At 41.4% G+C, this 115,343-nt stretch carries 109 protein-coding genes, 3 tRNA genes and 4 pseudogenes (2 of these 116 cut by a window edge); 63 read left to right on the top strand and 53 right to left on the bottom strand.

The window, feature by feature from the left end; genetic code table 11:
* Nucleotides 1-249: the end of a group II intron reverse transcriptase/maturase gene (ltrA, locus tag ACQY3F_RS03355; protein ID WP_428353488.1), read on the top strand. Its footprint begins 1,083 nt before the window's first position; 249 of the gene's 1,332 nt are visible here — the last part of the coding sequence; its start codon lies off the left edge, out of view; the stop codon is at nt 247-249.
* A gap of 576 nt (nt 250-825) precedes the next feature.
* Here ltrA and ACQY3F_RS03350 read toward each other — a convergent pair.
* Entirely contained in the window at nt 826-1,242 is a 417-nt protein-coding gene (locus tag ACQY3F_RS03350) for a hypothetical protein (RefSeq protein ID WP_428353486.1), read from the bottom strand.
* 598 nt (nt 1,243-1,840) lie between these two features.
* On the opposite strand from ACQY3F_RS03350, the gene ACQY3F_RS03345 reads away from it, so the two are divergent.
* The 3 genes from ACQY3F_RS03345 to ACQY3F_RS03335 all read left to right on the top strand — a co-directional run bounded on the left by ACQY3F_RS03345 (nt 1,841) and on the right by ACQY3F_RS03335 (nt 7,812).
* Nucleotides 1,841-3,454 (top strand): hypothetical protein, encoded by a 1,614-nt coding sequence (locus ACQY3F_RS03345; RefSeq protein WP_428353485.1) that lies wholly within the window; start codon nt 1,841-1,843, stop codon nt 3,452-3,454.
* A 237-nt stretch (nt 3,455-3,691) separates the two neighbouring features.
* Nucleotides 3,692-7,453, top strand: a complete 3,762-nt coding sequence (locus tag ACQY3F_RS03340; protein ID WP_428353484.1) for a nitrate reductase subunit alpha — start codon at nt 3,692-3,694, stop codon at nt 7,451-7,453.
* Complete coding sequence (locus tag ACQY3F_RS03335; RefSeq protein ID WP_428353483.1) at nt 7,453-7,812, top strand: hypothetical protein; 360 nt, start codon at nt 7,453-7,455, stop codon at nt 7,810-7,812. Before ACQY3F_RS03340 ends, ACQY3F_RS03335 begins: the two co-directional genes overlap by 1 nt.
* A gap of 210 nt (nt 7,813-8,022) precedes the next feature.
* Here ACQY3F_RS03335 and ACQY3F_RS03330 read toward each other — a convergent pair whose 3' ends face one another.
* Nucleotides 8,023-9,099 carry an IS91 family transposase gene (locus ACQY3F_RS03330; RefSeq protein WP_428352924.1) on the bottom strand — a complete coding sequence of 359 codons (1,077 nt, stop codon included), beginning with the start codon at nt 9,097-9,099 and terminating at the stop codon, nt 8,023-8,025.
* A pseudogene (locus tag ACQY3F_RS03325) lies at nt 9,096-10,003 on the bottom strand (tyrosine-type recombinase/integrase). The gene ACQY3F_RS03330 and the pseudogene ACQY3F_RS03325 overlap by 4 nt, the downstream one beginning before the upstream one ends.
* A gap of 67 nt (nt 10,004-10,070) precedes the next feature.
* On the opposite strand from ACQY3F_RS03325, the gene ACQY3F_RS03320 reads away from it, so the two are divergent.
* The 7 genes from ACQY3F_RS03320 (at nt 10,071) to ACQY3F_RS03290 (ending at nt 17,009) form a co-directional block, all read left to right on the top strand.
* Nucleotides 10,071-10,358 carry a Uma2 family endonuclease gene (locus tag ACQY3F_RS03320; RefSeq protein WP_428353482.1) on the top strand — a complete coding sequence of 96 codons (288 nt, stop codon included), beginning with the start codon at nt 10,071-10,073 and terminating at the stop codon, nt 10,356-10,358.
* Nucleotides 10,359-10,370: 12 nt separating this feature from the next.
* Nucleotides 10,371-11,942 carry a nitrate reductase subunit beta gene (gene narH / locus ACQY3F_RS03315; protein ID WP_428353481.1) on the top strand — a complete coding sequence of 524 codons (1,572 nt, stop codon included), beginning with the start codon at nt 10,371-10,373 and terminating at the stop codon, nt 11,940-11,942.
* Nucleotides 11,939-12,466, top strand: coding sequence for a nitrate reductase molybdenum cofactor assembly chaperone (gene narJ / locus ACQY3F_RS03310; RefSeq protein WP_428353479.1), 528 nt, complete (start codon nt 11,939-11,941; stop codon nt 12,464-12,466). Before narH ends, narJ begins: the two co-directional genes overlap by 4 nt.
* 8 nt (nt 12,467-12,474) lie before the next feature.
* On the top strand, nt 12,475-13,170 hold the full coding sequence (gene narI / locus ACQY3F_RS03305) for a respiratory nitrate reductase subunit gamma (protein ID WP_428353478.1): 696 nt from the start codon (nt 12,475-12,477) through the stop codon (nt 13,168-13,170).
* Nucleotides 13,171-13,464: 294 nt separating this feature from the next.
* Nucleotides 13,465-13,986, top strand: a complete 522-nt coding sequence (locus ACQY3F_RS03300) for a hemerythrin domain-containing protein (protein ID WP_428353477.1) — start codon at nt 13,465-13,467, stop codon at nt 13,984-13,986.
* Nucleotides 13,987-14,222: 236 nt separating this feature from the next.
* Nucleotides 14,223-15,305, top strand: coding sequence for a copper-containing nitrite reductase (nirK, locus tag ACQY3F_RS03295; protein WP_428353476.1), 1,083 nt, complete (start codon nt 14,223-14,225; stop codon nt 15,303-15,305).
* A gap of 384 nt (nt 15,306-15,689) precedes the next feature.
* Entirely contained in the window at nt 15,690-17,009 is a 1,320-nt protein-coding gene (locus tag ACQY3F_RS03290; protein WP_428353475.1) for an MFS transporter, read from the top strand.
* 22 nt (nt 17,010-17,031) lie between these two features.
* Here the strand turns inward: ACQY3F_RS03290 and ACQY3F_RS03285 are convergent, their stop codons facing one another.
* Entirely contained in the window at nt 17,032-18,228 is a 1,197-nt protein-coding gene (locus ACQY3F_RS03285; RefSeq protein WP_428352931.1) for an ISAzo13 family transposase, read from the bottom strand.
* 475 nt (nt 18,229-18,703) lie between these two features.
* Here ACQY3F_RS03285 and ACQY3F_RS03280 point away from each other — a divergent pair, with 475 nt between their 5' ends.
* Together ACQY3F_RS03280 and ACQY3F_RS03275 are read left to right on the top strand one after the other, a co-directional pair.
* Nucleotides 18,704-19,381, top strand: coding sequence for an alginate export family protein (locus ACQY3F_RS03280; protein WP_428353473.1), 678 nt, complete (start codon nt 18,704-18,706; stop codon nt 19,379-19,381).
* 92 nt (nt 19,382-19,473) lie between these two features.
* Nucleotides 19,474-20,835: an IS1380 family transposase gene (locus ACQY3F_RS03275; protein ID WP_428353471.1), complete on the top strand. Its 1,362-nt coding sequence runs from the start codon at nt 19,474-19,476 to the stop codon at nt 20,833-20,835.
* 371 nt (nt 20,836-21,206) lie between these two features.
* On the opposite strand, the gene ACQY3F_RS03270 is transcribed toward ACQY3F_RS03275, so the two are convergent.
* The 6 genes from ACQY3F_RS03270 to ACQY3F_RS03245 form a co-directional block, all read right to left on the bottom strand.
* The gene (locus ACQY3F_RS03270; protein WP_428353469.1) at nt 21,207-22,115 is read right to left on the bottom strand and encodes an FAD:protein FMN transferase; all 909 of its coding nucleotides are present in this window, start codon (nt 22,113-22,115) and stop codon (nt 21,207-21,209) included.
* A 283-nt stretch (nt 22,116-22,398) separates the two neighbouring features.
* Entirely contained in the window at nt 22,399-25,146 is a 2,748-nt protein-coding gene (locus ACQY3F_RS03265; protein ID WP_428353468.1) for a DUF3570 domain-containing protein, read from the bottom strand.
* Nucleotides 25,133-25,288: a DUF4266 domain-containing protein gene (locus ACQY3F_RS03260; RefSeq protein ID WP_428353467.1), complete on the bottom strand. Its 156-nt coding sequence runs from the start codon at nt 25,286-25,288 to the stop codon at nt 25,133-25,135. Before ACQY3F_RS03260 ends, ACQY3F_RS03265 begins: the two co-directional genes overlap by 14 nt.
* Before the next feature lie 85 nt (nt 25,289-25,373).
* Nucleotides 25,374-25,886, bottom strand: a complete 513-nt coding sequence (locus tag ACQY3F_RS03255) for a TlpA family protein disulfide reductase (protein WP_428353465.1) — start codon at nt 25,884-25,886, stop codon at nt 25,374-25,376.
* A 6-nt stretch (nt 25,887-25,892) separates the two neighbouring features.
* Entirely contained in the window at nt 25,893-26,354 is a 462-nt protein-coding gene (locus ACQY3F_RS03250; protein ID WP_428353464.1) for a hypothetical protein, read from the bottom strand.
* A 214-nt stretch (nt 26,355-26,568) separates the two neighbouring features.
* Nucleotides 26,569-27,330, bottom strand: a complete 762-nt coding sequence (locus ACQY3F_RS03245) for a hypothetical protein (protein ID WP_428353462.1) — start codon at nt 27,328-27,330, stop codon at nt 26,569-26,571.
* Between the two features lie 1,051 nt (nt 27,331-28,381).
* Here ACQY3F_RS03245 and ACQY3F_RS03240 point away from each other — a divergent pair.
* Nucleotides 28,382-28,693 (top strand): annotated as a pseudogene (locus ACQY3F_RS03240) (IS3 family transposase); the annotation flags it as partial.
* Between the two features lie 365 nt (nt 28,694-29,058).
* On the opposite strand, the gene ACQY3F_RS03235 reads toward ACQY3F_RS03240, so the two are convergent.
* Nucleotides 29,059-29,607, bottom strand: a complete 549-nt coding sequence (locus tag ACQY3F_RS03235) for a uracil-DNA glycosylase (RefSeq protein WP_428353461.1) — start codon at nt 29,605-29,607, stop codon at nt 29,059-29,061.
* 175 nt (nt 29,608-29,782) lie between these two features.
* Here ACQY3F_RS03235 and ACQY3F_RS03230 point away from each other — a divergent pair, with 175 nt between their 5' ends.
* Nucleotides 29,783-31,144, top strand: a complete 1,362-nt coding sequence (locus ACQY3F_RS03230; RefSeq protein ID WP_428353459.1) for an IS1380 family transposase — start codon at nt 29,783-29,785, stop codon at nt 31,142-31,144.
* 464 nt (nt 31,145-31,608) lie between these two features.
* Here the strand turns inward: ACQY3F_RS03230 and ACQY3F_RS03225 are convergent, their stop codons facing one another.
* The 4 genes from ACQY3F_RS03225 to ACQY3F_RS03210 form a co-directional block, all read right to left on the bottom strand.
* The gene (locus ACQY3F_RS03225) at nt 31,609-32,133 is read right to left on the bottom strand and encodes a hypothetical protein (protein ID WP_428353458.1); all 525 of its coding nucleotides are present in this window, start codon (nt 32,131-32,133) and stop codon (nt 31,609-31,611) included.
* Nucleotides 32,134-32,189: 56 nt separating this feature from the next.
* Nucleotides 32,190-33,155, bottom strand: coding sequence for an arsenosugar biosynthesis radical SAM (seleno)protein ArsS (gene arsS, locus ACQY3F_RS03220; RefSeq protein WP_428353457.1), 966 nt, complete (start codon nt 33,153-33,155; stop codon nt 32,190-32,192).
* Nucleotides 33,156-33,168: 13 nt separating this feature from the next.
* Complete coding sequence (locus ACQY3F_RS03215; protein ID WP_428353456.1) at nt 33,169-33,858, bottom strand: TIGR04282 family arsenosugar biosynthesis glycosyltransferase; 690 nt, start codon at nt 33,856-33,858, stop codon at nt 33,169-33,171.
* A gap of 394 nt (nt 33,859-34,252) precedes the next feature.
* Nucleotides 34,253-34,825 (bottom strand): hypothetical protein, encoded by a 573-nt coding sequence (locus tag ACQY3F_RS03210; RefSeq protein ID WP_428353455.1) that lies wholly within the window; start codon nt 34,823-34,825, stop codon nt 34,253-34,255.
* Nucleotides 34,826-35,206: 381 nt separating this feature from the next.
* Here ACQY3F_RS03210 and ACQY3F_RS03205 point away from each other — a divergent pair, with 381 nt between their 5' ends.
* The 10 genes from ACQY3F_RS03205 to ACQY3F_RS03160 all read left to right on the top strand — a co-directional run bounded on the left by ACQY3F_RS03205 (nt 35,207) and on the right by ACQY3F_RS03160 (nt 42,618).
* On the top strand, nt 35,207-35,449 hold the full coding sequence (locus tag ACQY3F_RS03205) for a hypothetical protein (protein ID WP_428353454.1): 243 nt from the start codon (nt 35,207-35,209) through the stop codon (nt 35,447-35,449).
* Between the two features lie 39 nt (nt 35,450-35,488).
* Nucleotides 35,489-35,647, top strand: a complete 159-nt coding sequence (locus tag ACQY3F_RS03200) for a hypothetical protein (RefSeq protein WP_428353453.1) — start codon at nt 35,489-35,491, stop codon at nt 35,645-35,647.
* Complete coding sequence (locus ACQY3F_RS03195) at nt 35,604-35,924, top strand: aminotransferase class I/II-fold pyridoxal phosphate-dependent enzyme (RefSeq protein ID WP_428353452.1); 321 nt, start codon at nt 35,604-35,606, stop codon at nt 35,922-35,924. Before ACQY3F_RS03200 ends, ACQY3F_RS03195 begins: the two co-directional genes overlap by 44 nt.
* Before the next feature lie 83 nt (nt 35,925-36,007).
* Entirely contained in the window at nt 36,008-36,826 is an 819-nt protein-coding gene (dapD, locus tag ACQY3F_RS03190; protein ID WP_428357592.1) for a 2,3,4,5-tetrahydropyridine-2,6-dicarboxylate N-succinyltransferase, read from the top strand.
* Nucleotides 36,827-37,107: 281 nt separating this feature from the next.
* Nucleotides 37,108-37,350: a hypothetical protein gene (locus tag ACQY3F_RS03185; protein WP_428353451.1), complete on the top strand. Its 243-nt coding sequence runs from the start codon at nt 37,108-37,110 to the stop codon at nt 37,348-37,350.
* Between the two features lie 182 nt (nt 37,351-37,532).
* Nucleotides 37,533-38,780, top strand: coding sequence for a diguanylate cyclase (locus ACQY3F_RS03180; RefSeq protein WP_428353450.1), 1,248 nt, complete (start codon nt 37,533-37,535; stop codon nt 38,778-38,780).
* A gap of 25 nt (nt 38,781-38,805) precedes the next feature.
* Complete coding sequence (locus ACQY3F_RS03175; protein WP_428353449.1) at nt 38,806-39,147, top strand: ArsC family reductase; 342 nt, start codon at nt 38,806-38,808, stop codon at nt 39,145-39,147.
* On the top strand, nt 39,144-40,277 hold the full coding sequence (gene dapE / locus ACQY3F_RS03170; protein ID WP_428353448.1) for a succinyl-diaminopimelate desuccinylase: 1,134 nt from the start codon (nt 39,144-39,146) through the stop codon (nt 40,275-40,277). Before ACQY3F_RS03175 ends, dapE begins: the two co-directional genes overlap by 4 nt.
* 62 nt (nt 40,278-40,339) lie before the next feature.
* On the top strand, nt 40,340-42,022 hold the full coding sequence (locus ACQY3F_RS03165) for a DUF481 domain-containing protein (protein WP_428353446.1): 1,683 nt from the start codon (nt 40,340-40,342) through the stop codon (nt 42,020-42,022).
* A 41-nt stretch (nt 42,023-42,063) separates the two neighbouring features.
* On the top strand, nt 42,064-42,618 hold the full coding sequence (locus ACQY3F_RS03160; protein ID WP_428353444.1) for a hypothetical protein: 555 nt from the start codon (nt 42,064-42,066) through the stop codon (nt 42,616-42,618).
* A gap of 348 nt (nt 42,619-42,966) precedes the next feature.
* Here the strand turns inward: ACQY3F_RS03160 and ACQY3F_RS03155 are convergent, their stop codons facing one another.
* From ACQY3F_RS03155 to moaA, 3 genes are read right to left on the bottom strand one after another with little or no spacing between them, the layout of a single operon-like run.
* Nucleotides 42,967-43,803, bottom strand: coding sequence for an AlbA family DNA-binding domain-containing protein (locus tag ACQY3F_RS03155; protein ID WP_428353442.1), 837 nt, complete (start codon nt 43,801-43,803; stop codon nt 42,967-42,969).
* On the bottom strand, nt 43,800-44,180 hold the full coding sequence (locus ACQY3F_RS03150) for a rhodanese-like domain-containing protein (RefSeq protein WP_428353441.1): 381 nt from the start codon (nt 44,178-44,180) through the stop codon (nt 43,800-43,802). The genes ACQY3F_RS03155 and ACQY3F_RS03150 overlap by 4 nt, the downstream gene beginning before the upstream one ends.
* Nucleotides 44,181-45,188, bottom strand: a complete 1,008-nt coding sequence (gene moaA / locus ACQY3F_RS03145; RefSeq protein ID WP_428353440.1) for a GTP 3',8-cyclase MoaA — start codon at nt 45,186-45,188, stop codon at nt 44,181-44,183.
* Between the two features lie 249 nt (nt 45,189-45,437).
* Between moaA and ACQY3F_RS03140 the strand changes: the two genes are divergently transcribed.
* From ACQY3F_RS03140 to ACQY3F_RS03075, 14 genes and pseudogenes are all read left to right on the top strand, one after another.
* On the top strand, nt 45,438-46,403 hold the full coding sequence (locus ACQY3F_RS03140; protein ID WP_428353438.1) for an ABC transporter substrate-binding protein: 966 nt from the start codon (nt 45,438-45,440) through the stop codon (nt 46,401-46,403).
* Between the two features lie 537 nt (nt 46,404-46,940).
* Entirely contained in the window at nt 46,941-48,401 is a 1,461-nt protein-coding gene (locus tag ACQY3F_RS03135) for an OprO/OprP family phosphate-selective porin (RefSeq protein ID WP_428353437.1), read from the top strand.
* Between the two features lie 160 nt (nt 48,402-48,561).
* Entirely contained in the window at nt 48,562-49,608 is a 1,047-nt protein-coding gene (gene recA / locus ACQY3F_RS03130; protein WP_428353435.1) for a recombinase RecA, read from the top strand.
* A 33-nt stretch (nt 49,609-49,641) separates the two neighbouring features.
* Entirely contained in the window at nt 49,642-50,106 is a 465-nt protein-coding gene (locus ACQY3F_RS03125) for a regulatory protein RecX (protein ID WP_428353434.1), read from the top strand.
* A gap of 206 nt (nt 50,107-50,312) precedes the next feature.
* Nucleotides 50,313-52,928: an alanine--tRNA ligase gene (alaS, locus tag ACQY3F_RS03120; protein ID WP_428353432.1), complete on the top strand. Its 2,616-nt coding sequence runs from the start codon at nt 50,313-50,315 to the stop codon at nt 52,926-52,928.
* The gene (locus ACQY3F_RS03115) at nt 52,929-54,164 is read left to right on the top strand and encodes an aspartate kinase (RefSeq protein WP_428353431.1); all 1,236 of its coding nucleotides are present in this window, start codon (nt 52,929-52,931) and stop codon (nt 54,162-54,164) included. It begins immediately after the preceding gene.
* Nucleotides 54,165-54,295: 131 nt separating this feature from the next.
* Nucleotides 54,296-54,469: pseudogene (gene csrA / locus ACQY3F_RS03110) on the top strand (carbon storage regulator CsrA); the annotation flags it as partial.
* 88 nt (nt 54,470-54,557) lie between these two features.
* A tRNA-Ser gene (locus ACQY3F_RS03105) sits at nt 54,558-54,649 on the top strand.
* A gap of 78 nt (nt 54,650-54,727) precedes the next feature.
* A tRNA-Arg gene (locus ACQY3F_RS03100) sits at nt 54,728-54,804 on the top strand.
* 18 nt (nt 54,805-54,822) lie between these two features.
* A tRNA-Asn gene (locus ACQY3F_RS03095) sits at nt 54,823-54,898 on the top strand.
* Between the two features lie 95 nt (nt 54,899-54,993).
* A complete protein-coding gene (locus ACQY3F_RS03090) occupies nt 54,994-55,266 on the top strand; it encodes an RNA recognition motif domain-containing protein (protein ID WP_428353429.1) in 273 nt (90 codons plus the stop codon).
* Nucleotides 55,263-55,625 carry a hypothetical protein gene (locus ACQY3F_RS03085; RefSeq protein WP_428353427.1) on the top strand — a complete coding sequence of 121 codons (363 nt, stop codon included), beginning with the start codon at nt 55,263-55,265 and terminating at the stop codon, nt 55,623-55,625. The genes ACQY3F_RS03090 and ACQY3F_RS03085 overlap by 4 nt, the downstream gene beginning before the upstream one ends.
* A 483-nt stretch (nt 55,626-56,108) precedes the next feature.
* Nucleotides 56,109-56,597, top strand: a complete 489-nt coding sequence (locus tag ACQY3F_RS03080) for a protease complex subunit PrcB family protein (protein WP_428353426.1) — start codon at nt 56,109-56,111, stop codon at nt 56,595-56,597.
* A gap of 658 nt (nt 56,598-57,255) precedes the next feature.
* Nucleotides 57,256-58,545 carry an AI-2E family transporter gene (locus ACQY3F_RS03075; protein WP_428353425.1) on the top strand — a complete coding sequence of 430 codons (1,290 nt, stop codon included), beginning with the start codon at nt 57,256-57,258 and terminating at the stop codon, nt 58,543-58,545.
* Nucleotides 58,546-59,127: 582 nt separating this feature from the next.
* Here ACQY3F_RS03075 and tnpA read toward each other — a convergent pair.
* Together tnpA and ACQY3F_RS03065 are read right to left on the bottom strand one after the other, a co-directional pair.
* Complete coding sequence (gene tnpA, locus ACQY3F_RS03070; RefSeq protein WP_428353424.1) at nt 59,128-59,529, bottom strand: IS200/IS605 family transposase; 402 nt, start codon at nt 59,527-59,529, stop codon at nt 59,128-59,130.
* 285 nt (nt 59,530-59,814) lie between these two features.
* A complete protein-coding gene (locus ACQY3F_RS03065; RefSeq protein WP_428353423.1) occupies nt 59,815-61,311 on the bottom strand; it encodes an ISNCY family transposase in 1,497 nt (498 codons plus the stop codon).
* A gap of 338 nt (nt 61,312-61,649) precedes the next feature.
* On the opposite strand from ACQY3F_RS03065, the gene ACQY3F_RS03060 reads away from it, so the two are divergent.
* Both ACQY3F_RS03060 and bfr read left to right on the top strand, forming a co-directional pair.
* Complete coding sequence (locus ACQY3F_RS03060) at nt 61,650-61,841, top strand: (2Fe-2S)-binding protein (protein ID WP_428353421.1); 192 nt, start codon at nt 61,650-61,652, stop codon at nt 61,839-61,841.
* A gap of 25 nt (nt 61,842-61,866) precedes the next feature.
* On the top strand, nt 61,867-62,331 hold the full coding sequence (bfr, locus tag ACQY3F_RS03055) for a bacterioferritin (RefSeq protein ID WP_428353420.1): 465 nt from the start codon (nt 61,867-61,869) through the stop codon (nt 62,329-62,331).
* Nucleotides 62,332-63,043: 712 nt separating this feature from the next.
* On the opposite strand, the gene ACQY3F_RS03050 is transcribed toward bfr, so the two are convergent.
* Nucleotides 63,044-64,774: a protein kinase domain-containing protein gene (locus ACQY3F_RS03050; protein WP_428353418.1), complete on the bottom strand. Its 1,731-nt coding sequence runs from the start codon at nt 64,772-64,774 to the stop codon at nt 63,044-63,046.
* Between the two features lie 125 nt (nt 64,775-64,899).
* Nucleotides 64,900-66,378: a NarK family nitrate/nitrite MFS transporter gene (locus ACQY3F_RS03045; RefSeq protein WP_428353417.1), complete on the bottom strand. Its 1,479-nt coding sequence runs from the start codon at nt 66,376-66,378 to the stop codon at nt 64,900-64,902.
* A gap of 343 nt (nt 66,379-66,721) precedes the next feature.
* Here ACQY3F_RS03045 and ACQY3F_RS03040 point away from each other — a divergent pair, with 343 nt between their 5' ends.
* Both ACQY3F_RS03040 and ACQY3F_RS03035 read left to right on the top strand, forming a co-directional pair.
* On the top strand, nt 66,722-67,105 hold the full coding sequence (locus ACQY3F_RS03040; protein WP_428353416.1) for a hypothetical protein: 384 nt from the start codon (nt 66,722-66,724) through the stop codon (nt 67,103-67,105).
* Nucleotides 67,000-67,305, top strand: a complete 306-nt coding sequence (locus ACQY3F_RS03035; RefSeq protein WP_428357590.1) for an ANTAR domain-containing response regulator — start codon at nt 67,000-67,002, stop codon at nt 67,303-67,305. The genes ACQY3F_RS03040 and ACQY3F_RS03035 overlap by 106 nt, the downstream gene beginning before the upstream one ends.
* Before the next feature lie 455 nt (nt 67,306-67,760).
* Here ACQY3F_RS03035 and ACQY3F_RS03030 read toward each other — a convergent pair whose 3' ends face one another.
* The 4 genes from ACQY3F_RS03030 to moaD all read right to left on the bottom strand — a co-directional run bounded on the left by ACQY3F_RS03030 (nt 67,761) and on the right by moaD (nt 73,012).
* A complete protein-coding gene (locus tag ACQY3F_RS03030; protein ID WP_428353415.1) occupies nt 67,761-69,758 on the bottom strand; it encodes a hypothetical protein in 1,998 nt (665 codons plus the stop codon).
* Between the two features lie 111 nt (nt 69,759-69,869).
* Complete coding sequence (locus tag ACQY3F_RS03025; protein ID WP_428353414.1) at nt 69,870-71,633, bottom strand: alkaline phosphatase PhoX; 1,764 nt, start codon at nt 71,631-71,633, stop codon at nt 69,870-69,872.
* A 703-nt stretch (nt 71,634-72,336) separates the two neighbouring features.
* Complete coding sequence (locus tag ACQY3F_RS03020) at nt 72,337-72,777, bottom strand: molybdenum cofactor biosynthesis protein MoaE (RefSeq protein ID WP_428353413.1); 441 nt, start codon at nt 72,775-72,777, stop codon at nt 72,337-72,339.
* 1 nt (nt 72,778) lies between these two features.
* On the bottom strand, nt 72,779-73,012 hold the full coding sequence (gene moaD, locus ACQY3F_RS03015) for a molybdopterin converting factor subunit 1 (protein WP_428357588.1): 234 nt from the start codon (nt 73,010-73,012) through the stop codon (nt 72,779-72,781).
* Nucleotides 73,013-73,167: 155 nt separating this feature from the next.
* On the opposite strand from moaD, the gene moaC reads away from it, so the two are divergent.
* Together moaC and ACQY3F_RS03005 are read left to right on the top strand one after the other, a co-directional pair.
* Nucleotides 73,168-73,653, top strand: coding sequence for a cyclic pyranopterin monophosphate synthase MoaC (gene moaC / locus ACQY3F_RS03010; RefSeq protein WP_428353412.1), 486 nt, complete (start codon nt 73,168-73,170; stop codon nt 73,651-73,653).
* 4 nt (nt 73,654-73,657) lie between these two features.
* Nucleotides 73,658-74,356: an ABC transporter permease gene (locus tag ACQY3F_RS03005; RefSeq protein WP_428353411.1), complete on the top strand. Its 699-nt coding sequence runs from the start codon at nt 73,658-73,660 to the stop codon at nt 74,354-74,356.
* A gap of 484 nt (nt 74,357-74,840) precedes the next feature.
* Here the strand turns inward: ACQY3F_RS03005 and ACQY3F_RS03000 are convergent, their stop codons facing one another.
* The 8 genes from ACQY3F_RS03000 to ACQY3F_RS02965 form a co-directional block, all read right to left on the bottom strand.
* Nucleotides 74,841-75,461: a class I SAM-dependent methyltransferase gene (locus ACQY3F_RS03000; protein ID WP_428353410.1), complete on the bottom strand. Its 621-nt coding sequence runs from the start codon at nt 75,459-75,461 to the stop codon at nt 74,841-74,843.
* A 12-nt stretch (nt 75,462-75,473) separates the two neighbouring features.
* The gene (locus tag ACQY3F_RS02995) at nt 75,474-75,827 is read right to left on the bottom strand and encodes a hypothetical protein (RefSeq protein WP_428353409.1); all 354 of its coding nucleotides are present in this window, start codon (nt 75,825-75,827) and stop codon (nt 75,474-75,476) included.
* A gap of 1 nt (nt 75,828) precedes the next feature.
* Nucleotides 75,829-76,167, bottom strand: coding sequence for a type II toxin-antitoxin system RelE/ParE family toxin (locus ACQY3F_RS02990; RefSeq protein ID WP_428353408.1), 339 nt, complete (start codon nt 76,165-76,167; stop codon nt 75,829-75,831).
* Complete coding sequence (locus tag ACQY3F_RS02985) at nt 76,160-76,441, bottom strand: type II toxin-antitoxin system Phd/YefM family antitoxin (RefSeq protein ID WP_428353407.1); 282 nt, start codon at nt 76,439-76,441, stop codon at nt 76,160-76,162. Before ACQY3F_RS02985 ends, ACQY3F_RS02990 begins: the two co-directional genes overlap by 8 nt.
* Nucleotides 76,442-77,181: 740 nt before the next feature.
* Nucleotides 77,182-78,780 (bottom strand): ABC transporter ATP-binding protein, encoded by a 1,599-nt coding sequence (locus ACQY3F_RS02980; protein ID WP_428353406.1) that lies wholly within the window; start codon nt 78,778-78,780, stop codon nt 77,182-77,184.
* Nucleotides 78,777-80,108: an ABC transporter permease gene (locus ACQY3F_RS02975; protein ID WP_428353405.1), complete on the bottom strand. Its 1,332-nt coding sequence runs from the start codon at nt 80,106-80,108 to the stop codon at nt 78,777-78,779. The genes ACQY3F_RS02980 and ACQY3F_RS02975 overlap by 4 nt, the downstream gene beginning before the upstream one ends.
* 54 nt (nt 80,109-80,162) lie before the next feature.
* Entirely contained in the window at nt 80,163-80,894 is a 732-nt protein-coding gene (locus tag ACQY3F_RS02970; protein ID WP_428353404.1) for a methyltransferase domain-containing protein, read from the bottom strand.
* A gap of 6 nt (nt 80,895-80,900) precedes the next feature.
* Nucleotides 80,901-81,194, bottom strand: coding sequence for a DUF1244 domain-containing protein (locus ACQY3F_RS02965; RefSeq protein ID WP_428353403.1), 294 nt, complete (start codon nt 81,192-81,194; stop codon nt 80,901-80,903).
* A 210-nt stretch (nt 81,195-81,404) separates the two neighbouring features.
* On the opposite strand from ACQY3F_RS02965, the gene ACQY3F_RS02960 reads away from it, so the two are divergent.
* Genes ACQY3F_RS02960 through ACQY3F_RS02945 form a run of 4 tightly spaced genes read left to right on the top strand, consistent with a single transcriptional unit; the run spans nt 81,405 to nt 83,494 of the window.
* Nucleotides 81,405-81,956, top strand: coding sequence for a septation protein A (locus tag ACQY3F_RS02960; protein ID WP_428353402.1), 552 nt, complete (start codon nt 81,405-81,407; stop codon nt 81,954-81,956).
* A 3-nt stretch (nt 81,957-81,959) separates the two neighbouring features.
* Nucleotides 81,960-82,262 (top strand): YciI family protein, encoded by a 303-nt coding sequence (locus ACQY3F_RS02955; RefSeq protein ID WP_428353401.1) that lies wholly within the window; start codon nt 81,960-81,962, stop codon nt 82,260-82,262.
* A complete protein-coding gene (locus ACQY3F_RS02950) occupies nt 82,259-82,525 on the top strand; it encodes a BolA family protein (RefSeq protein WP_428353400.1) in 267 nt (88 codons plus the stop codon). Before ACQY3F_RS02955 ends, ACQY3F_RS02950 begins: the two co-directional genes overlap by 4 nt.
* A gap of 15 nt (nt 82,526-82,540) precedes the next feature.
* Nucleotides 82,541-83,494 (top strand): peptidylprolyl isomerase, encoded by a 954-nt coding sequence (locus tag ACQY3F_RS02945; RefSeq protein WP_428353399.1) that lies wholly within the window; start codon nt 82,541-82,543, stop codon nt 83,492-83,494.
* 113 nt (nt 83,495-83,607) lie between these two features.
* Here the strand turns inward: ACQY3F_RS02945 and ACQY3F_RS02940 are convergent, their stop codons facing one another.
* From ACQY3F_RS02940 to ACQY3F_RS02905, 8 genes are all read right to left on the bottom strand, one after another.
* On the bottom strand, nt 83,608-84,492 hold the full coding sequence (locus ACQY3F_RS02940) for a fructosamine kinase family protein (RefSeq protein ID WP_428353398.1): 885 nt from the start codon (nt 84,490-84,492) through the stop codon (nt 83,608-83,610).
* Between the two features lie 19 nt (nt 84,493-84,511).
* Nucleotides 84,512-85,057 (bottom strand): tetratricopeptide repeat protein, encoded by a 546-nt coding sequence (locus tag ACQY3F_RS02935; RefSeq protein ID WP_428353397.1) that lies wholly within the window; start codon nt 85,055-85,057, stop codon nt 84,512-84,514.
* Between the two features lie 333 nt (nt 85,058-85,390).
* Nucleotides 85,391-85,807, bottom strand: a complete 417-nt coding sequence (locus tag ACQY3F_RS02930; protein ID WP_428353396.1) for a hypothetical protein — start codon at nt 85,805-85,807, stop codon at nt 85,391-85,393.
* Between the two features lie 191 nt (nt 85,808-85,998).
* A complete protein-coding gene (locus ACQY3F_RS02925; RefSeq protein ID WP_428353395.1) occupies nt 85,999-86,496 on the bottom strand; it encodes a hypothetical protein in 498 nt (165 codons plus the stop codon).
* A gap of 101 nt (nt 86,497-86,597) precedes the next feature.
* Complete coding sequence (locus ACQY3F_RS02920) at nt 86,598-88,256, bottom strand: ATP-binding protein (RefSeq protein ID WP_428353394.1); 1,659 nt, start codon at nt 88,254-88,256, stop codon at nt 86,598-86,600.
* 141 nt (nt 88,257-88,397) lie between these two features.
* Nucleotides 88,398-88,625, bottom strand: coding sequence for a FeoC-like transcriptional regulator (locus ACQY3F_RS02915; RefSeq protein WP_428353393.1), 228 nt, complete (start codon nt 88,623-88,625; stop codon nt 88,398-88,400).
* Nucleotides 88,622-90,934: a Fe(2+) transporter permease subunit FeoB gene (feoB, locus tag ACQY3F_RS02910; RefSeq protein WP_428353392.1), complete on the bottom strand. Its 2,313-nt coding sequence runs from the start codon at nt 90,932-90,934 to the stop codon at nt 88,622-88,624. Before feoB ends, ACQY3F_RS02915 begins: the two co-directional genes overlap by 4 nt.
* Entirely contained in the window at nt 90,934-91,176 is a 243-nt protein-coding gene (locus ACQY3F_RS02905) for a FeoA family protein (RefSeq protein ID WP_428353391.1), read from the bottom strand. The genes feoB and ACQY3F_RS02905 overlap by 1 nt, the downstream gene beginning before the upstream one ends.
* A gap of 322 nt (nt 91,177-91,498) precedes the next feature.
* Between ACQY3F_RS02905 and aat the strand changes: the two genes are divergently transcribed.
* Both aat and ACQY3F_RS02895 read left to right on the top strand, forming a co-directional pair.
* On the top strand, nt 91,499-92,188 hold the full coding sequence (aat, locus tag ACQY3F_RS02900) for a leucyl/phenylalanyl-tRNA--protein transferase (protein WP_428353390.1): 690 nt from the start codon (nt 91,499-91,501) through the stop codon (nt 92,186-92,188).
* Complete coding sequence (locus ACQY3F_RS02895) at nt 92,176-92,892, top strand: arginyltransferase (protein ID WP_428353389.1); 717 nt, start codon at nt 92,176-92,178, stop codon at nt 92,890-92,892. The genes aat and ACQY3F_RS02895 overlap by 13 nt, the downstream gene beginning before the upstream one ends.
* A gap of 240 nt (nt 92,893-93,132) precedes the next feature.
* Here ACQY3F_RS02895 and ACQY3F_RS02890 read toward each other — a convergent pair whose 3' ends face one another.
* Nucleotides 93,133-95,016 (bottom strand): IS1634 family transposase, encoded by a 1,884-nt coding sequence (locus tag ACQY3F_RS02890; protein ID WP_428353388.1) that lies wholly within the window; start codon nt 95,014-95,016, stop codon nt 93,133-93,135.
* Nucleotides 95,017-95,212: 196 nt separating this feature from the next.
* Here ACQY3F_RS02890 and ACQY3F_RS02885 point away from each other — a divergent pair, with 196 nt between their 5' ends.
* Nucleotides 95,213-95,710, top strand: a complete 498-nt coding sequence (locus ACQY3F_RS02885) for a GNAT family N-acetyltransferase (RefSeq protein ID WP_428353387.1) — start codon at nt 95,213-95,215, stop codon at nt 95,708-95,710.
* Nucleotides 95,711-95,911: 201 nt separating this feature from the next.
* On the opposite strand, the gene ACQY3F_RS02880 is transcribed toward ACQY3F_RS02885, so the two are convergent.
* From ACQY3F_RS02880 to ACQY3F_RS02870, 3 genes are all read right to left on the bottom strand, one after another.
* Nucleotides 95,912-96,325, bottom strand: a complete 414-nt coding sequence (locus ACQY3F_RS02880) for a DUF1348 family protein (protein WP_428353386.1) — start codon at nt 96,323-96,325, stop codon at nt 95,912-95,914.
* A 25-nt stretch (nt 96,326-96,350) separates the two neighbouring features.
* Nucleotides 96,351-96,905 (bottom strand): carboxymuconolactone decarboxylase family protein, encoded by a 555-nt coding sequence (locus ACQY3F_RS02875; protein WP_428353385.1) that lies wholly within the window; start codon nt 96,903-96,905, stop codon nt 96,351-96,353.
* Nucleotides 96,906-97,072: 167 nt separating this feature from the next.
* On the bottom strand, nt 97,073-97,699 hold the full coding sequence (locus tag ACQY3F_RS02870; protein ID WP_428353384.1) for a sigma-54-dependent Fis family transcriptional regulator: 627 nt from the start codon (nt 97,697-97,699) through the stop codon (nt 97,073-97,075).
* 295 nt (nt 97,700-97,994) lie between these two features.
* Here ACQY3F_RS02870 and rdgB point away from each other — a divergent pair, with 295 nt between their 5' ends.
* The 4 genes from rdgB to ACQY3F_RS02850 are packed head-to-tail and all read left to right on the top strand — an operon-like array spanning nt 97,995 to nt 101,463.
* Complete coding sequence (gene rdgB, locus ACQY3F_RS02865; protein ID WP_428353383.1) at nt 97,995-98,588, top strand: RdgB/HAM1 family non-canonical purine NTP pyrophosphatase; 594 nt, start codon at nt 97,995-97,997, stop codon at nt 98,586-98,588.
* A 60-nt stretch (nt 98,589-98,648) separates the two neighbouring features.
* Nucleotides 98,649-100,259, top strand: a complete 1,611-nt coding sequence (locus ACQY3F_RS02860; protein WP_428353382.1) for an NAD-binding protein — start codon at nt 98,649-98,651, stop codon at nt 100,257-100,259.
* Nucleotides 100,256-100,957 carry a potassium channel family protein gene (locus ACQY3F_RS02855; protein ID WP_428353381.1) on the top strand — a complete coding sequence of 234 codons (702 nt, stop codon included), beginning with the start codon at nt 100,256-100,258 and terminating at the stop codon, nt 100,955-100,957. The genes ACQY3F_RS02860 and ACQY3F_RS02855 overlap by 4 nt, the downstream gene beginning before the upstream one ends.
* A complete protein-coding gene (locus ACQY3F_RS02850) occupies nt 100,954-101,463 on the top strand; it encodes a disulfide bond formation protein B (protein WP_428353380.1) in 510 nt (169 codons plus the stop codon). The genes ACQY3F_RS02855 and ACQY3F_RS02850 overlap by 4 nt, the downstream gene beginning before the upstream one ends.
* Before the next feature lie 472 nt (nt 101,464-101,935).
* Here the strand turns inward: ACQY3F_RS02850 and ACQY3F_RS02845 are convergent, their stop codons facing one another.
* Nucleotides 101,936-103,297, bottom strand: coding sequence for an IS1380 family transposase (locus tag ACQY3F_RS02845; RefSeq protein ID WP_428352976.1), 1,362 nt, complete (start codon nt 103,295-103,297; stop codon nt 101,936-101,938).
* A gap of 268 nt (nt 103,298-103,565) precedes the next feature.
* Here ACQY3F_RS02845 and ACQY3F_RS02840 point away from each other — a divergent pair, with 268 nt between their 5' ends.
* From ACQY3F_RS02840 to ACQY3F_RS02820, 5 genes are all read left to right on the top strand, one after another.
* Nucleotides 103,566-104,192 (top strand): class I SAM-dependent methyltransferase, encoded by a 627-nt coding sequence (locus tag ACQY3F_RS02840; RefSeq protein WP_428353379.1) that lies wholly within the window; start codon nt 103,566-103,568, stop codon nt 104,190-104,192.
* Between the two features lie 359 nt (nt 104,193-104,551).
* Nucleotides 104,552-105,295: a septum site-determining protein MinC gene (minC, locus tag ACQY3F_RS02835; RefSeq protein ID WP_428353378.1), complete on the top strand. Its 744-nt coding sequence runs from the start codon at nt 104,552-104,554 to the stop codon at nt 105,293-105,295.
* Nucleotides 105,296-105,306: 11 nt separating this feature from the next.
* Nucleotides 105,307-106,116 carry a septum site-determining protein MinD gene (gene minD / locus ACQY3F_RS02830; protein ID WP_428353377.1) on the top strand — a complete coding sequence of 270 codons (810 nt, stop codon included), beginning with the start codon at nt 105,307-105,309 and terminating at the stop codon, nt 106,114-106,116.
* Nucleotides 106,117-106,118: 2 nt separating this feature from the next.
* On the top strand, nt 106,119-106,379 hold the full coding sequence (minE, locus tag ACQY3F_RS02825; RefSeq protein ID WP_428353376.1) for a cell division topological specificity factor MinE: 261 nt from the start codon (nt 106,119-106,121) through the stop codon (nt 106,377-106,379).
* Between the two features lie 33 nt (nt 106,380-106,412).
* A complete protein-coding gene (locus ACQY3F_RS02820; RefSeq protein ID WP_428353375.1) occupies nt 106,413-106,610 on the top strand; it encodes a winged helix-turn-helix domain-containing protein in 198 nt (65 codons plus the stop codon).
* A gap of 98 nt (nt 106,611-106,708) precedes the next feature.
* Here the strand turns inward: ACQY3F_RS02820 and ACQY3F_RS02815 are convergent, their stop codons facing one another.
* The 4 genes from ACQY3F_RS02815 to ACQY3F_RS02800 all read right to left on the bottom strand — a co-directional run bounded on the left by ACQY3F_RS02815 (nt 106,709) and on the right by ACQY3F_RS02800 (nt 111,499).
* Nucleotides 106,709-107,032: a HesB/IscA family protein gene (locus tag ACQY3F_RS02815; RefSeq protein WP_428353374.1), complete on the bottom strand. Its 324-nt coding sequence runs from the start codon at nt 107,030-107,032 to the stop codon at nt 106,709-106,711.
* A 109-nt stretch (nt 107,033-107,141) separates the two neighbouring features.
* Entirely contained in the window at nt 107,142-109,391 is a 2,250-nt protein-coding gene (locus tag ACQY3F_RS02810) for an MtrB/PioB family decaheme-associated outer membrane protein (RefSeq protein WP_428353373.1), read from the bottom strand.
* Between the two features lie 106 nt (nt 109,392-109,497).
* Nucleotides 109,498-110,370, bottom strand: a complete 873-nt coding sequence (locus ACQY3F_RS02805) for a DmsE family decaheme c-type cytochrome (RefSeq protein ID WP_428353372.1) — start codon at nt 110,368-110,370, stop codon at nt 109,498-109,500.
* 532 nt (nt 110,371-110,902) lie between these two features.
* On the bottom strand, nt 110,903-111,499 hold the full coding sequence (locus ACQY3F_RS02800; RefSeq protein ID WP_428353371.1) for an ethylbenzene dehydrogenase-related protein: 597 nt from the start codon (nt 111,497-111,499) through the stop codon (nt 110,903-110,905).
* A 102-nt stretch (nt 111,500-111,601) separates the two neighbouring features.
* Between ACQY3F_RS02800 and ACQY3F_RS02795 the strand changes: the two genes are divergently transcribed.
* Entirely contained in the window at nt 111,602-112,963 is a 1,362-nt protein-coding gene (locus ACQY3F_RS02795) for an IS1380 family transposase (protein WP_428352972.1), read from the top strand.
* 256 nt (nt 112,964-113,219) lie between these two features.
* Here the strand turns inward: ACQY3F_RS02795 and ACQY3F_RS02790 are convergent, their stop codons facing one another.
* On the bottom strand, nt 113,220-113,780 hold the full coding sequence (locus ACQY3F_RS02790; RefSeq protein WP_428353370.1) for a NapC/NirT family cytochrome c: 561 nt from the start codon (nt 113,778-113,780) through the stop codon (nt 113,220-113,222).
* A gap of 169 nt (nt 113,781-113,949) precedes the next feature.
* On the opposite strand from ACQY3F_RS02790, the pseudogene ACQY3F_RS02785 reads away from it, so the two are divergent.
* A pseudogene (locus tag ACQY3F_RS02785) lies at nt 113,950-114,846 on the top strand (ISAzo13-like element transposase-related protein); the annotation flags it as partial.
* Here ACQY3F_RS02785 and ACQY3F_RS02780 read toward each other — a convergent pair.
* Nucleotides 114,847-115,343: the 3' portion of a multicopper oxidase domain-containing protein gene (locus tag ACQY3F_RS02780; RefSeq protein ID WP_428353369.1), read on the bottom strand. Its footprint extends 85 nt past the window's final position; the window shows 497 of its 582 coding nt (coding positions 86-582); its start codon lies off the right edge, out of view; its stop codon occupies nt 114,847-114,849.

Here is a 115,343-nt window from a genome sequence, read left to right as displayed (position 1 = left end):
CTGCCTACCAAACAAATTATGAAAACGACTGCGGCAAAATTGCGCGGACATTTTGCCTATTACGGTGTGACCGATAATAGTAAAAGTCTGCAAAGCTTTGCCTATTGGGTAACTCAAACGTTGTATAAATGGTTAAATCGTCGTGGAAAACGGGGTTGCTACACATGGGAAAAGTTCACTAAACTTCTCAAACTGTACCCATTACCGAATCCACGAATTACGGTGAATTTATTATCTACTTCAAGGTAAAGCGTGTTGTCGAGGAGCCGTGTGCGTAAATAGCGCCAGCACGGTTCTGTGAGGGGCGTGGTAACAACTGATGAGAATTAGCAATGGTTAGAAATCACACAGTAGCTGCTTGCAGCGAAGTGTACAATAAAAGTATTATCGACTCATTGACTAGCTTGTCGGAAGAACCCGTCTACTCGACCAATATCGATTGAAATTTAAAATAACTCAATGCCCAAAATCGGTCGACAACAGCCATTCAAAAAGATCAATCGAACATTTTATCAGTGGAGTTTGTCCAGTCCCTTGCCTGTCTTTTTCACACAACCACTTGGAATACTAGCCATTCTTTAGTAAGCCCAGGTAGTTCAGTCGGTAAAGCAGAGGACTAAAAATCCTCGTGTCGACGGTTCGATTCCGCCTCTCGCACTGCATATTATTATGATCATGAACACCTCCTTTATTCACCGATTGGGTGTATTTCTCTAAGTGTTCACCATCAGTCAAATTTGATTGTATTTTTCGCAGGATTCACCTTTTAACCCATTTTCGTGACTTATACAGTCAATTCCCCATTATTTCAATGAGTTAAGTTTTTCAATTGGTCTCAGTTGGCACTACAGATTTCATATCAACGATCGTTTTAAATTTTCCTATCGGGTCGGGGTTAATATTCAAAGCAGTATAGATTTGTTTTTGTCTGGTTTCTGCTTTGCTTGTGGTTCGCAAGTGAATGATTGTATCGTTATCAGTGGGCAAGGTAAGGGTCATACGTTGTTGGGTCGGCATAATGTTGCGAATGCTTTCCCCGCTTAGATGAATATCCTGTAGTTTAAGTTGATAACGCAGTGTACGTACCAGGTGGCAAGCTAATAATGTGATGAATAGGTGCCCGGTAACCCGGCCTTCCTTTTTGAGGTAGACAGGGCGCAAGCCCAGTTCGGTTTTCAGGCTTCTAAAGTTCGCTTCAATCTCTGTGAGCATGGTATAGGTCGTCCATAACTGTTCTTCCAACCAGTCAGGGATATTTGTTCTTAGGCAGTACACACTACAGTGTTGATTTTTCTGGTCACTTTTAGGTTTACACTTCCATTCGATATTAATTATTGGCTAATGCATACTGTCTAATTTCCACTCTGTTTGGACTGCATTTATAACGCGAATCGTAACAAATATCATTGGGTAATGAAGTAGTGTTTCTAATACGCATTGATCTTGCAAGCAAGGAATGGCTTTTTTATAAGCAAGTCGTAATTTCCGTTATTTAGGGCTAAAGCAATATTGCTATGGGCAAACCATACATTATTCTTACTAAAGAATGACGAAGCAGAAAATAAATAAAGAGTAATTTATTGTCAACTCAAATTAATGGCTGAGAAAAATATACCATATTTCAATTGTTGTTTTAGTGTTGGGGATAGAAAAACCCTTATAAATTATATTGATATAAAAGTATCGAATAAACACCAAGGTAATAACCTAGTATTTTACTAGGTTATCTCTTTATTTTTCAACATGTTACAGCTGCATTTTTATTGATAAACAGGCGCTTTTATTCTGGTTTAGGAGTAAAATTGTGAAATAACTATTTAACCCTTGAAGTGGAGTGTGTATGGCTGATTTAAAGAAGTGGGATGTCGAAGACTCAGAGTTTTGGGAATCTGAAGGCAAGCATATTGCGAATCGAAATTTATGGATTTCAATTCCCAGTTTATTATGTGGTTTTGCCATCTGGTTGTACTGGGGCATTATCACCGTACAAATGTTGAATCTAGGGTTTCCGTATCCAAAATCTGATTTATTTACTTTAATGGCGATTGCAGGTTTGACGGGTGCAACGCTTAGAATTCCCAGTAGTTTTTTTATTCGCTTATGTGGTGGGCGTAATACTATTTTCTTTACCACTGCACTATTAATTATCCCTGCATTGGGCACAGGTCTTGCTCTGCGTGATCAAAGTACGCCTTTCTGGGTATTTCAGGTGTTGGCATTATTATCTGGCTTTGGTGGCGGTAACTTTGCATCTTCGATGTCCAATATCAGCTTTTTCTTTCCCAAGAAAGTGCAGGGTCTGGCTTTAGGGTTGAATGCAGGTCTGGGTAATTTTGGTGTAACTACCATGCAAATCCTTATTCCACTATCTATGACTTTTGGCTTATTTGGTTCATTGGGTGGGGATCCCATGATTTTACAATCTACTTCAGGCTCGTTGATTGGTAAGATTGCGGCAGGTACTGAAACGTATATACAAAACGCGGGGTTTATCTGGATATTATTTCTTATCCCACTCGCCTTTTTTGGCTGGTTTGGGATGAATAATATTCGCACAGAAGAAGTCTCGCCTATTGAGCGTGGTCCAATTCTTAGCTTTAGCATGATTGCTGGCATGTTGGGTATTAGTTTTATCAGTGCCGTGTTTGGTTTATGGTTAATCTTGCCTGAGTCTGTGTATGGGTCGGGGTTTCAGGTTCCTAAAGAAATTGCTCTATTTATTGTTATTGCGCTAACGGTTTCTTTATTAAAAATTATTCCAGGCCAAATCGGTGAAAGCCTTGGCAGGCAATATCAGATTTTCGATAACAAACATACCTGGGTGATGAGTATTATCTATACCATGACTTTCGGTTCTTTTATCGGTTTTGCCGCCTGTTTTCCGCTGGCAATTAAAGTTATTTTTGGTTATCAGCATATTATGGTTGATGGTGTGATGAATCATGATATCGCAAACCCCAATGGTCCTAGTGCATTAATGTATGCCTGGACAGGTGCTTTTATTGGTGCCTTGATTCGTCCGGTGGGTGGCATGATTGCAGATAAGTTTGGTGGTGCATGGGTGACACATATCTGTTCATTTGTGATGGTAATTAGTGCAGGGGGAGTTGCTTACTATATGAAGGCGGCTTACAACTCGGCCACACCTGAAGAGTATTTTGTGCCCTTTTTAATTATATTTTTAATTTTATTTGCTGCAACAGGTATCGGTAACGGTTCAACGTTCAGAACCATTGCCCATGTTTTCCCTAAAGAGCAAGTGGGGCCCGTTTTAGGCTGGACTTCTGCGGTTGCGGCTTATGGTGCTTTCTATATTCCTAAAGTATTTGGCGAACAAATTAAGGCAACCACACCTGAAGTGGCTTTGATGGGTTTTGCTGCCTTTTATGTGGTTTGTATTATGATAAATTGGTGGTTTTATTTACGTAAGGACGGTGAGTTTTATAACCCTTAAATAAACTCATTCCCTCGTTCCCACGCTCTGCGTGGGAACGCATAGACCGACGCTCTGCGTCGAGAAACACGGGATACAGCAGGATTGCTTAAGGTTTATTGTGCTTGATGAACTTCTGTACCACAGAACGCGGAGCGTTCCCGTATGCATGCCCACGCAGAGCGTGGGAACGAGAAGAAATAAACTCATTCCCTCGTAATTTGTGGGAACGATAATCAATAACAGGAGAAAAACACGATGAGTCATTTTTTAGACCGTCTAAACTTTTTCAAAAAAGTTCAAAGTAAATTTTCGGGTGGTCACGGTATTGTTACCAATGAAGACCGCCAATGGGAAGACGGTTACCGTAATCGCTGGCGTTATGATAAAGTCGTGCGCTCGACGCACGGGGTCAACTGTACCGGAAGTTGTTCATGGAATATCCATGTTAAAAATGGCCTGGTTGCTTTCGAAATGCAGGCAACAGATTACCCACGTACACGCCCTGATATGCCCAACCATGAACCACGTGGTTGTCCGCGTGGGGCAAGTTTTTCCTGGTATTTATATAGTCCATTACGCGTTAAGCACCCGTTAATCCGTGAGCGTTTAGTCTCTTTATATAGAGATGAACGTGCAACAGGCAAAGATCCTGTCGAAGCCTGGGGTGCCATTCAGGAAGATCCTGAAAAACGTAAAAAATATACCGCAGTACGTGGCTTGGGTGGTTTTGTCCGTGTTGACTGGGAAGAGGTTGCAGAAATTATTGCCGCTTCTAATATCTATACCATCAAGGTGCACGGTCCTGACAGAATCGCAGGGTTCTCTCCCATTCCAGCTATGTCAATGATAAGTTATGCGGCAGGAACCCGCTATTTATCTCTAATTGGCGGTGCTGTATTATCATTTTATGATTGGTACTGTGATTTACCACCTGCGTCACCACAAACCTGGGGTGAGCAAACCGATGTGCCTGAGTCTGCTGACTGGTATAACTCAACCTATATTGTGGTTGCAGGGTCTAACTTGCCGATGACACGTACGCCAGATGCGCATTTTTATGCAGAAGTACGCTATAAAGGTGCGAAAGTCGTTGCTATTTCGCCTGATTATGCAGAGTACGTTAAATTTGCTGACTTATGGATGCCTGCTAAGCAAGGAACTGATGCCGCCATATTCCTGGCAATGGGGCATGTTGCCTTAAAAGAATTCTTTATTGATAATCAAGACGCTTATTTTGAAGAATATGCACGTACTTATACTGATATGCCCATGCTGGTTATATTGGATGAATATGAAGGCTCGTATGTTAATGGTCGTTTTCTGCGTGCTGCCGATTTTGATGATTCATTAGGCGAAAGTAATAACCCGGACTGGAAAACAGTGGTTATTGATGAAAAGACGGGCGATATTATCGCACCTAATGGTTCTATTGGTTTCCGCTGGGGTGAAGAGGGAAAATGGAATCTGGTTCCTAAGAAAGGGCGTAGAAATACCAAGCCGCGTCTTAGCCTGATTTTCGATAAAGATGATGTCGTAGAAGTCTTAATGCCTGACTTTCAAACTGGTGTTGATGTACCTATGCGGCGCAATGTACCAGTAAAAAAAGTCACGTTGAATGGCAAAGAAACGCTGGTAGCGACTGTATTTGACTTACAACTTGCACAATATGGTCTTGATCGTGGGCTGGGTGGCGATATAGCCTCCGGCTATGATGATGCAAGCATTCCCAATACGCCTGCATGGGCTGAAAAAATCACGGGGGTGAAACAAGCCGATATTATTCGTAGTGGTAGGGAATTTGCTGATAATGCTTCCAAGACTATGGGTAAATCCATGGTCATCTTGGGTGCTGGTTTAAATCACTGGTATCACAATGATATGCATTACCGTGCCATTATGAACCTGCTACATATGTGTGGTTGTATAGGACAAAGTGGTGGGGGTTGGTGTCATTATGTAGGTCAGGAAAAACTACGCCCACAAGCTGGCTGGGCACCGGTTGCTTTTGCACTCGACTGGCAAAAGCCGCCACGCCATATGAATGGTACGACTTATTTTTATTTCCATACCGATCAATGGCGTTATGAGAAAGTAGAAGCGGACGGGTTATTAGCAGCGACGGCACAGGCTAATTATAAAGGTCATAATCTGGCTGATTACAATGTTGTATCGCAGCGTTTAGGTTGGTTGCCATCTGCCCCGCACTTTAACAAGAATCCTATGCAGATTGTTAAAGACGCAGAAGCGGCGGGTGCAGCTGATGAAAAGGGTGTTGCTGATTATATTGTTAAGCAACTTAAATCAGGTGATATTAAATTTGCCGCTGAAGATATTGATGCGCCGGAAAATCATCCACGCAACTTGTTTGTCTGGCGAGCTAATCTGATTGGTTGTAGTGCCAAAGGTCATGAATATTTCCTTAAGCATTTGTTAGGGGCACAGAATGGCGTGATGCAAGATGTACTTCCAGAAGCGGAAGGACAGGAAATTAAATGGCATAAAGATGCGCCGATCGCCAAACTGGATTTAATGGTGGATATTAACTTCCGTTTAAATTCTACCGGTGCGTATTCAGATATTGTTTTACCGACGGCTACCTGGTATGAGAAAAATGATTTGAATACCACGGATATGCATCCGTTTATTCACCCCTTAACCCAGGCGGTTGATCCAGGCTGGGAGTCACGTTCTGACTGGCAAATTTTTAAGACTATCTCCAAATCATTTTCCGAATTAGCCGAGAAACATCTGGGTATCCAAAAAGATGTGGTGGCTTTACCGCTGTTGCATGACACCCCCGCTGAATTGGCTCAGGCGATGGATGTGAAAGACTGGAAGCGTGGCGAGTGTGAGCCTATACCAGGCAAAACAATGCCTGTGTTAAAAGTCGTTGAACGTGATTTTGCCAATACCTATAAAAAGTACACTGCACTAGGGCCGCTACTGCCTAAGCAAGGTAATAATATTAAAGGGATTGACTGGAATACCGAGAAAGAATACGAGCACCTCAAAGAGATTAATTACACTATTAAAGAGGAAGGTATTTCTAAAGGGATGCCATCGCTAGAAGATGATATTAGTGTTTGTGAAACGATTTTGGCACTGGCTCCAGAAACCAATGGCGAAGTGGCTGTGAGATCCTGGAAAGCATTAGGTACTAAAACGGGGGTAGACCATACTCATCTAGCATTACCGCGTGAAGATGACAAAATTACTTTCCGTGATATTAAGGCACAACCGCGTAAGATCATTACTGCGCCGACCTGGAGTGGTATTGAGTCGGAAAAAGTGAGTTATAACGCTTGTTATACCAATATCCACGAGCATATTCCTTTTCGTACTTTGACGGGGCGTGCACAGTTCTATCAAGATCATCAGTGGATGCGTGATTTTGGTGAAGCTTTCTGTACCTACAAACCAGCGGTGGATATGTTATCAACGGCTGAAATGATGAAGAAAGTGGGTGATAAACCACACTTGAAATTGAACTGGATTACTCCGCATAGTAAGTGGGGCATACACAGTACTTATCAAGATAACTTGCGCATGTTGACTTTGTCTCGCGGAGGACCACATCTGTGGATTTCCGAAACTGATGCTGAAAAAGCAGGGATCGAAGATAACGACTGGGTCGAAGCACTGAATATCAATGGTGCAACCGTTGCCAGAGCGGTAGTCAGTCAACGTATTCCGGATGGTATGGCAATGATGTATCACGCGCAGGAGAAGAACGTTAATGTACCAGGGTCTAATACCACAGGTAAGCGTGGCGGTATTTTAAACAGTGTCACCCGTATTACGGTTAAGCCGACACATATGATTGGTGGTTATGCGCAGTTAAGCTATGGTTTTAACTACTATGGAACCATCGGTTCGCAACGTGATGAGTATGTGATCTTGCATAAAATTGAAGATCAGGATATTCAATGGCTGGAAGAGCCGTTAACGGCTGCTAAAGAAAAACAGCTGAATCCTGAGGGCGTACCACAGGCACCTTATGTGCATGAGGAGGACTAATGCAATGGCAAGATGTTTTAGCGGATAAATCTTTACAGGATTTACCCTACAAAATAGAACTCAATGAACGAGGAAAAATAGAAATGTCCCCCGTTTCCTTAATACATAGCCGTTTGCAAGGTAAATTAGCAAAAATTTTAGGTACTGAATTAGGGGGTGAAATATTTACTGAACTCGCTATTGAAACCCGACTTGGCGTTAAAGTGCCTGATGTTGCCTGGGGAACAGAGGAATATTTCCAACGAATAAGGTTAGATTGTGATCGCGAAGCGAGCCACAATCTGAACCGTTTGTTGGACAAGCCCGGCACGATAGTAGGAATTCATTTAATGCGCTCTATGAAAATAGCTTTTTGTTGATCAGCCCGACTGATGAATCGAACCTCTGTTTTTACCTGTTTAACTGAACTTTGAGCGTTGTCCATTGCAGTCAACTCTCAAAGTCCAAGTATCGGAGCAAAATTCTGCCTTAATCTCCGATTTTAGCCCAAGCAACTCCCTCAGCATTTAATCCGCTGATAGCCTGGGTCGAAGTGTTTAAATTTACATAAGCGCTAGTGATTCCAATTGTTAAGTTGGCAAAGGCTGAAACATTATTTCCACCCTGGGTATTTGCCGACGCCCAACAACCATCGCCCCGCCACAACATTTGCAACTGAATGCCGGCCGTACTTTGAGTGCACGCAATATCTTCGTCGGGTCAAACTTTAGCAGGGAGTGAATCAACTTAATAACACCCTTGCTATTCGGATGTAAAAAGCCATAATTGCGCGCACGACGAAAGCCTTTAGGCAAAACATGTTGCAGCACCAGCCACAGAAATTTAGCCCCCGATACCGTTTTGGTTTGATAGCGTTTGGTTTTGCTGTCTTGATAACGGTAGGTTACTTTGCCATTTTGGCAGGATAAGATATCCTGTTCACGAATCACACCACGATACAGGTATCGACCCAGATATATCAATGCTTTATCGCCTGCACCGACAAACTTACAATCGACCACCCATTTTTCCGGAATAGCTGTGGGAAATGGCAACTTTTCTTCGTTCATACGCGCTAGCATCTTTGCACGAAATACTTTTGCTAGTGCTTTATGATGAAACAGGTATTTGCCTTCCTTAGTGCGCCAGAGCTTCTTGATTTTATCCACGATTGCCGCAGGCATAATGACATGAATATGCGGATGATAATTTAATTCGCGTGAGTGTGTATGTAAGACAGCAATCGCCCCGGCATCGCCTTGCAACTGCTTATCATTTTTACTAAAACTCTGTAAAGTCGCCCAGGCACAGTCAAACATCATACTGTAAAGTAACCGCGGATGCTGCCTGGCTAACGACCTTAACTGCGCAGGTAAGGTAAAGGTATTCATAAAATAATCAGCAGGGACTTGTTTTTGTACCTGTCGTTCAATCCATTGTTGACTCTCATGATGTTGACAATGCGGGCAGTTACGCTGGCCACAGGAATGAGGCACAAAGGTTTGATAGTCACAGTCTGCACAGTTAACCTGCATCACAGGACTCAGCTGTGTCCGACAGCTCTTCATGGCATGTAATGCACTGATCTGATTGGAGCGTAAACGAGATTGATACTCGCTTAAAAAGTCAGACTGAAATTGATCAATCACTGCAGCTAGGGTTATCATGAAATCTGCCCCCAGTGAATAGAAAAGTCATTGACTAACTGATTAATGTGCAGCTCTGCATTCTCATCGGTAATATCGGTCAAATGCGTATAGCGAGCCGTGGTTACTAAACTGGTATGGCCCAGAATCTTCTGCAACTCAACTAAATCAACCCCGGCTTCTAACAGGTGAGTGGCGTAACTGTGGCGCAGCGAGTGGCAGGAAATCTTTTTTTTAGTCCCATTTCTTGCGTCACAAGACGGATTGTCTTCTGGATGCCACCGCGATCAAGGGGGGATTCAGCAAGATGTGCACCTTTTAGACCCCGGGCACGGTTGGGAAATACCAGCACTGGATTTTTATGCACAGCCCAAAACTTACGCAACACCTTCAAGGTATTCACAGGCAAAGGCACAAGCCGATCCTTATTGCCTTTGGCATTGCGAATATGTACCCGCATGCGTGTCGCATCAATATCACCTACTTTCAGGCTTAAGCCCTCGCCCAAACGTAAACCTAGACTGTAAATCGTAAAATAAAAAACTCGATAGCTTAGATTACGGGTCGACATAAACAGTTGTTGTGCTTCAACCACAGTGACAATATCGGGTATACGCGTACATCGTGGTGGTTTAATCATTAGCACATCAACCCACGGCTTTTGTAGCACATGTGTATAGAAAAACTTGAGACCATAGAGATCTAGTTTCACGGCACTCCAGGAAAGGCGGCTTAAAAGAGCATGAAAATAATCCACCAGTTGATCTTGCGTTAAGTTATCCAGATGCCCCTGAAAGTGTTCCCCGATACGGCGAATAGCGCGTGAATAAGCGTCAATGGTTTTGGGTTGCAGTCCCTTAAGCTTTAAATGCTTACAGTGCTGGATATAATAATGGTTGAATTTAAGCTCTATCGATGGTGTCATAACAGTGTAACCTCATTATTGTTAGTTGGATGAGCTTACAAGTTACCTGTTATGCATATAACAGGCAATGAGGTTACACTTTAAATTTAAGGGATGCGCTGTTTTTCTCCGCGATAGCGGCTTCGTCCAACAACATTGTGAAGAAGTTTGTGCTACCTCTGCCCCTGAAATTTGTATTGAAATTCTTTCGCCTTCAAATACTATGGTTGAAATGCAAGACAAAATTTTATTGTATTTAGAAGCGGGAGCTGTTGAAGTTTGGCTGGTAGAGCAGCAAGGTATGATCCGTTTTTTTAATAGGGATGGAGAACAAAAAAACAGTCTCTTTACGACAAAAATTACAAAAATTAGTTAAGGTGAAATAACAATGAAAGTAAGAGCAAATTTTTCACTGGTGATGAATCTCGATAAATGTATCGGGTGTCATACCTGTTCAGTAACGTGTAAAAATGTCTGGACCAACCGTAAAGGGATGGAATACGCCTGGTTTAATAATGTTGAATCAAAACCCGGTATCGGCTATCCAAAAAACTGGGAAGACCAGGAAAAGTGGAACGGTGGATGGGAATTAAACGGGGGTAAACTGCAATTAAAATCAGGTAATCGGTTAAATATTTTAAAGAATATTTTCATGAACCCGAATATGCCGACCATTGATGATTATTATGAGCCGTTTACCTATGACTATGCCACGCTACAAAACAGTGAATTAGTTGAAGCAACACCTACGGCGAGACCTCGTTCCCTGGTTGATGGCTTACGCATGGACAAAATTGAGTGGGGGCCAAACTGGGAAGATGATTTAGGCGGTAAGTTCAAACATCGTGGTGCTGACGTTAACTTTAGCAACATGGAAAAGCAGATATACGGAGAGTTTGAACAGACTTTCCTGATGTATTTGCCACGTATGTGTAACCATTGTATTAACCCTTCTTGTGTCGCATCGTGCCCTTCAGGTTCTTTATATAAACGTGAAGAAGACGGTATTGTTCTGGTTGATCAGGACAAGTGTCGTAGCTGGCGTATGTGTATCAGTGCCTGTCCGTACAAGAAAATGTTTTATAACTGGGAGTCCGGTAAAGCAGAAAAATGTACCGGTTGTTACCCTCGTGTAGAGTCTGGCTTGCCAACCGTTTGTTCGGAATCCTGTGTCGGGCGTATCCGTTACAATGGCGTAATGCTTTATGATGCAGATCGTATATCGGAACTTGCTGCTGTCGAAAATGATCAGGATTTATATCAGGCGCAACTGGATATATTCCTCGATCCAAATGATCCAGAAGTGATTAAACAAGCGAAAGAAGATGGTATTCCAGAATCGTGGATGGACGCGGCTCGTAACTCGCCGATTCGTAAATTAATCGTAGACTGGAAAGTCGCTTTCCCTTTACATCCTGAATTCCGTACTCTGCCGATGGTCTGGTATGTGCCGCCACTATCACCGGTACAATCACAAATTGACCAAGGGAATTTATCGACGATGGCCGATGGTGCGATTCCTAGCATTGAAACCTTGCGTTTGCCGATGAAATATCTGGCGAATATGTTTACTGCGGGCGATGAAAAGCCCATAGTTCAGGCTTTAAAACGTATGATTGCCATGCGTAGTTTTTATCGCTCTAAACATGTTGAAGGCAAAACGGATTTAGCTGTACTGGAGGAAGTAGGGTTAAGCGAAGAGCAAGTGAACGAAATGTACCGTTATATGGCGATTGCCAATTACGAGGATCGTTTTGTCATTCCAACCAGTCATGAAGAATTGCGCCAGGAAGATTTTCATAGTTTTCAGGGGCAAAATGGTTTTAGCTTTGGTAACGACGGTTGTAGTATCAGCCCTGAGGCCTCGTTATTTCCGGATAAGCGCACCAAAACTGCTGATAATCTGGAATTTGTGCGGTATCACCCCGCTGCCAAGCGCTCTGATGGGGAGGTAGTATGACTCAGATTTATAAAGTCCTCGCTGTGTTATTGGAATATCCGCGTAAGGAACTGGTAGAGAACTGGGATGAAATGCGTCAACTTGTCTCAGAATTACCCAACCTGGAAGATGAAGATAAAAGCAAACTGACTGACTTTATTGCATGGGCATCTGCTTTACCATTGACAAAGTTTCAAGCTAAATATGTAGATAGCTTTGATATGACGGCTGAAAACTCACTGTATCTGACTTATCATTTATTTGATGAGCAAGACAGAGAAAGAGGACCTGCACTCATTGAATTGACTGAGCTTTATAAGTCAACTGGCTTTGAAATCAGTGATGGTGAATTGCCCGATTATTTACCCCTTATTCTGGAATATGTCTCCACCATGGATGATGCTGAAAGTGCCCATGCGTTTTTAAAGCAAACGGCACAAGCGGCTGACATTATTGCCAGTAATCTTGAAAAGAATGCAAGCCCATACGCACCACTGGTAAGAGTAGTGGAAAGTCATGGCCTTTTAGCAGATATTGCAGCATAGGTATCGATATGAATTTAAGTAATTTATTATTTGGGATTTATCCTTATATCGCACTGACTACCTTTATAGTCGGCAGTGTGATTCGTTTTGATAGAGAACAATACACCTGGAAAGCGGACTCCAGCCAGCTATTTGAAAAAGAACAATTGCAAAAAGGCAGTATTCTGTTTCATGTGGGTGTACTTGCATTGTTTATGGGACATTTTGCTGGCTTAGTGATTCCGCATACCTGGTTTTTAGCCATAGGTGTTTCTGATATGATGCATCAAGTGGTCGCCATTTCAGCCGGAGCTGCGTTTGGTTCCGTGTGTATGATGGGCGGAGTGATTTTATGGAAACGCCGCATGTATCATCCGCGTGTAAGAGCGAATAGCCGTTTTATGGATATTTTTATTCTTGACTGGATTTTAGTGACATTAGCCGTGGGTCTATTAACCATTCCTGTGTCGATTTACCATGCTTTTAATGGTGATGCATCGGTGATGATCGCTTTGGCAGAGTGGGTGCAAAGTATGTTGTCATTTAATTCTCAGGTTGAATATTTATCCGGAGTAGGACTTATTTATAAACTGCATTTATTCCTAGGTATGTCAGTGTTTTTCTTATTTCCCTTTAGCCGCCTGGTACATGTCTGGAGCATGCCTTTAGGCTATATGTTTAGACCTTATCAGATAGTCAGAACTAAATTTGTAAAACAGCGGTAAGTTCTCATCCCCACGCTCCGCGTGGGAATGCTCGGATGGGGAGTAGGCTTTAGCCTACAAAAGTAAGTGCCCAAGCATAATTAATCCAACATTTTATTGGTTTTTTTCTCATTTTCAGCGTTGCATAAAGAGTTGCGTAGCCACACTGCGCCGTATATACGCCTTGAAAATGAAAAAAATCCTGCGTAAAATTTGTTAAATTAATTATGCTTGGGTACTTAGTGTGGATTGTACGGGTAGGCTAAAGCCTACTCCCCGATTGAAGAAACAAGCAAAAGTAAATTAGGATCATAAGTGGAATTTAAATATAAAGAACCTGTTTCAGGCTTTAGTGATGGCCTGGTTGTTTTAAAGTCTTATCATGAAGACTTTTTAGAGCGTGGTGAGCAATTATTGCAACTGGTCGCCAACCTTAAAGCAAAGGGTATGAATGAGGATTATGCTAACCAGTGCATGGAGGTCTATTGTCATTACCAACATGCAACACACTTACATCACCAAGATGAAGAGCTGAGCTTATTCCCACTATTGCTAGGAAGTTCAGCTTTAGTAGACGGTATGATTGAACGCTTAATGATGGATCATGAGGAAATTGAAGAGGCCTGGAAGGTAGTCGCTAAACAGCTAAAGCAACCTGAAAAAATTACAAATTTTGATGCCTTACAGCACTATACAACTGTATTTGAGAAACTATTACGCGAACACTTGACGCGTGAAGATGAAGATTTTTCACCACATGCCCAGGCCATATTGAACGATAAGCAAAGAGCCGAAGCAGGGGAAAAAATGGCAGAGTTACGACATTTAGTAGTATAAGCTAATTCGCTTAAAGGTGTAGGTTGTGGGTGAGGTACGAACCCCAACAATAGAGCAGGCATGCTACTTTTTTCGAGCATGATTATGCATGTGAGACAGGCGGGCTAAAGTCCGCTCTACTACAGGGATGTTGCAATAGATGTATTCTTAACCCTAAATAGTAGAGAATCAGCATGAAAATAAAACGAATAATAAAAAATACATTTAATACGCGAGAGCTGTTAATGCCTGTATTCGTGGCACTACTTTTTGCTTTTCCTGTGCATGCAAATGAGAGTAATAAGCATCACTCATCTAAGCATTCGTCAAAGCAAGTTAATTTTGGACCGGGGGACCATTATCAGCACCGTATGTCGGTTAAGCTGTCAGACTATCAAAAGATTAAAGACATTAGTCATAAAGCATCTGATTTACCTGGGCCCTTACTTAGAAAACGCGTAGAAAAAATTACTATTAAACTGAATGCAACGGAAGTTATTGCAGAGATAGCACCGGGTATTTCTTATCATTACTGGACCTTTAACAATACAGTGCCAGGCCCCTTTTTGCGAGTGCGGGAAGGTGATACGGTTGAGCTGAGTTTACATAATGAAGAAAATAGTAGTCATGCTCACGCGATAGATCTACATGCTGTCACGGGTCCTGGTGGTGGTATGGCGGTGACGCAGGTTGAACCGGGAGAAACAAAAAACCTGTTATTTAAAGCGACGACTCCGGGACTATTTGTCTATCATTGCGCAGCAGGTAACGCAGCAACACATATTGCCAACGGTATGTATGGCTTGATATTAGTCGAACCAACGCAAGGCTTAAGTAAAGTTGATCACGAGTTTTATGTGATGCAAGGCGAGCTGTATACGCATGGCAGAATGGGCAAAAAAGGCTTTCAGGCATTTGACAGCCGGAAAATGATCGATGAACGTCCTGAATACATTATCTTTAATGGTCGCACAGGTGCGCTAGTAGGTGATGGACAATTGCATGCCAAAGTTGGAGATAAGATTCGACTCTTTATTGGTAACGCTGGCGTCGCTAAAATATCCTCGTTTCATATTATTGGCGAAATTTTTGATCGCGTTTATCCAGAAGCCTCCTTAGGCAGCCCATTAAAAAATGTCCAGACAACACTGGTTCCTGCCGGTGGCGCAACGATGGTCGAGTTTCAGGTTGATTATCCGGGTAATTATGTCCTGGTTGATCACGCATTAACACGGATAGATAGAGGTGCCTGGGGCATTTTAAATGTTACAGGTAAAAAGAATGCTGCACTTTATTCCGGCGATACCGATTCACACGCTGAGCAGGGTGATGAACATTAACATTATCGCCCCAAAAATAGATTGTATTGCCTATATTACCTGAATACCTTTGGGTGATATGGGTAGGGATTACTGAAAACCTATAGCAAAAAAACTCCTCGGTATCTCAAAGATGCGTAGGGCGTGGCTTTAGCCCGCCATTCCTGTGATAAGGCGGGCTAAAGCCACGCCCTACAGGTATAAACCCCTTGCTTGGGTCTGATTTCAACTTTAGGGCACCTCAAATATTGGTCTTTTTGCCCGATTTCAGCGTTGAATGATTTTCTGCGATCCTCATGTATTTCATATGCACTGCGGTTCTCGAAAAACATTCGCCTTGAACTCGAACAAAAATCCTAATTATTAGGGGTACGCTATTATTTTTATTATTTAGGAGTTATTTTTATGCATGAACTTGATGGCGTTACCAGTAGCCAGCAAACCAAAAGTCTAGCCGTTAGCACCATAGCTTTTACAGTATGCTTTGCAGTCTGGACGATTTTTTCTATTATCGGAATTAAAATCAAGCAAAATCTGGGTCTGAATGATACCGAGTTTGGCTTACTGGTTGCAACACCTATTTTAACGGGTTCATTAAGCCGTATTTTTCTAGGCATCTGGACAGATCAGTTTGGTGGACGGATCGTCTTTTTTGTATTAATGCTGGCAACCTCAGTATCGGTGTATTTATTATCTATGGTCTCGACTTATCCTATGTATCTGTTAGCTGCATTAGGTGTTGGTTTAGCAGGGGGCTCGTTTGCTGTCGGGATTGCCTACGTCTCGCGCTGGTATGAATCAGATCGCCAGGGAACGGCATTAGGTGTTTTTGGGATGGGCAATGTCGGGGCTGCGGTCACTAACTTTGGCGCTCCTTTTTTGCTAATTGCCTATGGGTGGGAAAATGTTGCCAAAATATATGCCGTGGTGTTATTCGTTATGGCCATTGTGTTCTGGTTGACTACACAAGAAGACCCTTTTACTAAAGCGCGTAAAGAAAGAGGTGAGAAAGTAAGGCCTGCTTTAATGCAGTTAGAGCCTTTAAAGGATTTAAGAGTCTGGCGTTTTGCAACTTATTATTTTTTTGTTTTTGGTGCCTATGTTGCATTAGCTCTTTGGTTGCCGCGTTACTATATGGGGGTTTATGGCCTGGAAATTGCCACTGCAGGTATGTTGGCTGCGTGTTATGCGCTACCCGGTAGTATATTCCGTGCCTTAGGTGGCTGGATGTCAGATAAAATAGGTGCAAGAAGAGTGATGTACCTTACTTTTCTTGGCTGTCTGACAATCCTATTTTTTCTATCCTATCCTTCTACAGAGTACACCATTCATGGCATACAAGGCCCCATTAACTTTAGCCTTGAAATTGGGATAGTGCCCTTTGTTATTTTGACCATTTTTCTGGGTTTCTTTATGTCTCTGGGTAAAGCGGCTGTGTATAAGCATATTCCAGTTTATTACCCTGATCATGTCGGTGCAGTCGGTGGTTTAGTAGGTATGATTGGTGGTTTAGGTGGTTTCATTCTACCGATTTGCTTTGGTTTTATGAATGATGTAATCGGTGTCTGGACCAGCTGTTTTATGCTGCTTTTTGTTATTGTTGGAGTTTCTGTCATCTGGATGCATATTTCTATTGTTTTATCGGATAGAAAACAGCACCCTGAGTTGAAAGCACCTAAGTCCTTACCGGAAATGATGCATGGTATGGATGAACAATATCCTTAGGGAGATGGAAAGAAAGAAATAATCATCCAGAACAACCAGGAGAAATGGTCAAAAACCATTTCTCCAACGATGGCATTCGGTCAACAAACTGATAATACGTCTTCATTGCTTTTTTACCTACCTTTACTCCTGTTTCATATATTTTTTCTGTTAATTTAACAATAGGTGCTTTGCCATTGTAGGTCATACTTTTGGCAAATTTTAAAGTTGTTTCAACTGTATCCATTATGTCGCCACTAATATGATTTTCATAGGCTCCCCATACTCGTTCAATTGGGTTATATTTACTATGATAAGGAGGGTAGTAGGCCAGTTTTATCTTTATGTTGCTTTTTTCAGCAAACTCCACAAGCCTTTTTATAAACTGAGTTCTGGAGCTACTGTTCTCCATACCATTGTCAGCGTTAATTGTCAGAATATCTACTCCATATTTTTCTTGAATTTCTGGCCAAATTTCTTCCAATCGGTCAACGATGAAATCACTGCTGGCATAGCCTGCTGTAAAGAAAAGGAAAAAATCATCATGTTCAGGCAGATAAAAACCAAAAGGAGTTAACTTTTCCTTAACATCTAAATCATGATCCTCTGCTTTTGTTAAAACCCGATTTCGTCCTCCCCGTGAAAAATTTCCTATATTCATTCTTGCTTTGGCATCAATTGATATACGAATCTCTTTTGGGTTGATATCTGCCATTCCATTGACTGAATGAACTTGTTCAAAAATTGCATCCGTTTCCTTGATTTTCTTATGAGGCTTTGTTTTTTGTACCTTTTTTGGATGGTAACTCAGGTCATTTAATTTTGTATTGATAGTTTTTGAGCAAGGTAATGTTTTTTCATCGTAATAATCAATCTCCAGTAAACGTTTTCTAACTTCTTTAGCCGTTAGCCGGGTATATAATCGACAGGAATTAAAAGAGGGATCCGTTTGACACTCCGGTTCAGCAATTTTTTTTATGTCATCAAGTAGATGAGGAAAATGCTCTTCACTTTTATTACGCCCTCTCGCTGAAAAATTATCTTCTATGGGCTGAGTTTCAAGTTCATATTGTCCTTTTCGGATAGTGCCTCTATTCCATCCTAGTTTTTCTTCAGCAATACTTGCACCACCTGAGCCTAGTAGCTCCACCGTTTCAGCCATGAATATACGACGTACCGAGCCTTTTAAACGATGGGCTGTATTTATAATCCAACCTATAATGCTATCTGTTAATATCAACAAGCTTATCTGCCTAGTGTGAGAATAAATTCAGAATTCATTATTATAAATTATTGAGACACAAGCTTACTTCGTTTGGATGATTATTTCTTTCCATCTCCCTTAGTAAACAACGACACATATGAAACTCGCGTAATCCTGGAAAGCGGAAGCGCTGTTAACCTAGCTTTCGAATTTAAATTTGTAAGCAATTGAAACATATGTATAAATAGATATTATGGCACTACTTAGCATATTTTGGCATGATTTTTAATCCTTATTTTCAATTTGTTATGCAGAAAGTCAGGTTTGATCACTATTTTCGAAGGCTGGGTTAAGAGACGGTAGGATTACGCACGAAACTCAACCCAGCCTACACTGAATACTTTCAGAGTTTCTAATGTCTTGCGCCCCTGGTAGCTGTCTAATGCCGTGCACGATTCGTAGCTACATTAGATAAAAAACAATTAAATTTAAACTTAAGAGATCTAAATATATGCTGTCAACAGCAAGGGTACTAACAAAACCGAACGGGTTTGTTAAAACTGCACTATCAACAGCCATTCTGGCATCGATTTTTATCCAGCCAGCTTTTTCTGAGGAGCTATATGTCGACGCTTTCGATACGCAAGTCGATGATGCCTTAAAATTTGAGCAGGAAGATGGCAAATATGGCCAGATAAAATTTGACTTACGTTACCGTTTTGAAATGGTAGATGTTGCGAATAATGGTAGAGAAACGGCCTATGCCAATACCTTACGTTTGCGTTTTGGTTATCTAACGCCTGAGTTTTATGGTTTTCAAGCCTACGGTGAATTTGAAGGTAATGTCGCCATGCAACCCGATTACTTTTCGCCAAAGTCTAGCTGGAAAGGTGATCCAACCCGTGAAGTAGTCGCTGATCCGCAGGCAGCTGAGCTTAACCAGATGTATGTGACATATAAAGGTATCCCTGATACTGAACTCAAAGCTGGTCGACAAGTCATTAATGTTGATGATCAGCGTTTTATAGGTGCGGTAGCCTGGCGTCAAATGGAACAAACTTTTGACGCGGGTCTAATAACCAATAAGTCAATTGAAAACCTGACCATGAAAGTAGGGTATATAGGGCAGGTGCAAAATATCTGGTCAGTAAAAGATACTATCCAGTTTCCCTTTTTAAATATTACCTAAATCCTGCAAGCATTATACATAATAATCCACAAAACTCCTTATTAAACAATGATATAATATCATTTTCCTGATTTCACTATCTCATTGTTTTAATGAAGCCCTCTAAAGTATCAAAATCCTCATCTCACGTAAGAAACCGTACCCGAACGGTAAAAATGACATCTACAGCACATGGATTGACAAGCCAGGCGGGACTGATTCCCGTCGTGAAATATTTAGACAGGATAGGTTTTGAAAAAACCGTAAAACAAAGCGTTCCACATCGGCGGGGTGAAAATGCAGACCATCACTTATCTGATGTGGTTCTATTGACGTTGGTTGGCATGATGGGGGGAGCAACATCAATGGCAAAGGTGACGACCGTATGGGCAGATAGCGTACTGCGCAAAGTAGCTGGCTGGATAAAGATTCCTGTTGAAACCACAATTTTACGGATCTTTAAAGAAGTAAGTGATAGGCAGATAAGCCATTTTGAAACGCTCACGCATACTTTGCGTGGTCAACACTGGCGGCGATTGCTTCGTTCCGGAAAATCGAAAACTGGCATACAATCCGTCCAGTGGGTCGATGTCGATTCAACTGTGGACACCGTTTGTGGTCGACAAGAAGGAAGTGCCAAAGGCTTCAACCCCAAAAAGAAAGGTGCCCGTTCATACCATCCACAACTCGCTTTTCTAGCGGAAACAAAAGAAATTTTACAAGCCTGGTTCCGGACAGGCAATGCCTTTACAAGCAATGGTGTTGTAGAATTTACCAAACAGTTACTTGCACACTTGCCCAATCGGATGCGCATTATTTTTCGCGGTGACAGTGGTTATTTTGTCGGTGATTTGCTTGAATTTCTCGATACCAGAGGGCATGGGTATCTAATAAAGGTTAAACTTAAGAATTTGAACGCATTGCTGGCCAAACAGGCCTGGACAGCCATACAAGGCCGACCCGGTTGGGAGCAGAGCGAGTTTCAATATCGTTGTGGTGGCTGGTCTCGCTCTCGTCAGTTTGTCGCGGTCAGGATAAAGCAACCTAAACAAGTGACAGGACCTCAGTCCGAGCTTTGGGATACGGCAGAATATGACTATTTTTGTTATGTAACAACTGAACCTCTATCGCCTTGGCAAACACATAAGAAGTATGGTGAACGAGCGACGTGCGAAACATGGATTGAAGAAGCAAAATCACAAATGGGTTTAGGTAAAATCAGAACGAATCAATTTCTGGCTAATGCCGCATTATTTCATTGCGCCGTTCTTGCCTACAATACCGTGCGCTGGATGGCTCAATTGAGTGGCAACAAAACGTTGTGCCAATGGGAGCCGGATACACTTCGTACTTATCTGATTCGGGTGGCTGGAAAATTACTCACAGGCAATAATCAGCTGAGAGTCAGAACACCTGCAGATCCGCTCTATCCACAGGAATGGGATGATTGGGTTAAGGTGGGGTTACTCGCTTAACATTAACCGAAGTTAAGTCACTTTGATTAAAAGGTCATGGCACGTTGGCAGGGTGTTTATTGCCTTGGGCTCGGGGGATATCCATACGATACAAAAAATTTCCTCTATTTATGATTTAAATCTGGATATTTTGATCGGTTGGACAAAGAGGGCTGGCAAAGCGGCAGTAAAAACCTAATAACCACTTAGCTAGACAGGTTAATGAGAGTCAAAATATGGGCTTGCAGGATTTAGGTAGCAAGCTATTAACAAGATTTTCAACGAAGTTATCGAACATTTTAAGCGTGCAGATGCCAGTCATGAATTTCTAGAAGTGCTCATATAGTATTGATGGTCCCATGCCCTGCATAGAAATGATGTCCCTGAACATTTCAGCATACCCCACCGGGCATTAGACTCCCGCCATCCTTGCCCAGGACATTCGACCAGAGGTGCGGTAAGGCTAAATCCTGTAAAAATTCAGGCCCCTGTTCTTCCTTAAGCATCGCTATCGTGGAAGCACTACCGGCGACCACACAGAAATCACTAACCACACTGACAGAAGACATATAGCGGACTGGCCAACCCGTCTTAGGGTTCAATACATGGCTATAACGAATGCCATCGACTAGAATGAATCGCTCATAGTCACCGCTACTGGCTAAAGCACCATGCGTCAAAGAGAGCGTTTGCAACATTGCATTAGGTATACGCGGATGGCGAATACCTACTTTCCAGGGGCTACCATCTGCCTGGGGGCCAATAATTTTAATATCTCCACCCAGATTGATAATTCCATGATAAATACCCGCCTCTATACACAAAGATGCAGCTCGATCGACTGCGTATTCTTTCACAATCCCCCCGAAATCAATTTCCAGTCCTGGTATGAAAAAATCCAGCACGGGCGGATTCCAGTCCAGCTGATGCCAGCCAATTTGGCGCAATAATTGATTAATTGTATTTTGAGCAGGTATTTTTCCACTGTCAAAGCGCCAGGCCTGACGTAGTTTTCCAGAGGTGATATCGAATAAGCCATCACTTTGTTGGTAGCAGGTGGCTGCGTAATTTAGTAGTCCTGCTGTTTCAGTATCCACTGTGATTTTTTTGGCCTTGGCAGCATAACGGTTTATTTGTGATAAAAAACTGTCTTCCCGGTACCGAGAGTACAATCCCTCAAGACGGCTGACATCGTTTATCACTAAATTTGCAGTCTCTCGGGCATGGCTCTCACTCTCTGCATATAGCTGGATTTCACAAGGTGTACCCATGGCTTTGAATTGATATTTAAAATATTTCATATCAGCGAGTACCGCAACCATTTTAGAAAGACAACTAGAAAAAACAGATTTTCATAATCAATCATAAGTTTACCTGATTACGTATGACTCTCAGCCATAGTAAAATAAACGTGAATAATCAGCATGTTAACAAACTCGTCATTCCCGAAGTCTTTTATCGGGAATCTATGCTTAACCAACTAGATTCCTGCTAGAAGCATGCAGGAATGACGAATTATAGCTGAGAGTTATGGGTAATCAGGTAAGTTTATCTCTTGTTCAAATATAAATAGGTGCTGCGCAATTAAAAAGCATAGCTCCAGGAAACATTTAACGCACCTTGACGTTCAAGTTGATAGCCATTGACATTATCAGCTATCGGCTGTAACCACTCAAAAGCAAAAGTATTACCCACCAGACTACCCCGGGGAATAGATGCTTTAACACCAAACCCAATATCGCCATAATGTCCGCCATAATTGGCAGGAAAATCCATTGGCCCAGACTGGCCATTAAAGGTATTAAAACTCCCCTTTATCGAAGATTGAGTGCTGTACACGCCGCGAATTGAACCAGAAAGCCAATCAGTCAGGTTATATGCTCCCCACAGGCTACTTTCCAATGAATTGCCCAGGCGATAACCTGATTCATTTTGCGTTTGCATGCGCACAGTTCCCTTGATTTGTGCACCCCAGGCCCAGTCACTATATTCACCTGTATAGGTCAGATTAGGCAGAAAATCCCAGGTGCCACTACCTAATTGCATACCGTAATGGACAATACCGCCATCCTCTCGTGCGACGCGCCTGAATTCCAGATCGACAGCACCCGTTGGCGCACTAACCCCCAAACCAAGGTGGACATGGTGCCCTTGCCCACCATATAATTTAAATAATGAACTGATCACAGTATCTCCTACACCACCTGTTGCATGCCCAGCAATGCCCGTGTGTTCATGCGCACCATCAACCGGAGGCGGCCGCCCATCCAGCTCTCTTATATTCATTTCCTTACTGACAAAAGTAGGCATAAGCATTAAATTTAACCAGTCAGTGGGTGCGTACATAATGTTAATCATATGCATACCCATTTGCATATACGTGGGCACAAATCGACACTGCGTTGCATCACTACAGCCATTAGCGACAACTTCCTGATCACTGGCTTTATCTGATCCATGTAAGACATCCCCTGCCCTACGCCCGTACATATAACGGTAACCGACCATTATATCACCCGCATTAGGTAACATATGGCTATACATTACCCCTGCCGGTGCAGTATGACCACTATGTTGTGTATGATCCGCATGGTCAGCATGGTCGGCATGCATATCATATCCACCGCCTTGACTTAATGCATTGATATCAACGATGATTGAAGCATTGACAGAATAAGAATCAAAGTTTGAATAGTTACCCTCGCCATTGCCCCCCAGTTTTAATGAACCATCATGCAGGTAATATTCGAAGGCTCCTTGCAAGGTAAATCCTTTTGCGAACTGCTTGGAAAGCGTCATGCCAGCACTGATAGTGCCAAAACCTGATAAACGGTAATCGCTGGAAAAATTATCCGGTAATAAATCAGGGTTATAAAAATCTTTTTTATTGCGAACATTGAGTTCACTTTCATCGACAATCTCACCATCGGAATCGACTAGATTAAAATCCTCATCACGAAAATATTCCTCCCCCCCCGGATCGCCGACTTCTACCCAGACTTCTCTGCCTTGATCATCAACCGTATTCTTGATATAGGCTTGTTGCGATGTCAAGTAGGGTTGATAAAAATCAGCCGAACTTTGCGAATAATATCTAACCCGTGGTGCAAATGTCCACCCCCAGCCCACAGGTTGCACCCATTCAGCATCAAAGGTATGGGCATTTATTCCCCAGTCATCATGTGAGTACTGGTAGCCTAGATGTACTGCTGCGTTAATTGGGTCTATATATTGGACAAATTTAGTCGCTAAAGAAACCTGATTACGTATATCAGGTCGCTGTTCCAGGAATGCCCGGACATCTCCAACAATAGGGATATTAGGGTTGGTTGGAATAGTATCCGGATCAATAAATACAATAGCATTGGTTTTATATGGATTTTCCATAAACCCCGAACCATGAACATAGCCTAAATTCAGATCGAGCAAGGCAGACTTATTCAAAATCTGAGTCACGCCAAAATTGGTCGACCAGTCTTGTTTGGTTCCATGTAAAATTTCCGAACCATCACGAAATTCGATTTGATCAATATAGGCCCTTTTAGTGATATAAGGCGCAGCATCATGATCAAGAATGGCCTGGGTTTCACTCCAGTTATAGCCAACCCCAGCTTTAAGAGTAGTCAAGCCTTCATTAATATTCCACAGGCCGCCAACATTTCCGTAGTATGAATGATAGTCAGGTTCTATCGAAAATCCGCCACCTACGTTAAGAGTCATAGTATCCAGTTCATACGCCAGACCGAAGTCAGTTTGATTACGCGTTTCCGGAGAAGCTGAAGAAAGTACATTAACCAGTTGCGTATTTGGACCCAGAATTTCACCGGTGGCAGGATTTCGTCCTAAAGGAGTCAGCTGATGATTCATCAACATCTTACTATTTATAATAGGCGAAGCACCCACAACAGTCACACCATCATCAGTATTTTCCAATACAGGGTTATTACCGCCAGCGACCAGAGGTGAGGTGGTTACCGGCGTTGCGCCAGACCAGGTATCCTGAGTGTAATCGAAAGCAAATTTTATCCGATCTGTCAGACTTATATACGAATTCAGATGAAAGGTGTCAACACTAATAGTCGTTCGAGTATTAGGCACATTAAAAAGCTCACGCTTGCCTTCCTTATAATAACTGTACTGCATACTGACAGTATCTTCTGCCATGGTTTTCGATGGCGACAACAGTAAGCCGGGCAATACAATAGCAGCAGAAGTCAATGCCTGCAAGGCGCTAGACGCTGGACAGGGAGTATGTGCTAAGTTCTGCTTAGAGTTGTTAGCCGCATCGACATTTTGTTCCAGTAAATGCTTTGCTTTATTAATAGCAACCACATCCACCGCCTCCAGAAGAAGCGTTACTTGCTGCACCTGCCTCGCGGCTACCATAATGATGAGCACGATTAGCACTCTGTAATGGATGAGGCTCTAATGCCATATGTGGTTTGGCTAGCGTACCACGTTCCCAGGCTGCCACATGTGTGCAGCTTATAAGCGCAGCACTACAAAAAAGCAATAGAACTTTTAATATTATGTGGGGTGTTTTCATGCGGTGTCCTCCCTCAAATCACAGGCTCAGCAAGGAGTTGCTTTACCATCTTGCGCAAATCTTCCGTTTCACCTGCACGAAACCCTAAGTGAATATGCCGTATGATACCCTTTCGATCTATTAAATAGGACGAAGGCATGGCTACGACGCCAAGATCTTCGGCGCACTGTTTGGTGAGATCACTCGCCAGGGTAAATTTTGCAGGAAATCGCAGCAAAAATTCCTCTGCATCTTCGGGTTCTTCATCAAGATTAATGCCTATTACTTGCAACCCTTCCAGCGCGTATTGTTGCTGCAATTCATTTAAAAAGGGGAAGGATTTTGCACAAGGCGGGCACCAGGAAGCCCAAAAATCGACATACAGTACTTTTCCCGAAAACGAGTTAAGTTCAACGGCTTGCGCACTGTTGCTTAGCTTTGTTAATGGACAGGCGCTCAGCTTTTGACCCACCTCAGCTGCGTACAGCGTTGAACAAGATAGAAGCCCGACAGCACTAAGCAATAATATGTTGGTTCGCCAGTTCATAATTGATTATTGAAATTGTCGTATGGTAATATCAGTTCCAGTATGCACTTGATCTTTTGTCATACAGTGCCAAGTAACTTCAAACTGTATTGAATCTTCGTCGGTTTTATTTACAAACATATTGTAAACACCGGGTCCTGCGTTAAGTTGTACAGCCTCACTAAAATCAGCATCACCAAGAACAGTATCGGTAGTACTTGTTACCTGCCTACCTTTGTGCAATTGCATACTAATTAACCCACCATCTTCTGGCTCCACTCCGCCTCTTATTTCCGCAAATAGCCCAGCTGGCGAGCCATTACCATCATCAAAACAGGTTATGGCCGCAAATGCAGTTGCGTGAGCATTATTGCCCACCGCACCTAAAATAGCACCCGCACTATGAGCAAAACTAATCGAGCTAAAGGCACTGCTTACTAATAGCAGTGCTGTCTTAAGTAATATATTGGGAGTTCTGATTAAATTCATTGAAATAACCTCTTTTATGCTTGTGCTTCCATGTGTTTAAAAGTGATAGACAATATTAATACAAGTCGTAGATCACACATAAGTGCGCTTGTCTCTATCGTATTGCCTGCTCCAGCGAATAACAGTCCGCTCTACTTTTTGGGTCTAAAAACAGCTTTCCCCCCAAACAAGTTGAGGGTTAAACCGTTATTAAACTTCCTTAATATTAAGGACCTTAGTTAGATAATGGCCAGATTTGATTACCATTGATGCTAACAGGCATATCACGATTCAACTGTACGGCTGATGGCGTGACGACAACCTCTACCCCTTCACCACAAGCTTCTGGTAAGGCACTAGTACGATTAATTGTAAGTGATGCAGGTGAATTATAACCATTAAGATCATCAGTACCATCAAACTGTGAACCTACCGCAGGTGTCCAGAGCATGATATCCGCATCATTAAAACCTGCAATATTAGTCAATTTACATATATCTGCAATAGCAACAATCGCCTTAACACTTTTCGCACAAGATGCTTCTGTAAAAACAAATGAACTTGTCCGAAAAGGAACCGCACCTATCAAGCTACCTTGTCGTCCACCAATACCCGCCCAATAGCCTACAACATTACCTAGCGGGTCTTTAATCTGTTTTTCCATTTCGAATACATCTTTATTCTGCACTTTACGTACAGGGCTTCCCCAGTTTTCTATAAAATCACTCAATGGCTGATCACTGGCAACTCCATCAACAGTAATACTGGAATCCACACCATCAGGAAACACGACAACTGTTGCTATAGTAGTCACGTCTACGGCTTGTGTATCTGGGTTACGGCAGCCATGCCCAATGATCTCGTTATTGTAAACCCGAGTACCCTCATCGATAGACGGTATCTGAAGCCGAGTGTGCGCAGTTGCTATTTGGCTTGCCATTAGAATGCCACCCGTGATAACCGAGAGGGTTATATTTTTTGCTATTATTTTTTTCATTTTTAATACCTCAATTAGATTTATTTAGAGCTTTTATAAAAAAACTCACTCTTTATTTGAAGCATATTACATACCAACAACTAATATCGATAAAACACAAGGGCCACCTACGCACCCCTATAAAACCAAATAATAACGCATTTTATTAACATTATCATTTACTTATACCAAGGTAAAATATTGGTATTCAGTAAAATAAATTATTTTAAGATGCATTAAAAATAAGTTATATACAAAATTTAATTGATTTAAAATCAACTTATAACGATTAAATAAGTTATTTGACACATACATTAATTTGTATATAACATAGTTTAATTAAACACCTATGGCGCAACCTAGATTTGTGTTTCTGGATGAAACGCATACCAGGCAAACCAAAAGGTCCTAACACTCACTAGTTGCTCCCCTTGTTGATCAAAAACTACAGCACTTCTATGCTGGCTATCATAACGAATTGTCAGCGCGTAATCCGTGATGCTATCCACAAATTCAGCCGGGCTTTTTTCCAGTTCTATAAAAGGATCAGCCTTTAACCTATAGACATATACGTATACCAGGCAACAAATGTTGCACTTTGTCTATCAGTCGTACAGAAAAAGAAAAACTTACAAATAATTTAAAACTGATGTTATTTTGTTCTTTCTACTCAGCATTTTTGCGGCTAAGGAATAAGGATTTGAAACTAGACCTATAGGACGTGCAAAGGCACGAAGCGCATCCTATAAATTTTAGATTTAATAAAACCCTCACTCCTAAACAGGAGAGATATTAATATCCTGATTACCACGGCTCTCAGACAAAATAGAAAAACATTGAAAAACCGATATGTTCAGAGTTATAAGTTGCTAGACGAGCTTGATTTATACGTCACCCAGATAGGGAGGCAGGAAACCAGCTGACAGGAACGGACTTGGATTGGAACCTTGTAATTACTCTTGGAGAAGGGCTTAATTAAACGCACGATCCCTTATTTTAAAAGCCTGATACAAGAAAGTGATCTAGAAATAAAAGAAGCAAACAAAATTGCCCGGAACAATGCTGATGCACCTATAGCCGTATAATTGTAGGCGCTGAGGTCTATAGTGGAAAAGATGCTGCTGTACTACTAGTGCGCGCCTTATTTAAATGAAAAAAAACAGGCATAGCCAACTTGTTTTACATTCCGATAATGAAGCACGCTTGAAGTCACTCACCTTGCGCAGTAAAATGCATGAATTGAACTTAACCAGTTCCTACAGTCGCCGCGTGTCAGTAATGATAATCCGTATTCTGAAGATCTATTTAGAACGGTAAAATACTGTCCTGGCCAGCCAGTGGTTTTAATGACTTTGAGGAAGCGCGAGAATGGGTGACTAATTTTGGAAAATAGTGCAACGATGAGCATCGGCGCAGCCAAATAAACAACCACCCGATGAAAGACAGGTGGGTTTGAAATTCTGGCGACTAAAAGTCGGGGTACAGGCGAATAGCCGTACATCCACTTTCCCGTATTCCGCATGCTCCATACGGGCTACACAAAGTTTCGGGTATATTTATTGTTAATTCCAAAGGGTAACATTTGGATAAATCTGTTCGCCTGAAAAGCGAAGGTTTTAACCTTTCGAATGGCAAATAAACGACCAACAGGAGTTTCCTATGAATAGGCCACGACGCACAGAAAGCTAAATTATTGCTATCCTAGAACAAAATGGAGCTGGCATTTCCTGTCCGAATGCTTTTGGCTTGTTAAAGAATTTCATTCATACCTTTTATAAACTCTGACTTACCACCAAAAGATGGATGCCTAATATATTTGATTTCTCTTTCTAGAAAAGCACGTTTAGCACAATCTAACCCTGATTTTCCAATGCCTGCAATTATTTCTGGTTTAAATATTGCATTTAGAGCATGTAGAAATTTCACCCCATATTTAATTTCTTCATAAGTGGGAGCACGATTTTTATTTTCATTATCTTCAGGGTGTGGGTGATAAGGAAATGAATTCCAAAATAAAGGAATCTTGTTTTTCGTTGCCAAGTAATTCCATACAATCGTAGCTGTATTTTCTGATTCAATTTTTCCTAGTCTCAATTTATCTTTGATGCCAGATAAAATAGGATGATTCACACTTTCAAAAATCTTACCACTTGTAAATGGAATCCCCGTTATTTTACAGCCCTTATATCCAGGAGCTTCTCCAACTAATAGAATTCTTTTCCCATCAAGTTTTAGCATTGCCTCAAGATACAATTTTAAATTTTCAGCAACTCCAACTTCAAGATAGGGATTCGACACAGTAAGAGTATTGCGCTGTTTCTTTAATTCGGCTATAAATTCTGAAATCGAATGCATATTCTTTTATTTCATATAACACCTAAATCCTGCAAGCATTATACATAATAATCCACAAAACTCCTTATTAAACAATGATATAATATCATTTTCCTGATTTCACTATCTCATTGTTTTAATGAAGCCCTCTAAAGTATCAAAATCCTCATCTCACGTAAGAAACCGTACCCGAACGGTAAAAATGACATCTACAGCACATGGATTGACAAGCCAGGCGGGACTGATTCCCGTCGTGAAATATTTAGACAGGATAGGTTTTGAAAAAACCGTAAAACAAAGCGTTCCACATCGGCGGGGTGAAAATGCAGACCATCACTTATCTGATGTGGTTCTATTGACGTTGGTTGGCATGATGGGGGGAGCAACATCAATGGCAAAGGTGACGACCGTATGGGCAGATAGCGTACTGCGCAAAGTAGCTGGCTGGATAAAGATTCCTGTTGAAACCACAATTTTACGGATCTTTAAAGAAGTAAGTGATAGGCAGATAAGCCCGTTTGAAACGCTCACGCATACTTTGCGTGGTCAACACTGGCGGCGATTGCTTCGTTCCGGAAAATCGAAAACTGGCATACAATCCGTCCAGTGGGTCGATGTCGATTCAACTGTGGACACCGTTTGTGGTCGACAAGAAGGAAGTGCCAAAGGCTTCAACCCCAAAAAGAAAGGTGCCCGTTCATACCATCCACAACTCGCTTTTCTAGCGGAAACAAAAGAAATTTTACAAGCCTGGTTCCGGACAGGCAATGCCTTTACAAGCAATGGTGTTGTAGAATTTACCAAACAGTTACTTGCACACTTGCCCAATCGGATGCGCATTATTTTTCGCGGTGACAGTGGTTATTTTGTCGGTGATTTGCTTGAATTTCTCGATACCAGAGGGCATGGGTATCTAATAAAGGTTAAACTTAAGAATTTGAACGCATTGCTGGCCAAACAGGCCTGGACAGCCATACAAGGCCGACCCGGTTGGGAGCAGAGCGAGTTTCAATATCGTTGTGGTGGCTGGTCTCGCTCTCGTCAGTTTGTCGCGGTCAGGATAAAGCAACCTAAACAAGTGACAGGACCTCAGTCCGAGCTTTGGGATACGGCAGAATATGACTATTTTTGTTATGTAACAACTGAACCTCTATCGCCTTGGCAAACACATAAGAAGTATGGTGAACGAGCGACGTGCGAAACATGGATTGAAGAAGCAAAATCACAAATGGGTTTAGGTAAAATCAGAACGAATCAATTTCTGGCTAATGCCGCATTATTTCATTGCGCCGTTCTTGCCTACAATACCGTGCGCTGGATGGCTCAATTGAGTGGCAACAAAACGTTGTGCCAATGGGAGCCGGATACACTTCGTACTTATCTGATTCGGGTGGCTGGAAAATTACTCACAGGCAATAATCAGCTGAGAGTCAGAACACCTGCAGATCCGCTCTATCCACAGGAATGGGATGATTGGGTTAAGGTGGGGTTACTCGCTTAACATTAACCGAAGTTAAGTCACTTTGATTAAAAGGTCATGGCACGTTGGCAGGGTGTTTATTGCCTTGGGCTCGGGGGATATCCATACGATACAAAAAATTTCCTCTATTTATGATTTAAATCTGGATATTTTGATCGGTTGGACAAAGAGGGCTGGCAAAGCGGCAGTAAAAACCTAATAACCACTTAGCTAGACAGGTTAATGAGAGTCAAAATATGGGCTTGCAGGATTTAGGTAACAGTTAATCAAATAGAATCCTATCGTATTAAAACACCCAGAACCTCAACCCAATGCTGTTGACTTAAGAATAAACGCCTTCTCCAGAGGGAGAAGGGGATTATAATCCTCCTCACCCAACCCTCTCCAGCAAGAGAGGGCTTATGTCAACAGCATTGGGACCTCAACCTGGCCCTAGTCTTTTTGTAGCTTCTTACGTTCAGTATTTAATAATGAACACGTTACGCTTAAATACGTTTCAAGCTTGTCAACGGATTATAAAAGTTAACATCAATAGCGGCTAACTCTACTTCTGGGTGTTGTGTTTCCATCACTTTATGGAGCACATCTTCAGCCGATTGTTTAATATAAACAATAATTAAATAACTCCCCGCCTCTATGTCATCATGGAATAAAGCCATTTTTTTATTCTCTGCAGCAACGCCTATCAAACCACCTTCCCAGGAACCGAACATAGTAAAAAATAGAACAATAGCGTAAAAAGCGACATTAGGTATATCTGAACCAAACAGTTCAGTTGTATTAACCAACCCGGCCGCGATTAACCCAACTGCAAAACCTGAAATTGCACCAAGGATTCCATAGCGTAAAAGATCTAACTGCTCTAAATAATTGCTGGAATGGATTTTCTCTTTTTTTAGCCCCGCCTCGTCCTGACTTAATACATGAATAAACCAGTCCCCTATTCCCGCTTGATGCAAGTCATCAGTAATTTTTCGGGTACTTTCCAACGTAGATGTGAGGTAATACATACACTTCATAATAATTCTCCAGTAAATAACAAAGATGCGCTGATAATTGAACTGTTTTATTCAATACCCGCTGTTAATACGCCCGTACAACTAGATCCCTGCCCGGCAGTACAACCATAACAATGATCGGCAACGCTTATAGGCATTTCTGCGGGCATTTGTTCGAGCAATTGATCAAGATGCGTAGAATTTCCGGATATTGGCATATCCAGCATTTGATTAAAATCACAGTCATAAACATAGCCTTGCCAGTCCACGCTGATTAGACTTTTACACATCACCTGTGCAAGGTTTTCCGGCTGATGGGATCGTTTCAATAAATGCATATACTCATCAAACTGGCCTTTAGCTAACAACACTGCACCAAAACGTTGAATCGGCATATTAGTAATGGTAAACAATTGGTTAAATTGCAGGCCAAAATGTTCACTTAGAAAGGTACGGTAGGATGCTTCCAATTGCAGCTGGGGCGCAGGCAAGGCCATCCCTTGCGGATTAAAGACCAGATTTAGTATTAAGCGGCTATCAGCTTGACCATAGCCGAGCGCATTCAGCTTTTGCAAAGCTTTTATCGATGCTGTGAACACACCTTTTCCGCGCTGAGCATCAACATTGTCTTCCAGAAAACAGGGCAAGGAAGCAATCACCTCAACTTGCTGCTCAGCCAAAAATTCAGCAGTTTCTTCATATCCTGGCTCGACTAAAATGGTCGGATTGCAACGATCCATAACATGCAGGCCTTGTTTTCTAGCCTCTTCTACCAGCCAGCGAAAATCCGGGTTCATTTCAGGCGAGCCGCCGGTTAAATCGAGATTTTCGAGCTGATATTTATCAGCAAACTGTAATGCCGTTACCATCGTCTCCCGAGTCATCAATTCAGTTCGATTGGGCCCTGCATTTACATGGCAGTGGCTACAACTCAAATTACACAAATACCCTAAATTCATTTGTAAGGTGCTTAAGCGCCCACGGCTAATTTGAGGAAAGTCAGTATCGAGTAGTAAAGGTTTAACGTCGCGCATCTTTAGTTTTCGTTTAATATTTAGCAAAATTTGCCGGCAAAACATCCAGAAACCGCATCAGTTCATGTTGCTCAGGTAATGGCTCTGCCAGATTCAGCAAGGCATCACGCAAGGGAAGTAGATCACTCACTTCATCGACATCACGTAAAGCAGCTAAAGTCTTAACATTACCCAGGCGCTCAATTTTATTAAAAAATTGAGCGCCTGTATCGGCTGTGCTGTAGACGACATCCGTCCATAAGCTATGCGGAACAGGACAGTTACCTCCAAACACCCAGAACCCGCCATCAATACTGGGGCCAAAGACTAAGCGTGCTTGTTCTGCATGAGGTAGCCAGTTCACTGCATTTAATAGTTCAGCAGCGGTCATTTGTGGAATATCAGCCCCAACCAGAATAACAAAATCGTGTTCGTTTAATAGTGTTTGATATATATGCGCCATGCGCTCACCTAAACCGCCTTCGCCCTGCCATATGCAAGGCATATCTTCCCAGTAGCTATGGTTTAAAGCGGTTTTTTCAGCTACCGCATAATAGCTTTTAATATCGGCTTGCTGGCTTAATGCTTGCGCAACTGAGGAAACTGATTGAGATGAAGCAAGATGAAAAGCTTCGGCGGTCTCTTTTCCCAGTATTGCAGCCAGGCGTGTTTTTACCGGTGAAAGTCCTGGAGTTTTGACAAAAACGGCTATTGCACCACTCATTTTGAATAGACTAGGCAGTGTAACAAGCGCAGGCTTTTAACTCTTCCCTGGTCTTTAGCACTGGCCCATTATAGTTTTGTATTAACTTACTCATTGTCGTATCCTTCATCTAAGCTTCCAAAAAAATAAAATATGCTTATGTCTGTAACTTCGTATTTAGCTATTAAATATTATTCTAAGTCGTAAAGATACAAGATTCCTTACCAGTGAGCTAAAATTTTTTTAAAATTAGCGTATCAATAAATCCGTACCAAACCAATCTATACTTCGCGCGGTCACGTATACGGTTGTATAGTGAGCTAATTGTTGACGATAGCAACGCCTGCCCCCAAAAAAGAGTCAATCTATAAAATTAAATCTGCACTGCTAAAAAAAATACAGATTGCTATATTATCTAGCTTTTTTCAACGACACCGGCCTGCAATTGTCTAAATAGCACAAAAGCTAAAATCAATAAAAAGCCAAAGCCGACTAGCACCAGTATTTTAATAACCGGCAAGCCGACTAAAAACACCAAACGTTGGCTGTTATTCATGCTTGGCTCTAATTCATCAGATGGTAGTGAAACTTGCAAAGCATACAGCCCGGCCCGTGGAAAATGATGCGCAATAGTCAAAGCGTTATTGGCCTGGCTGACGATTTGTTTAAAAGCATTGTCATAATCAAATAAGACATCCCAGTAGGAGTCTGCAGATAAAAGCTTTAAGTTTAATTTTCTATTATTCAGTTGTAAGTCAGGATCGAAAGTAAAAATCACCTCGCCGGTTGCAGGAAATAATTGGCAATAATGCTTTCCCCCGCCTACTTTAGACGCTGATTGAAAGCCGCCCAGGCGCAATTTAAACCCTGCTACATGCACAGAACAATTATCCCCATGATCAACTCCTGCGTGAGCAAATAGTTTAGGCACAAAAATAAAGTTTAAACTGAGTAGGGTAATTATATATAGAAGAGAACGTTTAGGCATTTGTACTATTTAATGCTGTTATTATACTTCGCGCGGTCACGACTGAGGATTTCTAGCGGCTGATTTTTACCGATAGCTAGGTTGCTGGAACCGTTACGTAGCCAACTACGCGCCAGTTTCAGCGCCCCCTTATCAAGTAGGGGCAGGCTTTGCTATCGACAAAAATCAGCTCACTATATTTTCCGCATCCGTGACCGCGCGAAGTATAGGTGGAGTAAAAAAGCTTTAGCTTTTTTCTTGCAACAGCTAAAGCTATTGCACTCCTTTAATTGAAAATCTAAGCGTATTTTACCTTTTTTTGTAATATGCATTGGGTATTTATAAAAATATAGCACTTGTCCATGATAGAATGCACGGTTACTGAATACTCGACTGCCTTGAATGAATCCACATTTACCGCAATTACACCCCTATTCTGTTGAGACGTTAGCGCATTTAAAACAGGGCATTACTCCGCCTGCAGATAAGGAGCATATTGCCTTGTCGGTTGGAGAGCCAAAACATGCAACGCCGGAAGTGAAAAGCAGCGCGTTATTAGATAATATTGCAGCATTAGGTAGTTACCCAACGACTAAGGGATTGGCCGAGCTAAGAATTGCAATAGGTAAATGGCTAGGTAGATGATTCCAGGTAAACACTGACCCTGAAACACAGGTACTACCGGTGAATGGCACTCGCGAAGCCTTGTTTGCTTTTGCGCAATGTGTTGTTGATCACCGGGAAAACGCATTAGTATTAATGCCGAATCAAATTTATAAAGGCGCGGCTTTACTCTCAGGTGCAGAACCTGAATACTCTGGAAGAAAATCAGTATTTACCTGATTTTGATAGTGTGTCTGTAGAGACATGGAAAGCTTGCCAGTTACTCTATATATGTTCACCAGGCAATCCAGCAGGGACAATCCTAGATCAGGCTACGCATGAAAAATTAATTAAGCTGGCGCTGCAATATGATTTTGTTATTGCTTCAGACGAATGCTATAGCGAAATTTATGCTGATGAAAATCAGCCGCAGCAAAATATTACCGTTTTACCTGGCAGTTATTTATCCCGTGAAGTAGACGGGGTTAAGTTAACCCGGGGGGAATCATGTGCGTAGGGATTTAGTTACTCCAGTACCTGAGTGCATAGAAGCCGCACATCGTATTAAAAATTTTATTAACTCTTTAACATAGAAAAATGATGAACCAATTAGAAAAAATTATTAACCAGGCTTTTGACAACCGAGGTGAAATTTCTCCCACTAGTGTTTCTGACGAGGTGCGTAATGCAGTCAAAGAATCGATCAATTTACTGGATTCAGGTCAGGCTCGAGTTGCTGATAAAAGTAGTGGCGAATGGGTGGTTAATCAATGGCTAAAGAAAGCGGTTTTACTGTCGTTCAGAATTAATGAAAATCGCGTCATGGACGGCGGAGCGGCACGTTACTACGATAAAGTAGAAACTAAATTTGCCTCTTACACTCCTGAAGATTTCGCAGAAGCGGGCGTACGTGTAGTACCTAATGCCGTTGCACGTCATGGTTCGTATATTGCTCCGGGTGCCATTCTAATGCCATCCTACGTTAATATCGGCGCTTATGTGGGTAGTGGCACGATGGTTGATACCTGGGTAACCGTGGGGTCTTGTGCGCAAATTGGTAAAAACGTACATTTATCAGGTGGTGTAGGTATTGGTGGTGTATTAGAGCCATTACAGGCAGGCCCTACCATTATTGAAGATAATTGTTTTATCGGAGCACGTTCGGAAATTGTTGAAGGTGTTGTGGTCGAAGAAGGCTCGGTCATATCGATGGGTGTTTATATTGGCCAAAGCACTAAAATCTTTAACCGTATGACGGGTGAAATTACTTATGGCCGCATTCCTGCAGGTTCAGTTGTTGTTTCGGGTAACCTGCCTTCAAAAGATGGTACACATAGTTTGTATTGTGCAGTAATCATTAAACATGCCGATGAGAAAACACGCAGCAAAACAGGCATTAATGAACTCTTGCGTGATTAAGGTTTAATTTACTGCACCCGACACACAGGGATGTTCGTGTCGGGTTTACTGTCGGTATCAATACAATGCTTGATAAGGAACGCGCACGAAAAACTTAAAACTGGCTGGTCTTTTTATCCGTCTTCTGCGTTGTAGAAACTGTTACGTAGCTGGCTATGCGCCTGTTTCTACGTCCCCGTATCAAGCACGGGGCAGGCTTTGAATACAAATAAAAATCCTGCGCCAGATGCTTAAGTTATTTCGTGCGCGTTCCTAAGCTATTACAATAAAAGGATCCCCCTATGTCAGACACACTTTCCAGCAATGCCGTTATCTATGCGATTCTGTCAATAAATAGTGAAGTTGCTTTGCAAAAAGAATATCTGGACTCGCCAGATGTATTACCCGAAGAACGGGAAAATGAAGAAGGAATTCTGGATGATTTAGAGCAGGCTTTTATGGAGTTTGTCGATTTTTATAAGTCGTGCCGTAAACAAGACAGCTCATTGCCTGAGCTAGATGAGCTATTAAATAACCCATTGTAGACGTCTTAGAGCTCGTTGCCATGCGTTGTTTGACACAAAACTTACTTATCCTAGTGTTATGCTACGGAAGTTTTTGGTCAATGCCCGTTTTTGCGCTTAACAATTCTGATTCAAAAAGTAGCGAACTTATACAACTTAGTAGCGAAGAGCAGCAATACTTACTACGCAAGCAGCAAATTACTATGTGTGTTGATCCTGACTGGATGCCCTTTGAGAAAATAGCACAAGGGAAGCACATAGGCATGAGCGCGGATTTTATGCGGTTATTTGCCAGCAGATTAAATATCAATATAGTTGTCACACCTAGTGGTAGCTGGTTTGAATCACTTAAGCAAGGTGAACAACGCCAATGTGATATTTTTTCGCTGCTGATGGCGACACCTGAACGCAAGAAATTTCTTGATTTTACACAAGCTTATCTAGAATTTCCGCTGGTGATCGCAGTATCCTACCAGCAAGACTATATTAATAGCATAGAAGAAGTTTTGGACAAAGAACTGGGGGTGCAAAAAGGCTATGCGTATGCTGAATTGCTGCAGTTGCAATACCCTGATATAAAACTGATTGAAGTGCCGAGCTTAAACGCAGGTTTAGATAAGGTTAGCCGCAATCAACTGTATGGCATGATTGGTTCATTACCCGATATTAGTTATGCCTTTCAGGAGCGCTATATTGGGGAGTTGAAAATAGCCGGAAAGCTAGCACAACAATCACGCCTAGGTATAGGTACACGAAATGATGAGCCTTTATTAGTAGGGATTTTTGATAAAGCGATCGCCAGCATTAGTGAACAGCAACACCATGAAATTACTAACGACTGGATTGCAATTAAATATGTTTCCGGGACGGATAACACTCTATTGATAATAATCGCCAGTGTGCTGACACTGATGATGCTCTTTGTATTGTATCGTTATTGGCGACTTAGAGAGAATAACTCCCGTTTACGTCACTTGTCCCTCACAGACAAGCTCACCAGTATAAATAATCGGATGAAACTGGATCAGCAGCTTGATGAAGTAATGCATATGGCAAAGCGTTACCAGCATGAATTTAGCGTGATTTTAATTGATATCGATCACTTTAAAAATATTAATGATGAACATGGGCATTTAATTGGCGATTATGCATTAAAAACCCTAGCGCAACTCATGTTGCGTAATATTCGTGCAGTTGATACGCTGGGGCGCTGGGGTGGCGAAGAGTTTCTAATTATTTGTCCTGGACAAACCGAGCAAGGTGGACGTTTGCTGGCTGAAAAATTGCGTAACATTATTGATCAATACGCCTTTGAATTTTTCTCACACTTGAGTTGTAGTTTTGGCGTAGCGGCCTATGCTAAAGACCCTAGCGTCAATGCCTTGCTAAAAAGAGCAGATGCCGCTCTATATAAAGCAAAAAATCAGGGACGAAATCAGGTTTGCACTTAGTGCAGCACGAGTAATTGAACTAAATATGACTATTTTATACGGTATAAAAAATTGCGATAGCGTGAAAAAAGCACGCTTATGGTTAGATAAACATGAGATCGCTTATGAATTTCATGATTTTAGAGTAGCTGGACTAGAGCCTGAACAGTTAGCTTATTTTATAGAAAAAGCCGGCTGGGAAAATGTGCTAAATAGACGTAGCGCTAGTTGGCGACAACTCACAGATGAACAAAAAACTGATTTAAATGTCGCAAAAGCCACAAGTCTGATGCTAGATAACCTTACCTTAATCAAACGCCCTGTGTTACAGACAAATGAACAGGTATTGACAGGTTTTAATCAGCAAAAATATCAAACCTTATTATGAGTGATACCTTAGCTTTACTTAAAGAACTTATTAGCCGTGAATCGGTAACGCCTGAAGATGCAGGATGTCAGCAGCTATTAACACAACGCCTGGAAAAAATAGGCTTTCAAGCCGAACAACTTGATTTTGAGGACACCAAAAATCTGTGGTTGAAACGGGGATTAAATAAACCGCTGTTTGTATTTTTAGGACATTCCGATGTGGTGCCTACGGGCCCGCTAGAGCAGTGGGACTCGCCGCCTTTTGAGCCAACAGAACGGCAAGGCCGTCTTTATGGGCGCGGTGCGGCGGATATGAAAGGTGGAATCGCCTGTTTTGTGACCGCTGTCGAACGGTTTATCGCTAAATACCCTAAGCATGATGGCGCAATAGCGCTGATAATTACCAGTGATGAAGAGGGCCCAGCGACCAATGGCGTGGTCAAAGTCGTCAAAGTACTAGAGCAGCGCAATGAAAAAATCGATTGGTGCCTGGTGGGCGAGCCTTCTAGTGATCAAAAAATAGGGGATGTGATTCGTGTAGGCAGACGCGGCTCCTTATGCGCGAAGTTGCTAGTCAAAGGTATTCAGGGACATGTTGCTTACCCGGATATTGCCAATAACCCTATTCATGGCTTTGCTCCGGCATTACAGGCATTAACTGAAGAAGTATGGGACCAGGGTAATGAATTTTTCCCGCCAACTAGCCTACAGGTATCTAATATCAATAGTGGCACGGGCGCTGAAAACATTATTCCCGGTGAGCTGGAACTATTGTTTAATTTGCGCTTTTGTACTGAATTAAATGAAGCCACGATCAAGCAGCGAGTACTGGAAATATTTGACCGTTTTGATTTTGATTATGAAATTAGCTGGCGCTTGTCAGGTAATCCATTTTTAACCTCAGGTGGGGCACTAATTGCAGCGGCTCATATAGCTATTAAAAAGGTAACCGGGATTGAAACTCTGGATGATACCGGCGGTGGCACTTCAGACGGACGTTTTATCGCGCCGACAGGTGCAGAAGTGATTGAACTAGGCCATTTGAATGAAAGCATCCATAAAATTAACGAGAATATACCTATTGCCGATTTGCAACCCTTGACAGAGATATATGAGCAGTTATTAATCGAATTATTAATTAACAATTAAAGCCGCGCAACTTCCTAGATTGAGCGAGTCAAAAGAATTTATTACTTTTTATAATATTACCCATGAATAAGAAACAACTCACACTGTTTTTCAGTGTATTTTTAGTGTGCCTGCCTATCAATGCTCAACCCATTCAATTTTCTAATGGCGATACCTTAGACGTTGAATTGAAGTATCAGACGGATAAAACGATTACCTTTACTCACGCTATATTAGGTGAGCAAACTATTGATAAAGCTAAAATCCATAATTTACAAGAGCTAAACCTAGATCACCTAATTAATTTTACACAAAGGGAACAGCAAAGGCTAAAAATAGTAAAAGCTGCTAAAACAGCCGTGAAGGACGCGCAAGAAGGTATGACCGCTGCTGAGGCAGAACTCGTCAGTGCTAAAGACGTAGTCGATAATGCGCAAGAAAAAAATAAAGAGACGGCTGAAGAAAAACTCGTTCTTGCCGCGGATAATCTGAACGCTACTAAAAAGGGGCTCAAGGATGCAGAAGACAATTTTAATATGGCGAAAAAAACCATAGTGGCTGAAGTTGCACTGCTAGCAGCTCAGGACAAGCTTAAAGCTGCTAACGCTGAGGTTAACGTAAACAAGTTTGCAGCAGACATCACAGAAGCACAAGCAGATGGCGTTGATCAGCAAGAAATAATTGGCACTGAGGAAAAGCTAGCGACTGCAGATAAAAAACTTATTGCTGCTCAAGAAGAAGTTAAGGTTTCTGAAGAGGAATTAAGAATCGTTACCGGCATTATTAAGGCTGACACTGACCCTTCAATAACTATGGATAGTCTATTGGATGCTGAAGCAAAATTAAAAGATACCAGCTCAGATGATAAACTGACGACAGCAGAACTGATGACGATAGGAGAAGGACCAGTAAGTAAAAAGGACAAGCTGGATATAGCCGAAGCAAAAGTTGACATTGCTGAAGAAAAAGTTGAACTTTCCGCACAAGAAGTTAGAGTTGCGGAAGATAACTTAAAACTCGCCAAAGGCGAAAAAATCAACGATGGCCTTTTGGGAACGGGCTGGTTCAGGGACTGGGATAGTAGCCTTTCTATAGGGCTGAGTGGCTCTTCAGGTTCATCGGTTAATAATACTTTCCGAACAGCATTTAATACCCGATACGAAGATGAAAAGGGTCGCTGGGATTATAAATCTTTTTATTTTCGCGATTCGGAAAATAATGTCACCGGTGAAAATCAAATTAATGCAACCCTGGTTAAGGATTGGTTTTTTGCTGACACCAAGTGGTTTGCATTTGCTACAGGTGTTTATGACTGGAATGAATTTAAAGACTGGCAGCATCGACTTCAGTTTGGTGGAGGACCCGGTTATCAATTTATTAAAACAGAGCATTGGGAATTTTCCGGGCGAGCAGGTGCTACGCTTGTTACTGAGTTTGGGAAAACACAGTATGATAGCAATGGTGACATTATCTTTAACCCTGATGGCAGTGTGCTAGAAGATACTATTGTAAACCTTGAAGGTTTGATCGGCGCTGACGTCACTTGGCATATAACGTCTAAGCAACACTTCAGTATATCTAACTATTTTTATCCCAGCTTAACAGATAGTGGTGAATTTAGAAATCTGACCAATATATCCTGGATACATTCCTTAGACTGGTTTGAAGGTTTGGCGCTGAAATTCGGGATACGTAATGAATATGATACCTCTGAAACAATCCCTAATGAATTCAACTATAACTTTTCAGTACTTTGGGGATTCTAAAAATATGTTATTTTATAGTTATTGTTTTACTGGAGAAATTGATGATAAATAATAAAAATTCGGGATTAAAGTTATTAATGACTATGCTGCTGGTCCTAAGCACCAGTGCATGTTCGATCTTTAGCCCGACACCAGAAATCAGCAATGCTGAAGCCTGTGTCAGGTTAAATGAGTTAATTGCAGATCATGCCAATGATTTTAAGCAGTATAAGAAGAGCTTAAAGAACACCGCTCCACTTCGGAATATGCAAATCTGGAATGCAGAACGGGTATTCCCTCTGGCACAGAACTGCCAGGTTTGGCAATGGAGTTCAGGTTTGATGAATTACTTCTGCGCTTGGGATGAGTCTGGTAAGGAAGACGCGCAAGCGAGCTTTGATAAAGGGGCCGAAATAATCAATCAGTGTCTGGGTAAGAAATGGCATAGTAAGTTTACCCGTACGCAAAGCGGTGGTGGTAGCGCACTCTTTTACCAAGCAGGTGTAAAGACCATTATTTCTATACGCTACTTTAAGGAAGCACGTACTATTTTGGATAGCTGGAAAACGACTTTATATCTCGGCGATGAGAGCAATTTAAAAGCAGAAGTGCAGTAATAGCACAATGTAGAGCGGACTTAAGTCCGCTATTCCCATCATCAAAGCCTAGGAATGTGCAGGAAATAACTTGAGCACAATGGAGCGAGGAACTTTACTGCGCCTTTTAAAGTGCTGGCTAAAGACCTGCGCTCCAATGTCATTAAGTTAAGCATATTGCATAGGATGTGTTGACGATAGGAAACGCATCAATCTCGAAAGATGCGTTTCGTTCCTTAACGCATCCTATATAACGCTCTTAACTTAATGGCATTGACCTGCGCCCCATATAATAATGTAAAAGTGATTTTATGCACGTTCCTGACTTAGCGGACTGAAGTCCGCTCTACATCTACCACAGCGCACCACTTAACGATTCCAGCGATGCGCAATAAATTCTACAGCTTCCTGAATATTCAAATCGCGCGTGCCCCCACCGGTGCGCAGATAAAATTTTGGCGTATTGCCCTGGTTTAAAAATACCGGACGGGGTGAGGCCAAGATGATCAGGCGGCAGACATCCTTGCCGTCAATCACATGAAACAAGACCTTAACAAACTGGCATAAATCTGCGCCTAACTGAGCAGATATCGCCGTAATAATAGCCTGTTCATAGCCATCCTGGTCCTGACGCTTTAAAGACTTATAGTCTTTTTCCAGCCCCAGAATTTCACCACTATCAGAAACGCCAATTAATAGCGTTCCACCCAGCGAGTTATTTAAATACCCGGCCAGGGTTTTTAATACCACGGTTTCTAGCGCACGGTTGACCCTATCTTGCTCTAAATCCCAACGAAAAGAAGACTTGAATTCCAGTAAAGGGCCTTCACCTTGCAGAATTAATGTATGTAAATTAACCGATAATTCACGACTTAAGCGGCCAATTCTTTGCAAACGCCTGTGCAGCAACTCATAAATAAAAGCGATAACCAAGCCAAATATTGCACCAAGCTGACCAAGAAATATGGTTTTACCCGGTGTTCCGCCCATTAAGGAGGTTTTAAGCTGGCTGTAAACGTAAGTCAGCGCAGTGGTTATTTTTACCTGTAAATCTTCACTAGTGCCTTCACTTTCATAAAAAAAGATAAAGTCATAGATAGGGTAAAAGATCAAAATTCCTGTTAAAGCACCGATTAATGCAGCAAAAAAATAAAGTTTAAAACGCTGCTCCCAGAGCGCGATAATCAATAATAAAAAGCGTTTCATTTTGTTTCCATCGGAAAGCCAGCTTGCCGCCAGCTAGTCATGTGACCTTGTAAATAACGAATATTTTGAAACCCTGCTAGAGAGTATGCAAATTTTGCAAACCCGGCACGAGGCCCATGTTCGCAATATAAAATGACATCTTGCTGTTTATCCGTATTATCTAACGCATCGCTGGTAAATGATTGCCAGAAAGGAATATGCTGTGCGTGTGGAATATGCCCGGAGTTAAATTCTCCGGAAGAACGGACATCAATAATAATCGGGGCTTGATCAGACTGTAATAAGGATAGAAGCTCGGCTTGTTGAATATGCGTTTCACTCGATGTGCTGCAAGCCTGTAATAAAAGGCCAATTAGGCTTAAAATAAAGACCTTCATTTAACCTCCGGTAGTATTCATATGGCGCATAATAATAGGTTGTTCGCTTAAATCAAACTCATGTTTTTCAGGCTTTATATCCATCGAATCGATCATCACTTGTTTTATATGGTCGGTATCATCAGGGTGAGAGCGTAGTTCCGATTTCAAATCAATCGAATGTTCATTACCCAGACAAAGCAATAAACGCCCTTCAGCCGTTAAACGCACACGATTGCAAGTGCTGCAAAAATTGTGGCTATGCGGCGAGATAAAGCCTACTTTTGTCGAAGTACCTTGAATGCGGTAATAATCAGAAGGACCGGCAGTCGTCTCGGCGATTTTTTCTAGGGTAAACCTGGCGGCTAAATCAGCACGAATCTGATCACTGGAATAATACGTTTCAGCACGATTGTGTGAGTCAACAAAACCCAGCGGCATTTCTTCGATAAAACTGATATCTATTCCGCTGTCCAGTGCAAATTGCACTAAATCGATGACTTCATCATGGTTGCGGTTTTTTAAAATAACGGCATTGATCTTAATGCGTTTAAAGCCCGTATCAATTGCGGTGCGTATCCCTTTTAGCACGGTATTCAGGTCGCCAGTACGGGTTAATTGTTTGAACTTTTTCGCATCCAGAGTATCCAGGCTAATATTTAAACGTGAGACCTTAGCTTGTTTTAGCTGGCTAGCGGTCACGGCAAGCTGTGAACCATTGGTGGTCATCACTAACTCTTCAAGCAAAGGTAAGTTACCAATTTTTTGTAACAAATCCACAGCATTGCGACGTATAAGCGGTTCTCCTCCAGTGATTCTGATTTTGGTAACGCCGAGTTCGGTAAAGCATTTAGCTAGGGTATAAATTTCTTCCAGGCTCAGAATTTGCTCGCGAGGCAGGAAGGTCATTTCTTCAGACATACAGTACACGCAGCGAAAATCACAGCGATCTGTAATAGAAATACGAACGTAGTCAACGCTTCTGCCGAAACGATCAACTAATTGTTTTGCTTGTTTAGGGTGGCGCATTACTCGCTTCTGTATAGAAAAGACTATAATCCTAAAAAAATCAGTTGCTCACGGTTTCTAGCACAAACTCTTGATTCCACAGCACTTCAAAAAAATACCCGCTTAACCTATGGGTGAAGCTAAGATTTCTTTAAAGCACTGTGAAACCAATATCTTGCACTATAATCCCGCACTCAACTGATTTTTCTAGGATAATAAACATCTAATTTTATCAGTTTTTAGCCTGACTGTTCTAAACAATATTCCCTAATGCTAAACAAATATAAAAAATTACTCTTGATCTGCACCCTACTCTTTAGCCAGTTTAGCTTTGCTAGCGAAAAAACTTTGATTCGCATAGGTGCATTGGCCTTTGGTACAGTGAACTGGGAATTAACGGCCATGCAGCAGGCGGAGATGATAGAGACTGAGCATTACCGTTTGCAAGTGATAAAAATGGCTAATCCTCAAGCCGGGAAAATAGCTTTGCAATCTGGGGCTGTAGATATGATAGTTGCTGACTGGATATGGGTTTCACGCATGCGCTCCCTAGACAAAGATTATACCTTTTACCCGTATTCAAACACCACGGGAGCGTTAGTCGTTGCTGATAATAGTCCTATAAAAGAACTCAAGGATTTAAACAATAAAAGGCTTGCCATAGCCGGGGGGGAACTAGATAAAAATAGCCTATTGTTACAGGCGCTAATGCAAAAACAGGGACAGGCAGAGGTTTTTGCCAGTATAGAAAAGGTTTATGGTGCCCCGCCTCTGTTAAGTCAGCAAATACAGCATCAGCGTGTTGATGCCTTATTAACCTATTGGCACTATGCCGCACGTATGCAGGCTGAGGGTTATCAAATACTAATGACAGGTAATGAGATTTTGCAGGGCCTGGGCATTGAAGTCAGCGTACCGAGTATAGGTTATGTGTTTGACCGGTCATGGGCAAATAACAACAAAGTTGCCCTACAGGCCTTTTTAGCCAACACAAAGCAGATTAAACATACTTTATGCACTGAAGATTCAGCCTGGCAAGGTATAAAGCCTCTAATACGCGCTAAAACAGCACAAGTAAATCAGTTGTTGCGTCAGCAGTATTGTAACGGGCAAGTGCTTAGCTGGGGTGATAAGGAGCAGCAGGCTGCGTCTAAGGTCTATCAGTATTTGAAAAAACTGAGCTCGGATCGCTTAACAGGAAAGGCAGAAAATATTCAGGCGGGTACTTTTTGGTAGCCACAAAGATACCACCCCTTCAGGGGACAGTGCTGTTGACTTAAGAATAAACTCCTTCTCCAGTGGGAGAAGGTTGGGATGAGGGGATTTAAAAGCATGATTTTATTCTCCTCACCCATCCCTCTCCAGCAAGAGAGGACTTTAGTCAACAGCATTGCCCTCAAGGGATGGTATCTTGATTCTGTAACATAGAGCAATCTTGTCTGGAGCAAAAAAGTTTAAGCTTTATTCTAGTGGCTGCCATATATAAAGCCTTTGCACTGCTATTTTTCCCTAGCAAGCTAAGTACCCAAGCATAATTAATCCAACATTTTACTTGTCTTTTTTCTCATTTTCAGCGCTGCATAAAGAGTTGCGTAGCCAGCTATGCGCCTATTTATGCGCCTTGAAAATGAAAAAAAATCCTGCGTAAAATTTGTTAAATTAATTATGCCTGGGTACTTATAGCAATAAAATTTAATTATTCGACTGTCATAATCCTGTCATAAATATCTACTATTATTGAACGAATTTTTTTGACTATTAGGATACATCTCAATGGCGATCACCAAAACAGCCAGAATTTTGGCTCTGGGCTCAATGTTAATGCTGGGCAACACCGCTGCATTTTCAGAAAACAAAGCTCTGCTAGATACATTGCTACAAAATGGCTCAATTACTCCTACCCAGTATGAAAATCTGACTAAACCAAAAGCTCCCAGCAGCAGTGCTGATAAAGAACTAGGTTTGAACGAGGTGCTTCTACAAAATGGTGTCATCAATAAAGCTCAGTATGATGCCTTATCAGGGCAGAAGGTCGTTAAGGCTGAGCAAGGCACTGTTCAGCAAGACGCTGTTAAAAAAGGCGATGATGTTATCGTTAAATTAGACTCGAAAGGCTTTCGAGTGGAAACAGCGGACAAAGCCTTTAAATTTAAAATGGGTGGTCGTATTCAGGCTGATGTGAATTTTAGTGCTAATGGTCAGGACTTTGACCCCGCACCCACCGAAGGATTTGAGCTTCGACGTGCGCGTCTTTATGCGGCAGGTACCGTGTGGACAGATTTTGACTACAAGGCACAATTCGATTTTGCAGGAAACAAAGTCAGAATTAAGGATTTATTTGTAAAATACACTGGATTTGACTGGCTAGATCTTACCGTGGGTAACCAAAAGCAAACCATTAGTTTAGAATTGCAAGAAAGTTCTAACGATATTATGTTTACTGAGCGTTCATTAGTTTATTCATTGACAGCACCATTATTTGATCGTGCGCTAGGTGTCAGGGCAAGTTCTTCAGGTAAAAACTGGTCGGCCCAATTTGGTGGTTATGGTTCGTCAATCAATACAAGCCAGACAGGTAGGTGGGGAGTTACATCCCGGGTCACGGGTGCGCCAATTTTGTCTAAGACACATCTATTGCACTTAGGCGCGAATGTGGGTTATCGTAACTTGAACGATGGCGGTGTTCGCTTTAGGTACGAAACAACGAATTTATCGAGTGAGTATTTTACGGATACCATGACATCTATAGTCAATGTTGACGGCGCAACTTTAGCAGGTTTTGATGCGGCCTATATGTTAGGTCCTTTCTCTGTACAAGGTGAGTATGCTCACACCTGGCTTTCTCGTAATAACGATTTGAGTGGCCTGGATTTTGGGGCTTATTATGTGCAGGCAGCATGGACTTTAACGGGCGAATCTCGCTCATATAAAGCATCACATGGAAAGTTCAAGCGTTTACAACCAAACAATCCATTTAGCTGGAAGAAAGGTACCTGGGGTGCTTGGGAACTGGCCGCCCGGATTGATGGGAATGACCTGAATTCTGGTGATATAGTGGGTGGTGAAGAAACAGCTCTTACCCTTGCAACAAACTGGTATTTAAACCGCAATATTCGCTTGATGGCTGATTACCGTTATGCATTTGATATTCAAGATTCTGCAGTATTAAGATATGGTGATAGTGCAGAAACGGGTATTCATCAATTCACGCTACGTACACAGTTGACGTTCTAACATTAAGGAAGCAATAGCTTGAACCTAGAAAAGCCAGCTATATGCTGGCTTTTTTTGTTAAATAACAAACAACTTAAAGATAAGCGCTAATTTTGTTATGCGCTTTAAACAGGCTATGTGATAATACACGGTTTTAATGCGTATTTCAGGGCTTCAAAAAATGGATGAGAATAAGCAGAAAGCATTAGGCGCCGCCTTAATGCAAATTGAAAAGCAGTTTGGAAAAGGTGCAATCATGCGTATGGGCGATGATGCGGCATCGCGTGATATACAAACTGTTTCTACTGGTTCTTTAACTCTTGATATTGCCTTAGGTGTAGGTGGTTTGCCGCGCGGACGAGTGATTGAAATATATGGACCTGAGTCTTCAGGTAAAACCACGATGACTTTATCGACTATTGCACAAATGCAAAAGTTAGGGGGTACGGCAGCATTCATTGATGCGGAGCATGCGCTAGACCCAAGCTATGCAGAAAAAATTGGTGTCAATGTTGATGATTTACTGGTTTCACAACCTGATACGGGTGAGCAGGCTCTTGAAATTGTCGATATGTTAGTGCGCTCTAATGCAGTTGATATTGTGGTTATCGATTCGGTGGCAGCATTAACGCCAAAAGCCGAGATAGAAGGCGATATGGGTGATTCCCATATGGGCTTGCAAGCACGGTTAATGTCACAGGCTTTACGTAAATTGACTGCAAATATCAAGCGTTCTAATACGATGGTGATTTTCATTAACCAGATCCGTATGAAAATTGGCGTGATGTTTGGTAGTCCGGAAACCACGACGGGTGGTAATGCCTTAAAGTTCTATGCTTCTGTACGTCTGGATATACGTCGTATTGGTGCGATTAAAAAAGGCGATGAAGTTATTGGTAACGAAACGCGCGTTAAAGTCGTTAAAAATAAAGTTGCCCCTCCTTTTAAGCAAGCTGAATTTGAAATTCTCTATGGTGAAGGCGTTTCATTCTTGGGTGAGTTGATCGACCTGGGCGTGAAACATGGATTTATTAATAAGGCGGGTTCCTGGTACAGCTATGGCAAAGATAAAATTGGCCAGGGTAAAGATAATGTGCGTGCTTATTTAAAAGATAACCCGCAGATTGCTGAAGAGTTAGAAAAAAATATTCGAGCTGAAGTCTTTGATGTAAAGGATGATACAAAAGGAACTATAGTTGAGTCTGATGATGCGGATGGATTAGCGTAGGGCTGACTTTAGTCTGCTCATTTGCATACTTGAATGCCTAAGGATGACACGAAAAATTATAAAGCGATAAAAGAAGCTTGCTTACGCTATTTGATGCGACGCGAACATAGCCAGCAAGAATTAGTGCAAAAAGTATCTGCTAAAGGTTTTGTTAAACAGGATGTTGAACAGGTCATAGGCGAGCTAATAGAACAAGGCCTGCAAAGTGATGCGCGATTTGCAGAAAGCTATGCAAGAAGCCGTGTACATAAAGGGTTTGGCCCCTTACGAATTCAGGCAGAGCTGCAACAACGCGGAGCCGGTAAATATCCGTTTGATATGGCAGTAGAAGATATTGCGGGTAGCTGGCAAGAGTTACTAGAGCAGGTTTATAGTAAGAAATACGGCAATAAGCCGATTCTGGATCTTAGGGAAAAACTCAAACGGTGTCATTTTCTTCAACAGCGTGGCTTTCCGAATGAGTTGGTACAACACTTATTTAAAAAACTGTCACTGTAGAGCGCACATAAACTCACAAGTGAGATAGGTAGTCATGGAATCGAATTAATTAGCTGGGGGAGTAGGCTTTAGCCTACACCTGAGCATATGATTGGTACGTGTAGGCTAAAGCCTACTCCCCAAATAGTGTAATGATAGCCAAAAAATACAGGCGCTTAATTGTTTAGGGGCCAGTCATTAGAAAAAAGTATATATAGTCTTAAATTATGAAAAATCTGACCGGTGCAGAGTTACGTACTGCCTTTTTACAGTTCTTTGAAAACCACGGGCATTCTGCCCAGCTTTCCAGCTCTTTAGTACCTGGCAATGACCCCACCTTGCTATTTACCAATGCAGGTATGGTGCAATTTAAAGACGTGTTTTTAGGCAGGGAAAAACGTAATTATGTGCGCGCAACCACCAGTCAGCGTTGTGTTCGCGCGGGTGGTAAGCATAATGATCTGGAAAATGTCGGTTATACCGCCAGGCATCACACGTTTTTTGAAATGCTGGGTAATTTTAGTTTTGGAGATTATTTCAAACAAGAAGCGATTCATTTTGCCTGGGATTTTCTCACCAAGGAATTGGAAATCCCTGCTGAAAAACTCTGGGTTACAGTCTTTAATGAAGATTCAGAAGCAGAAAAAATCTGGCTGGAAGATATCAAAATTGATGCGCATCGTTTGTCGCGTATCGGTGCAAAAGATAATTTCTGGTCGATGGGCGATATAGGCCCTTGCGGACCTTGTACGGAAATATTCTATGATCATGGAGAAGAAATAGCCGGCGGCCCTCCGGGAACGCCTGAGGAAGATGGTGATCGTTATATCGAAATCTGGAACCTGGTATTTATGCAGTATGACCGGGATGCTGAGGGAATTTTAACGCCATTACCCAAACCCTCAGTTGATACGGGCATGGGGCTAGAGCGTATTGCCGCTGTATTACAAGGTGTGCATAATAATTATGAAATTGATTTATTTCAGAAACTATTAAGCACTGCAGCAGAACTTGCCGGCATTCAAGATTTAACTGAAAGCTCTTTAAGGGTAATAGCCGACCATATTCGCTCCTGTGCTTTTTTGGTGGTTGATGATGTCTTACCGTCCAATGAAGGACGTGGCTATGTCTTAAGGCGTATTATTCGCCGCGCCATCCGTCATGGCTATCGTTTGGGTATACGAGAAGTTTTCTTCTATCAATTAGTTGCTCCATTAGTCGCTGAAATGGGTGAAGCTTATCCTGAATTGGCTGCTGCACAGGGACAAGTTGAGCGCGTATTAAAAGTTGAAGAAGAGCGCTTTGCAGAGACCTTAGAACAAGGCATGAAAATTCTGGAAGCCTGCGTAGAGAAAATGAGTGGTAAAGTCATTCCCGGAGACGTGGTTTTTCAACTCTATGATACCTATGGTTTCCCTGTCGATTTAACCGCCGATTATGCGCGTGAGAATAATCTTACAGTTGACCATGCGGGCTTCGATATCGCCATGGGGGCACAGCGTGATAGAGCACGCGCGGCTAACAATTTTGGCGCAGATTATAATCAGACTATAAAACTGGATGCAGAAACCGAATTTACCGGTTATCAGCAACTGAATGATCAGGTAAAAATTATTGGTCTGTTTCAGCAAAGTGAAGCGGTTGAATTACTTGCAGAAGGCGCAGAGGGTGTAGTGGTATTAGATAGTACACCTTTTTATGCTGAATCCGGTGGCCAGGTAGGTGATTTTGGGCGTATCGAAGTTGAAGGGACAGTTTTTGAAGTCAGCAATACGCAAAAACAGGGTGGCAGTTTGTTTTTGCATTACGGTAAAGTCCTCACTGGCGAGTTAAAAAACAATGTCGCATGTAATGCGATGGTTGAACCAATAGCCAGGCAATCAATTGCACTAAATCATTCCGCAACCCATTTATTACATGCAGCATTGCGCCAAGTATTAGGCGACCATGTTACGCAAAAGGGTTCATTAGTCAATGCTCAGCGATTACGTTTTGACTTCTCTCATTTTGAACCTATGAGCGCAGATGAAATAAAAATCATAGAGCGTATGGTCAACCAGCAAATTCGTCATAACGAACAAGTCACAGCGGATATTATGTCTAAAGACGATGCCATAAATGCAGGCGCAATGGCGCTGTTTGGTGAAAAATATGGTGATGAAGTCCGGGTTTTAAAAATTGGCGATTTCTCCACTGAATTATGTGGTGGTATTCATGTGCAACGCGCAGGCGATATCGGGCTATTTAAAATCATCAGTGAAACTGGCGTTGCTTCAGGTGTCAGACGACTAGAAGCCATTACCGGCGAAGCGGCAATACAATGGCTGGAAGCACGGGAAAAAGCAATTACCGAAATTGCCAATGCCGTTAAAGCCGTGCCGGAAACTGCCGCAGAAAAAGTGCAGCAATTAATCGACAAAAGTAAGTCGCTGGAAAAAGAATTAGAGCGATTGCAGGCTAAATTGGCCAGTTCTGCAGGTGGCGAGTTAGCAAATCAGGCGGTTGAAATTGATGGCATCAAAGTACTGGCAATTAAACTTGAAGATGTTGAACCCAAAGCCATGGTTGATGTACTAGATCAACTGAAAAATAAATTAGGTAGTGCAGCGATCGTTTTAGCCGCGGTAAGCGGCGGCAAAGTCAATTTAATTGCCGGTGTTTCAAAAGACCAGACCGCACGACTTAAAGCAGGTGACCTAGTCAATTCTGTGGCTGCTCAAGTCGGTGGTAAAGGCGGTGGCCGCCCAGATATGGCAAGAGCAGGAGGCACAGAACCAGATAAGCTGGATGCTGCATTAAAGCAAGTGCCTGAGTGGGTACGTGGACACATAGGTAGTAAATAAATGGCGTTTTATGTATATAAGTTCGGCGGCACATCTGTCGGATCGGTAGAGCGAATTAAAGCAGTAGCAGACAAAGTAAAACTAGCGCGCGATAAAGGTGATCAAATCGTAGTTGTGGTATCGGCGATGAGTGGAGAAACCAATCGATTAACGGGGTTAGCCGGAGAAATTCAGCTGAAACCTGTTGCTCGTGAAATGGATGTATTATTATCTACAGGTGAACAAGTGACCATGGCTTTACTGAGCATGGCGCTAGATGAGCTAGGTTGCCCTGCGTGTTCCTACACAGGCAGTCAGGTGCGTATCGAAACTGATAGTACGCATACCAAGGCCCGCATTAAAAGGATTGATGATGCGAAAATACATGCCGATCTAAATGCCGGGAAAGTGGTTGTAGTTGCAGGTTTTCAAGGCGTCGATGAACATGGCAATATCACTACCCTAGGGCGTGGTGGTTCGGATACAACGGCAGTTGCACTGGCCGCAGCTTTAAAAGCGGATGAATGTCATATCTACACCGATGTGGATGGTGTATATACCACCGACCCTCGAGTGGAACCAAAGGCCCGGCGTTTAGATAAAATCACTTTTGAAGAAATGCTGGAAATGTCCAGCTTAGGGTCTAAGATCCTGCAAATTAGATCGGTAGAATTTGCCGGTAAATACAATGTCGCATTACGCGTATTGTCATCATTTTCAGAAGGGCGAGGAACGCTCATTACTTACGAGGAACCAACTGTGGAGCAAGCGTTAATTTCAGGCATTGCATTTAACAGAGATGAAGCAAAACTAACCATTACCGGCGTGCCTGATATTCCTGGTGCAGCATCAAAAATCCTCGGCCCGATAGCTGATGCAAATATCGAAATTGATATGATTATCCAGAACGTCGCAGATGATGCGACTACGGATTTCACCTTTACCGTACACAGGAATGATTTTACCACAGCTAAAGACATACTAACCAAGACTTCAAAGGAACTATCTGCCAGAGCAATTACAACCGATGACAGTATCGTAAAAGTTTCAATTGTAGGTGTGGGCATGCGCTCACATGCAGGCATAGCCAGCAAGATGTTTAAAGCACTGGCAGATGAGGCAATTAACATCAAGATGATTGCTACTTCGGAAATAAAGATCTCCGTAGTAGTTGATGAAAAATACCTTGAATTAGCGGTAAGAGCACTGCATTCAGCATTTGAATTAGAGCAACCCCCAGTAGAAGCGGCAAGTTAGCTCTTTATGTGGATAAAAAAGTTATTAGGCTATTTATTTTTTTAAAATCGATGCTATAATAGACAGCTCAGTCCAGTTCTGCTAAAGAGAGGCATGGCAGGGCTTTTTTCATAAACAGGGAGACGAAATAGATGCTTATATTAACGCGTCGTGTAGGAGAGACATTAATGATCGGAGACGATGTTACTGTCACGGTCCTGGGAGTCAAGGGTAACCAAGTTCGTATTGGTATCAATGCACCGAAAGATATATCGGTACACAGAGAAGAAATATACGAAAGAATTAAAAACGAGCAAGCAGGCGGAACACCAAGCCCTGCACCTAAAGTTAGTGATGACTCAGAACCTGGAACAGCGGGCCTTATGGGTTCAGACGACTAAAAGAGTTACAACTGGAGAGGTGGCCGAGAGGCCGAAGGCGCTCCCCTGCTAAGGGAGTATGGGCTTTATCTCCCATCGAGGGTTCGAATCCCTCCCTCTTCGCCATATTCATAAAAGTCGACAAAGAATTTAAAATAGTTGACACGGAAATAAATAATACGGATAATAGAAAAGCTAAACAAAGCGCCCGTAGCTCAGCTGGATAGAGTACTCGGCTACGAACCGAGCGGTCAGGAGTTCGAATCTCTTCGGGCGCGCCATTTGTTTACCAAGATTATTCCCCTGTAGCTCAGTTGGTAGAGCGGGTGACTGTTAATCACTAGGTCGGCGGTTCGAGCCCGTCCGGGGGAGCCAAAATAGAATGGCTGCATACTAAGGTAAGTATGTCATGTAGACTATTTCGATAGCTATAATTAAAGCTTCAAGGTTAATTCTTTGGGGCTTTTTTTATGCCTGAAAGAACGTATAGAGAAATACATATGCAAGTCATTATTAGTAACCTTCCCCCGGAAGTAACGACAGAAACCTTACTACAAGAAATACAGGATCGACACATTAAAATTGTTGATATAAAGCTGGAAACATCAGGTGACCCTGACAAAGTTATGGCGATTGTATCTCTGGATACGGGACATGCCGGAGCGACTGCTTTAGAGAAGCGAGTAAACGGCAAGTACTGGCATGGGCGTATGTTAAGTGCTTATGCCATAAGGAATGTATGAATCAATTCAATGACAGTTTTGAGCGCTGTATAAATGATCCTCTTTTTTTAGATCAGTTTTACAAGACCTTCCTTGCTAGCTCCGATGAAGTCAGTGCGGCATTTAAAGATACGGATATGGAAACTCAAAAATCCATGCTGATGGCTTCTCTGGTATATATGAGCGATGCACACCCAGATTTGCTTGCCTCGATCGCTGAAAAGCACCATCATATAAAACCACATTTATATACACTCTGGCTAGATAGTTTGATTGCTGCTGCAAAGTTCATTGATCCACTTTTTGACGTTGAGACTGAAATTTTATGGCGGGAGACCTTGCAACCTGGGATTGATTTTATGGTTGGTGAGTATGGTTAAAGGTTCGGCTTGAGTTCGCTATTATTGAAGCCCCATTTTGGGGATTTTTTTATGTCTTGTGGAAAGTCAGTGTAGAGGATCGGTTTTAGTTCATTATTAGATGTGATTGAAATTATTTTGGAATAGCTGGTTTCAGTCAGGATCAGTCATTCATCAAGATAAAATGAAACCGTATATCATCCAATACGGGACGATATACAGCTAGCGTTCTGATAAAATATGCCAGTTTTCTGCCTAGAATGCAGCCAACAAGGGTGATATACTGAAACCATATAATTACTTGTTACCGGGCGCGCCACAAGGCGCGCCCGGTAACGCGAAGCTCAGCAGAACTATCCAAAACTACCGATTATCGAAAATCCGATAACCAGGGAAGTTCCAGACAGATATTTTTGAGATGATAAAGCTATCTCAAAAATACTCCTGAGCTTCGCATTAGGAATAAACTACATCACTCATTTAGTGATAAGGAGAAATTAATAAATGAAATTTTTATTCTGGAAATATTATGTTAGTGTAATGTTGATGGCTATTATTTCAGTAGCTCATGCAGATGAAATGTTTTCTGATGAAGCATTTTCTTATATTGTAATAAAGAAACTCGTCTATTCCCCCCCAAACCAAACACCTTGGGGTGCAGTTATTAACACCCAAGAGGAATGGGGGCAGCTTTTCGGGTCATGGCAGGGTGACTTTGCACCTCAAGAACCCGCACCACGATTTTATTTTGAGCAGTATCAATTAGTCACAGGAGGATTTGGTGCAAAACCTAGCGGTGGGTACTCAGTTGTAGTGGATAGGGTTGATGAGCTTGGTGATGCAATATACGTTAGTGTGCTTGATATTAGCCCTGGTTCAGGATGTTCAGTTAGTTGGGGCTTTACCAGCCCTTACGCTACAATATTAATTAAAAAATCTACTAAACCTATAAAGTTCTCGATTACAAAGCTAGTAACCGAGTGCGCTTCATGATACCAGATACTACAAGCTGAGCTAGAACATGAATTACAACATTAATTAATAACCAAAAGGGTCACAAAACCAAAAGGGTCAGACTCGATTGAAAATTAAAATAACCCACTGCCTCTACTAAGGATCGTTAGTGATCATTGGTGTCAATTTTTTTTCAATTACACACTTGCCAAACTGTATGGTCACTTTCAGCATAAGTAGACAGTAATGAATTTCACTTTCAATCGAGCCTGGTTCTTTTGGTTAATAGGATCAACTTTTTTACCCGTAAGCTGTTTAGCATTGTGCAAAATATTTGGTCAATTATGAGAAAGCTAGATAAGCATTTAATTTAGCTTGATTTATTCGTTGCAAGATGGTTTTATAAAGTGGCTCTATCGCGGCTAAAGACTGCCCCAACAGCGAATTAAAATAGCATATTAACCATTAGGGCTTGGTCGACAGAACATTTCACTACCGGGATCTGTTAAAATTATTGCTGATTACGTACAACTCTCAGCTACAGTAGAATAAACCTAGAAAATCAGCATGTTAAAAACCTCGTCATTCCTGAAGTCTACCCAGTCAAGCGTGGGCACAAGCTTTATCGGGAATCTGTACTAAACCCATGAGATTCCTGCTAAAAGCTTGCAGGAATGACGGAGAATGGCTGAGAATCATGGGTAATCAAGAAGTTATTTATCATAGCTTTAATATTTATAATTCGCGCGGTCACAGATGTGGATTTCTAGCGGCTGTGAGTGGTTTGCCGATAGCTACGTTACTGAAACCGTTACGTAGCTCGCTATACGCTAGTTTCAGTGTCTTGCTACCAACAAAAAACAGCTCACTATACAACCGCGTCCGTGACCGCGCGATGTATACCAGTATTCCTATAATGGAGAAGGCTTTGCAAAAATCATTTGTCCCTACCTTGTATTTTACCAGCCTATTTTTATTTCTGATTTATTTGCTGTGGATAATGATACAGCCCTTTCTAGGAGCGGTAATATTCGCGGCGATTATTACTGGAAGTATTTATCCTTTGTTTATCAGGTTAATAGAGAAAACTCACATTAGTTATAAGCTAGCAGCACTAATAATGTGTATTGCGATTATCTTTGTTGTCTTTTTACCGACTATATTGCTGGTCAGTATCTTGTCGAAAGAAGCCGTTATCTTATATCAGCATTTATCGACAGGCTTTAGTAATGAAATGGTCAACAATTTTTTCTTCGGAGATGGTTATTTCTCCGGGTTGATGCAAAGGGCAAGTGTATTGACAGGTATTGAAATCAATAGCGAGGTGATTAAAAGTGGTATTTTGGGGCAGATTAAAAGTGTCTCAGCATTGACCATTAAAACCGTTAATAACCTGGTGGGAAATCTCGTTAGTTTCATCTTTAAATTTGTGATAATGATACTGGTGATATATGCTCTGTTAGCCGAAGGCGTATTCCTGAAAAGATTTTTGCTTAAGCTATCCCCTCTCCCAGATGATCAGGAAGAGTTAATTATAGAAAAGTTCAATCAAATGAATTTTGTCACTTTGGTTTGCAATGGACTGGGTGGACTTATTCAAGGCGTTTTGGCCGGTATTGGTTTTTGGTTTGCTGGGCTGAGTTTAATCGCCTTATGGACAACGCTGATGATTATCCTCGCATTTATTCCTTTATTAGGTATTTCTATCATTTATATCCCTGCTTGTATTTATTTGGCCATTATCGGAGATACCTATAGCAGTGTTATTTTGTTTACCTATTGCACGCTAATAGCACTTGTAACCGAGAACTGGTTTAAACCAATGTTTATTGGTAAGCGTATCCAGATTAATTCACTGCTAGTTCTGCTTACTATTATTGGAGGTATGACTGTATTTGGGGTGGGTGGAATTTTTTATGGCCCAGTCATTGCTATTTTATTTTTAACAACGGTGGAGTTGTATCATAAATTTTATGAGGAAAATTAGCCGTATGGAGCTATAGACTTGCAGAAAATACAGCTCGGATACCATCCCTTTAAGGGATGGTATCCGTTATACAAATAGAGTTTTTTATCTGAGAAACTATATATCGAAGTTGAACAATCAGGCCCCCAACTCAATGCGGTTGACTTAAGAATACTTGATTACCCACAACTCTCAGCTAGACTCCATCATTCCAGCTACCATTTTAAAACGGGACAAAGCAATGTAGGCTGGGTTAGCTTATCTAGCGAAGCGCAGAATAACGTAACCCAGCACTTTACGTATACGGGGCTGTGCATCTGAAAGAGCCTGGCCCACATAGACAGCTTGCTTTTATTCTACGTCCTGGCTTTACGCGTCTATCAAGCATTGAGGTGCTTATCAATATTTGTAAAGCAGAATTAAGTCAGTCATCTAAATAACAGAACATAAACATCAATTTATTAAAATTCACTTATCAACCCATCATAATTAACTACCACGCTTATAAAACGTGGTTTAAGTTCGACCTAAAAGGCCGTCCTCAGCAAAACCCCTCTGGGGCCTTGCTGAAATAAGATCAAGTTGTTCCCAATATTTCAGTGGTTATTTATTATCCTGGAACTTTACATACTTTCTTATCATTTCTGCATCCATACCTACGGTATCAACACAGTAACCAGCCGACCAAAAATGATTTCCCCAGTATTTCTTTGTACGCAAACTGGGAAATTTCTGGAAAGCTTGAATTGCAGTCTTTCCTTTTACTCTCCCAACCAAATCTGATATTGAAATCTTTGGGGGAACTTTCACAAGCAAATGGACATGATCAGGCTGTACATTTAATTCGATAACTTCACACCCTGCTCTCTCAGTATGAGCATAAATACTCTGGTAAACATACTTCCCAAGATCTCCTTTTAAAATTTGATAACGGTACTTTGGCACAAAAACAATAGGGTACTGGCAAAACCAGACGACATGTGATAATTTTTGAAATCTGCTCATTTGTTTCTCCTAGTTAAATTTCGGAAACAACTTAACTATTTGATACTCTTGAGCAGACCTTTACGCAAAGCTTTTTTTACCCCCGCCCACAGGGCGCGGTTATCTAGTGCCTGAACGAAAAGTCAGTTTTTTAAAAAAACATCACACCCAATCTACCATAATATTTTCCGATTTGGCTTAGTTGAGATAACAATCCACCCATTATTACGAATTTGCTCAGCACAATGCTATTGTGCCACTTTTCAGACATACTAATCCCTCAGTAAGGCCACTTTCTTTAAAAACTTAAGCGGCTTTCTTTTTTTCTTTGGCCAATCGTTGTCGTTCCATATCTCGTTTAATTGCGCCCACTTTTTGTATGTCCCTTGATAATACAGCCAGTGCGGTATAGCGTTCAAAACCATCAATTCCATGGTCCCGACATTGACTCAATCCATGAACCTGCAATGCATTAATGGCCGACTCAACAGCTGAGTGTTTCTTTTTGGCCTGTTTAAATTCTTCGGCATATTCACGTTCCTTATCCTTGAGGGATAACTTCCCTTTTTTCGGCAAAGTCACTTCATCAAGTATCTCTTTCAGCCCACTTTGATTGCTCTTGCTATGAAAGCCTTTGTCAAAACTACACGCATTGAACGCTGGAAATTTCGCTTGTGTCGCTTCAACCATACCTATGGCTATTTTATCATCCGTTTCTTTTTGCATGACCTTATGATGCAGTATGAATCCGTGGTAGTCTTCAACTATACAGACGCGTATACCTAATTCAACGGGAACCCCTGCCTTGCCTTTGCTAATCCATTCGGTATGTGGCTGAAACAGGGAAAATACTTTTTCATCATGAGGGATGGTTTCTCCCTCAATCACGCGTCGTCTGATCTGATCGACTTGTCGATCGCCATGCTGGAGAAAGGTTTGCATCTTAAGCAATAGGACTTCTGGAACCTTATAGGTGCTTATTAATAACGCATAACTTTGAGTGACTCGGTTCAGGTACTTTTGAGCTAAATCAATATAAACCTGATGTGCGTTACAAATCAAATCGGCCTGAGCCCGTTTTTTCTTTTCGTCCTTCGAGGTGGAATGACGCAGCTTTTGAATCCGTCTATATTGTCGTTTGAATTCAGTGAGGTTATGTTTATGCTGCCGCCAATCGGGAAGGTCGTGTTCCTGGCACCAGTAAACACACTGACGGAATAAGACCCTCATCACATCGTAAAGCAAGTTAATGTCGGTTGGAAAGTGAACATCGGTTTTTAAGACAAATGAATCGCAACGCCCCTGAATGGATGCAGTGGACTCTAAATTAAGCAACTGATAACCCGAGCGAATGACTTCAGTATTAATGCGATCCATGATCTCAGGTGTAAATAACTTTAGATTATCTCTTAGGGTTTGTAAGCGATAGTTTTTGTCATCAAAAGTACCGTGCCCTAGCATCATTCTGAGCGTTCGATGTTCGTTGGCGAGTTCCTGGATACGATCGAAGTCAGCACCGAGTGCTACCCGTAAGGTGCCTAATACCAGAATACGCCACTGTTCCATGCCGGGACGACCTTTATTTGATGAGACGGCAGCTGTTTCATCACTGCCTTTTTTGTTCTTGCGCGGGATGACTTCTTGAAGAATTTTGAAAACAGCTTCTTTTAAAGGGCCAGTTGTATAGATGTGTTGCAAGCCCAGCAGGATGAGTGGAATATCATCGCGTGATGTGACATCAATGACGATGTTGGCAATATCGACTTGTCCTATTTCCAGTTGTGATGATATGACATTTCTCATGGTTTTTTTTGCGGCGAAGTTTTGCTAATAGAGGGCTGGAATTAAAGGTTCGGTATTTGCCAATGCACTTTCTGGGTAAAAAGACCTATTTAAAAACAGTGACTTATCTGTTTTGTATGAAAAATACTAAAATGGCGGTTTTTGAATCTTCAATCCTTTTATTAGCTGTTATTATAGCATAGTTAGCTGATTTTAAAGGGAATTTAGTTATTTCCGTTCAAGCACTAGTTACCAAAAATATTGAATGAGCTCACATAATCAGTGAAAAGAGAAATAATTCTTTACTTCTAAATGAGAATTGCTATCATTACTATAAATATTTCTTATTGGGGCTTTAAATGTATATCTGTGTTTGCAAAGCAGTGACGGACTCACAAATTCAAACTGCAATAGATGATGGAATGAATACCCATAAAGCATTACATCAATGTTTTGGAGTAGGTTCAGGTTGCGGTAAATGCAACCGCCATGTGCGTGAATTGATTAATAAAAATAGTGTGCCTTCTGCTGAAATACCCGTTATGATTTAGTTTTTAATTTATACCGGATAACATCATGCAAGGCGATAGCAAAGTCATAGAATTTTTAAATAAAGCGCTAGAAAATGAACTCACAGCGATTAACCAGTATTTTTTACATGCCAGAATGTATAAAAACTGGGGTTTCGAAAAGCTAAACGAAAAGGAATATCACGAATCAATCGACGAAATGAAGCATGCTGATATGTTGATTGAGCGCATATTATTTCTTGAAGGCCTGCCTAATCTGCAAAATATTGGCAAAATTCTGATTGGCGAAAACCCAAAAGAAATGCTTAGCTGTGATTTAAAGCTAGAACTTATTGCAATTCCTTTACTACGCGAAGCAATTGAGTATTGTGAAAAAGTAAGTGACTATGTTTCTCGTGACCTATTTACGCATATCCTGGATAGCGAAGAAGAACATGTCGATTGGCTGGAAACTCAGCTAGAATTAATCACCAAAGTCGGTATAGAAAACTACCTGCAATCTCAAATGTAACCTAGCTAATATAAAGAGACTGGAAACCAGGCTGACTTGAAATTGTCAGCTTATGTGTACGAGTCTCCCTCAGCAACAGCAATTAAACCGTGTCAACATTATACTTCGCGCGGTGTTTATTGCACTCAAATAGTCTTCGGCACGTGTGGGCATCTTATCTAAGATAAGTATGCTTTGGAAGTGCTGATATTATACCTGCAGGGTCAGAGCTCCTGATCTCGACATAAAGAAATCAAAAGCTTACCGTTTTCACAAAATAATTAGAGGATACTAAAGTGCGTAGGTTGGCGCTGAGTATGCGAAGCCCAACATGATATTGCACAGTGATTGTTGGGCTTCGCAGGCTCAGCGCCAACCTACATATCAATCATTGGCATCAAGTTATTATCCTAGAGTTCAGGTGGTCTGAGGGTATGGGGCAATTCTTTCACAACACCTTTAGCCGCACAGGGTTTATAGCGAGGCTAAAGGTGCTGTCATTCCCGAAATATTTTATCGGGAATCTGTATATTACTTAACCCTCTACATTCCTGCTAATGCCTATGCCCACGCTTGACTCGATAGTCATGCTGGAATAACTATGAAATGGTTTAAACGACGTTAAAGACCCTATCAATGACAACTTTTAAGTTTATGCGAGGCTATCGCAGGACGACCAATAAAGTTAAGTCACTTTTCTAAACTTTCAAACCCGGTTTATCTAGTAGCCAATTTATTTAAATACCCAATACAGCAAAAGCATATTGGTTAACAACAAGATACCACTCAAGGTTTTCCAGAAAGCAACAGGGCTGCGTTCAATAAATGGCATACTTCCCTCGCCTTCTTTCAAAAATTGCGGATTGGGAGTGGTCAAATCATGTATAAATTCAGATATTTCTTCATACCGCCCTGGTGGATAAATGGCCGTCGCCTTTTTTAAGGCACCATCAATCCACACAGGTACCATGGCATTTTTATGAAAACTGGGAACATACGTCAATTTTGCCAGATTAATTTTATTGGGCTTTTCGGGCATATCTTTACCGAAAGGGAGCGCGCCATTAATCATTTCATAAGTAATCACACCTAGAGAAAATATATCTGATTTTACTGTACCCCGCTGCCCTAGGTGATATTCAGGTGCAGTATAATTCAGCGTGCCTAAAACATTTTCATCCTGTTGTTCTAAGGGTGTAATTTCAGTAATCCCTGCTATTTTCACTGAACCAAAGTCTATAATTTTTACAACACCGGCCTTATCAATAATAATGTTTTCTGGTTTTAAATCCTGATGTAACATTTCCATGCGATGAAAAGCGCGTAAGCCTTTAGCAATTTGTTCGATAATTAACCTGATCTCGCGTATATACGGCTTGGGGTGTTTATCAATCCACTCTCTTAAAGTGTCCCCGTCTATAAACTCGGTTGCATAGTAAATACAGCTTTTAGTCCTATCAGAGCCAAATACCTTTAGCACATTTTCATGCTCTATGCGTTTACCTGCCCACTCTTCGTGCAAAAAATGCTCTATATAGTAAGTATCATCCTCGTAAAGCACGGAAGGCGTTTTTAGAATTACCCGAGTATTGGTCTGGCTATCGAAAGCACGATATATTTGCGTACGCTTACTGGCGTGTAACTCAGCTTCGATTTCATAACCATCCAGCACCATTCCTACTTCCAAAGGAGGTGGGAAAGGTAAATTCGCATATTTACGCAACACTTCATCTTCTTTTGCCAACGGGATTTCATCGACTCTCAATACCTGACAACTTAAGTTATCATCACTATTGTTATCACTTGCCTGCTGCACAATACGCTGTGCAATTTGCTCTAGATCACCCTCAGATTGCAATAATGATTTCAGCGATTTATCTTTAATAAAATCATGCACGCCATCGGTGCTGGTAAAAAATAAATCACCTTTTTCCAGAGAAGCCGACTTGTAATCAACTTCCAGGCGAGGTTCGATTCCCATCGCGCGATTTAAATAATTTTTTTCATCTGAAACCCAGATCCGGTGATCTCTCGTCATTTGCTCCAGATTACCCTGGCGCAAACGATATATTCTAGAATCACCGATATGGAAGATATGCGCTGTATTAGATTTTAGCACTAGAATACTTAAGGTACTGACCATACCTTTAGCGGATTCATAGCGCTGCTGCCCCTGGCTGTATAACCAGGAGTTAGTCGCCGAAAGAATTTTCTGCCCCGCCTGTTTTACTGACCAGGAATCAGGGGTGCTGTAATAGTCATTCAAAAAACTTACGACACAGCAGTGGCTTGCCTCATGCCCGGCATCACTCCCACTCATGCCATCAGCAATGGCAACAGCTATGCCTTTATGTGTGAGTTGTGCGCCTTCGGGTATTGAGGCTCCTAAAAAATCTTCATTTCTGGCTTTAATACCTTTATCACTGTAGGAACCAATTGAAACTTTCAGCGTTTGGACCGTCATAATCAGTTCTTTGCTTTATTGAAACGAAAAAACCACAGATAAACCAGAAATTCATAATAATCTCCAGTTTACCTGCGGTATGAATTTTTAGATTGCCGCTACCCAACGGCTTCAGTAGACCGGGCTTAATCCAGTTCTATCATTTCTACAGAACCATCTTCCTGAACCTCAACCATATGCCCTTTAGGTTCGTCAATAAACTGAACGGCAACCAGAACAATGATCGCTCCTGCAGCTATAACAGTAAAGAAAACGGATGGCGAAACAAATGAAAGTACTGTTAAAAATAATACCGCACCTACATTACCGTAAGCACCTACCATCCCGGCTATCTGACCAGTCATGCGTCTTTTGATGAGAGGAACCATGGCAAAAACGGCACCTTCACCCGCTTGTACAAAAAATGAACATCCCATTGTTAACATAATGACCTCATAAATCGGCCAGTCAGAAGTAATCAATGATAGACAGTAATAACCTATTGACAGGCCAACTATAAAAATTGATAAGGATAATTTACGTCCAAACTTATCACTAATCCAGCCGCCGCCTGGACGTGCAATTAAGTTCATAAAAGCAAAGCCCGATGCTGCAAGACCCGCTTGCACCAAAGTGATCCCTTGCGACTCATGAAATGTCTCATAAAAGAACATCGGTAGCATTGATACCACCGCCAATTCAGAACCAAAAGTAATCAAATAGGCCAAGTCCAGAATAGCAACTTGCTTAAATTTATACTTATGGATTTCCTCAATCGGTTGCATTAAATGCTCTTCATTAACATGCACGATTTTATACACGTTATAAAAGAATAACAGCCAGATACCAGCATAAATCAATACAGCGGCAAAGTCAGATAATAAACTGACGCCTGCTGGCGATAATTTCCAGGTTAATAAAGTAAGCGTTGCATATAAAGGGATTGTCATCAGGATATAGAAAAATAAATCCCAGATGCTGGTGACTTCCATCGCACCTGCTTTTTTCGGCTTAAAATAGGTAGACCCTTTGGGTGTGTCGGTAACACTGAAAAAATAAATAACCGAATAAATCAGCGCAACCACACCGGTAGATGCAATCGCATAACGCCAGCCATCCGGCCCGCCATACATCAATGCTAACGTCGGTAAAGTCATGGCTGCTGCCGCCGAACCAAAGTTCCCCCAGCCACCGTAAATACCCTCAGCAATTCCCACTTGTTTGGCAGGGAACCATTCACCTACCATGCGAATACCGATAACGAACCCGGCACCGACAAAACCCGATAAGAAACGTGCCAATGCCAGCTGTTCGAAGCTCTCAGCAAATGCAAACATAAAGGTGGGTAAGCTACCCAGGGCTAATAAAATAGAGAAAGTCCGTTTAGGCCCAAACTTGTCAACTAAAATTCCAATAATTATTCTGGCGGGAATAGTCAACGCGACATTTAAGATCAAGATAGTCTTGATTTCCGCCTTGCTCATACCTAAGTTGTCAGCTATTACCAACATCAATGGAGCATAACTAAACCAGACCACGAAGGAGATAAAAAAAGCAATCCAGGTGGTATGCAGTATTTTCATCCTACCTGAAAAAGAAAAAAAGTTTAATGCTTGTGAGCTCATAAATCAGATCCAAAATAGTAAGTTATCCAACAGCATAAGCACAACACATGCCAATATTATAAGCGTATGTTTTATAATATCTTTATTAAAATATTTAATAAGAAAAAACAGAATAGTTCACTTTTATTAACAATTGCACTTATAGACCGAGATAAACGCACACTTGTAGTGCAAAAGAAAAACCAATTAATCCAAAAGAGTGCGCAAGCTCATTGTCTTCCCAATATTATCAACTAATTGTACAAATGGCATATTTCGTGCTCAATGATTACTAGAATTGCACTTCAGAGTTGAATCCGCCTAGTATATAAACCCGCATTAACAACAATGTGCTTGAACTAAAATGAGTCCCAACAGAATTTTAATTATTGAGTGTAACCGGGATAATAAAGAAATTGAAAATATCCTGCTTAAGCAACGCTATCAAGCAATGACTCTGCTTATTGAATCACTTATCATTAACAATATTATTAATAAAATCAAGCCTGACATCATAGTCTTTAACAGTGAAAAAGTGACCGATAAAATTGTTCAATTTATTAAGCATCTTAATCAGCTCTATGCGTGCCCCACGATTCTTTTTTCAGAGGACCCTAATATACAAAATAGGTCAATAAAGTTATCCGTGCGGGCATCATCGCCTACATCGTTAACGGCCTGGAAAGTAAAGGTAGCAAAAGCATTATTGATATTGCTACAGCCCGTTTTAAAGAGCAGCAACAGTTAAAGGCAGGACTAGAAAAAACCAAAGATAAACTGGAAGAACGCAAACTGGTAGAGCGTGCCAAAGACATCCTGATTAAAACTCGTGATTTTTCTGAAGATGAGGCCTACCATACACTTCAAAAACTCGCGATGGATAGAAATATCGCTCTGGCAGAAATGGCAAAAAATGGCATTGCGATGTCCGAATTACTAGCACACTAGGATAAGATCTTTCATCCTATAAAAATCAGTTCAACTCAAATTTATAGTGCAAGATATTGAATTAATATAACACTTTCAAAAAATCTTAGCTTTACCCATAGGTTAAGCGGGTATTTTTTGGAAGTGCGGTGGGATCAAGAGCTTGTGCTAGAAGCCGTGGGCAACTGATTTTTCTAGGTTCATGTAAGGTCTGACTACCTGAACTCTAGGATAATAACTTGATGCCAATGTTTGATATGTAGGTTGGCGCTGTGTTTGCGAAGCCCAACAATCACTGTGCAATATTATGTTGGGCTTCGTATACTCAGCGCCAACCTTGTACTTTAGTATCATCTAATTATCTTGTAAAAATGGTAAGCTTTTGATTTCTTTATGTCGAGATCAGGCGTTCTGAAGGTCATTTTTAGCCCGCATACAAGTACTAGCAGATAACACAGAATAGCCAATAGATGTGCTTATTCTTCAATAGGCTGATAACTTTTTAAAGACCAGTAAAATTGGTCTCCCCTCCGCCCTGAATAACTTAGTTCTACTGCATAGCATAGCTGTCCGTCAGTAATAACTGGAATACTGATATCATATGGACCACTTAGCTTTGCCGATACTTCCCGATTCGCTGGTTTATTGTTCGCTTCCAGCGTTTTTAGTGTCCACTCTAACTGCTTTGTATTTGTATAACTAAATTCAGCCCAAAAACTCGCACCGTTAATATCTACTGCGGGTAAAAATAAATCCAGATTACTTTTTATAAATCCAGCTCCGGAATCCAATAATAACGGCATAAAAAACAGTGGCTGTTTAACTTCCGTCGATTGATCCTGTTTTAGTTGTCTATGCACATTATCAATTGGCAAAATAGTTGCATCTCGTCCCTGAGTAAAGCTTTGCTCTTGAACAATCACACGATAAGCTTTATTTAGTAGTAAGGCGCGTTGAGCAGAAGCATATAACAATAGCGAAATATCCTGATGCAGCTGCTCTATCATTACCGGCTTTAACGCCTGTTGCGGATCAAAAAACCTTTGCTGTACTTCTTTATTTGTTCTAAATTCATTCGCTGATTTATTATGCTGCAAATAATAACTATATTCATACTGACCATCTTTACGACGCGGCTCGGCAATTCCCTTTAAACCTTTTTGCGACCAGTGAAACCAGCCTTGCTGATGGCTTGCAACAGGCAGTTTACGCTGAAAAGAAAAAATTCCGTCTTTAATGGCACCTACACCGCTATGACAACCAGCACAAAAAACCAGTTCTTCATAATTTTGTGGTCTAAGTTCACCTTTTGCATCTTCTATAAATGCCGCATATGCCCAGCCCTGGCCATTGCTAATACCTGCTTCAGCATTACCTCTAAAAGTACGCAGACGGTTAGGAAAATCATCTTTTTCTTTTATTTCTGCCAGCGCTTTTTCTTGCAACTTAGAGTAATCTACCCATAACCGTTTACGTGCATAACGTACTTCTTTCATTCGCGCAGACAAACCATTATTACCTTGTGTATCAACATCGATATAACGCACCGTATGCAGAAATTCTGTTCCTTCTGGATATAAACCCGCTGCCAAATGGAGTTTTCCTGCCTTTTGCTCGGCATGGGCTTGCCCGACATACCACATAAATCGTTGTTTAACGGGAGCCCAGTCATAACGAATTTTAGTGGCGATTCCAATCCTGCCATCTTTATCTAGATCCACATTATCAAGCTTAGCCTCGTCAACCGGATCAATACTAATATCCTGCTCTTTCAACATCGCTTCGACGATGGCCAGATTGACCTTATACACGGTCAAATCTACTTTGCCCTTACTATCTGTCTGAAATGCATCCGCGAGTCTAATCAATACATCGTCAGTCGAGCCATTAGTTGGCCAGAAAGTCCCAAAATAAGGGTAGTAGCCAAAAGCCCTCCAGCCCGTCAACTTTCCAGAGGGATCGTGATCAAAACCCTGGTCATCAAATTTAAACCAGACATCGGGAGTGAACCCATCCCATTGCCCATTCTGGTCGTAGTCCCAGTTTGCTGGCACTTGCTGCAATTTTTGTTGCAGGGTGATACGTCCCTGTTCGTCGAAATAATTACTACTATTTGTATATTGGGTAATTTCCTGATCAGTAATCTGAGCGACTGCCGCAGTTCGATCTTTAAATAAGTTAAGCCAGGGATTATTGCGCGCAGTATCAGCAAAGCTATAGTTTTGCTGTAAATCTGCATCATTAATATAATTCGGGCGGCGGGCGGTGGTATGACAGGCAAAACAAGGGTTATGAATATTACCCTGATCATCTTCCGTTTTGGTATAACATTGAGGAGGAATATAGGCAGTTTTATTATGCACGGTGCGCGATAAAATATCGACAACAGGTTCCACTTGTAATTCAGCTGAAAACCCTGGCTTAAAAGCAACAGCCCATAACATTGTAAACAAAATAATACTGATTTTTCTCATTTATAACCCTCCTGACAACCTTAGCAAAAAAACGAAAAAGCCCTACCCATAAGCAATGGACAGAGCCTTTTTTCCTTTCTTAGATTTAAATAATAGCTTCTATTTGCACTATTAATAACCCATCCAAGGGCCTAAATAACCTGTGTAGCCACGGGCTTCTTCATCAGCTTTTAACGCGTCTTTATCAGACTCACCAAAAGGATGCTGGATAACAGACATAAGATAACTAAAGCCATTTAAATTACGGTAGAAATAAGGAGAAGTTGTTTCTGAACCGTAAGGTGTTGTTTGAATTCTAGTCAAACTTTTAGATTCTACATTGTATGACCAGACCATATCATTCTGATGCTTGCCGCTATCTTCACCGATGATCAATGTTTTAAAATCAGGGATAAATGTAATATTATCTGGCTCAGCAATAGCATTAACATCGCATTCGTTTGCTGAATAAGGTCCATCTTCGGCATAAGGATTGTCTTCTACAGCACCGCGTTTAAATAATCTGGGTATACCTGAAACAACACCATATATATTTTTAGCTAGATAATTCTCATCCAGATCTAACGCGTAAACTGTACCGCAATAGTTAAAGGGTACGCTCATATCACCCAAGCCATCGCTCATACCGTTACGCACACGAGACATGCCCAGATACATAGTATTGGTAGATTCATCAAGCGTAATACCCTCCATTTTTTCCCATTCAACAGTCGCACCCATTAATGCAGCATAACGACGTGTTTCCAGACGAGAAGCGGCTTTTTCCATGCCTGGATTAATTTTCAAACACTCTTCACCATAACCCGCAGTAATGCTAGTACAGCCATCAACATCTTCAGAGAAAATACTAGTAAAAGTAACACCACTATCTATAATAGCTCTGACCTCAGCATCTGTAGCCTCACCTAGGCTAATCCAGCTTAAAGTACCCGCACCGCCATCTAAAGGATGGATACGTTCTTCATCGGTAGTCCAGGGTGATGTCTGAGTAAATTTTGCAGCAAACAATTCACCCGAACTTAAGTCTTGTTTATTATCTGCTTCAAAACGAAATAAACCGACATAAGATCCATCATCAGAAGTGTAAACCGTTTTTTCATTAGGCATTACATAAGATAATTCAATCGCTATGCGACCCATTGAATAATGCTTGACTACTGAAGTATTAGTAAAGTCCTTAACATCCACTTCAAGCGTATAACCATAATCATAAGGGTTCATATGCTCTAATGCCAGGGCAGGCAATGCTTCATCAGTTGCACCCCGAGCCGCAGGAAAATAGCGCACCATTGCTGCGTTATAATCATCAATGGTATTATCACGCCATTGCTTAGCATTAGGTGGATATTCTTCAGAACCGATGTGATTTCCCCACGGGGATACACTGCCCGCACAATGCACCCAGCCACCATTGACATGTGAAAAGTCTAGAGGCCGAGTTTTCTTAGCGGTTAATTTACCTGTTTCAGTATTCTGATCCAGTTCCGTTAAATAAACTGCTGCAGGCCGTGTTTCAAAATGCGAAACCATATACAGTTTATTATCTTCACCCGTGATTAGTGAAGAAAAGTCATTGTCACTAGAAACTCTCACCGAACCATCTTCTGCGACTATGTTCTGCCCTTCTATGTCAAATATTGTGCCGAATGGCGCTATTGAGCCTTCAGGATTATCTCCAGAACGCATAATGGCATTAAATTTAACATCCGCTTTGTAATCACCTACCTGTAGGTATTGAGAAGTCAGGATACTACGTTTATCTAGATCATTAGTCGGTACAGGTGCTGTTGAAAACATCAGAGCATCTTCCGCCTGAGCAACAGGCGCGCCTAGTATTAATGAGGGAACCATTACTGCTAAAATTTTGAATCTCACAACTATCTCCTTCAAGAATTGATTAAGCAATCAAGTAAGGTAAAGATCATAGTTGGAAAATGTTGCAGTAGTATTGCAACTGTATGGCATTATTGTGACAACGGAATAAAGTCGGCATAGAACCGCTCCGTTTTGTATTGTTTACTTGCCTGACTATACTTCGCGCGGTCACGGATGCGGTTGTATAGTGAGCTTATTTTTGTCGATAGCAAGATACTGAAACTAGCGCATAGATAGCTGCGTAACGCTTTCAGCAACGTAGCTATCGGTAAAAACCCCAGCCGCTAGAAATCCGCATCCGTGACCGCGCGAAGTATATATTGTATTACTCACTTAAATACTAACCAAAGCAATGCCCGCATTGTCATCTCTTCAATAACAACAAAAAACAACAGATTATGCATAACTTTCGGCTATTTTTAAAATACATTTGTAGCTCATTAAGGAGCACTCGCAATACGAAAAATTTATGGCTCCAATTCCCCACATTGCGTAAACTTGATATGGGCTATTTAGGAAGGTCGTTGATATATTTTTAGGATAGCTGAAGCTTATGCGTAATCAGCAAAAAAATATAAGTAAGCGGTGTCGAACCTCCCAGGGATTACATAGAAAAAGGCAGAACTACCCATAGTATGGATAAGCGAGGTTATAACAATTTTATACTCATATCTGTTCCTCTATGGGCACCAATAATGTCGCATTACAAATAACCATCAGTGTTTTTTGCCACCCAACGACTATTATCATCTGCCAGTATTTCTTTCTTCCAGAACGGCACACTGGACTTTAATTGTTCCATAATAAAGCGGCTGGCATCGAACGCATCACCGCGATGCACTGACCAGATAGCAACCAGCACTAATACATCATCAGGGTAAACATCGCCAACACGATGAATCACCAAAGCATCCAGTAAAGACCATCTATCCCCTGCCTCTGCGACAACCTTAGCTAACTGTTTCTCAGTCATGCCCGGGTAATGCTCCAAATTCATTCCTTTAACGCTGTCCCCTGCGTTAAAATCACGCATGGTGCCAATAAATAGATTGGTTGCACCAAACTGGCCTGCCTGAAGAAACTGTTGTTGATAGCACTGCACTTCAGTAAACGGGTCAAATTCAGTAGGCACTATTTTAATCATCCTAACCTCCTGTGACTGGCGGAAAAAAGGCAACCTCATCTCCATCCTGCACAGGATGATCTAAAGCGACATATTCCATATTGACTGCTGCCAGAATATTATCAGGCATAGCTTCTGTAGATACCGCTCTGGCCCAAACCTCGGCAACACTTATAAGTTGATCAAAGTCTAGATTATCGCTGTCTCGTCCCAGACTTTCTTTTAAACTTGCAAAATAACGTACTTTTATCGCCACAGCCATTCACTCAGTCACTAAAAGAATAGATAATATACAGATATCACTTAATACAAGCTAGTGCAACTCAGGGATAACATTTCTTAAAAGGGGTATTATCCCTCTGCTAGCCAAGCTTAATCTATAACTACAGACTCATACACCAAACGCATACCATGACAAAACTAACACATTTCAATCAATCAGGTGAAGCACATATGGTTGATGTTGGCCAAAAAGCCATTACTCAGCGGGTAGCAATCACCACGGGTTATATCGAAATGCTGCCAAGTACCTTAGCTTTAATTCAAAGCGGTGATCATAAAAAAGGTGATGTGTTATCGATAGCTCGTATCGCCGGAATTATGGCCAGCAAAAGGACCGCAGACTTAATTCCTCTGTGCCACCCATTACCCATTACTCACGTTGAAGTAAACTTTACAACTGATAGCAAAAATAACCGTATTCATTGCCACACAACAGTCAAGACCAACGGCCAGACCGGTGTTGAAATGGAAGCTCTCACTGCCACGCAAATTGCTTTGCTAACCATCTATGATATGTGCAAAGCAGTGGATCGTGGTATGTGTATTAGTGGCGTTCAGCTACAACAAAAATCGGGTGGTAAGTCAGGGCACTGGCAACGTTCTGACCCAGCATAAGTAGGTGAATTATTTCACCGAGGCCGTTACTGCAGCCATCAGGTTATTGCTACAATTTGATCCGTCAATATACTTGATCGTCTGGACTTCCTTAAAAATAGCCTTAATAGCTACGCTATTAGCAGCACTACTGGCTATTCCACTGGGAATAATCATTGCCGTAAACACCTTTATAGGTAAACGCTTTGTCCTGCAATTATTAAATACCTTGATGGCAATGCCTACGGTCATGATCGGCCTGATTTTCTATGGTTTGCTCAGCCGACGTGGCGTATTGGGTGACTATGGCCTACTGTACACAGAAACTGCCGTTATTATTGGTGAAGCCAGCTTAATACTGCCTATTATTATCAATATGAGCGTGGTTGCTGTGCAATCAGCCGACGGACGCTTACTACCTACTCTAAAATCGATGGGAGCCAGCTCCAGTCAGCTACTTATACCGCTGATAAAAGAGCTACGTTATGTCATTCTTGCTGCGGTTATTACAGGGTTTGGTCGTGCGATTGGGGAAGTGGGTGCTGCGATGATACTAGGGGGCAATATTCAGGGAAGCACGCGCACGATGACCACCGCTATTGCCCTGGAAACCAGCAAGGGTGACTTTGAATTGGGCCTGGCATTAGGTATCGTATTATTAATTATCGCTTTTACAGTTAATTTTTTACTGCAACAACTGAGTCCGAAAAACACACATTTCTAGTTCCCGGGCTCGATATTGGACTTCAAAAGGAACGCTACTCGTTCCGTGACGCAGAGCATGGGAACGAAAAATGCAAACTGTTTGATCCTAGAAAAATCAGGTAGATCAGAGCTCCGTTAAAATAGTCAAAAAACTACCTGATTACCTACAACTCTCAGCCGTAAGAGAATAAAACATTAAAAACAGTATATTAAAAAACTCGTCATTCCCGAAGTTTTTTATCGGGAATCTATGCTTAACCTTCGAGATCCCTGCTAAAAGCATGCAGGAATGACGGCTACGCACTTAAGACGGGACACCGTAGGCTGGGTTAGATTTTTTTAACGAAGTAAAAAACGAAACCCAGCAAAGCCCCGTATACGTAAAATGCTGGGTTTCGTTATCTGCGCTTTGCTAGATAAGCTAACCCAGCCTACATTGCTTTGTCCCGTTTTAAAATGGTAGCTCCTTCATTTAAATGATATTTGTAAATATCAGGAACAAACTATGCAATGATTTTACGACTCACAATAGCCAGCCAGGGCTGCTCATTCTTCGGCTTTCCAGTTGGACGGTAATAGTGATCCAATACTGCAAAACCGGCATCTTGCAGATAGATTTGACTATCCTTTAACTGCATATAATTTCCGTAACGTTGTCCGCTCCATCCTTCCTGGTTTCCTCGCGGATTAGATATAAACAAAATCCCTCCGGGACGCAATGCTGTATGCAACTCAACCAGAATGCGGGGCAATTCCTGACTAGGTATGTGAAATAAGGACGCATTGGCGAAAATACCGTCAAAAGCTTGCTGCGCTAAGGTTAACTTAAGAAAATTTTGTTGTAGAATCTCGCATTGCGTATGTTCGCGGGCCATATGACAAAATTCTTTGCTACCGTCCAGGCCGACAGCCCTATGTCCTAAAGATTGAAAATATTTCACATCTCTTCCAGGCCCACAACCAAAATCCAGAATATCCAGCACTTCCCCAGCAGCAAAGGGTGCTAAAAATGCTGCACGATTTTGACTCACATCATGGTCTTTTGTCCCTTGCCAGAAAGCAATAGCATTTTGATCGTAATGATTTATGGTTATATTTTCAATTTCGCCCAAACTACTGGTCATAATTTATTCAGCTTATTGATTGAATCCAAGCTTCCTTTTAATAGCGTATTCATTAACAATCCAGCTTTGAGGCGCTGTTTGTTTGTTGAGGTGTAATAAAATACCGTCTCCATTTTTGAAGTTTTCACTTAATTTTAATTCTGTAAAGCATGGGATTTCATTACATTCAATTCGAGCTACTTGAAATAAATGCGGGAAAGTTAAAACGTCACAAGTAGTCACCTGATGTCCATTGTATTTCAATTCAGCCCCAATTGTACCCAATCCACCAAAAGCATCTGCAATACTACCTGACGTTGTTAGTTCGTTTACAATGTCTGTGACATATCCTGATGTGGAGGCTATAGTGCCGAAATATCTAAACATATTACTTATTACCATCCCTAATAAATCGATTTAGTAATACGTCCTCTACATTCCTTCTAGCATCTATAATAGATAAAACATAAACCGTACTACTAGAAACTCTATAAATCATTCTCCATGACTGAATGATTAATTCTTGATATTGAAAAATCCCTTGTTCTTTTAGTTCAGGGACAACACGGCCTCTTTGAGGGAAGGAATCAAGTGAAGAAGCTGTTTTTTTAATCTTATTTAGGATGTTTTTTGCTGCATTAGGACTATCAAATTTAATAAACTGAATAATTTCTATTAAATCCTCATTCGCAGTTTTAGCCCAAATAATATTATAATTTTTAGCCATTGTCTGAATCTACTAACTTTTCTAACTCAGAAAAAACATCCTCTTGAGAAGTGAAGTTTCCATTTCTAATATCTTCTTCTCCTTGAGAAATTAGCTTTAATATACCAATTGCATTACGCATATTTTCATAACTTTCAGGGTCTTGAAGAACAGCCTTAGGTTCCCCATTCTGAGTTATAACGATAGGTCTATGTGTTTCATTGACTTGCTTTAGTATATCTGCGGTTTGAGATTTTAAATATGTAACAGGTTTAATATCCATTGATATTTTCATAATAACGACCTCCAGACTTTTTATGGTACGTTATTCTGTCTTTCTGTCAAGGTAATACGTAGGTTTTTGAATGACCACGTAGCCTCTTTTAAGAAATAAAGGTCAGAATAATGAAAGTGTTTTCGAGGCAATCGTCCGCGCTTTCGCTTTCAGCACTCAACTTGGAAAACATCAAAAATCAGTGGATGTGAATAAATCAAACCTCAATTTAAAATTTACTAAATTTTATATAAAACAGTCATTACTAAAATATATATAAATCCACAGTAATTGAATTTAAAGGCTTTGTGGTTAAAACCGATTTTTTTAATCTGTGACTTTGTTTCGTATTTAGGGGGGCTAAAAAATAACACAGGGATTTATTCACAGCCTCTCAGCTTCGCTTTGGCCCTTTTTTCTCTTTCCTGATTTTCGCTACGTTCATTGAAAATAAGACCTCCTTTGGTACACCGCATCAGCTCTTTCTTTTTCACCAAGTTTTGTTCGCTGCGTCAGCTTACATGTTTCAAAGTCAAACTTGCTTCACAGCGATCAACTTTCGCTCTTTCAACAAATAAATTTATTTTCCGCTGATTACTCTATAAATAGAAAATAACAGCTAAATTTCACAATAAAATGTAAATAGCACTTGTACTGTTTTCTCACAGTCGGTAGATACAAACCCTAAAAAGTTACAAACAACATAAACAAATTACTCTACCCGGCAATTTGTTTCTAATCACCTAAGCCTTATAAACTGCCTATTGCACCAACACCGGCACAGCACTTAACAGTTTTTGCGTATACGGATGCTCAGCATGTCTTAGCACTTGATCAGTGGTTCCATGCTCGACAATTTTACCCTGATACATGACGGCTATTTCATCCGCTATTTCAGCGACGACTGCTAGATCGTGGGTGATAAATAAATAACTGATATTTTCAGTTTCCTGTAAGGACTTTAACAGCTCTATAATCTGCTTTTGCACCGAAACATCCAATGCCGAAGTTGGTTCATCGCAGACAATCAGTTTGGGTTTAACGGCTAATGCCCGGGCTATGCATATGCGCTGCCTTTGTCCTCCAGAAAATTCATGCGGATAGCGATATAAAGCGGTTTCGTCCAGACCCACTTGCTCTAATAATTCGGATACAAGGGTAATACATTGCTGATCATCTAGCTCAGTATGCAATGCGCGTAGCCCTTCTGCGATAATGTCCAGAACCAACATTCTTGGGTTCATGGCTGCATACGGATCCTGGAAAACTATCTGCATGGCCGAGCGTTGCGCACGTAGTTCTGCACTAGAAAGTGAAGCCAAGTCTACTCCTGCAAACTCAACCCGCCCTGCTGTGCTGGGAATCAGGTTTAATAATCCTTTACCCAAGGTTGTTTTACCGCAACCTGACTCACCCACTAAGGCTAAAGTCTTGCCTGCCTGCAGGGTAAAACTTACATCATCCACGGCTTTCACATGGTCTACAATACGTTTAAACAGGCCTTTTCTGATCGGATAATACACTTTAAAGCCGGTTAATTTTAAAATCGCTGTAGATTCAGGCTTTTGCTGTTCTGCGCAATAATTGATATCCGGCAAAGCATTGAGTAATTGCTGCGTATATTGATGTTTTGCATGAGTAAAAATCTGCTTGCTTGCAGCGACTTCAACAATCCGCCCGGATTGCATCACCGCCACCCGATCGGCCATATTTGAAACCAGCGCTAGGTCATGGCTGATTAGCCATAAAGCCATGCCACTTTCTTGTTGAATTTTCTTTAATAGCTGTAAAATCTGCGCTTGAATGGTGACATCCAGAGCTGTCGTCGGTTCATCGGCAATCAGTAAATCCGGCTCACCTGCCAGAGCAATGGCAATCATAATGCGCTGCCGTTGCCCTCCTGATAACTGGTGCGGATATTCATTGATGCGCCTTGAAGCATCAGGAATACCCACCTGCTCTAATAGCGCTAGAACCTTTTCAGTACACTGTGTTTTATTTAAGGAAAAATGCAACTGTATGGTTTCTGCGATTTGCTGGCCGATGCTCATAACCGGATTAAGAGAGCTCATCGGATCCTGAAATATCATCGCGACTCTGCGACCACGAACCTGACATAACTTGGCTTCGGGCGTGCGTAAGATATCAATATCAGCAAGCTGTATGCTATCCGCTTGTAGTGTTGCCTGAGAGGGTTGTAGGCGCATGACTGAAAGTGCTGCTAAAGATTTCCCGGATCCTGATTCGCCAACTAAAGCAAAGGTTTCGCCTTTATTGATACTAAAGCTAATGCCATTAATGACACTTTCCTTAGCGAACTTTAAATGTAGATTCTCAACGGTTAGTAAGAGCGAGCTCATGATTGCACTCGCCTGGGATCAAAAGCATCACGCACACTATCCGCAAATAAATTCGCCGCCAGCACCAGAGTAAACATAAACAAAAAAGAAGCGGCTAATGACCACCACACTACCGGTTCACGCGCCATTTCTAATCGCGCACCATTAATCATATTGCCCCAGCTATAGGTGGTCGGATCGACCCCGATATTTACATAAGACAATACGGCCTCAGCCAGAACCAGTGAGCTAAAATCCAGCACTACAGAAATTAATACAATATGCATAACATTAGGCAGAATATGGCGATACAAAATCACACCACGAGGCACTCCCAGCGCCTGCGCTGCCTGAACATATTCCATTTCACGTAATTTTAAAGTCTCCGCCCTAAGCATGCGGCACAGGCCAGTCCAACTCGTTACACCAAGAATTAAACAGAGAAACAGCAGGCGCATATCGGCTCGAGCTACCAGGCTGGTAAATTGTTGCTGATGATTGGCCATATAGACTTGTACCATCAGGATCGAGGCAGCAATTAACAAAACCCCCGGGATTGAGTTTAAAGTGGTATAGATATATTGAATAACATCATCCACCCAGCCGCGAAAAAATCCCGCCAGAATACCAAAAATTATCGCTAATGGCAGCATGATCAGTGTGGTTAACGAACCAATCACCAGCCCGGTTCGAATACTTTTAATCGTCTGATAAAACACATCTTCACCGACTTTATCGGTACCCAGAACATGATAATATGAAGAGAGCTCCACTAACATATAGCTACTGGATCCAAGAAAAAACAGCGTCGTAAAAACTGTATTAACGGTTTTATTACTAAAAAATGCACGCCCCAGCAACCAGTGATAGGCATAGCAAAGAATGATAATAACGCCGGCACCTTTAATAAACCCAAGCCATGCTTTCGCTATAATATCCCCTGCTTTATCCTCACTAACATTACTTAAGTGACTACCGCCATATTCTAAGCGAGGGTATCCCCAATAAGGAGCCTGGTCGGCCTGCATAATTAATTCTTTACTATATAGATAAGCTGCAAAAGGCGCTGAATAGCTTTTTTCATGATGCAAACGGATCGGGTTTGCCCAATAATCTAGTACACTGATAATGTCATGATTCTGGCGGTCATTAGACCTAAAGTGTATCGAATCTAATAAACCAATAGATAGAAAAAACACCAGAAAAACCAATGAAACCATTGCCGTTCTGCTCTGTGAAATTTTTTTCCACGGGCGAACAAAATGTTCTTTGCCGCGCAACGCAAAAAAAAGCAGGGTGATCACCGTTATTAGGATATAAATCAGCCCATCAGTCCATAAAATGATCATAAATTCATAACAAATCCTGGTGCATAAGACGTAAAGATCTTCACAAGAAAAAAACTATTTTTGTGCAGTAACCAATGCGTTAACTTGGCAACGCTCAGTTAAGCTAATTTTGTCAAAGCCAGCTTGTTCTAATTGTTGCAGAGAAAATGATTCGCGCATGACGTGATTTTCCGATTCGTCAGCGAACAAGTGCACGATCCAGTGCTGTAATACATCCAGTTTATTAATTTTAACCAGTACATCAAAATAACCTGCAATATCATTTTGTAGCAGGCGGGTATGCGCCGAAATATCATCTAAACCGTAGCGGTCGCCATTGATAAATTTCCCTCCAGGCTTTAATACGCGATAAATTTCATTGATCACATCTGCCCGATAAGTATCTAAAAAATTATGTATCGTATAAGCGGAAGCAACTAAGTCTATGCTAGAAGTCGCAGTATTTTGCAATACACTTAAGGCATCACGTCCATCAAAGGTAAGTCGCCCTTGTTCAGCCCATTCGCGCAAACTCTGTTTCGCCTGGTTCTGCATAGTAGGTTCACTGTCCACAGAAACAACCTTAAGCGATTCATTTGCCGATAGAATTGATAAGGTCGTTATTCCTGTTCCACCCCCTAACTCTAATACCGAGAGTGTTTGGTTAGCGTGCGCACGAGCATATCCCTCAACCGCCTCTCCAACCAATTGACTCATCTTGGTGGCCAAAGGACAAATTAACTTTAGCGTTTCATACTCCTCACCAATTACACCAGAAAACATTGCATCAAACTGCTTATCATCCATTATTAATTACGTTCCTTTTTTACTCTCAAATATAGCCATTTGTTCCGCTGTTGCCTGCTTATGAAATTGCGCTTTCCAATCGCCATAAGGCATACCATAAACATATTCTCGTGCAGCATCGTAATCCATGGACTCACCCTTAGCTGCAGCTGCAGCCATATACCATTTAGCCAGACAGTTACGGCAAAAGTCCGCCAGATTCATTAAATCTATATTTTGTACTTCTGTATGTGCTTGTAAATGCGCTATTAATTGTCTAAAAGCAGCGGCTTCAAGTTCAGTTTGTAGATTCGCGTCCATCATTCCCCCTGAATAAATAATTTATTCTAGCAGAAAGCCTAAGTACTTCATGTACAAAAGTAAAAAAAACACCTACAATTGATAACAATTAGAGACTGAATCTATTGTTTTAAACTGATTTTTCTAGGTTTATAGACTAATTCCAACTATATTGATCTATTCCTCCAGACAAGTATTGATTTTTACATACTTATCCCCATTTCTATTTTCATGAATAAAATAATATTTGATTTCTTCCCAATTGCGCTGTTTTTTATCGCCTATAAAAGCTACGACTTATATGTTGCCACAGCGGTTGTCATTGCTGCTACTATCGTGCAAGTTGCTTATAGTTGGTTCAGACATAAAAAAGTAGAAACCATGCAATGGGTCACTTTAGGTTTAATGGTGACTATGGGTGGGGCCACTCTATATCTACAGGATGAGCAATTTATCAAATGGAAGCTCACCATTATTGAATGGCTATTTGGCGCAGTTCTACTCGGAAGTCATTTTATTGGCAAAAAAACCATTATCGAAAAAATGATGGGGGCCAATCTCGAGTTACCAAAAAAAATCTGGTCTGTTTTAAATTTTATGTGGGCGCTGTTTTTTATCAGTGTCGGCGCTATCAATATCTATGTTATGTTTAACTACGATACTGAAACCTGGGTAGACTTTAAAACCTTCGGTGTTCCTGCGTTAATGGCTGTTTTTATTTTGCTACAGGTTATCTTTATGTACCGGTTCATGCCTGAGCCCGAAGCAGAGGCCGAGGAATAGCTCATGTTATACGCTATTCTAAGCGAAGATATTGCTGACAGTCTGCAAAAGAGAATGTCTGCACGCCCTGCCCATCTAACACGCTTACAAGATCTACAAGACCAAGGTCGTCTCGTTATTGCAGGCCCACACCCAGCCATAGACAGCAATACTCCAGGGGATGCTGGCTTTACCGGCAGCCTGGTGATTGCAGAATTTGTCAGTTTAGAACTCGCCAAAAACTGGGCTGATAATGACCCCTATCTGGAAGCTGGTGTTTATGCAAAAGTTTCCGTTAAACCTTTTAAGCAGGTATTTCCACAATGACCGTTGATTTAATAAAATCATTACTCACAGAATCCTTATCCCCCGAGCAACTAGAAGTAGCCGATAACAGCCAGGCACATGCAGGCCATGCAGGCGCTCAAAGTGGCGGTGGACACTATCATGTACGAATTGTCTCCAGCGCCTTTGAGGGCAAATCATTAGTACAACGTCACCAATTAATTTATAAATCCCTAGGCGATTTAATGAAACAAGAAATTCATGCTCTAGGTATCGATGCTTTCACACCAACCGAGTCAAACTAAAGGAAAATGACCCTTATGAAATTAAAAACAATCCCTTTATTACTTGCAGGATCAGTTTTGTTAACTGCTTGCCAACAAAATGCCAATAACATCACAGCATCTAACATTCAAAAAGAAGATGCTATAGCGGTTGTTAATGGTCAATATATCAGCAAATTTGCACTTGATACATTGACGGCTGAAGTAAGCGAGCGAGGACGTGGGCAAAAAATCCCTACAGAAAAACTGATTGATGAACTCGTTAGACGTGAATTACTAGTTCAAGAAGCTAAAAGTAAAAATCTACAGGCAACTCCTGAAATTCAGCAACGTTTAGCAATGATGCAAAATGCTATGTTATCGAAACTTGCAGTAGACGACTATATTAAAGCAAATCCGGTAACTGATGCTGAAATAAAAGCTGAATATGATAAACAGATTGCTAAAGTAGCATCAACTGAATATAAAGCTCGACATATTCTGGTTGCTAAAGAAGGTGAAGCTATCTTAATTATCGCAGAGTTAGATAAAGGTAGTGATTTTGCTGAGTTAGCTAAAAGCAAATCAACTGGCCCATCTAAAACACAAGGCGGTGATTTAGGCTGGTTCTCAGCTAAACAAATGGTTCCACCATTTTCAGAAGCTGTTATTGCTCTGGAAAATGGCTCATATACAAAAACACCTGTTCAGACTCAGTTTGGCTGGCATATTATTCTACGTGAAGATGCTAGAGAGCAAACTCCTCCTCCATTAGAGGCCATTAAGTCACAACTAGAGCCTATTGTACAAAGAGAAAAAGTTGCAGCCTATCTGGATTCATTAGAGAAAAACGCTAAAGTTGAAATTCTTTTACCAGCAGAAGTTCCAGCACTTGCGCCAGCCACTATTGTTGAAACTGTCACTGAAGAAGTCACAGCAACATCTGACACTGCGACTGAAACAGTAGAAGCAGTAAAAGTAGAAGTAGTACCTGCTCCAGCTGCAAAATAGTATTGTTTTAGCAGCTCCATAGACGAATACGCCTGCTACTCCTTGGGATTAGCAGGCGTTTCTGTTAGTACTGTCCTGAAAAAAACCGTTGCGTAAGTGTTCAAGCCTGATTGTCAGGAGTATTCACTTATTAATTGCTGCGTCATCGCTTCTGCCTGATGTAAATAACCACTGCCAAATAAGTTAAGATGGTTCAAAATATGGTACAAATTGTACAAAGTTTTGCGTGTTTTATAACCTGAATCTAAAGGCCAAGCCTGATTATAAGCAGCATAAAAATCCGCACCAAAGCCGCCAAACAACTCAGTCATCGCTATATCGGCTTCTCGGTCACCATAATAACAAGCAGGATCATAGATAATCGCCTGCCCAGCAGTATCTGCCGCCGCATTACCAGACCATAAATCGCCATGCAGCAAAGAAGCCTGAGGCTGGTAGTTAGAAAAAAACTCTGGAATCAACTGAGACAGCTTAACGCCTTGTGACTGAATTTTTCCAGTAAAGCCATTGTCAAATGCCAATTTTAATTGCGCTGTCAAACGCTGTTCCTGCCAGAAACTCACCCAGTTACTATTTCTGCTGTTGCTCTGAGGGTTGCTGCCAATATAATTATCTTGATGCCAACCAAAGTAGTCTTGCCTGATTTGATGCATTTCTGCTAATTGCCTACCAAGCTGTCTTTGAGTCGCCTGCTTAGCGGGTTTTAATTCAACATATTCCATCACTAAATAAGCGTTTTGCCCAGATACTCCATAGACAACAGGCTCTGGAATGCGCAATGTCTCTGTTTTCGCCAAATCTTGCAAACCCAAAGCTTCTGCTGCAAACATTTCCAATAAATCCGCTCTATTCTCTTTAACAAAATAGTTTTTCTCCGTCCCCTGTAGATAATAGACTTGATTAATATCTCCACCATGCATGGCATTAACTTTTAATAAGTTAAAATTTTGTCCACTAGCCTGTTCAATCTGTTCAATAACCGCTTGCCAGTCTTTCATTCTCTACAGCCTCTTATCTCTAAAACTTTTTAGCTTGCTTCCTGGCTTGCTTTGCTCCTGACTGATTGCCCATTTGATCACGCGCCTCAGCAATTAATAACCAGTTTTTCTTTTTTAAACTGGCATTTCCTTGCGCTAATAACTCGGACTTCTTAGCCAGATTCTCCGCTAGTTCCGGCTGGCCTTGTTGCAATCTTAATGATGCTAGCTTGTACAATAATAAGGCATTACGAGGTTCTATATGTAAGGCACGTTCGATCGTAGTCACTGACCCATCTAAATTACCCTGCTGATAACTGCTATCTGCTTCTGCAAGTAAGGCTACAACAACATTCGACGATTTTGGTTTACTTTTAACCGCGAGATCTTGTTGTTTGAGAATGACCGGGTCTTGTACACCTTTAACCTGTGTTGCCTGATCAGCTGTATTAACAGAAGATTTTTCTTTATTAGCTGAACGTCCTGACTTTCCATACACAGGTGCAGGATCCTGTTTAGTTGCAAAACCACTACAGGCGGTTAATAACCAGATACAACAAACAAGTAAAGCGCTTTTTATTTTCATTTAAACTATTTTTATCAATAATGAGAGCTTGAGCTCTTAATTCTACCTGATTACGTACAACTCTCAGCCATAGTAGAATAAGGCTTGAAACATCAGTATGTTAAAAACCTCGTCATTCTCGAAGTCTTGTATCGGGAATCTAGGCTTATCCGACTAGATTCCTGCTTAAACCATGCAGGAATGACGAAGTATAGCTGAGGGTTATGGGTAATCAGGTAATTCTATACAGGTTAAAAAACTTAGGACGCAGGGGAAATACAGGAAATATTGGAAATTTAATTCCCCGTATTCCGCAAGCTTCATACGGGCTACTACTTTGATATACTTTTATTGCTAATCTTGCAGAGCAGCAATATCTGCCGCGATGTCATCTAGGGATTTTTGCGTTTGTAGCGCTTGCCATAAAGCGGGGTCTTTTTGCATACTGGTTTTAACTGCATTTTCCAGTAAAGCCCTACTGGCTTGCCTGTCTAGGCCAACTAATATATAAACTCTACCTTCTGGCCCCCTAAGCGATTTATATTGTTTAGCTGCTTGTAAAGTTGCAGGAGAAATATTGCTTAGCACGCTTGCCCCAGCTTGAATCGCAACTGCACTCTCGATTCCAGGTGAACTTAAATACTGGATAGTGTTAATACTGGCTTTAGCTTTAAATAACTCGGTAAGATTTTTAACGGCAGCAATTTCAGCCATATCTTGCATATAGTTTAACCCTGCTGCTGATTGATCTACAACACCAATAGCTTGCAACGCCAGATCCGCTACAGACCCAGCCAGGAGCCGTTTGCTGATTAGGAAATATACAGACTACTTGAATATTCCCCTCCTGCACTGACTGCTGAGCGCAAGCGAATAAACAAATGACTAAAAAAAATATTAATGGAAGCTTTAAAAACCCCAAAACCAATCTCCCATTGTGCAATGTTTGTTGCATAAATCAATTAAAAAGCGAGAAAAAAAACCAGTGTAAAACCCGTGCAATAAGCTGACACTAATTTAATTTTACTGAGTAAAGAAAGTCCCTGCCAACATGATGTCTTACTCCTTTTATATTTTAACCAGTCTGCCCTTATATGCCTTTTTAAATGATAAACGAATCTAAACCCATGAAACAATTTATATAGGCCAAAAATGACAATGAGCATTGCCAGATTAACAATAATCGCTTCATTTTGATGCTTATCGGTAGGTAAAGCTTCTGCCATTATCGACTCAAGTAACTCCTCGATAACTTCAATAATAAGATGGATGATTTCAAAAATAAGATCTAGTAAAAAAAACACTAAATCCACCAAAAAATCAAAAGTGAAAATTATGGTAAATAGTAAAAGAAACTTCAGAGCTACATTAATCAACATTTGCTTGTCAGAATGCTGCTCTTGAATATAAGGCTCAGTTGCTTCTGCAACTATTTTATCTTTATTATTAGACTGTTCCATAGTTATAATTAGTGCTCGTTAAAGAATAAATACATCAATAGCAGCTATATAATGCAGTACATTTTATCCTTACAAATTATAACTTATTTCTTTGACACGCTTCACTTATGTGTTTGCGTGCGCCACAAATGAACAATTTCATCCACATCTATCTCGTCAACCCCTTCGCGCCAACTGGTAAAATAATCTACATCATTACTCTTAGGCTCTGGATCGGGTTTATAAATTTGCACGCGCGTAGGCAACGGCGCCGCTTCACCCAAGATTAATGCCTCTCCTCGACCCAATGAGGCCAGTATATCAACCAAATCACCTTCAGCTTCAGGCACCAGACCTCTAATATAGTCCTGATCATCCGGGTTAGTGGTACGTAAGCAAATAAAGGAACTGCATTGTGCCAGCATGGTTTCTGATAGCTCAGTGGGTCTCTGACTTACTACCCCAATCGACACCCCGTATTTCCGTCCTTCTTTTGCAATACGCTCCATCTGGCGCTTTGTGCCTTCGTATTGACTATGCTTCTCTCTGGGAATATAGGCATGGGCTTCTTCGCATATAAGCGTGATGGGGAATTCTCGTCTTTTTGGATTCCAGTAATTAAATTCAAAGGCAAGCCTTCCTACCTGAGCACAAACAGCAGGCCTTACATCGGTAGGAATAGAACTTAGATCAATAACTGTAACATTAGAGTTATAAGCGCCTACACCGACAAATTCGCGTAATAAATCGGCCATAGTTGCGGAGCTATTGCGTTTTTTAGGTTTAAGTAAGAAATCATACCGCACATCATTAAAACGGCTTTGCATGCGCACTAAAAATTCATCAAACTGGCCAAATAATGCCCCAGTCACTTTACCAAATTCTTTTCTCTCTTCATTTGCATTTTTAAATTGTCGGTACATTTCGGCTAGCGAAAAGTAAATTGGTGTATCCACGGAGACGACCCCTAAGCCAATTTCTTTAGCTGTCTCACGCTTCAATTGCTGTAACACCTCACGCATAAAAGCCATTTGAATAGAAGCACCTGACTCTGACCGATCAATAAATAAATCTATTAGCTCCGCATAGGTCATCATCCAGTATGGCATTTCCAGCTCAGTCGCTTCTACATAATTAACCGTACCCTCAGGAAATGCCGATTGAATTTTACCGGCATCGTCCTTCCAGCAATATTCACCATGCAAATCCAGTAAAATCAGATTGCTTTTAGGCATGGCTTTTATAGTATGCTGAATTATACTGGTAACGGCCCATGATTTACCCGAACCGGTTTGTCCTACAATGGCAAAATGTCGCCCAAACAAAGCACGCGGATCCAGACTTAAATGATAATCTTTATGTGCAGAGAGTTGACCTATAAAGAATTCATAACTTCTAAATTGCGAAAAAATAGCATTAATTTCAGCAAGACCGACAGCATAAACTTTGGCTCCCGGCGTTGGGTAATGGCGCACGCCACGAATAAAAGTTTCATCTTCTTTTAATTCCCCAACCGGAATTAATGAGAAAAAACGATCCGATATGCGCTTTCCTTGTTCGAAACGATCTGTTTCGCGCATTTTGAAGACCATAGCCAGAACGGCTATATTGGCCTGACGAATAACCACATAAGAACCGATATTGGCAGCTAACATTTGCTCGTTATCAATGGTCAGTAAGGGAGTTTCTGTTGAAAATTCTTCGACTACACGTGCTTCCATGCCATCTCCTCTCACCTCAGTAAGAGTGCCTATTAAAATACTGGGTTGCTGCTCAGCCATTAAGGTCCCCTGTTATTTAGCTAATAGTGTTAGCTTAGTCCAGTTTGGTATTTTAGTTAAGAGTCATCGAAAAAAAAGAAGTGCAATAACTTTAGCTATTGCTGCTTCTGCTTATGTAAGCATCGAGCGAATTTATGCAAGCTATCCTTTACCCACCCATTCATACAGCTCGGTCATTGCAGGATCACATTTACAACAACCTGTACCACAATTAGCACCTGCATCCAGTCTTTTCACCTTTCCTTTACTGACCCACTTACTCAACATACCACGCAGTGCATCGGCATCTATATCAAAATGGGTAACCATATCAAGTAACGAAAGGCGTTGGCGTTGTTTAAGATAATCACGCAGTTCGGATAAAATCATGCGACCTCCTGTTTCAATTCTTGTCTGCCGGCTAACCAGAAAGCAAAGATGACACTACTAAACATAAACAGTAATCCCATTACCCAGAGCAAGGATGTTTCTCTATGCTGTGTAAAGGTTGCTAATTGGTAGAAAATGGTGGCTGTCATATAGGCGATTCCGGTCGTCCAGGAAACGACAAATATCGCCCATTTAGTGCCCGTTTCGCGTTGAATTGCCGCTGTTGCTGCAACACATGGAGCATACAGCAAGATAAACAATAAATAGGCAAATGCCCCTGCCTTACCATCAAATCGCGCTTGCATCTCACCAAAGGTTCCACGACTGACTTCTTGTGCTTCTGCCGCAGCTTGCGTATCGCTTACTTCACCAATATTAAGTCCCAGAGGATCAAGCAAATTATCTGCTACTGCCATGAGATTCACAGGGATTGTCAACGTTGCATCAATCAAGCGTTGTTGCAGATTAAAGGCAGGCTGTTCCAGCTCTACGCCTTCTAGCGCTAACTGGCTATATAATGCATCCAGCGTACCGACCACGGCTTCTTTAGCCAGAATTCCGGTAAAAATTCCTACCGTCGCAGGCCAGTTTTCTTCACGAATCCCCATCGGTTGAAATACCGGTACCAAGGTACGTCCTATTTCACTTAATACAGATTTCTGTGTGTTTTCCTTACCAAAACTACCATCGATACCTAGTGAGTTAAGAAAGTTAAGCACTAAAACCATCGGCACAATCACTTTACCCGCATTAATCAAAAAAGTTTTTAAGCGTTCCCAGGTGCGAATCATAATACTCTGCAAGGTTGGCAAATGATAATTCGGCAATTCCATAATAAAGGGCATAGACTCCCCTTTAAACAAGGTATGGCGCATAATCAATCCGGTTAATACGGCGACCATAATGCCAAACACATACAAAGCAAACACTAGATTTTGGCCACCTACCGGGAAAAAAGCAGCAGCAAATAAAGCATATACAGGTAAGCGCGCCCCGCAAGACATAAAGGGGTTCATAATATTGGTGAGTATTCTATCGCGCTGACTTTCCAGCGTACGTGTAGCCATAATTGCCGGTACATTGCAGCCAAAGCCTACAATCATCGGCACAAATGACTTACCGGGTAAACCAATCATGCGCATAAACCGGTCAACGACAAATGCAGCACGTGCCATATATCCAGAATCTTCCAATAAAGATAACACCAGAAACAGGAAGCCGATGATAGGAATAAAGGTAGCAACCACTTGCACTCCGCCTCCCGCACCACTAGCGAGTAAAACGACCAACCATTCCGGAAGTGATAATGCAGTTAATAGCTCAGCAAACCCATCGACAAAGATAGCTCCGGCAGCTTGATCAAAAAAATCAATAAAGGCACTACCAATATTTATAGTGATCATAAACATCAGATACATCATCAATAAAAAAATGGGGATACCTAAATAACGGTTTAATACCCACGTATCTATCATATTAGTCATCCCTCGACTAACTTCATTTAGCTTATTAACACAGCTTTGCGTTATTTGATTAACCAGACCATAACGTGCATCAGCCGCTAGAATATCGACTTCATCGTCTGTTGCATCTTCTATCGTTTGTTCCAGAATTTCAGCCTGATTGACAAGCTCACTGCCGGCTATTTTCTGTGCTAATGTATCTCTTTCTAATAAACGAATCGCCAACCAGCGCGTATCACATTGATGCTCAATAGCTTTTTGTAATAAGTTTATTGATAAAGTAGCGATTGCTTTTTCTATTTCTGGATGATAAGCAACCTCTAAATGCGGAACAGGTTGCTCAACTGCCGCAAGATTAATGCTGGACTTGAGCTCCTTTACACCCTGACGAATAGAAGCAGAAACGGGAATAACCGGACAAGCCAGTTGTTGCGACAATTTCTGTATATCAATTTCCAGACCGCGTTGTGCAACAACATCCATCATATTCAGCACAATAATCATCGGCACACACATTTCAATTAACTGTGACGTTAAATACAAATTACGCTCGATATTAGAAGCATCCAGAATATTGATAATTAAATCCGCTTCTTTAGCCGCCACATAATCCCTTGCTACGCGCTCATCCAGCGAAATTTCATTATCGGCCTCTAAAGAATAAGTCCCAGGCAGGTCAACGACTTCAATTTGTTTCCCATCATGGCTATACTCACCCGTTTTCTTTTCTACAGTGACACCCGGCCAATTGCCCACATGCTGGCGTGCGCCAGTTAATGCATTAAAAAGTGTTGTCTTACCGCAATTGGGATTACCGACAACCGCAACTGTATAATCAATTTGCATCAAACTTTCTCTATACTTAATACATCCGCTTCATTTTTACGCAAGGTCAAAGAAAACCCTCTCAACGCAATTTCCACAGGGTCGCCTAGCGGCGCAAAGCGCACTATAGAAAATTCAGTCCCAGGCGTTAAACCCATTGCTAGCAAACGCTTTCTATAGGCTCTACCCTGCTTGCTGAAACCTGTTACTCGTCCTTTTTCACCAATAGCTAAATCTTTCAGGTCAAATAATCTCATGTCCATTTACGTCTCCTTCAAGAGCAAATATTTATCTAATTAATAATCATTCTCATTACTGCTATTAAATATAGCATATTCCACAATAAAACACCCTTCTTTTATGCTTTTAACTGCACTAAATTAATATATTCTAATGAATGCTAAACTATTAGCACTATTCAGCCCTGTATTGCTAAAAATACTAATGAAAAAGGCCGACAATAGTCTCTGGATTAACCCAAAGAATGCAGCTAAAGATATACCTATATTTACTTAATTTCTAGCTTGCCTGGTTTATTTCGGGCATGATACCTAAGGTATAATCATAATAAAACCTGCTTATTATATGCTTACAGTTCTTGACCCAAATTTAGCAAATCAGGAATTCCCACCCGTTAACCTAGCCCTAAGTGAGCCTGATGGCTTGTTAGCAGTTGGCGGCTGCTTATCCACTCAGCGCATAATCAATGCCTACAGCAGGGGTATTTTCCCCTGGTACAGTGATGCAGACCCGATTTTATGGTGGTCACCCGATCCCCGACTTATTATTTTTCCTGAAAAATTACATATTTCTAAAAGCCTGCAAAAAACCTTACGCAAACAGCACTTCCAGATTAGCTTTGATACTGCGTTTGCCGATGTCATAAAAGCCTGCGCAAGCCCTCGGTCGCAAGAGTCTGGCACCTGGCTTACTGCAGCAATGCAAGCTGCCTATATACGTCTGCATAGGGAAGGTTATGCACATTCAGTTGAAGCCTGGCACGATGATAAGCTGGTCGGAGGCTTATATGGCATTGCTGTGGGCCAGGTATTTTTTGGGGAATCTATGTTTCACCACAAAACAGACGCATCTAAAGTCGCCTTTGTCAGCCTGGTTCAACAACTCAACGACTGGGGTTATCAATTAATAGATTGCCAGGTTCACACTCAGCACTTGATTAGTCTCGGGGCAGAAGAAATAACTCGTACTCGCTTTTGTTCATTGCTAAAACCATATCATCAACGCAATCCGGCCACCTCAGCATGGCAAAAATGATTTCAATTCCCTTATATCTCGATAGAGCACATGAATGCAGCTACCTGGAGCAGCGTAACGCACAATTTGCCTATATACACCCGGACTTTTCACTGACAAATGATCATTATTCCCAGCTAATTAGTCAAGGTTTTCGACGCAGTGGTAATCATGTCTATCAACCCCACTGCACTTCATGTAAACAATGCGTTCCAGCACGCCTGGCTGTCGCTGACTTCAAAGCATCACGACAACAACGTAGAACCTTAAAAAAGAATACTAATATAGACGTTAAAATCAAACCAGCGAGATTTGAGCAAGCACATTTTGAGCTTTTTCAATACTACCAACAAAGCCGTCACGCGGATGGCGAAATGGTCAATACAACTCAGGAAAATTACATTAATTTTCTCAGTAGTGACTGGTGCAACACCCTATTTGTCGAGTTTAGCTGCAATAATGAATTAGCAGGCGTTGCAGTGGTCGATTTACTCGATAATGCACTGTCTGCTGTTTATACATTCTTTGATCCTAAATTTTCTGCGCGCAGCCTTGGAGTCTATGCCGTCTTATGGCAAATCGAACATGCAAAATCACTGGGGTTAGAATGGCTTTATCTCGGATACTGGATAGAAAATTGTCAGAAAATGTCTTATAAAAGCAACTACCAGCCGCTACAAGGTTTAGTTGATAATCAATGGCATTTGCTATCTCAAGAGCTCTGATTTTTTTGGGTCCATTCCCGAACGAAGGAACGCGCACGGAATAACTTAAGCAACTGGCTAGTCTTTTTATCCGTCTTCTGCGTTGTAGAAACTGTTACGTAGCTGGCTATGCGCCAGTTTCTACGTCTTGAATACGAATAAAAATCCTGCGCCAGATGCTCAACTTATTTCGTGCGCGTTCCTAACCCATCTTCGTGACTTATACAGTCAATTCCCCATTATTTCAATGAGTTAAATTTTTCAATCGGTCTCAGTTGGCACTACAGATTTCATATCAACGGTCGTTTTAATTTTTCCTATCGGGTCGGGGTTAATATTCAAAGCAGTATAGATTTGTTTTTGTCTGGTTTCTGCTTTGCTTGTGGTTCGCAAGTGAATGATTGTATCGTTATCAGTGGGTAAGGTAATGGTCAAACGTTGCTGGGTCGACATAATGTTGCGAATGCTTTCCCAGCTTAGATGAATGCCCTGCAGTTTAAGCTGATAACGCAGTGTATGTACCAAGTGGTAAGCTAATAATGTAATGAATAGCTGTCCGGTAACCCGGTCTTCTTTTTGGTGGTAGACAGGGCGCAAACCCAGTTCGGTTTTCAGGCTTCTAAAGGTCGCTTCAATCTCTGTGAGCATGGTATAGGTCGTCCATAACTGTTCTTCCGACCAGTCAGGGATATTTGTTCTTAGGCAGTACACACCACAGTGTTGATCTTTCTGGTCACTTTCAGGTTTACGTTTCCATTCGATACTGGTGGCTTTGTTTTTTTTGTCATCCGCCATGACGTTGATGGTGTAGTCAGCAGCAACGCGGCTATGTTTTTCACGTAGCCGGCCGATACGTTCCAGTATTTTGTCGTATTTTTTAAGGGTGCCTTTTTTGCTCAGGCCCGTGTGCAGTTTTTCCAGGGCTTCTTCCAGACGAACATGAAAGCGGTTACGGATACCTTGTTCTTTTTTTGCCTTTTGTTCTGAGTGACAATAGAGTCGGGTTTCCCTGGTTTCTGGATCAACTTCACGATACACAACGACATTACTGTCCGGGGTATCCCTGACTGTTACCGGGCTTTCCTGGTCTCTTGGGTTTTTTACGTGCTGTTCTCGACTGACGACGAGATAATGATAATCTTGTTCGATTAACCAGGCAACATTGTCGGCACTGGCAATGCCGGCATCCATGATAACCACCGGCTTTATTTGATGAAAGGGATCCTTGTCTCGCAGTCCCTCAAGCATGAGCTTCAGAGTCGCGGGCTCACTGGCATTGCCGGGAAAAACCTGACTACTCAATGGGAAACCGTCACCATCCAAAATCAGCCCCAGGGTCACTAGTGGACAGTCTGTGCGTTTCTCTTTGGAGCGACCGAATTGCGCTTTCGGGTTTTGGGTACATTGGCCTTCAAAATAAGTATTGGTCAGATCGTACAATACAATCTTGCGGTTTAAATTGAATAAAGTCTGCTCGCGGTTAGCCAGAAATGATTCAAGAGTTGCCTGGTGTTTGAGTAACTTGTCACTGACCGTATATAATCGTGTCAGGCTTGTATTGCCGTAGTCATGATCCAGCAGCTCACCCAGCCCCGTTCGATTTTGCAACCAATCATGTGTTTTCAATTCACTGCCGGGTGAAACTATACGTCCGATGATACTGCCCAGTGCTGTCACCGTATCGATTTTATTAAAGCCCAGTGCTGTGAGTTTCTCATCTAGCTGCAATTGCTGTGCAGCATGCAGTGCCAAGGTTTCCACGCCTATACTGCGGGCATTAATGGCTTCGACATGGTTAATATCAACAGAATGATAATCCCGTTCTGAGCTTTGTGAGTCTAGTGGTTGTGACAGTTTTGCAGTCATCAGTGCGCTATAGCGTTGAGCCGTTGCTTCCAGCAGTTGATTTAAATCATCAGCTAAATGGAATAGCTCTTCCTGATGGGGTTCCGAACCTTGTTGTAATTGTTCAATTCTGGCCGTTAGCAGGGGCCAATACTTTTTCTCGATAGTAAAGTCCGCACCTATATTGAGCAATGTGCGTTGCTTGACTTGTTTCCCTATACGAAAAGACTCAACAATGCGGTAAGTGAAATAAGCGGAGCCGTCTTCCAGACTCTTTGTTTTGGTTCTTCGAATATACATGCCACTAGCATCAAGGAAAAACCAGGAAAAATCAATAGGCAGAGCAAACTAAAATGGCACTACAGGAGCCTCAAAAAAAACACCTTTGATTTTAAAGGAGCTTTTTTGATGAAAATTTTATGCGAACGATAAATCAATAACTTGGAAAGATAAAAGTGACGAAGATGGGCTAAGGAAACCTACGACTAATGTACAAATGCTCAAATTTAACTTAGTTACAAGCCCCAAAGATATAACCAAGATCAGCCAGCTTGCCTTTAAAATTTGGAATAGCCATTACCCTTCAATAATTGGCCAGCAACAAGTTGACTATATGTTAGCTAATTTTCAGAGCATAGCCGCAATTCAGCAACAGATTGTTGATCAATTAACCTATTTCATCGTAGAAAATGATAATACGCCTATTGGATACTTTGCTGTCCGCCATTTTCCGAAACTAAATAGCCTACAAATTAGTAAGTTGTATATCGGCGCAGAACAACAACGGCGAGGAACGGGAAAAGCCACCCTGTTATTTATTCAAGACTATGGCCAACTCCGTGATGTTCATAAGTTATGGCTGACTGTCAACCGACATAATTCTGATGCAATACTTTTTTATACAAAGCTTGAGTTTGAAATAGAAAACAGTCTTTTGATAGATATTGGTAATGGCTTTGTAATGGATGATTACAAAATGTCAAAAATTATCTAGAATTTAAATTCACTAGCTAAGGAACGCTCCGGCCTTTTTTAGACAGTTTTGAGTAATGTATATTTCCAATACCCTTGCAAAAGAAACCCTGTTACCGTTAAACCTAGAAACCACAGTTGACTGCGATAAACCTAAAAACATCAATTGAACGCTATATTTCCTTATAACCTGATGAAAAAGCGCTTTTTTTAGGTTTAAGTTTTAGTATAATTCACGTTCCGAAGCATTCATCGGTTTATCATTAATACTCGCAATTCGTCGTTGCATTAGGCCATTTCCAGCAAACTCCCACAACTCATTCCCATAAGAACGAAACCATTGGCCAGAGGCATCATGCCATTCATACCTAAAGGTTACCGCGATACGGTTGCCTGTATAGCTCCAGAGTTCTTTTTTTAAGCGATACTCCAGCTCTTTGTCCCATTTACGGGTAAGAAATTCAATGATATTTTTCCGTCCAGAAAATATTTCTGCGCGATTACGCCACTGGCAATCGAGAGTATAAGCACTAGCAACTTTGGTTGGATTTTTACTATTCCAGCCATCTTCAGCCAGCTGCACTTTTTGAGTTGCCGTTGCTAATGAAAACGGGGGTAGCGGTGGTCGATTTTCCATGGTAATTTCTTCCTGTTATGTAGTTTTATTCAGCATCAGAGTTACTGCTACCAGGTATACCCGACAAAAACTCTGCGTCAATCGGTGTATCATTGATCTGGCTAACATAATTACTGATTGTTTTGAAACTAATTCCCAGCACATGTTGCTTTTGATACCCAGCCTTATAAAAAGCCTGGAGAGCATCGTGCTGAACCCAGCCTTCAGTTTCCAGCATAGCGCGTGCGAAAGTACGCAATGCTTCTAACTTGGGATCAAGCAACGGTTCGCTGTAGTACACGGCGCTAATGACTTGTTTGGGAATTTTCTGCATTTTTGCCAGGGTGCCATGAGTAGCAAGGCAATAACAGCAATTCCGATAACGGCTAATACTCAGGAGCAGTAGTTGTCGTTCAACGAGGGTAAAGGCGGTTTTATCGAACAGGGTAGACAGAGTTTGATAAGCTTCTAAAACGATAGGTGATGTAGCAAGCTCAGCGTATAAGTTAGGTACAAAACCTATTTTCTTTGCTGTGTGCTGCAGTAACAATCTGGATGCTTGAGCTACTGTCCCTATTGTAGGGTGGGGGTATTCTGTCATTTTAATTCTCCTGAATAGTCATTGATAATAACTAAAGCAGGAGCCATGCCAGAATCTATAAAATCATTTAATATAAATTAAAACAGTAACTTACAAATAGAAAAAAGTAGTTTTAATCAATATAAAAGTAAATATTCTACGAAATATAGTGAATTAACCTTATTTCGTTAACCCGAAGTGCTAGCTCTGCGAATACCTAATTTACTCATTCGAGAGCGTAAAGTATTAGGGTGCATTTCAAGAATAGAAGCGGCCCCCTGTTCGCCAGAAATTTGCCAACCGGTACCTTCAAGAATTTTTATAATATATGCTTTTTCCATCTCCGCCAAAGTAAGCACAGGCTGGTCGTCGCCTATCATATTCTCTGCTCTTTTCTTAAGCACTGGAATTTGCAAAATATGTGAAGATGACAGAATGACAGCACGTTCTATCACATTCTCCAGCTCTCGGATATTACCTGGCCAGTTATAGTTTAATAGATTATCGATGACTGCTTGCGGAATTTGAGTTATGGGTTTACCCATTTTTTGCGCATATTTATTGGTAAACCATTGAGCGAGAACTGAAATATCTTGCTGACGCTCACGTAGGGGTGGCAAAGTTAAAGGAAAAACACTGAACCGGTAATAAAGATCTTCACGAAAATTCCCTTCGGGTACCATTTTATTCAAATCGCGGTGAGTAGAAGGAATCGAAAGCAGGGTCCCGAATTGCGAATCAAACCAATGCGAGGGGGCAGGCTCGATTGATTCACCTGCTGGAATTATCGACTTTTTCTCGGCGGCACATACCATTAAAGAAATGTTGCACCCATCTACCCGGCTTTTACCTGAGACTGTCTAATACCTCTAGGACTTATGGGATCCGTGCATTCCGCATCTAATCAGAGTGGCTTACGGGCAATGAACGCAATTAACACTCCTCTTGTCGCTTAAGATAGCTATAATTAACAGACACGCTTGTGCAGCGCCCCTTAAATTTGCGATATAAAAAACAGCATTACTAATTATTGGTATTTTTTTTATTACTTATTTCGGGGCTGCTGTACTAGTAACCGCCTATCTCTTATTGATAAATTCAAACCGCCCTATGTCTCTTCCTAATTCAGATAAAATTGTCTTGGCCAGTGGCAATGCTGGCAAGATCAAAGAAATACAAGCTATTTTGAGTGATTATAAAATTGTTCCTCAGCAGCAATTTAATATCCAGGAAGCCGAGGAAACGGGCAGTACTTTTATTGAGAACGCAATTATCAAAGCCAAGCATGCTGCATTGCATAGCAACTTACCCGCCATTGCTGATGATTCCGGATTAGTTGTCGATGCTTTAAAAGGCGCTCCTGGAGTTATTTCAGCGCGTTATGCAGACACCAAGGCAACGGATCAGGAAAACCTGCAAAAATTACTCGATGCTATGGTCGATATTCCAGAGTCGCAGCGTAGCGCGCGCTTTATTTGCGTGATAGTGCTCATGCGTCATGCAAATGACCCTTTCCCGCTGATTGCGCAGGCTAGCTGGGAAGGCAGGATTTTAGACCATCCACAGGGTGCTAACGGCTTTGGTTACGATCCGATTTTCTGGGTAGCTGCTGAAAACTGTAGCTCAGCTGAATTATCTGCACCAAGAAAAAACCAGTTAAGCCATCGGGGTCAGGCATTACGCCAATTAGCCAGCTTGCTATAAACATCTCCGGTTCGGACGTGTTTTTCTAACAATGATGTAGTAACTTGCACATAGACAACCATGCATACTCGTTTAATACTCTATATTGCCTACAGTCTGAAAGCCTCTGCTCGTTATCAACGTAGCAAAACTTTTTTCTATGATTTACTAGAAAACCCGCAATGCAAGCTTAAGTCCTATTTTGATGTATTCATGATTATGCTGGTCATCAGCAGTGTCTCGCTACTGCTCTATGAGGTTGAACATCAAACCACTGCTTGGGCTGTCTCATTTGAAAATTTTGTGGTCAGCGTTTTTATCATTGAATACCTGTTGCGCGGCTGGATATACTCTGATATGCATGCCTCAATTATCAAACAGCATGAAAATACTGAGTATCTGGGCACGCCATTTCATTTGCATAAGGCGCTGGGGCAAATTATTGCCGACAAGCTCAGCTATATCTTTTCTCCCAGTGCTATTATTGACCTACTCGCTATCCTACCTAGCTACAGGCCCTTACGGATTTTACGTATCTTTCTGATTTTTCGTTTATTCAAATTATTTCGCTATTCGCAAAGCATCCAGATGTTTACCGGCGTACTGAAAAATAAACGCTTTGAATTAACCATGCTGGCAATCTTCATGGGGTTTTTAATTTTTATAGCTAGCACCGCCATCTACATGTTTGAAAATGAAAAAATGGGCGGCCAGATCACTGATCTTTATGATGCATTCTATTGGGCAGTGGTCACTATTTCTACCGTAGGTTATGGAGATATAACTCCCGTCACCCACGGAGGGCGTTTAGTCACAACCGCATTAATTATTTCTGGCTTAGGATTATTAGCTTTTTTCACGTCTATTATAGTCGCCGCTTTTAGTGAAAAAATGTATGAATTTCAGGAAGAACGAGTCCTATCTAGTATTGAAAAATTATGCGATACAACCATTGTTTGTGGCTTTGGCCGTGTAGGCCAAGATATAGCCCGACAATTACACACTAATAAACAAAACTTTGTTATCGTTGATAAAAATGAACAACACATCGCCCTGGCCAAGCGTAATGGCTATATTGCATTATTGGGTGATGCTAGTAAAAACTCTGTTTTAGAACAAGCGGGGATCAATCATGGCGCTAAAGCCATTTTATGCATTACCGGAGATGATGTTGCCAATGTGTATATCACCTTAACCAGCCGTTATTTAAACTCGGACATCACCATTATTGCCCGTGCGAACCATGAAGATAATGTTAAAAAAATGTATCAGGCCGGCGCAAATTATATAGTCCAGTCTTATACTATTGCTGGGCTATTAGCAGCAGAATACATTGGCCACCCGGTAGCTTTTGAAGCGATAAACGGCATTCTGCATGGTCAGCATGATGTCCAAATGGAGGTACTCAATATCCACCCGGGTTGCTTTCTGGAAGGCATCTCAGTAGAGCAGGCAGATTTCAATCAATACAAAGCCCGGTTGATCGGCGTGGTCAGCAAAAACACCGACCATGCCAAACGCAGAAATAGATACAAGCTGCGTAATCAGCACTTTTACTTTAACCCCGATCCCGGTTTCATACTTTGTGCAGGGGATATTTTAGTTTTGATAGGCCGCCATCTGAGCATCGAGTACCTGCATGATTTAATTGCAACCAGTTGTTTGCAAAAGAAACTTGAGAAGTCTTTATGAGCCAGAATCTGATTGCTATATTTGGCTTTAACCGCATGACACTTGAGCTAATTACACAACTGAATGAAAAGCAAAATAAACTGGTTATTCTGGATGCAGATCCAGTAAAAATTGACCTGGCGCTACAAAAAAATTTACCCGCGCAGTTAATGGACTACAGCCAGGATGATGACCTGATTGCATTAGGTATCGGTTCAAAGGTAACAACGCTATTTTGTTTTTTAGAAGAGGATTCAGAAAATGTATTCCTGACACTGTCTGCACGCGCACTGGATAAGGATCTAAAAATAATCTCTGTGGTTAACCAGCCAGAGTCTGCCGAAAAACTCCTGGCTGCGGGTGCCACTAAGATTATTGACCCATTTGAAATCTGTAGCAATAAAGCCTATCAATTATTGACCAAACCCAGTATTACCTGGGTTTTAGACGAAGTTGTTTTCGGCCGCGCTGATTTACATATGGCCGAAATAATCATCCCTGATAATTCACCTCTGGATCAAACCTACACTAGCGAATTACATTTAAATGAGAAATATAATTTATTTTTAATCGGTGTTGTCGATAAAGAACTAGGAGACACGTTATACTTTTCTTTAGGTGAACAAGATCACAAACTCGATTCAGGCGATATTTTAGTTGTTTTGGGTGCTAATCGGGACATACGCAAATTTAAACAAGAAATAGGAGTTATTCAATGATGCAATTTAAAGCCAGAACCTGGTTTTTACTTGGCTTTCTAAGCTGTTTTTTCATGTTAGCCGTAGGCGCATATTTTCAATTAGTCGAGGAGATGGAACCCTGCCCATTATGCATATCGCAACGGATTGCCATTTTAATTACCGGCATCACCTTTCTTATCGCTGCCCTGCATAACCCGGCAAAAAAAGGCGTACATCGCTATGCAATACTAGGTGCAATATTTGCCCTGGCGGGTTCTGCAATTTCGGCACGGCATGTTTGGCTACAAAACCTGCCGCCCGAAGATGTACCTGAATGCAGTCCCGGGTTAAGCTATATTTTTGAAAACTTCCCATTAAGCGAAACTTTTAAGCTTATGCTTAGCGGTACGGGCGAATGCGCCGATGTATTATGGACACTGTTTGGCTTGAGTATCCCAGGCTGGACCTTTATCGCCTTTCTAGGCCTAGCCTCTTTAAGTCTGTATCAACTTATCAATAAGGTTCAACCTAAAAACCGCAGTTGAACGTTAAAAAAAACTCTAAGCATTCGAATATAAACATAATTACCGTAACAACTGATCACCGACAGGGTGCACAGACTCCTCTTCACGGTTTTGTGAATAAATCTGAGCGCGAAATACTGCGTTACAGCTATTGCCAAAGGCTACGGCCATTGCCTGCTAGCTGTGCCTTGTCTTTCGCACTCAGATTTTCCACAAAATCCCTGCTCAACTGCTATTTCTAGGTTCAATAATGTACAACCTAAATCCTGCAAGCCCATATTTTGACTCTCATTAACCTGTCTAGCTAAGTGGTTATTAGGTTTTTACTGCCGCTTTGCCAGCCCTCTTTGTCCAACCGATCAAAATATCCAGATTTAAATCATAAATAGAGGAAATTTTTTGTATCGTATGGATATCCCCCGAGCCCAAGGCAATAAACACCCTGCCAACGTGCCATGACCTTTTAATCAAAGTGACTTAACTTCGGTTAATGTTAAGCGAGTAACCCCACCTTAACCCAATCATCCCATTCCTGTGGATAGAGCGGACCTGCAGGTGTTCTGACTCTCAGCTGATTATTGCCTGTGAGTAATTTTCCAGCCACCCGAATCAGATAAGTACGAAGTGTATCCGGCTCCCATTGGCACAACGTTTTGTTGCCACTCAATTGAGCCATCCAGCGCACGGTATTGTAGGCAAGAACGGCGCAATGAAATAATGCGGCATTAGCCAGAAATTGATTCGTTCTGATTTTACCTAAACCCATTTGTGATTTTGCTTCTTCAATCCATGTTTCGCACGTCGCTCGTTCACCATACTTCTTATGTGTTTGCCAAGGCGATAGAGGTTCAGTTGTTACATAACAAAAATAGTCATATTCTGCCGTATCCCAAAGCTCGGACTGAGGTCCTGTCACTTGTTTAGGTTGCTTTATCCTGACCGCGACAAACTGACGAGAGCGAGACCAGCCACCACAACGATATTGAAACTCGCTCTGCTCCCAACCGGGTCGGCCTTGTATGGCTGTCCAGGCCTGTTTGGCCAGCAATGCGTTCAAATTCTTAAGTTTAACCTTTATTAGATACCCATGCCCTCTGGTATCGAGAAATTCAAGCAAATCACCGACAAAATAACCACTGTCACCGCGAAAAATAATGCGCATCCGATTGGGCAAGTGTGCAAGTAACTGTTTGGTAAATTCTACAACACCATTGCTTGTAAAGGCATTGCCTGTCCGGAACCAGGCTTGTAAAATTTCTTTTGTTTCCGCTAGAAAAGCGAGTTGTGGATGGTATGAACGGGCACCTTTCTTTTTGGGGTTGAAGCCTTTGGCACTTCCTTCTTGTCGACCACAAACGGTGTCCACAGTTGAATCGACATCGACCCACTGGACGGATTGTATGCCAGTTTTCGATTTTCCGGAACGAAGCAATCGCCGCCAGTGTTGACCACGCAAAGTATGCGTGAGCGTTTCAAACTGGCTTATCTGCCTATCACTTACTTCTTTAAAGATCCGTAAAATTGTGGTTTCAACAGGAATCTTTATCCAGCCAGCTACTTTGCGCAGTACGCTATCTGCCCATACGGTCGTCACCTTTGCCATTGATGTTGCTCCCCCCATCATGCCAACCAACGTCAATAGAACCACATCAGATAAGTGATGGTCTGCATTTTCACCCCGCCGATGTGGAACGCTTTGTTTTACGGTTTTTTCAAAACCTATCCTGTCTAAATATTTCACGACGGGAATCAGTCCCGCCTGGCTTGTCAATCCATGTGCTGTAGATGTCATTTTTACCGTTCGGGTACGGTTTCTTACGTGAGATGAGGATTTTGATACTTTAGAGGGCTTCATTAAAACAATGAGATAGTGAAATCAGGAAAATGATATTATATCATTGTTTAATAAGGAGTTTTGTGGATTATTATGTATAATGCTTGCAGGATTTAGGTACAAAAAAATATTTTTACTACCCTTACTATTACTAAGTTTTAACTCTGTTGCCGACACATCCTCACTAGATAACGTTATTAATAGTGAACACCGATCTAGTCAGCATAAAAACCGGGACTTTTATCGACACCCACAAGCCACTCTCGATTTTTTTGGGGTAGAAGCTGATATGACAGTGGTCGAAATATGGCCCGGTGGCAAGGGCTGGTATACCGAAATTCTTGCCCCCTACCTAAAAGACCAGGGGCTGCTATATGTGGCTCACTTCGACGAACATTCCTCAATCCCCTACTTTAAAAAGAACTTTGTAAAGTTTAAACAAAAATTAGCAGCAAACCCTGATAGTTATGGCAAGGTCGTCATGACGACTTTACAACCGCCTACGCAACTAGAAATTGCCCCACCCGGTTCGGCAGACCGTGTGCTTACATTCCGTAATGTACATAACTGGATGAAATCAGATCAGGCTCTACAAGTATTTGAGGCTATGTATCTCGCTCTAAAATCTGGAGGGATTTTAGGTATCGTAGAACACCGTAATCCAGCACAGACAGTACAAGATCTAAAAGCGAAATCTGGCTATGTCACTGAAGCTTATATTATCCAGCTAGCAGAAAAGATTGGCTTTAAATTACTGGCTAGATCTGAAATCAATGCCAATCCAAACGACACTCATAACCACCCGAACGGAGTCTGGTCATTACCGCCTTCATTTCGCGGTGGAAAAGAAAATAAAGCCTATTTCGAAAGTACCGGTGAAAGCGACCGTATGACACTTAAATTTATTAAGCCGTAGACTGATAGTCAATGACTTACACACATTCACTATTATCTTCTTAGAATAACAATCGCATTCTACTATCAACAAGCATTGACAAACATAAGCATATGATTTAAATAAAATAACACTGGATTGTAGTTTATTTATACAATCCAGCGTTGGCATTTTAGTTCTACGCTTTGCATGCACTTTTCCTCGCTTTATACACAAACTTATCCACAATTTTTGTGGGTAACTATTTTTCCTTGTGATAAGAGAGACTTAAGAAAAAAGCATTTTCCCAATCTAAAAAAATATATTTTTTTTAGCAAAGTATTTTTTTTAAATTAGCAATGATAGAATTAGCATAACAGCTAGTTAATCTTATACAACAAATGCCCAGCGAACCTCAATCCACACCAACCAATTCCCAGGCTTTTGAGTTTAAAAGCGGCGTTGTCACCATCCCTGTGCTCAAGCTATTTAGCATAGATATTAATGCCATTACGCATCAATTGCATGAAAAAATTAAGCAGGCCCCTGAATTCTTTACCAACTCGTCACTCTTATTAGATCTACAAGCCCTTGCAGGTCAGGAGATTGACATAACTCTATTGGTCGAAGCGGTACGTAATGCTGGCATGTTTCCCATCGGCATTCGGGGTGGTAGCAAAGAACAGCAGCAAGCAGCAAACGAATTAATGCTGCCAGGACTTGCAGCTCACAGTAGCAACACGCAGAAGCCTTTTGCTGAAAAAAAATTAGCACAAATAAACCCGGCAGCAAAAGAAACGGAAAAAACTACCGAGGCTAAAATTGAAACAACGATTATTTCTCAGCCTGTCCGTTCGGGTCAACGCGTTTATGCAAAAGGTGATTTAACAATTATTGCCCAGGTCAGTGCCGGTGCAGAAATTATGGCTGAAGGCAATATACATGTTTATGGCACACTCAGAGGCCGCGCCTTAGCGGGTGTACCCGATAATGACAATGCACGTATCTTTTGCTCGGATTTACAGGCCGAATTAGTCTCTATTGCAGGAAACTATCGAGTGAGTGAAGATATTCTTGAGTCCGAACGCAATAAACCCGTGCAAATTTATTTAAACAAACAAGCAATTATTATCCAAAACACTTAGGAGACAAACCATTGGCTAGAATCATCGTAGTAACTTCTGGAAAAGGCGGGGTTGGTAAAACCACCACTAGCGCTGCTATTGCCATGGGGCTTGCCAAGAAAGGACACAAAACAGCAGTCATTGATTTTGATGTTGGTTTACGTAACCTGGATCTTATCTTAGGCTGCGAACGCCGTGTTGTTTATGACTTTGTTAATGTGATTAATGACGAAGCAACTTTAAACCAGGCGCTGATAAGAGATAAACGCTGCAAACAGTTATATATCCTGCCGGCCTCACAAACTCGCGATAAAGATGCTTTAACCCAGGAAGGTGTTGGCAAGGTTCTGGATGAACTGGCAAAAACATTTAAGTATATTATTTGTGACTCACCTGCCGGTATTGAGCGTGGTGCTAATTTAGCCATGTATTTTGCTGATGATGCTTTCGTTATCACCAACCCTGAGGTTTCCTCGGTACGAGATTCTGACCGGATGCTAGGAATTTTATCCAGCAAATCCAGACGCGCTGAAAAGGGTGAAGAACCCATTAAGGAATACCTACTACTTTCTCGCTATGACCCTAAACGCGTTAAATTAGGCGAAATGCTTAGCGTTGAAGATGTACAGGATATTTTATCGCTACACCTGCTAGGTGTGATTCCAGAATCAAAATCGGTGCTTAATGCATCAAATTCTGGCACCCCGGTCATACTCGATGAGGAAAGTAAGGCAGGCCAGGCGTACACTGATATCGTCGCCCGGTATCTGGGCGAAGACAAACCACACAGATTTATTGATGAAGACAAGAAAGGCCTGTTTGGCAGGCTTTTTAGGAGTTAGTTATGAGCTTACTAGATTACTTTAAAACAACTAAACCCAATTCGGCGAAACTGGCAAAAGAACGCTTACAAATTCTTGTTGCGCATGAAAGAAGCGCGCGCAACCAGCCTTCTTACCTTCCCGAATTACAAAAAGAATTATTAAAAGTCATCCAGAAATACATTAAAATAAATCCGGAAGATATTTCGGTAATTTTTGATAGTGATGACGAGCAGGAAACCTTAGAACTTAATATCGTTCTTCCTGAACATCCCCAGACTTAATTTTTTATTTTTATTTTTTAATGAGGCAAAACTATGAGTGATTCAATCGGAAATATTGCAGGACAAATCTGGAAATTTTTGGATGAGAATGGTCCATCTAGTGCGACAAAAATTACCACTGTCACCAAGCTAAACAAAAGCGAAGTACAGCGTGCAATTGGCTGGTTAGCATGTGAAGGGAAATTAGACTTTGAAACTAAGGGACGAAATGAAACTATTTCTTTACGTTAACGTAAATAACTAAATTTAAGGCAAGTGGAGAGCTGTTGCAGCTCTCCGCTCCGCTTACTATAACTTACCGTGAGACTGATATTCTTGCAAGCAAGCTGCTATACCGAGAAACTTTCTCCGCAGCCACAAGTGCCTTTTACATTAGGATTATTAAACTTAAACGCCTCATTAATCCCTTCTTTAGCATAATCAAGCTCCAGACCTTCTAGTGTCACGATATTTTCGTCTGCAACAACTACTTTAACGCCAAAAGTTTCAAATACCGACTCACCGTCTTTTAACTCATCTGCATAATCGATAGTATAAGCAAAACCCGAACAACCGGAAGGTTTAACACCTAGCTTTAAGCCTATGCCCTGCCCGCGCTTATTTATTTGACTTTTAATTTGCTTTGCAGCATTTTCAGTTAATACAACTGCCATTTTTTTACCTGTTATTGTTACTAATCCAACTTATAGCATACAGCGAGAATTCAGATTAGTCTAGCCATGCAATTTAAAGCACATTAATCCCTTTAACATCCCGTATTGATTAAAACTCGTAAAACGCACTGAGCCCCACAACATGAGCGTTATAATCCGGACTACTATTGCCCAAGCTAAGTACTTCATCAATACTATCAGGGGAAATATTATCCAGCGCATAATCATCCGTCACAAAAAACTCGTATCGATAACTTAATTGTAAGCGCATATTTTCCAATAACCGATAATTCGCACGTACATTTAGACTATGTATTAGCGTTTTCAAATCTGGCAAGGGCTCGCCATTCAGATTACCCCCTTGCTCAGTATTTGTCTCTGTCAGCGCATCAGAATAAGTATAGTCCAGCTGTAAATCTAAAACATTTCTGATCAAACTCCAGTCTACACCTACCCCAAAAGTATTTATCTTGTCCTGAGTATTGACCGCCCAGAATTGTTCCGGCCTACGATCCTCCAGTCCTACATTAGTAGAGCGGGTATAGCCATCTTGCTGATTTTGAAAATATTCATAAGAATAGAAACCATATAAACTCAGCCCATCAATGATTGCATAGTTTAAATCCAGAGTGCCGCTAAAACTGTCCGCAAAAGTCAGCCCCAGTTCACTCTGATCAAAATCATCCTGATTGTAGCGGCCATTAAAACCAATACTCAGGGGGTCAAGGAGTAGCCAGTTTAATGCAAAGCTCACTTTATTACGTTTTACATCAGCAAGATTATACTGCCTGATTAAAGGGTCATTTTCAAAACGTACTGACTCCGGTACCGTTGCTAAATATTCAGGGGTATGGCTCTGCAAATATAAAGAATTCCCCGAATACTCTGAAGCATTACGGCTGATATATTCATACTTCAACCAGCCATTAAGCCCATTTCTAAAGCGACTAGCCAGTTTAATATGAGCATTATGCTCATCAGTATGGTCTACTTCAGCATAATCTCTGTCATTACGCTCATAGGCATAACCAATAGTCAGCTTATTTCTGGCTAAGAACCGGTAACCGGAATCAATTTTAAACTTGTGTTGCTTACGCCCATAAGTCAGATTTTCACGTATGGTCTGACTGCTATTCTGGGTAATTTGATTTTCCGAATCATTTCTAAGTACATCGTAATAATCCATTGGCGAATCATTACTGCGCTGGTCATACGTATAACTACTGCGGATATCTACATTTTTAATCGGCACCGTAGTAAACACTAAATTAGCATGCAAAGTTTCTGCTTGAGCATCGGCATCTTGCCGGGGAACAGGGCTAGTAACACTTAATAAGGGGTTAACAGTGTAGCCTATATACGCAGCATCCTGTAGCATAAGGCCATAAGAAAAACTCCCATTAAGCCTGGTTTTAGCTGCCAGGCGATAAGCAGCATTTAAGCTAATTTTATGCGCCTGATTATCAGGTGCCGTGGACAAGCCGCCAGTGGTATCCAGAAAACCTGTTGCAGGAGGTGTAGCCGGGAGACGTAATGTATAAGGGTTATCCCAGGAAAATGTATTATTATGATTATTAAATAAGGAGAGCTGATAGCCTAGTTGTACTTGCCCCTTTTCACCATTAAATGCTATCTGCATATCCAGATCATTAGTTTCCTGATCTATCGGCCGAGGCGCTACGATGGCAAGAGGGTTAAAGCCCGAAACTCCCATGACCGCACCTGTTGCTTGCAGGCCGTCTTTATCTTCATGTTGAAAAGCGAGCTTAATATTCCATTGCCGCGTAAAGTCGAACGTGAAACCAGTCGTATACTTGCGTCGCTCTGTACCAATATCGACGCTACTCAGGTTCTCATTCAGCAGGCTCATCTCAGGCGTTGTATCTCCCCTCACCCAAGGATCTGGTAAGCGTAAATAATCTGTGCCTACCCCTGCAAAAGGTGTTCTCGCGCCTACGGCCTGATTATGCGGTAGCTGATCATATTCAAAAAACAGCTTAAAAAGTCCCTGCTGACCATATTCCGCACCGACAAAACGAGAGTCCAGGCCTACATTAGTTCCCTTTAGACGCCAGAAATTTGTACTATCGCCATCATAAGCATCCCGGTGTTGAATATCAAAATTACCAATGACATAGCCGCCCTCTTTATTCAATCCTGAATATTCACCAAATTTCTGAGAATTACTACTATTGTACAGCCCACCTAATTCTATATAGCTGCTAAAATCCTTCGCTTCGGCTGATGCGTCTTCTGTTTCATCATCCAGCATAAAGGCATCGTCATCATCGAAAGTAAAACTGTCTTCTTCCTCAGCATTTGCAATTGTTATACTCAGCCAGATAATGGAACAGGCCAATATAACTGATCTCCTATTTTTCATGCTTTTCATGGAAAAAAACATTGATCAGTTCTGGATTAAAGAACAGCACTCTACCGCCTCAACAGCTACTTTATATTCGTGCCTAGCGATCAAAGCGCACACCAGAAGGATGATTTGAGCCATGTATATTACTATGGCAGTTTAGGCAACTTTTAGCCAGCAAACGACTCTGACCTCCAGTTGAGGAAACACCTCGACCATCATATAAAGCATTGGTATGGAATGACTCAACACCAGAATGACATTCCTGGCACAAAAAGGGAGCCCTATTATTTAGTAAAGCCGGCTGAGTCGAGCCATGAGGCGTATGACACAGGCTACAGTTTTCCTGAGCTGGGGGATGCTCCCAAAGAAAGGGACCGCGTTTTTCAGCATGACAAAGATAACAGGTTTCATTAATCGTATCTTCGACAAGCAGTTTTTCACCATTAGAACCATGGGCATTATGACAATCAGAACAAATCGTTTTTGCTTCCTTAATCGGATGACGTGAACGGCGAAAAAGCTGCGCACGTTGCTCGCCATGACAAGTAAAACATACTGCTGCCTGATCCTGCCTTATTAACACAGGGTCTTCCTTGATATGGATCCTATGACAGGATGAGCAAGCAAGATCAGCGAATTGATGCTGACTCCCTTGCCAATGTATCTGCAACCCTTTTTGATGGCACGTTAGACATTGCTGATTCTGCTTATCTACAGGCGTAATACTTTGCTGTCCAAAGGAAACCATTGGTGGCGGCTTTGTTTCACCTTCGAGAGGCGTAGGGATATGTTCTGGGCTAGCGCCATGGCAACTTTCACATTGCTGCTGTGCAAAAGGTGAGTTCGGATCTGCCTGTTGCGCATGCGGAGTATGATAAATCAGGGTAACCGGTAATTCATCATGACATTTAAGACAGGTTTTATCCCCTCTTCTGGCATATTCAGGCTGAGTTTCTACAGTCTCTGCCATAGTAGTCCATGACAATAGTAGTAAAGGGATAAATAGGCAATATTTTTTTATCATGGCAAGCTTAGATTTTCTTGATTACCCATAAGTCTCAGCTAATACAGCACCACCGATTTGATGGTTAAATATTTTTTATGCTATTGATTTAATAGGTGAATGTCCCACATTTTCATCATCTGTCCAAAAGGATGTGATTAAAAGTGAAGTAAATATGAATTGCATTATTGTAGAGCGGACTTCAGTCCGCTATATTTCAGTATGAATTGCGGACTGAAGTCCGCTCTACAACTTTGCTTGTTACGAATACTTCACTTTTAATCACAGCCTATCCAAAATGGTTGCTGCACAAGGGGGGAGGCTAAAAGCACAATACTTTTACAGTCACTTTAGACAACTATATTGTGTCAATTTGATGATCTTAGAATTTAGCTGAAAGTTGTACGTAATCAGATAGATTTTTAAACAGACATCTTTGTTGACGTGTAAGTCATTATCTTAATGCCAGGAGGCTATCCGAGAATAGAAAATCTAACCCTTACTGTTTAATTGCTATAAAATCAGCCTTACCTTGATCCAGAGCAAAAGAGTGACTAAACGAAACAAGATGCTTGCGCCCTTCACTATAGGCATCATGAAGTGCTAAACCAAAATTATAGGTCTTGCCCGCTACAATATTTTTATTGTGAGGTAGGTCAGGGCTTAAACTTCGACTCATCTCTACCGACCAGACGCCGTTATTTAGTTCCGCAATTGCGTCAACTGGGTATTCATTATTATGCCGTTTATCCAGAATATAGCCATCCAGTACTTTGGTAACCCGTCCATCATTTAATTGCGCTTGCCAGTATTCAACAAAAATACCTTCGGCTAATAAGGTCTTGAGTGCTTCTGTAGATTTATAATTCTCTCCACCACCTTTACGCGTAATTTTGGTTCTGGATTTTGCTAAATATAAATGTGTATCCTTCTCTGCCTGGGCACTCGGCATCTTATTTGCATCGTCATGACAAGCGGCCCAGCACCCTCCACGCGTTACCGAACTCACACTGCTATCATCAAATAGGAAAGTAACGCGTGTCTTATCTTCAGTCATTTTAGTGGATGCGGATTCAGTTGTCTCTGGCCATACCAATTGTACCTAAATCCTGCAAGCATTATACATAATAATCCACAAAACTCCTTATTAAACAATGATATAATATCATTTCCCTGATTTCACTATCTCATTGTTTTAATGAAGCCCTCTAAAGTATCAAAATCCTCATCTCACGTAAGAAACCGTACCCGAACGGTAAAAATGACATCTACAGCACATGGATTGACAAGCCAGGCGGGACTGATTCCCGTCGTGAAATATTTAGACAGGATAGGTTTTGAAAAAACCGTAAAACAAAGCGTTCCACATCGGCGGGGTGAAAATGCAGACCATCACTTATCTGATGTGGTTCTATTGACGTTGGTTGGCATGATGGGGGGAGCAACATCAATGGCAAAGGTGACGACCGTATGGGCAGATAGCGTACTGCGCAAAGTAGCTGGCTGGATAAAGATTCCTGTTGAAACCACAATTTTACGGATCTTTAAAGAAGTAAGTGATAGGCAGATAAGCCAGTTTGAAACGCTCACGCATACTTTGCGTGGTCAACACTGGCGGCGATTGCTTCGTTCCGGAAAATCGAAAACTGGCATACAATCCGTCCAGTGGGTCGATGTCGATTCAACTGTGGACACCGTTTGTGGTCGACAAGAAGGAAGTGCCAAAGGCTTCAACCCCAAAAAGAAAGGTGCCCGTTCATACCATCCACAACTCGCTTTTCTAGCGGAAACAAAAGAAATTTTACAAGCCTGGTTCCGGACAGGCAATGCCTTTACAAGCAATGGTGTTGTAGAATTTACCAAACAGTTACTTGCACACTTGCCCAATCGGATGCGCATTATTTTTCGCGGTGACAGTGGTTATTTTGTCGGTGATTTGCTTGAATTTCTCGATACCAGAGGGCATGGGTATCTAATAAAGGTTAAACTTAAGAATTTGAACGCATTGCTGGCCAAACAGGCCTGGACAGCCATACAAGGCCGACCCGGTTGGGAGCAGAGCGAGTTTCAATATCGTTGTGGTGGCTGGTCTCGCTCTCGTCAGTTTGTCGCGGTCAGGATAAAGCAACCTAAACAAGTGACAGGACCTCAGTCCGAGCTTTGGGATACGGCAGAATATGACTATTTTTGTTATGTAACAACTGAACCTCTATCGCCTTGGCAAACACATAAGAAGTATGGTGAACGAGCGACGTGCGAAACATGGATTGAAGAAGCAAAATCACAAATGGGTTTAGGTAAAATCAGAACGAATCAATTTCTGGCTAATGCCGCATTATTTCATTGCGCCGTTCTTGCCTACAATACCGTGCGCTGGATGGCTCAATTGAGTGGCAACAAAACGTTGTGCCAATGGGAGCCGGATACACTTCGTACTTATCTGATTCGGGTGGCTGGAAAATTACTCACAGGCAATAATCAGCTGAGAGTCAGAACACCTGCAGATCCGCTCTATCCACAGGAATGGGATGATTGGGTTAAGGTGGGGTTACTCGCTTAACATTAACCGAAGTTAAGTCACTTTGATTAAAAGGTCATGGCACGTTGGCAGGGTGTTTATTGCCTTGGGCTCGGGGGATATCCATACGATACAAAAAATTTCCTCTATTTATGATTTAAATCTGGATATTTTGATCGGTTGGACAAAGAGGGCTGGCAAAGCGGCAGTAAAAACCTAATAACCACTTAGCTAGACAGGTTAATGAGAGTCAAAATATGGGCTTGCAGGATTTAGGTATGATAATAAACTTAAAGCTTTATAACATGAAGTCTTCTTCCTCTTTCTCTTCTTGCTCTAGCTCTTTATGTACTTGCTTATGGGTGATGCCTTTATGGCAATCTATACAGGTTTCATTATTTTCTTCTGCATCCCGGTGTAATTCTCGGGCTCGAAGCTTTTGTAGGGAAAAATCCATGGCTTTCTCATTATGACAGGAACGACATTCACGCGAATCCGTTTCCTTCATTCTCTGCCACTCTCGTTTAGCCAATGTCAGGCGCTTAGCCTCAAATTTTTCCAGCGTATCAATACTGCCAATGAGATGATGGTAGATATGCTTACTTGCATTGATTTTAGACAATACCAGAGGTATAAACGGCTTTGGCACATGACAGTCATCACACTCAGCACGGACACCAGAGCGATTTTTATAATGCGTTGATTGTTTATACTCCGGATAAAGAGTGGCCCTGACATAATGACAAGAAATACAAAACTCTAAATTATCAATTTTGTCGACAGCGATATTAAAGCCGGTAATTAATGTGCCACCAACAAGCACAGTAAGAAATATTATTACATAGGTTTTATAGCGCATTAGTAACAGACCTTATCTTTGACTATTCTATATTTAAAGTTATTTATCGTGACTATAATATCGCTTTGTCCCTCTCGTTAGCGACAGCGACACAAGGAATCAGTACTTTCCAGTCTCGATAAAAAAGCTATCCAAATAAATATTATAGGCGAAGTGTCAAACGGATCCCTCTTTTAATTCCTGTCGATTATATACCCGGCTAACGGCTAAAGAAGTTAGAAAACGTTTACTGGAGATTGATTATTACGATGAAAAAACATTACCTTGCTCAAAAACTATCAATACAAAATTAAATGACCTGAGTTACCATCCAAAAAAGGTACAAAAAACAAAGCCTCATAAGAAAATCAAGGAAACGGATGCAATTTTTGAACAAGTTCATTCAGTCAATGGAATGGCAGATATCAACCCAAAAGAGATTCGTATATCAATTGATGCCAAAGCAAGAATGAATATAGGAAATTTTTCACGGGGAGGACGAAATCGGGTTTTAACAAAAGCAGAGGATCATGATTTAGATGTTAAGGAAAAGTTAACTCCTTTTGGTTTTTATCTGCCTGAACATGATGATTTTTTCCTTTTCTTTACAGCAGGCTATGCCAGCAGTGATTTCATCGTTGACCGATTGGAAGAAATTTGGCCAGAAATTCAAGAAAAATATGGAGTAGATATTCTGACAATTAACGCTGACAATGGTATGGAGAACAGTAGCTCCAGAACTCAGTTTATAAAAAGGCTTGTGGAGTTTGCTGAAAAAAGCAACATAAAGATAAAACTGGCCTACTACCCTCCTTATCATAGTAAATATAACCCAATTGAACGAGTATGGGGAGCCTATGAAAATCATATTAGTGGCGACATAATGGATACAGTTGAAACAACTTTAAAATTTGCCAAAAGTATGACCTACAATGGCAAAGCACCTATTGTTAAATTAACAGAAAAAATATATGAAACAGGAGTAAAGGTAGGTAAAAAAGCAATGAAGACGTATTATCAGTTTGTTGACCGAATGCCATCGTTGGAGAAATGGTTTTTGACCATTTCTCCTGGTTGTTCTGGATGATTATTTCTTTCCATCTCCCTTATCATCTCTTAATCCATCTCGTGGCAATACCATAATTGCCCCACTGAGACCCATTGCGACATGCAATGGGATCATTACTCCGCCTGGTGCGCAATGATAGATAAAAATCCCTTTTTTAATCGCTTGAAACCTTAAAACGACTTCTTGCCCTGGGGTAACTTTAGTTAATGCGCCTCCACCTAAAGCACCCGTTGCCGCATGAAAATCGATATTATGGGTCATGGTGTTGGTGATTGGGTTAACCAGTGTTAATTCAACATAATCGTATTGATGAACCACCACGAGAGGCCCAGGAATAGAGCCGTTAAATGCCATAACATGCACTGTTAAGCCGGGCTCAATCTCCATTTCCTTTTCTTGCACCACCATTCTAATTTTGACGACTTTAGGATCACCAATAGCAATTTGTGTATGTTCAGGTAAAAAAGGAGGCGCAACGAGTTCTTGCGTGACTCTTTCCAGTCCGTCAGGTGAAG

Source organism: Methyloprofundus sp. (assembly GCF_965251085.1).
GTDB lineage: Bacteria > Pseudomonadota > Gammaproteobacteria > Methylococcales > Methylomonadaceae > Methyloprofundus.
The sequence above is the reverse complement of the archived record's forward strand: the minus strand, read 5'-3'. Positions and strand labels throughout refer to the sequence as shown.

Bases quoted from the DNA above. Each gene is read 5' to 3' on its own strand.
- ACQY3F_RS03345 (WP_428353485.1), top strand. From the start codon at position 1,841: ATGGCTGATTTAAAGAAGTGGGATGTCGAAGACTCAGAGTTTTGGGAA.
- ACQY3F_RS03340 (WP_428353484.1), top strand. From the start codon at position 3,692: ATGAGTCATTTTTTAGACCGTCTAAACTTTTTCAAAAAAGTTCAAAGT.
- ACQY3F_RS03335 (WP_428353483.1), top strand. From the start codon at position 7,453: ATGCAATGGCAAGATGTTTTAGCGGATAAATCTTTACAGGATTTACCC.
- ACQY3F_RS03330 (WP_428352924.1), bottom strand. From the start codon at position 9,099: ATGATAACCCTAGCTGCAGTGATTGATCAATTTCAGTCTGACTTTTTA.
- ACQY3F_RS03320 (WP_428353482.1), top strand. From the start codon at position 10,071: ATGAGGTTACACTTTAAATTTAAGGGATGCGCTGTTTTTCTCCGCGAT.
- narH (WP_428353481.1), top strand. From the start codon at position 10,371: ATGAAAGTAAGAGCAAATTTTTCACTGGTGATGAATCTCGATAAATGT.
- narJ (WP_428353479.1), top strand. From the start codon at position 11,939: ATGACTCAGATTTATAAAGTCCTCGCTGTGTTATTGGAATATCCGCGT.
- narI (WP_428353478.1), top strand. From the start codon at position 12,475: ATGAATTTAAGTAATTTATTATTTGGGATTTATCCTTATATCGCACTG.
- ACQY3F_RS03290 (WP_428353475.1), top strand. From the start codon at position 15,690: ATGCATGAACTTGATGGCGTTACCAGTAGCCAGCAAACCAAAAGTCTA.
- ACQY3F_RS03280 (WP_428353473.1), top strand. From the start codon at position 18,704: ATGCTGTCAACAGCAAGGGTACTAACAAAACCGAACGGGTTTGTTAAA.
- ACQY3F_RS03275 (WP_428353471.1), top strand. From the start codon at position 19,474: ATGAAGCCCTCTAAAGTATCAAAATCCTCATCTCACGTAAGAAACCGT.
- ACQY3F_RS03270 (WP_428353469.1), bottom strand. From the start codon at position 22,115: ATGAAATATTTTAAATATCAATTCAAAGCCATGGGTACACCTTGTGAA.
- ACQY3F_RS03255 (WP_428353465.1), bottom strand. From the start codon at position 25,886: ATGAACTGGCGAACCAACATATTATTGCTTAGTGCTGTCGGGCTTCTA.
- ACQY3F_RS03250 (WP_428353464.1), bottom strand. From the start codon at position 26,354: ATGAATTTAATCAGAACTCCCAATATATTACTTAAGACAGCACTGCTA.
- ACQY3F_RS03245 (WP_428353462.1), bottom strand. From the start codon at position 27,330: ATGAAAAAAATAATAGCAAAAAATATAACCCTCTCGGTTATCACGGGT.
- ACQY3F_RS03230 (WP_428353459.1), top strand. From the start codon at position 29,783: ATGAAGCCCTCTAAAGTATCAAAATCCTCATCTCACGTAAGAAACCGT.
- ACQY3F_RS03225 (WP_428353458.1), bottom strand. From the start codon at position 32,133: ATGTATTACCTCACATCTACGTTGGAAAGTACCCGAAAAATTACTGAT.
- arsS (WP_428353457.1), bottom strand. From the start codon at position 33,155: ATGCGCGACGTTAAACCTTTACTACTCGATACTGACTTTCCTCAAATT.
- ACQY3F_RS03215 (WP_428353456.1), bottom strand. From the start codon at position 33,858: ATGAGTGGTGCAATAGCCGTTTTTGTCAAAACTCCAGGACTTTCACCG.
- ACQY3F_RS03210 (WP_428353455.1), bottom strand. From the start codon at position 34,825: ATGCCTAAACGTTCTCTTCTATATATAATTACCCTACTCAGTTTAAAC.
- ACQY3F_RS03205 (WP_428353454.1), top strand. From the start codon at position 35,207: ATGAATCCACATTTACCGCAATTACACCCCTATTCTGTTGAGACGTTA.
- dapD (WP_428357592.1), top strand. From the start codon at position 36,008: ATGAACCAATTAGAAAAAATTATTAACCAGGCTTTTGACAACCGAGGT.
- ACQY3F_RS03185 (WP_428353451.1), top strand. From the start codon at position 37,108: ATGTCAGACACACTTTCCAGCAATGCCGTTATCTATGCGATTCTGTCA.
- ACQY3F_RS03180 (WP_428353450.1), top strand. From the start codon at position 37,533: ATGTGTGTTGATCCTGACTGGATGCCCTTTGAGAAAATAGCACAAGGG.
- ACQY3F_RS03175 (WP_428353449.1), top strand. From the start codon at position 38,806: ATGACTATTTTATACGGTATAAAAAATTGCGATAGCGTGAAAAAAGCA.
- dapE (WP_428353448.1), top strand. From the start codon at position 39,144: ATGAGTGATACCTTAGCTTTACTTAAAGAACTTATTAGCCGTGAATCG.
- ACQY3F_RS03165 (WP_428353446.1), top strand. From the start codon at position 40,340: ATGAATAAGAAACAACTCACACTGTTTTTCAGTGTATTTTTAGTGTGC.
- ACQY3F_RS03160 (WP_428353444.1), top strand. From the start codon at position 42,064: ATGATAAATAATAAAAATTCGGGATTAAAGTTATTAATGACTATGCTG.
- ACQY3F_RS03155 (WP_428353442.1), bottom strand. From the start codon at position 43,803: ATGAAACGCTTTTTATTATTGATTATCGCGCTCTGGGAGCAGCGTTTT.
- ACQY3F_RS03150 (WP_428353441.1), bottom strand. From the start codon at position 44,180: ATGAAGGTCTTTATTTTAAGCCTAATTGGCCTTTTATTACAGGCTTGC.
- moaA (WP_428353440.1), bottom strand. From the start codon at position 45,188: ATGCGCCACCCTAAACAAGCAAAACAATTAGTTGATCGTTTCGGCAGA.
- ACQY3F_RS03140 (WP_428353438.1), top strand. From the start codon at position 45,438: ATGCTAAACAAATATAAAAAATTACTCTTGATCTGCACCCTACTCTTT.
- ACQY3F_RS03135 (WP_428353437.1), top strand. From the start codon at position 46,941: ATGGCGATCACCAAAACAGCCAGAATTTTGGCTCTGGGCTCAATGTTA.
- recA (WP_428353435.1), top strand. From the start codon at position 48,562: ATGGATGAGAATAAGCAGAAAGCATTAGGCGCCGCCTTAATGCAAATT.
- ACQY3F_RS03125 (WP_428353434.1), top strand. From the start codon at position 49,642: ATGCCTAAGGATGACACGAAAAATTATAAAGCGATAAAAGAAGCTTGC.
- alaS (WP_428353432.1), top strand. From the start codon at position 50,313: ATGAAAAATCTGACCGGTGCAGAGTTACGTACTGCCTTTTTACAGTTC.
- ACQY3F_RS03115 (WP_428353431.1), top strand. From the start codon at position 52,929: ATGGCGTTTTATGTATATAAGTTCGGCGGCACATCTGTCGGATCGGTA.
- ACQY3F_RS03090 (WP_428353429.1), top strand. From the start codon at position 54,994: ATGCCTGAAAGAACGTATAGAGAAATACATATGCAAGTCATTATTAGT.
- ACQY3F_RS03085 (WP_428353427.1), top strand. From the start codon at position 55,263: ATGAATCAATTCAATGACAGTTTTGAGCGCTGTATAAATGATCCTCTT.
- ACQY3F_RS03080 (WP_428353426.1), top strand. From the start codon at position 56,109: ATGAAATTTTTATTCTGGAAATATTATGTTAGTGTAATGTTGATGGCT.
- ACQY3F_RS03075 (WP_428353425.1), top strand. From the start codon at position 57,256: ATGGGTAATCAAGAAGTTATTTATCATAGCTTTAATATTTATAATTCG.
- tnpA (WP_428353424.1), bottom strand. From the start codon at position 59,529: ATGAGCAGATTTCAAAAATTATCACATGTCGTCTGGTTTTGCCAGTAC.
- ACQY3F_RS03065 (WP_428353423.1), bottom strand. From the start codon at position 61,311: ATGAGAAATGTCATATCATCACAACTGGAAATAGGACAAGTCGATATT.
- ACQY3F_RS03060 (WP_428353421.1), top strand. From the start codon at position 61,650: ATGTATATCTGTGTTTGCAAAGCAGTGACGGACTCACAAATTCAAACT.
- bfr (WP_428353420.1), top strand. From the start codon at position 61,867: ATGCAAGGCGATAGCAAAGTCATAGAATTTTTAAATAAAGCGCTAGAA.
- ACQY3F_RS03050 (WP_428353418.1), bottom strand. From the start codon at position 64,774: ATGACGGTCCAAACGCTGAAAGTTTCAATTGGTTCCTACAGTGATAAA.
- ACQY3F_RS03045 (WP_428353417.1), bottom strand. From the start codon at position 66,378: ATGAGCTCACAAGCATTAAACTTTTTTTCTTTTTCAGGTAGGATGAAA.
- ACQY3F_RS03040 (WP_428353416.1), top strand. From the start codon at position 66,722: ATGAGTCCCAACAGAATTTTAATTATTGAGTGTAACCGGGATAATAAA.
- ACQY3F_RS03030 (WP_428353415.1), bottom strand. From the start codon at position 69,758: ATGAGAAAAATCAGTATTATTTTGTTTACAATGTTATGGGCTGTTGCT.
- ACQY3F_RS03020 (WP_428353413.1), bottom strand. From the start codon at position 72,777: ATGATTAAAATAGTGCCTACTGAATTTGACCCGTTTACTGAAGTGCAG.
- moaC (WP_428353412.1), top strand. From the start codon at position 73,168: ATGACAAAACTAACACATTTCAATCAATCAGGTGAAGCACATATGGTT.
- ACQY3F_RS03000 (WP_428353410.1), bottom strand. From the start codon at position 75,461: ATGACCAGTAGTTTGGGCGAAATTGAAAATATAACCATAAATCATTAC.
- ACQY3F_RS02995 (WP_428353409.1), bottom strand. From the start codon at position 75,827: ATGTTTAGATATTTCGGCACTATAGCCTCCACATCAGGATATGTCACA.
- ACQY3F_RS02990 (WP_428353408.1), bottom strand. From the start codon at position 76,167: ATGGCTAAAAATTATAATATTATTTGGGCTAAAACTGCGAATGAGGAT.
- ACQY3F_RS02985 (WP_428353407.1), bottom strand. From the start codon at position 76,441: ATGAAAATATCAATGGATATTAAACCTGTTACATATTTAAAATCTCAA.
- ACQY3F_RS02980 (WP_428353406.1), bottom strand. From the start codon at position 78,780: ATGAGCTCGCTCTTACTAACCGTTGAGAATCTACATTTAAAGTTCGCT.
- ACQY3F_RS02975 (WP_428353405.1), bottom strand. From the start codon at position 80,108: ATGATCATTTTATGGACTGATGGGCTGATTTATATCCTAATAACGGTG.
- ACQY3F_RS02970 (WP_428353404.1), bottom strand. From the start codon at position 80,894: ATGGATGATAAGCAGTTTGATGCAATGTTTTCTGGTGTAATTGGTGAG.
- ACQY3F_RS02965 (WP_428353403.1), bottom strand. From the start codon at position 81,194: ATGGACGCGAATCTACAAACTGAACTTGAAGCCGCTGCTTTTAGACAA.
- ACQY3F_RS02960 (WP_428353402.1), top strand. From the start codon at position 81,405: ATGAATAAAATAATATTTGATTTCTTCCCAATTGCGCTGTTTTTTATC.
- ACQY3F_RS02955 (WP_428353401.1), top strand. From the start codon at position 81,960: ATGTTATACGCTATTCTAAGCGAAGATATTGCTGACAGTCTGCAAAAG.
- ACQY3F_RS02950 (WP_428353400.1), top strand. From the start codon at position 82,259: ATGACCGTTGATTTAATAAAATCATTACTCACAGAATCCTTATCCCCC.
- ACQY3F_RS02945 (WP_428353399.1), top strand. From the start codon at position 82,541: ATGAAATTAAAAACAATCCCTTTATTACTTGCAGGATCAGTTTTGTTA.
- ACQY3F_RS02940 (WP_428353398.1), bottom strand. From the start codon at position 84,492: ATGAAAGACTGGCAAGCGGTTATTGAACAGATTGAACAGGCTAGTGGA.
- ACQY3F_RS02935 (WP_428353397.1), bottom strand. From the start codon at position 85,057: ATGAAAATAAAAAGCGCTTTACTTGTTTGTTGTATCTGGTTATTAACC.
- ACQY3F_RS02925 (WP_428353395.1), bottom strand. From the start codon at position 86,496: ATGGAACAGTCTAATAATAAAGATAAAATAGTTGCAGAAGCAACTGAG.
- ACQY3F_RS02920 (WP_428353394.1), bottom strand. From the start codon at position 88,256: ATGGCTGAGCAGCAACCCAGTATTTTAATAGGCACTCTTACTGAGGTG.
- ACQY3F_RS02915 (WP_428353393.1), bottom strand. From the start codon at position 88,625: ATGATTTTATCCGAACTGCGTGATTATCTTAAACAACGCCAACGCCTT.
- feoB (WP_428353392.1), bottom strand. From the start codon at position 90,934: ATGCAAATTGATTATACAGTTGCGGTTGTCGGTAATCCCAATTGCGGT.
- ACQY3F_RS02905 (WP_428353391.1), bottom strand. From the start codon at position 91,176: ATGGACATGAGATTATTTGACCTGAAAGATTTAGCTATTGGTGAAAAA.
- aat (WP_428353390.1), top strand. From the start codon at position 91,499: ATGCTTACAGTTCTTGACCCAAATTTAGCAAATCAGGAATTCCCACCC.
- ACQY3F_RS02895 (WP_428353389.1), top strand. From the start codon at position 92,176: ATGGCAAAAATGATTTCAATTCCCTTATATCTCGATAGAGCACATGAA.
- ACQY3F_RS02890 (WP_428353388.1), bottom strand. From the start codon at position 95,016: ATGTATATTCGAAGAACCAAAACAAAGAGTCTGGAAGACGGCTCCGCT.
- ACQY3F_RS02885 (WP_428353387.1), top strand. From the start codon at position 95,213: ATGCTCAAATTTAACTTAGTTACAAGCCCCAAAGATATAACCAAGATC.
- ACQY3F_RS02880 (WP_428353386.1), bottom strand. From the start codon at position 96,325: ATGGAAAATCGACCACCGCTACCCCCGTTTTCATTAGCAACGGCAACT.
- ACQY3F_RS02875 (WP_428353385.1), bottom strand. From the start codon at position 96,905: ATGACAGAATACCCCCACCCTACAATAGGGACAGTAGCTCAAGCATCC.
- ACQY3F_RS02870 (WP_428353384.1), bottom strand. From the start codon at position 97,699: ATGGTATGTGCCGCCGAGAAAAAGTCGATAATTCCAGCAGGTGAATCA.
- rdgB (WP_428353383.1), top strand. From the start codon at position 97,995: ATGTCTCTTCCTAATTCAGATAAAATTGTCTTGGCCAGTGGCAATGCT.
- ACQY3F_RS02860 (WP_428353382.1), top strand. From the start codon at position 98,649: ATGCATACTCGTTTAATACTCTATATTGCCTACAGTCTGAAAGCCTCT.
- ACQY3F_RS02855 (WP_428353381.1), top strand. From the start codon at position 100,256: ATGAGCCAGAATCTGATTGCTATATTTGGCTTTAACCGCATGACACTT.
- ACQY3F_RS02850 (WP_428353380.1), top strand. From the start codon at position 100,954: ATGATGCAATTTAAAGCCAGAACCTGGTTTTTACTTGGCTTTCTAAGC.
- ACQY3F_RS02845 (WP_428352976.1), bottom strand. From the start codon at position 103,297: ATGAAGCCCTCTAAAGTATCAAAATCCTCATCTCACGTAAGAAACCGT.
- ACQY3F_RS02840 (WP_428353379.1), top strand. From the start codon at position 103,566: ATGACAGTGGTCGAAATATGGCCCGGTGGCAAGGGCTGGTATACCGAA.
- minC (WP_428353378.1), top strand. From the start codon at position 104,552: ATGCCCAGCGAACCTCAATCCACACCAACCAATTCCCAGGCTTTTGAG.
- minE (WP_428353376.1), top strand. From the start codon at position 106,119: ATGAGCTTACTAGATTACTTTAAAACAACTAAACCCAATTCGGCGAAA.
- ACQY3F_RS02820 (WP_428353375.1), top strand. From the start codon at position 106,413: ATGAGTGATTCAATCGGAAATATTGCAGGACAAATCTGGAAATTTTTG.
- ACQY3F_RS02815 (WP_428353374.1), bottom strand. From the start codon at position 107,032: ATGGCAGTTGTATTAACTGAAAATGCTGCAAAGCAAATTAAAAGTCAA.
- ACQY3F_RS02805 (WP_428353372.1), bottom strand. From the start codon at position 110,370: ATGGCAGAGACTGTAGAAACTCAGCCTGAATATGCCAGAAGAGGGGAT.
- ACQY3F_RS02795 (WP_428352972.1), top strand. From the start codon at position 111,602: ATGAAGCCCTCTAAAGTATCAAAATCCTCATCTCACGTAAGAAACCGT.
- ACQY3F_RS02790 (WP_428353370.1), bottom strand. From the start codon at position 113,780: ATGCGCTATAAAACCTATGTAATAATATTTCTTACTGTGCTTGTTGGT.